Here is a 115,343-nt window from a genome sequence, read left to right as displayed (position 1 = left end):
TGTCAAAGAGGGACAAGCACGGGTCTTGCAACAAGTTTAAGTCGAGCCAATAACGGCAGTGGCGTTTCTATGGTCGAGCAATCGGCATCCATAGGAACGCCGCTTTTTTGTCATGCTATGTCTAGTAGTGATCAAGAAGTATCCACTGATTATGATTGATGATTCACAAAAAAATATCCTTCTAAATAGCTTTATGACAACGATTGATTAATGAGCAAAGCGCTATTCGTGAAAAAAAGAGTAACGAGACCTCTTGGAAAGAATCCTGCTGTGTGATACTATGAATGAGTTGAAAAAAGGAGGAGTATTATGGTTGAGATTATCGCCACGGTGGAATCGATCGAGCAAGCACAGCAGCTGTTCCCTTATGTTGATACATTGTTTTTTGGAGAAGAGACATTTGGGCTGCGCCTACCGGCCTCTTTTTCTCGTGAAGAGCAAATCAGACTGATCGACATGGCCCACGAAGCTGGAAAGAAAGTGACGATCGCGGTCAATGGCATCATGCACCCAGAAAAAATGAAGCTGATTCCAGAATACCTAGCATTTCTGAAGACCAATCAAGCCGATCAAATCGCTCTCGGAGATCCTGGGATCATTTACCGCATGAAGCAAAATCCAGAATGTGCCTTGCCATTTATCTATGCAGGGGAAACCTTAGTAACAAGCGCTCGTCAAATCAATTTTTGGGGACAAAAAGGGGCAAGGGCAGCCGTTTTAGCGCGAGAAGTTCCTTTCGAGGAAATGAAAATCATGGCCCCGCAACTAAATATTCCTGTGGAAGTATTGGTTTATGGTGCGACCTGCATTCACCAATCGAAGCGTCCGCTTTTACAAAATTATTATAACTATACCCAACAATCGGAAGGAAAGAACCACGACCGGGGGTTGTTTTTATCCGAACCGAAAAAAGAAGAAACCCACTATTCCATTTATGAAGATAGCCACGGTACGCACATTTTTGCCAATAACGACATTAATTTGCTGCTGCAGCTGGCGGAATTAGCCGAAACAGGCTTTCAAACCTGGAAGTTGGACGGAATCTATACACGAGGGGCAGCCTTTGTGGCAATTGCTAAACTGTTTGCCCAAGCCAAGACCCTTGTAGAAAGTGGGGAGTGGCAAGCAGAGCAAGCTGCTGTGCTCAGTGAACAAGTTGCCCAACTTCATCCGGCAGAACGTGGGTTAGACACTGGATTTTATGCCATCGATCCTGACGATATCAAGTAAGGAGCAAGAACAAATGACCGTTAAACAAGCATTGAAACGACCAGAAGTGTTAGCACCAGCTGGTACGTTAGAAAAATTAAAAACAGCGATCCACTATGGCGCTGACGCTGTCTATATAGGCGGCAATGCCTATGGCCTACGGAGTCGCGCGGGAAACTTTACCTATGAAGAAATGGCGGAAGGGGTAGCTTTTGCCAAAGCCCACAACGCAAAAGTTTATGTAGCAGCCAACATGGTGACTCATGAGGGCAATCAAGAAGGTGCAGGGGAGTTCTTTCGGGAATTGCGAGATGTCGGTATTTCGGCCGTGATTGTTTCTGATCCAGCTTTGATCCAGATCTGCGCAACAGAAGCGCCGGGTCTACCGATCCATTTGTCCACCCAAGCCAGTGCCACGAACTATGAAACGTTGGAATTTTGGCGAGAAGAAGGCCTAGAACGGGTAGTCCTCGCCCGGGAAGTGTCGATGGAGGAAGTCGCTGAAATCCGCAAAAATACCAGCGTGGAGATCGAAGCCTTTATTCATGGCGCCATGTGTATTTCGTATTCTGGCCGTTGTACTTTGTCCAATCATATGTCGATGCGAGACGCTAATCGCGGCGGCTGTTCGCAATCTTGCCGCTGGAAATATGATCTGTTTGACATGCCCTTTGCAACGGAACGAAACAGTTTGACCAAGAATGGGACAGTGGAAGAAGAATTCTCCATGAGTGCCGTGGATATGTCGATGATCGAACATATCCCTGATCTGATTGAAAACGGCGTGGATAGTTTCAAAATCGAAGGCCGCATGAAATCGATCCACTATGTTTCAACCGTGGCGAACGTTTATAAAGCAGCCGTGGACAGTTACATGGCCGATCCAGAGAACTATGTCTGCAAACAAGAATGGATCGATGAACTGTGGAAAGTTGCGCAGCGCGAGCTTGCGTCAGGCTTTTACTATGATACCCCGAGTGAAAATGAGCAGTTGTTTGGTCCACGTCGGAAAATTCCACAATACAAGTTTATTGGGGAAGTCATGGCATATGATCCGGCAACGAAAACAGCTACGATCCGGCAACGGAACCACTTTTCCGTCGGCGATGAAATCGAATTTTACGGTCCCGGATTCCATCACTTTCACCAAACCGTCGAAGTCATGTATAATGAAGACGGTGAATCCATCGATCGTGCACCAAATCCTATGATGCTGCTGACGATGCCGGTCAAAGAACCGGTGGAAGTCGGAGACATGATTCGGAAGAAAAAATAAGGTCGAGAGTTTCTCTCGGCTTTTTTTGTTGAATCAATCCAGCCAAAAAGGATCGATGAGAACATAGACAATCTTAAGGAGGAAACAACAAATATGGAAACATACGACTACATAGTAATTGGCGGCGGCAGCGGCGGGATCGCCTCAGCCAATCGAGCAGGAATGCACGGCGCCAAAGTATTATTGATCGAAGGCAATGAATTAGGCGGCACCTGTGTCAATGTCGGCTGTGTGCCGAAAAAAGTTATGTGGCAAGCCAGTGAGATGTTAGAAATGATCAAGCGGGACGCAACTAGCTACGGCATTTATCCACATGTGGATAAATTTAATTTTACTGAGCTTGTGGATAACCGTGAAAAATACATTGATTTTTTACACACAGCCTATCAAAAAGGCTTAGACAGTAACAATGTAGAAGTTATCCACGGTTATGCACAGTTTGTGGATAACCACACGGTTACCGTCAATGGGGAAAACTACCATGCAGCAAACATTTTGATTGCCACCGGTGGAAAACCTAGCGCGATGAATATTTCCGGCGGTGAGTACGCCATTGACTCGAATGGTTTTTTTGCGTTGCGAGAAGCACCAAAGCGTATGGTCGTCTTAGGGGCAGGCTACATCGCAGCCGAAATCAGCGGGGTCAGCCAACAGCTGGGCAGCCAAGTGGCTTGGGCGTACCGCAAAGAGCGGCCATTACGAACCTTTGACAAGATGCTTGCGGATAATCTCGTGGAGATGTACCAAGAATCAGGAATCGAAACTTATGCAGGCTACGTTGCCTCTCGTATCATTAAAGAAGGTGACGAGTATCTCGTTCACTTTGAAAATGGCGAAACCTTGACCGGCGATTGCGTCCTTTTTGCTGGTGGTCGCGTGCCGAATACGGATAAGTTAGGTCTGGAAAACACCGATGTCCAATTGGATGAAAAAGGGTTTATCATTGTGGACAAATATCAAAATACCACAGCTGACTCGATTTTTGCAGTGGGCGATGTCATTGGAAAATTAGATTTAACCCCGGTTGCGATCGCCGCCGGTCGTCGCTTGTCTGAACGCTTGTTCAACGGTCAAAGCGATGCGTACTTGGATTATCACTTAGTGCCGACGGTCATCTTTACGCATCCACCGATTGCCACGATTGGTTTATCCGAAGAAGCAGCCTTGGCAAAATACGGCCAAGAGCAGATAAAGGTGTATCGTTCGCGCTTTACACCGATGTACTTTGCTTTAAATGAGTATCGCCAAAAATGTGAGATGAAATTGGTGTGCTTAGGAGAAGAAGAAAAAATCATCGGTCTGCACGGCATCGGGATCGGTGTCGATGAAATGCTGCAAGGCTTCGCTGTAGCCATCAAAATGGGTGCTACAAAAGCAGACTTTGATCAAACCGTTGCCATTCATCCGACGGGGTCAGAAGAATTTGTGACGATGCGCTAACTAATAAATAGAAGAAAAAACGAGCAGGGAAAACGAATTGATCGTTCTTCCCTGCTCGTTTTTATGAAAGGAAGCGGCTGTATTGTTCAGCCGCTTATCTTGAAGCACCTAGTTTCTTTATTTTTCGACATCGTAAGCGATGTAGTGAGTGTTTAAAAGCTGGGCGACATGGATATTTTCTGAAGTACTGCCGCCGCCATGGGAACCGCAACCTAGAGTCAAGGAAGGATTTAAGTTCGTGGTGCCCCCGATGGCTCCTAAAGCTGCTTGGGTATTGACTAAGATTCGGGCAGAAGGGATCGCCAGCCCAAATTCACGAACAAAGGTATCGTCTTTGGTATGAACGACAGCGGTGTGTCCAGCACCTTGGATCTTTAGCAATTCTTGGCAAAAACGAATACCTTCCTCGGCATCAGCCACGGTATAAAAAGCCAGGATCGGCGAAAGTTTCTCCCGTGCATAGGGATTGTCCTTAGCGATGGCCGTCTGTTCCGAAACGAGGATTTTCGTATCACTTGGGACCGACAGACCACTCATTTCGGCAATTTTAACTGCTGGCTGACCGATGATCCGGGGATTCAGACCGCCCTCAGCCGTGGTGATAAAATCAGCCAGCTTTTCGGACTCTTCTTGATTCAAAAAGTAGCCGTGATTTGCTTTCAATTCAGAGATCACTGCCTCTTTGATCGATTGCTCAACGACTAATGCCTGTTCAGAGGCGCAGATCGTCCCATAATCGAAGGTTTTGCTACGGATGATCTGATCAACGGCTTTCGCGATGTCCGCAGATTTTTCTAGTAGCGCAGGGGTATTACCAGGGCCGACACCGATTGCTGGATTGCCCGAAGAATATGCGATTCGAACCATCGCTTTTCCACCAGTAGCCAAGATTAGATCGGTATCAGGATGTGCCATCAACTTTTGGGTATCCTCAATCGTCGGTTCTTCTAGTAATTGAACCAAATCGATCGGCAATCCGCATTCTTGCAGTACCTCTTTAAAGAGGGACACGGTCTCTTTGATTGCCTGCAGCGCTCGGGGATGAGGGGATAAGATGATCGCATTTTTCGTTTTTAATGCCAAAAGTACTTTGAAAATCGTGGTGGATGTAGGATTGGTGGAAGGGATCAAGGCAACTAGGACACCCAATGGCGTAACGATTTTCAGCATCTTTTTCTCAGGCATTTCCTCTACGATCCCGACCGTCGGCATATCTTTGATACTGTTATATAATATTTCACTGGCAAATAAATTTTTGATGTTTTTATCTTCTGCGTTTCCAAAGCCGGTTTCTTCCAGTGCCAATTTTGCTAAGTGCATCGAGTGGCTGGTCAGTTTCTCTGCAGCTTTCCTCACCACGTAATCAACCGTTTCTTGCGAGGCAGTACGATAAAGTTCTTGGGCGTCTGACGCTTGCTTCATTAAGGAATCAACCAGTGTTAAGGGGCTGTGCACTGTTGTCTCTGTCATCATATCAATCATCCTCCTTGTTTTTTATACTTTAATTATATGTGAAAGTAAGCGTTTTCTTTAGGAGGGTTCTATGCTGTTTCAGGACAATTTTATCCAAGGTTGTTATATTTTTAACATGCGTCAGTATTGTTCACAAAAAGAAACAAATTTAATTGTAAATGACTAAATATGATATAATTTGAAAAAGAGAACACGGAAAGGAGTTGCTTTCATGTGCTACATTTTAGTTGCCACCCCAGATGAAAAGGAACGAAATCAGATAAAACAAGTGGTCAGAAAAGATTTTTTTAACGCCACGCTCTTGCAAGATGCTTGGACAATGGCTGAAACGGTAGCGATCGCTGGGAAAGTACACGTTGATATCCTCATCTTGTCAATCTCTAATGAGGCCGAAGATCCTTTTTATTGGACAGCCGAAGTCATGAAAAAACAGCCGAACATCAAACTGATTTTGATTGATGAGACGAAGAACTTCGACAATCTTCATCGCTCACTGCGCTGCGGAGCCATCGATTACTTAGTGCGGCCTTTAAGCAAGCAAGAGCTTCAGCACAGTATCCACCGTAGTATTCTCTCGTTGAATCAAATTTCCCTATTGCACTACTCCACGTCAGCGATCACTGATAATATTGCTGAACAAGTCAATCAGATCATTGAATACATCCATCTCAACTATCAAGAGCCGATCACCTTAGATGTCCTTGCTGCTTTCAGCCACATGCATCGCAACTATATCAGCCGGATTTTTAAAGAAGCCACTGGGATGACTTTTACTAAATATTTGACGTTTTATCGAATAGAACAAAGCAAAAAGCTGCTGGTTACTACGGAGGATTCCATTGCTGCTATCGCTGAACAAGTGGGGTATGATGATGCGGGTTATTACGCCCGGATCTTCAAACGTGAAACCAGCTATACACCGAACCAATACCGCAAAACCTTTACCTCTTCCTATGTTGCTGCAGATTTGGTGTTTGCCCAAAGGGAAATGAGTTCATAAGGGATCCCCTTGCTCAACTAAAAAAGCATGATCGCTTTTAGCGGCGACCATGCTTTTTAGTGTTCATTCATTAGATCAATTGCTTCGCCCAAGGATCTGAGCAGTGATCTGATAAAGATATGTTTTGGTTTCATCTTTGGTCTCAGGCAATTTCTGGATCGCTTGCAAAGCTTTTTTCGTGTAGTCGGCAGCGAGTTTCTTGGCTTCGTCAATCCCGGCGCTTTCTTGGACGATCCGATAGACTTCATGGGTATCCGCCTCAGTCATGGCAGCTTGTTTTTCCAGCAGTGGCAACAGTTGTTGGCGGTCATTTTTCAATGCCATCAACAGCGGCAAAGAATAGACGCCTTGCCGAACATCTTCCAATACTGGTTTTCCTAAGGCAGTCGCATCTTGACTGTAATCCAAGACGTCATCCATGATTTGAAAGGCAAGGCCAATGGCTTCGCCGATCTCACGGGCTTGATTGGCAAAGCGCAAGGAGGTGCCGCTTTCGTAAGCCCCGATAAAGCAGCTTAAGGCAAACAATTCAGCGGTTTTGCCGCGAATGTTTTCTAAGTAATCCTCGACGGTGACGGACAAATCGTATCGTTTGCTCATTTGCCCTAATTCGCCGGCGAGGATTTTTTCCATACTACGGGAATTCATTTGCAAGCTTTTCATGGAGCTAGCATAATCCGCCATCAATTTGAAGCAGCAGACGAAGAGGTAATCACCAGCATAGACAGCGACATCGTTGCCAAATTCGGAACGAATGGTCGGCAGCTTGCGGCGGGTGTCCGCATGATCGACGATATCGTCGTGGATCAGCGAAGCAGTGTGGAGCATCTCGATCGAAGCCGCCAATGCGACGGCTTTTTCGCGATCTTTGTCGCTGCCATAAGCAGAAAAGAGCAGCTGATAAGCAGGACGCAGCAGTTTTCCACCTGAATGGATCATGGACAGGATCGCTTGTTCGACCTCTTTGTTTTTTAGTTTTAATGATTTTTCCATCAATTGCAAGGAGGCAGATAAGTCAGCTTGCAGTGCTGGATACTCTTGCCACATGGAATGAAGTTTCATAATTAACTCCTTTATTCTGAATCCGAGCGCCATTTGACTTTGGTCTGGCGTTCATAATCAATTTGAAAACGGCGCAGTGTTTCAACACGACGCAGCAAGTAGTTGGCGGCGATCCCGATAGCGATCCCGGACAAGATCCCAAAGAAAGACAGGACCGGCAAGTAGAGCATCACGCTCCAGGATTGAGCGATCCATGAGGCGGTGATCAACTGTCCGACGTTGTGCAAGAAACCGCCAGCCGCACTAATGCCGATGATACTGACACGCTTAGGCCCCAACTGTTTCACCAAAGACATCCCAAAGTAGCTCAGTAAGGAACCACTCATACTATATAAGAAGGTCGAAACCGTTCCTCCTAGTAACGTCGTTAAAATCAGTCTTAGCCAAATCAAGAGAAAACTGTCTTTTTTCGGCATGGTGAACAAAGCAATAATGGTAATTAAATTTGCCAAACCTAGTTTCGCACCAGGCGCAAAGGCAAATGGATAAGGGATCATATTTTCAACTAAACCAATCACGACCCCTTGGGCGACCAGCAGTGAGATGAAAATTATTCGTTGTAATCGACTCATAAGCAAACGATCAATAGATTAGATCGTCGGTCTCACTCCCATCTGCGGCTTGGATTTCGATCACCAATTTATGAGGTAGACAGACGATGGTTTCCCCATTTTTACTGGCCCAGCCACGGCGCACACAAATCTGGTCGCCGCAATCAGCTTCCTTGATTCGGATCCGATCGCCTTCGATCTCCAGTAAATTGGTATCCCCGTCTTCATCTTCATAAAGATAGGTGTACGTTTTTTGACCTTCAACTAAGTCAAAACGTTTGATTTCTGTCCCATCGACCCGCAAGACGGCTTCTTTGTCAGCCGTTTGCGTCTGGCCAAAAATAAAAATCGGTAAAAAAGAGCTGAGGATCAAAACAAGTATGATGACGCCATCCCATGGTTTTAAATGGGCATCGCGGATAAATTCTTTTAGTTTCATCAAAAAAGACTCCTGTTCTTTCATGTGATGTGTCTCATTCTAGCATAAGAAGACAAGATTCTACTAGCTGAATCCTCAATAATCCACCGATTTCTGTGCAAGGACGATCAAGAAAAAGTTCTGTACTTGGAAAGAGACCAAGACACTGATTGAAAATCAGAATGTCTTAGTCTCATGAAGTCGTACAGTTATTCTATTTTGCTGGCTTATTTATTGCCATATAAGGAGCGAGGGGTACCGTACCACCATTTTCCAAGGGTACGTTGCAACCATGGGATTACCCAACGATCTAAACCGACTGCGCGTCCTGAACCGTTCATCAAGGCAAACGCAACTGGAATGAACCAGATGTTTACCCAGTAGAACATACCAGACATACAGAAAGTCAACACTAAAACGATGGTCGTTGCATTCACTAACCAAGTGAAGAGACCAGCCATCAATGCAAGAGCTAAAGCAATTTCAAAGAAGACCATGAATTTTTGGAAGAACATTGCAACGTCGTTGTTTGGCATAATAAATTGCATAACTTTTGTGAACCAGTCAGGTGATTTTTCGATCACGATCATTGGTTGTTCACCGTAAGCATAGCTCAAACCAAAGTGTGCGGCTTGTGTCGCTGCATCGGCTGCTTCGCCGGCGCCACTAGCGGCACTTGCTGCATCGGCTGCTTCACTAGCACCACTTGCTGCATCAGCGACTGTTTGATATTCCCAAGTCCAAGGGAATACGCTGTTGCCTTGGAACCAAGAACCTTCACCGAACCAAGTACCAGGTTTGAAGACTTCCCCATTCGTACCTAAAATTTTCTTGAAGGCTTCAACGAACCAGACAAGACCATAGAAAATACGAAGCGGAACACTCCACAAGACGTTACCGTAACGAGACGTGTGACCACGGGCTACTGTCCGGTCATCTTTGATGTGGAAGATTTCATGCATCAAGTATTGGAACATGTAGTAACCAGAACGAATATCAAAGAAGTATTTCAAGTTAACGATGTGTTTCATAATGATCGCTAAGAAACCGCTCAGGTGAATCTTATTGAATAAGTTCGCCACGCCCCATTTGGCACCGATGGAAACCATAAATCCTTGGTAGTTTCCTTTGAATTTATGTTTTTCGCCGCCTTTGATGGCTGAAACGATGTTCGTTGCTGCAGTGTGACCTGTTTGTTCAGCTGCTTGCACGATTTGTGGTGTTGGTGTATTCGGGAATTCTTCGAAGTAAACCAAGTCACCAATAATATAGATGTTTTTGTCTTCGTAGCCTTTTGCTTCCATGAACTCATTGGCAACTAGGCGGAATCCACGAGCGGTTTCTAAACCGAAATCAGCAGCATCGCTAGTTCCTTTGACACCGGCAGTCCAGATCAATGTGTGGGTTGGGATTGTTGAACCATCTTTTAGTTTGATGTGATCAGGTGCCACTTCAACGATTGGTGCATTCAAGACAAGATCAACATTGTTTTTCTTCAAGTAGCGTTCTGCTTTGGCTGCATCGTTACGATCAAGCATGTTCAAGATCGTTGGCATTGCTTCAACAACTTTCAAGCTGATTTCACTTGGGTCCAATTTATAATCGGAAGCTAAACGATCTTTCCAATCGATCAGTTCACCGATCATTTCGATCCCAGTAAACCCAGAACCACAAACGACAAAGGTCAACATTGCTTTGCGTAATGCTGCATCTGGTTCGATCGCTGCTTTTGCGACAGTTTTTTCAATGTGTTCGCGAATGCGGACAGCATCGTCAAATGACCATAAAGTAAAGCCATTTTCTTTAACGCCAGGTGTACCAAAGTCATTCGGTTCGCCACCCATCCCTAAAATCAAGTAGTCAAATGAATAGCTACCTAATTTTGTTTGGACGGTTTTATTTTCTTTATCGATCCCAGTTACTGTATCGGTTACTAAACGAACATTTTTCTTGCGTGAGAACAAGCGCTGCAAGTCATATTGAATTGCGGTAGGTTCTACACGTCCTCCAGCGACTTCATGCAGTTCAGTCATCATCGTATGATAAGAGTGACGGTCGATCAATGTTATATCAACATCATTGTCTTTTTTCAATTTCTTTGCCATGTACTTCGTAGCAGAAACGCCTGCATAACCGGCACCGACAACGACAATGTTTTTCTTTGCCATTGCAAATCTCTCCTTAATAAAAATAATCTATGATAATAATTACACAATCGTTCCTATTATATAGACAAATGGTTCATTTGTCTAACGATTCTGATGAAAAAAACGCATATTTCCTGAAATTCGTGAAAACTTGCGAAAATCAAAAAATAAGTCCTTTTTCCGTAAAAAAGCGGAAAGGAAGCGGTTGACATATCGTAAATTTACTTTACAATGTTAGATGTATCACAAACTTTTTTGTGGGGAAAATAAACAAGTAAAAGGTGGATAATTATGAAAACAAAGAAATTGATTGTAGGTATGGCGGTATTTTCATTCTCAGCAATGTTGTTAGGGGGTTGCGGAGCAGATGACAATAACACAGCTTCTTCGTCAACTAGTGAAAGTACATCACAAACTTCTGCAAGCGATTCAGCATCAACAGAAAGCACGGAAGCAACCGTTGTTGCGGGCGAGCCAATGCAAGATGGGACGTATCGTTTAGAAGAAAAGAACTATAAAAACGACTACCGTGTCACATTTGAGATCACAGTCAAAGACGGCAAAATCGTTGAATCAAAATATGACAACGTGAATGCTGATGGCGAATCAAAAACAGAAAACACTGAATACAATGAAACGATGAAAGAAAAAGCAGGCATCAGCCCAGAAGAATTTATTCCTAAATTCAATGAAGAATTAGTTGCCGCACAAAGCCCTTCTTCAATCGAAGTAGTTTCTGGCGCGACTCATTCCTTTGATTCCTTCCAAAACTATGCACAACAATTGATCCAAGCGGCGCAAGCAGGCAACACGGAAACCATTGAAATCGACAATGGTGCCGACTTGCAAGACGGAACCTATACATTAGAAGAAAAGAACTACTCAAATGGTTACCGCGTAGTCTTCTCAATGACTGTGGCTGACGGCAAAATCTCTGAATCAAACTACGACTACCTAAACGAAGCCGGCGAGTCGAAAAAAGATGATGCATCATACAACGAAAACATGGAAGCTAAATCTGGTACAAGTCCAGAAGAATTCATTCCAAACTTCAATGAAGCTTTTGTTTCTGCAGTCAATGCCGAAGATGGTTCTGTTGCTGATATGGACGTTGTTTCTGGTGCAACCCACAGCTTCCACAGCTTTGTTATCTATGCACAACAATTGTTGAATGCAGCTGAAAAAGGTGACCAAACAACAATTGAAGTCGATAACTTCGTTACTGAATAATCACAACTTTTTTGAATGAAGAGGACAGCATTCGTTTTGAATGCTGTTTTTTTTGTGGACAACCATGAGAGGGGGAAAGTTCGTGCAAAAAAAAGCAATCTGGTGAGTACTTTTTTTAAAAAGAAATGGGTTCTTTAATGATGGAAAGCATCGATTAAGGATTCCTAAAATACCTTGAGAAATCACGGAATGCCCCTTTTCATTCTGCCAAAAAAAGGCTATTATATGAAGGTTGAAGACAATAGAAAAGAGGAAAATCATGAAAAAGAAAGTAACGTTTTTTCTGATGTTTGTTTTTTTAGGCACAATGTTGGCAGCTTGTGGCAGTAATCAGGAAGCAACGACGCTGCGGGAAGAACCATATTTTCAAGAAGAATTTTTATTAGGCACTTATACTCGAATCCGCATTTATGATGAAGGCAAAGAGGACGCTATGAAGCCAGCCTTTGACCGCATCAGAGAATTAGGCGATAAAATCACCATCAACCAAGCAGGATCAGAGATCGATGAAATCAATGCGCAAGCTGGCATCAAACCAGTGAAGGTTTCGGATGATATTTATTATTTGCTAAAAGAAGCTTACGATTACAGTGTGAGATCAGAAGGCGGCTTTAATATGGCCATCGGTGCCATCACCCAATTATGGCGAATCGGCTTTGATGATGCCCGCAAGCCAGAGCAATCTGAGATCGATGAAGCATTGAAACATATCAATTATGAACAAGTCGAGTTTAACGATGAAGATCAAACCGTTTATTTAAAAGACAAGGACATGATCCTTGACCTTGGGGCGATCGCTAAAGGCTATATCACGGACGAAGTCGTCAAAGTGTTGAAGGACAATGGCGTGACTTCCGCGATCGTCGATTTGGGCGGGAATGTCTATGTGTTAGGTCATAGTAACCGTGGCACAGATGAGCCATGGAATGTCGGAATCCAAGACCCGAACAAATCTCGCGGCTCGATTATCGGTAGTATCAAAGAAACCAATAAAACAGTGGTTACTTCAGGGATCTACGAACGCTACTTAGAAGTAGACGGCAAAACGTATCACCATATTTTTGATTCTGAGACTGGCTATCCTTACGATAGCGATGTAGCAAGTGTGACTGTGATCACCGACAAATCCATCGATGGTGACGGGTTGACTACGGTGGCGTTTGATAAAGGGGTCAAAGAAGGCTTGGCTTATATCGAACAGCATACCGAAAAGGGGACCGATGCGATCTTTATCACAAAAGAAGATAAAGTGTATGTAACCGACGGTATCAAAGATACCTTTGAACTTTCAGAGGAATCAGGCTACACGATGGGTGATCGTGCTGATTTAGAATAGGAGGAGTGAAAGATGTCTCTTTCAGTGTTTTTAGAAGTAGTGGAGATCCGTACCAAAGTGGCCAGTATCTTCCCCTTCATTATGGGTGTGTTGTTCTCGTTGGTGTATTTTCATGAATTTCATCCGTTGAATACCGCAATCTTTTTTCTGGGGATGTTGCTGTTTGATTTGACGACGACGTCCATCAACAATTATATGGATTTCAAAAAAGCCAAATCAGAAACCTACAAATACCAGCACAATGTGATCGGGCGAGAAAACATCTCAGAAGCTACTGTTCGCAATCTGATTTTTGCGATGTTGGCAGGAACCTTGTTAATTGGTCTTTACTTGTCGTTTGTCACTGGCTGGTTGCTGCTAGTGATGGGGTTGGTGGTTTGTTTTATCGGAGTCTTTTATACCTTTGGCCCCATTCCGTTATCGCGGATGCCTTTAGGCGAGGTGTTCAGCGGCGTAACGATGGGGTTAGGGATTTTTGCCATCACGATCTATATCAATACCATTGATCAAAAAGTGTTTTATCTGGCACTGGATTTTGCGAACGGGACCTTTGGCTTAGTGGGGAACCTCTGGGCCGTTTGTGCGATTGTGTTGGCATCCTTGCCATTGATTTTCACGATTGCTGACATCATGTTAGCCAATAACTTACGGGATCTGGAAGCCGATATCGAAAATCACCGCTACACACTGGTGTACTACATCGGTCGCGAAGCAGGTATCCGTCTGTTTCAAGGAATGATGCTAGCTTCCTACGCCGCTATTTTATTGGGCCTCTTGTTTGGTCTCTTCCAATGGCCGATTTTGCTCGTGTTTCTGACACTGCCGAAAATCCACCAAAATTTGAAAGAGCATCAAGCCAGCCTGCCCCACCCACGTAGTTTCGGCTATTCGATTAAGAACATGATTTTATTCAACAGCAGCTATGCCTTAGGCTTGCTTTTCTGTCTGTTGTGGCAATTGCTTTAAAAAAAAGATCGACCCGCTCTTGAAAGAGCAGGTCGATCTTTTTATGTGGGGAATGAAATAGCGCATAAAAACTGTAGAAAAGACATGATAAAAGAACGAGCATGATACTTATTATGAAAAGATGAGGCTCACTTTTTCCGCGAAATTGATCGTAGCAGTAAAGTTTGTTTGGGAGCTGCCTAGGTTGCTTTTTATTTAACCCCTCGGAATAAGCAGGTCTGTTTATGGAGTGTTTGTGTTTACGCTTGCTGTGACTGGTTATCTACGAAAGCAGCATCAATACCGTTCCAAACTGATTTCTCCAGAAGAAAGTACCTTGCGCTCCGTCGCTGTTTCCACCACTAATTCACCTGTGTTGGTAATGTCTTTGGCGATCCCTTCATAGGTCACACCTTGTTGCGTAAATTGAACGGTGCGGCCCAAAACGAAGGATTTCTGCCGATAGCGGGCCATATAATTCATGTCAGGCAGTTGCGCTAACAATTGGAAGAACCGACGCCAAATTTCTTGGATCAACGCGGCCCGAGAAAAGGTTGGATACTCTTCACCAGGAAAGAGTGAGGTCGCTTTTTCCCGAATCTCTGCTGGAAACTGCTGTTGCGGAATTGAAAAACTGATGCCGATACCAATCACAACCGAAGTAATACGGCCTGTCTCAAAGTCACTGGTTGCTTCAGACAAAATACCGCAGATTTTTTTTCCATCTAAGTACAGATCGTTGACCCACTTAATGGCCGTTTCCTTCATTAGAAGGGCATCGATGGCTTCGGCAACTGCTACCGCCGCCAGAACGGTATATTGCGGCAATTCTTGAAACGCTTGGTTTGGTTTTAAAAGCAAGCTCATATAGATCCCTTGTTTTTTCGGTGAGAAAAACGGTCGTTCGAAGCGGCCATGACCGCCTGTTTGCGTTTCGGTCAAAAAAAGGGCGGGGGTTGCCAGTCCACTATCCAAAGCGGCAATCTTGGCTTCTTTCATGGTGGATTCAACAGCTTCCTTGATTTGAACCGTGGGAATCATCGGCAAGGCGGCTGCAAGTGCTGCTTGATCGTATCGATCATCCGAGACAAAGCGATAGCCGTTGGCCAAGTGTTCGAAATGATAGCCTTCTTTCTCGAGTTCTTTAATGGCTTTCCAGACTGCGGTACGAGAGATCGACAAAGCTTGGGCCAGTTTCTCTCCAGATAGCACAGTATCTTCTTTTTGTAATAAGGTCAGTATTTTTTCTTTTGTCGTCATAAGGATATCCTTCCTAATGTTTCACGTGTAACGTTTTCGTTAGCATAGCAAGAAATCGGCAAAAAGCAAAGTAGTTTCTTACGAAAAACCGTCCACATCAGCCTTGTTTTTTTCTTTAGAAAATCTTAGGAAATGGGTGCATCAGAAAAGCATTGGAACTTCCAATGAAAGCTTGACAGAGAAGTGCTTCATCTGTATAATAAGGAGTTGCAAAAACTATCTGAACGAAAAAAGCAGAAACGAAATATTGTCCGTTTCGGCTTAGGAATAAGGAAACAAAAGTAGAAAATGCCCAATGCATCCGTTCTATTTTTGGTTTTTTTTTGCCTAAAAGCCGCAAAAAATGCTTTCTGTAACCTATATTTAATATTTGTTACAGTTTTGTAAATAATCGGATAGCCTTTTTGAAAGACTTTATGAAGAGGTGAAGAGCTTGGCTGGACACGTAGTAAAATACGGAAAGCATCGCGAACGTAGAAGTTTCGCACGGATCAGTGAAGTATTAGAATTACCGAATTTGATTGAAATTCAAACCGACTCTTACCAATGGTTCCTAGATGAGGGCCTAAGAGAAATGTTTGAAGATATTTTGCCAATCGAAGGATTCAACGGTAACTTGTCCCTAGAATTTGTGGATTATGAATTGAAAGAACCAAAGTATACAGTAGAAGAAGCACGTGCCCATGATGCAAACTATTCGGCACCATTACATGTTACTTTGCGTTTGACGAACCGTGAAACTGGGGAAATCAAATCCCAAGAAGTATTCTTTGGTGATTTCCCATTAATGACTGAACAAGGAACCTTTATCATCAACGGGGCAGAACGGGTTATCGTTTCTCAGTTGGTCCGCTCTCCGGGTGTATATTTCCATGGCAAAGTCGATAAAAACGGCAAAGAAGGCTTTGGTTCAACTGTTATCCCTAACCGCGGTGCGTGGTTAGAAATGGAAACTGATGCCAAAGATATCTCTTACGTACGGATTGACCGTACCCGTAAAATTCCTTTGACGGTCTTAGTCCGTGCCCTAGGGTTTGGTTCTGATGATACGATTTTTGAAATTTTCGGCGACAGTGAATCATTGCGCAACACGATCGAAAAAGACTTGCATAAAAACGCAAGCGATTCTCGTACCGAAGAAGGATTGAAAGATGTTTACGAACGTCTTCGTCCAGGCGAGCCAAAAACAGCAGACAGCTCACGCAGCTTGCTGAACGCACGTTTCTTCGATCCAAAACGTTACGACTTAGCAAATGTTGGTCGTTACAAAGTAAACAAAAAATTAGACTTGAAAACACGTCTATTGAATTTGACCTTAGCAGAAACCTTGGTTGACCCTGAAACAGGCGAGATCATTGTTGAAAAAGGCACTGTTTTGACTCACCAAGTCATGGAAACATTAGGCGCATTTATCGATAATGGCCTAAACAGTGTAACGTACTATCCATCAGAAGATGGGGTCGTTACCGAACCAATGACGGTCCAAGTCATCAAAGTCTTTTCACCAAAAGATCCAGAACAAGAAGTCAACGTGATCGGTAATGGCTATCCAGATACTGCCACACGTACCGTTCGTCCAGCAGACATCATTGCTTCAATGAGCTACTTCTTCAACTTGATGGAAGGCATCGGCAATGTCGATGACATCGACCACTTAGGAAACCGTCGGATTCGTTCTGTTGGTGAATTATTGCAAAACCAATTCCGGATCGGGCTTGCTCGGATGGAACGTGTCGTTCGTGAACGGATGTCGATCCAAGACACCGAAACCTTGACACCGCAACAACTGATCAATATTCGTCCAGTTGTCGCAAGTATCAAAGAATTCTTTGGTTCTTCTCAGTTGTCACAGTTCATGGACCAAACAAACCCACTGGGTGAGTTGACCCATAAACGTCGTCTATCTGCCTTAGGACCTGGTGGTTTGACCCGTGACCGTGCCGGCTATGAAGTCCGAGACGTTCACTATTCCCACTATGGCCGTATGTGTCCGATCGAAACGCCTGAGGGACCAAACATCGGGTTGATCAACAGCTTGGCCTCTTATGCCAAAGTCAACAAGTATGGCTTCATTGAAACACCATACCGTCGAGTTGACCGCGAAACAGGCCGTGTTACAGACAAAATCGATTACTTGACTGCCGATACCGAAGACCACTACGTTGTGGCCCAAGCAAACAGCTTGTTAAATGAAGACGGCTCTTTCGTAAACGACGTTGTTATGGCGCGTGCTACTTCTGAAAACTTGGAAGTATCGATCGATAAAGTCGACTACATGGACGTATCACCAAAACAAGTAGTCGCAGTCGCAACCGCATGTATTCCTTTCTTGGAAAACGATGACTCCAACCGTGCCTTGATGGGTGCCAACATGCAGCGGCAAGCTGTACCATTGATCAATCCGAAAGCACCTTGGGTTGGTACTGGTATGGAATACAAATCAGCACATGACTCAGGAGCTGCTTTGTTATGTAAACATGATGGGATCGTAGAATACGTGGATGCAGCCGAAGTGCGCGTTCGTCGTGACAATGGCGCATTGGACGTTTATTCTGTTACCAAATTCCGTCGTTCAAACTCAGGAACCAGCTACAACCAACGTCCATTAGTGGCACTTGGTGAAAAAGTGGAAAAAGGCGACATCTTAGCAGATGGCCCATCTATGGAACAAGGCGAAATGGCACTAGGACAAAACGTCTTAGTCGCATTCATGACTTGGGAAGGGTACAACTATGAGGATGCCATCATCATGAGCCGTCGTTTGGTGAAAGATGATGTTTACACTTCTGTCCATATTGAAGAATATGAATCAGAAGCCCGCGACACAAAATTAGGACCTGAAGAAATCACTCGCGAAATCCCGAACGTTGGGGAAGACGCGTTGAAAGATCTAGACGAAATGGGCATTATCCGCATTGGTGCGGAAGTCAAAGATGGCGATCTGCTTGTTGGGAAAGTCACTCCAAAAGGGGTAACGGAACTTTCAGCAGAAGAGCGTTTGTTGCACGCGATCTTTGGTGAAAAAGCCCGCGAAGTGCGTGACACTTCTCTACGTGTGCCTCACGGCGGCGGCGGAATCGTCCACGATGTCAAAATCTTTACCCGCGAAGCTGGCGATGAATTGTCACCAGGTGTGAACATGCTGGTTCGCGTTTATATCGTTCAAAAACGGAAAATCCATGAAGGGGATAAAATGGCCGGACGTCACGGAAACAAAGGGGTCGTTTCTCGCATTATGCCAGAAGAAGACATGCCTTTCTTACCAGATGGCACACCAGTCGATATCATGCTGAACCCATTAGGGGTACCTTCTCGGATGAACATTGGACAAGTATTAGAGTTACATTTAGGAATGGCTGCGCGTCAATTAGGCATTCACGTGGCAACACCAGTCTTTGATGGAGCCAGCGATGAAGATGTTTGGGCAACGGTTGCTGAAGCAGGAATGGCCAGCGATGCCAAAACAGTGCTTTACGACGGACGTACCGGCGAACCATTTGATGGCCGCATCTCCGTTGGTGTCATGTACATGATCAAATTGGCCCACATGGTCGATGATAAATTGCATGCCCGTTCCATTGGACCTTACTCATTGGTTACGCAACAACCATTGGGAGGAAAAGCCCAATTTGGTGGACAACGTTTCGGAGAGATGGAAGTTTGGGCACTGGAAGCATACGGTGCTGCTTACACCTTGCAAGAAATCTTGACCTACAAATCAGATGACGTGGTTGGTCGTGTGAAAACATACGAAGCGATCGTCAAAGGGGAACCAATTCCAAAACCAGGTGTACCAGAATCATTCCGCGTATTAGTAAAAGAATTGCAATCACTGGGTCTAGACATGCGTGTCCTAGATATCGATGATGCAGAGATCGAACTGCGTGATATGGATGATGACGATGATGATTTGATCACCGTTGATGCCTTAACAAAATTTGCGGAGCAACAAACAGCCCGTGAATTAGAACAAAAAGCACAAACAGAAGCTAAAAATGCCGCCGACGCGTTGAACCAACAAATCGAGACAGCAGAAGATCGCTTGCAATAATAGACGGCCCTCGCTATTTCCGCCACTAGCGGAAATAGCCCCCGTTCTATCGGATATGTCCATGAAATGAAATGGAGGGAACCTTTTTTGATCGATGTAAATAAATTCGAAAGTATGCAAATCGGTTTGGCTTCTCCTGAAAAAATCAGAAGCTGGTCTTATGGTGAAGTAAAAAAACCAGAAACCATTAACTACCGTACGTTAAAACCTGAACGCGAAGGGTTGTTTGACGAGCGTATTTTCGGTCCAACCAAAGACTGGGAATGTGCTTGCGGCAAATACAAACGGATCCGCTATAAAGGCATCGTTTGTGACCGTTGCGGCGTGGAAGTAACACGTTCAAAAGTGCGTCGTGAACGCATGGGACACATTGAACTAGCAGCACCAGTATCACACATTTGGTACTTCAAAGGCATTCCTTCACGGATGGGTCTTGTCTTAGACATGAGCCCACGTGCATTAGAAGAAATCATCTACTTTGCTTCATACGTAGTGATTGAACCAGGAAACACCAGCCTTGAGAAAAAACAACTATTGACTGAACGGGAATACCGTGAAAAACGTGACCAATACGGTCAAGAATTTTCAGCAGCGATGGGTGCCGAAGCCATCAAACAATTATTAGATGGCGTTGATCTTGAAGGCGAAGTTGCTGAATTAAAAGAAGAATTGAAAAACGCGACTGGTCAAAAACGGACCCGTGCGATCCGCCGTTTGGATATCTTAGAAGCATTCCGTGCTTCAGGAAACAAACCAAGCTGGATGGTCATGGACGTTATCCCAGTTATCCCGCCTGATTTGCGTCCAATGGTGCAATTAGAAGGTGGACGTTTTGCCACAAGTGACTTGAACGACTTGTATCGTCGTGTAATCAACCGTAACAACCGTTTGAAACGCTTGTTAGATTTGAATGCACCAAACATCATCGTTCAAAATGAAAAACGGATGCTACAAGAAGCAGTCGATGCCTTGATCGATAACGGTCGTCGCGGCCGTCCAGTTGCAGGGCCAGGGAACCGCCCATTGAAATCTCTTTCTCACATGTTGAAAGGGAAACAAGGTCGTTTCCGTCAAAACTTGCTAGGAAAACGGGTCGACTACTCAGGTCGTTCAGTTATCGTCGTGGGTCCATTCCTTAAAATGTACCAATGTGGTCTGCCAAAAGAAATGGCGATCGAATTATTCAAACCATTCGTGATGCGGGAACTTGTTTCTCGTGAAATCGCGTCAAACATCAAAAATGCCAAACGCAAAATCGAACGTCAAGAAGACGAAGTTTGGGATGTCTTAGAAGATGTTATCAGAGAACATCCAGTGCTATTGAACCGGGCACCTACGCTTCACAGATTAGGTATCCAAGCATTTGAACCCGTCTTAGTTGAAGGCCGTGCCATTCGTTTGCACCCACTTGTTTGTGAAGCCTACAATGCCGATTTCGATGGAGACCAAATGGCCGTTCACGTACCATTGAACGAAGAAGCGCAAGCAGAAGCACGTATGCTGATGTTAGCAGCCCAAAACATTTTGAATCCAAAAGACGGAAAACCAGTTGTAACACCATCTCAGGATATGGTCCTAGGGAACTACTACTTGACGATGGAAGAAGAAGGCCGTGAAGGGGAAGGCATGATCTTCCGTGACATGGACGAAGCAGTTACGGCATGGCGCAATGGCTACGTGCATTTACACACACGGATCGCTATCAATCCAAACACTTTAGGGGACAAACCATTCACGTCTGAACAAAAACAACGCTTGATGGTAACAACGGTGGGTAAAGTGATCTTTAACTCGATCATGCCACCAGAATTCCCATTCTTAAACGAACCGACAGACTACAACTTGACGGTTCAAACACCAGACAAGTACTTTATTGAAGCTGGTACAGATGTGCCTGCCTTCATCAAAGAACAAGAGCTTGTTGGCCCATTCAAGAAGAAAAACTTAGGAAACATCATTTCAGAAGTCTTCAAACGTTTCCGCATCACTGAAACGTCACGCATGCTTGACCGCATGAAAGACTTAGGATACAGCCATTCAACAATGGCGGGTATCACCGTTGGTATCGCTGATATCATGAACTTGCACGAAAAACATGAAATCATCGACAATGCCCACAAACAAGTTGAAACGATCACGAAACAATTCCGTCGTGGATTGATTACCGATGACGAGCGTTATGAACGAGTTATTGGTGTTTGGAATGCAGCCAAAGATGAAATTCAGTTAAAACTGATGGAATCATTGGAAGCGAAAAACCCAATCTTCATGATGTCTGATTCCGGTGCCCGTGGTAACATCTCCAACTTTACTCAGCTTGCTGGGATGCGTGGATTGATGGCCGCGCCTAACGGACGAATCATGGAATTGCCGATCATCTCAAACTTCCGTGAAGGTCTATCTGTCTTAGAAATGTTTATCTCGACCCATGGTGCCCGTAAAGGGATGACCGATACCGCCTTGAAAACAGCCGATTCCGGTTACTTGACACGTCGTCTCGTTGACGTTGCCCAAGATGTTATCATCCGTGAAGACGATTGTGGTACTGACCGTGGTTTAGACATTCAAGCAATTCGCGAAGGAAACGAAATCATCGAATCCTTAGAAGAACGTTTGATTGGACGTTACACACGTAAATCAGTGATCCATCCTGAAACTGGCGAAGTCCTTCTAGGGGTCAATGAATTGATCACTGAAGATTTAGCTAAAGCCATCGTGGACGCTGGTATCGAAACAGTATCCATTCGCTCTGTCTTTACATGTAACACCAAACATGGTGTATGTAAACATTGTTATGGCCGCAACTTAGCTACTGGTTCTGAAGTTGAAGTTGGGGAAGCAGTCGGTACCATCGCTGCCCAATCAATCGGTGAACCTGGTACTCAGTTGACCATGCGTACCTTCCATACCGGCGGGGTTGCCGGAGACGATATCACGCAAGGTCTCCCTCGTGTCCAAGAAATCTTTGAAGCCCGTAATCCGAAAGGACAAGCGGTCATTACCGAAGTTACCGGAGAAGTCATCGATATCTCAGAAGACCCATCAACTCGGACCAAAGAAGTGACCATCAAAGGGGAAACCGATACGCGTACGTATACCGTTCCTTATACTGCCCGGATGAAAGTAGCAGAAGGCGACTTTATCCATCGTGGTGCGCCATTGACGGAAGGTTCGATCGATCCAAAACAACTGTTACAAGTTCGCGATGTCTTGTCTGTTGAAAACTACCTATTACGGGAAGTTCAACGCGTTTACCGGATGCAAGGGGTAGAAATCGGCGACAAACATATCGAAGTAATGGTTCGTCAAATGCTGCGTAAAGTCCGCGTCATGGATCCAGGTGATTCAGGCATCTTGCCAGGAACATTGTTGGATATCGCCGACTTTAAAGACCGCAACTACGACACATTGGTAGCCGGCGGCGTTCCTGCAACTAGCCGTCCAGTCCTACTAGGAATCACGAAAGCATCTTTGGAAACCAACAGCTTCTTGTCTGCTGCGTCCTTCCAAGAAACCACTCGTGTGTTGACCGATGCAGCGATTCGCGGCAAGAAAGATCCACTTCTTGGATTGAAAGAAAATGTTATCATCGGTAAGATCATCCCAGCTGGTACTGGTATGCCTCGTTACCGTGAAATGGAACCAAAAGAAGTAACAGTTGCCAGCGAAAATGTCTACAGCATCTCAGACATCGAAGCACAAATGGCTGCTGAAGACGCATTGAACAGCCAGAACTAATCAATGCCCAGCACCTGATTGACTCAGTGTGACGGAAAAGCTTGTCATTCTTCGGAATGGCAAGCTTTTTTGTTTAGCAAAAGGAAATGTTACGAAAAAGAATGCGTCCTTCTTTCATCCTAGAAAAGGGGCATTTGGAACAATAAATGAAAGCGTTATTTTTGAAATGTCCAAATCAGTGGACATCGATTAAGAAATACTCGAGCCAAAGAGGGCTATAGTAAAGATACGGAGGGAGACAGTATGAAGCTGAGCAAGAGAGAAACACGTTTGATTGAGCAGTTTATGATACAGGGGATGAATTTGACCGCTAATGAACTAGCCACAGCTGCTAAGGTTTCAACAAAAACCATTTATCGGACGATCAAGCGGATCAATGAGGCTGCTGGTTCAGAAATCATTCGGTCTGAAATCGGCAAAGGATTTTGTTTGGACTATGAAGCGTATCTAAGAGGCACGATTGAAAATCAAGAAACGGATCAATATGATGAGCCGCTTGAGCGGCGTCATGCGATTGCACTGCATGTATTGTTTAAATCACCAAAGCGTTTAATGATCAAAGAGTTGTTCGCCCCTTACTATTTGAGTGAAGCAGTGATAAGTAGTGATATCAATCGACTTGCGGAATATTTTCAGTACTTTGAACTCCAGTTGATCCGATCCGATAAGAGAATTGCAGTGATTGGTACCGAAAAGAATATCCGTCGCTGTGTCAACGATCTCTTTACGAAGACCCATGTGTGGAATGAAGAAATGGTCACGCAAAAGTATCCCATCAATGCCTTTGATATCAACTTTATTACCTCCATTCTTGAATTTATTGAGCGAAAACTCGCGAACAGTATTGCGTATCCTTACAATATGAATATTTTCTCGCATCTGTATATTCTGATTTTACGAATGAGGGAAGGAGAAATTGACCGCGAAGAGATAATTGAGGGTTTAGATGAGGAAGAACAGCATTTGATTGAACAGCACCAAGAGTTTTATCAAATTTCCCAACAAGTGATTGAAAAAATCAATGCCTTTCTCGTGACGGAGCTACCAGAAAGTGAGGTATTTTATCTCTACCAGTATCTAGTGTCTTCCAGAGTGGAAAACAAACCCTTGGCAATGACCAATCTGACAAAAGAAGCCAGCGAAATCACGGAGTTTTTTACTAAGCAGATGGAAAAAGCACTGGGTATCAAATTGAACCAGCAAACAGACAAGACCAATCTACTTTGCCATATCCAGCCGATGCTCTATCGGCTAAAGAATAAAATTATCGTGAAAAATGGGCTGCTAAATGACATTCAACTAGAGTACCCAAGGATTTTTGAGCAAGTGGCACAAGTCAGCAAGGAAGTGGAGCAAACCTATGGAACGAATCCCATATCGGAAGACGAGATTGGTTTCTTGGTTCTGTATTTTGTGAAATTTAAAGTCATTCGTCGGCGCAGACAGCGAGTCTTAATCATGTGCAGCAGCGGCGTAGGGACCTCTGAACTGCTGAAAGTCAAAGTCCAACGGGCATTTCCAGAGTTGGATATCGTGGATGTGCTTTCCGCTCGTATGTACCGAAAGCATGCGCAAGACTACCAGGATATCGATCTGATCTTAACCACCATTAATTTGCCAGTAGAAGCGAAGGTGCCGACGATTTTAGTCAATTCGGTATTTACCAAACAGGATGAAAAGCGAGTCAAACAACTATTAGGAGAGATGTAAAGATGAAAAACGAAAGCCAAACGATCCAAGCGTTCAGTATCGCAGATGTAATCAATCCCAATCTTATCAAGATGGAAATGGAAGCGAATTCAAAAGAAGAAGCGATCACTGAACTGTCTGAACTTTTATATGAAAACCAGATAATTACCGATTTAGCAGGGTTCACCCAAGATGTCTTTGCCCGAGAAACGGAAGGAATGACCGGTATCGGACATGGCTTAGCAATCCCACATGGAAAGTCAGACAGTGTGAAAAAGACTTCCTTAGTGATCGGAAAAACCAAGCGTCCGCTTGAATGGGAGTCCATCGATGAAGCGCCCGTTCAAGTAATTATCTTGTTTGCAGTCAAAAATACCGATGCCAATACGATGCATATCAAGCTGCTGCAAAAGGTAGCGATGCTACTAGCGGATGAATCGTTTATTGATCGTCTCGTTGCGTCAGGGACAAAGGATCAAATGATGACCTTGCTTGCAAAAGATCCAATGGCAGAAAACTAAGAAAGGGGGAGAAGAGATGAAAATCGTTGGTGTAGCTGCTTGTACTTCAGGAATCGCTCATACGTATATCGCTAAGCAAAAAATCGAAACAGCTGCGAAAGAACTTGGTCATGAAGTCCATATCGAAACCCAAGGAACCATCGGGACGGAAAGTGAATTGACGGAAGCCGCTATTCAAGCAGCCGATGTTGTCATTATTGCGGCAGATATCAAAATCGGCGGCAGAGACCGCTTTGAAGGCAAGCGAATAGTAGAAATTCCAACTAGTATGGTGATCAAAGCGCCTAAGCGTTTGCTTGAAACAATTGAAGAAAAATTAAATCAGGGATGAATCAATAAATGTTCTGACAATTCAAATTTAAAGGGGGATGAAACAAATGATGAAACAGCTGCAGTTGAAAAAACATGCCTTAACCGCCATCTCATATATGCTGCCGGTCGTTGTAACAGCTGGACTTTTGATCGCTATCGGCAATCTTGCCAACGGCACGGTCATTGAAAATTACGATGCTGCCTATACGATCCCGGATGCACTGGTCTCGCTGGGCGTTTTAGGGATGGGGCTGCTGGCGCCAGTGATCGCTGCCGCAATCGCCTATTCCATTGCCGATCGTCCAGGAATCGCTCCGGGACTCTTTATGGGACTGATTGCCAATGCGATTGGCGCAGGCTTTTTAGGGGGAATGTTAGGAGGCTATCTCGCAGGTTATCTGGTCTTATTCTTAGTAAAAAACCTTAAAGTACCACGTTGGGCACAAGGTCTGATGCCAATGATGATCGTACCGGTCTTGTCGACACTGATCGTCGGTGCTTTGATGTTCTTCGTCATCGGTGTACCGATCGTGTGGGCTACGGAGGCGTTGACTACCTTCTTAACGAATCTGCAAGGCTCGGGGAATTTCTTATTTGGAGCGATTGTCGGTGGCATGGCTGCCTTTGATTTTGGCGGACCCGTCAACAAAGTCGCCTCGCTATTTGCTGATGGGCTATTATTGGAAGGCATTCAAGAACCCGAAGCCGTGAAAATTTTAGCCTCAATGGTGCCGCCCTTTGGTGTTACGATCTCTTGGATTCTCTCTCGTCTCTTACGCCGGCCCAAATATTCTACGGAAGAAGAAGACAACATCAAGATCGCTTTTCCAATGGGTCTTTGCATGATCACAGAAGGGGTGATCCCAATCGCTGCCGTTGATCCGTTTCGTGTCATTTTTTCCTGTACGGTCGGAGCAGCCGTCGGCGGTGGTCTAAGCATGGTTTGGGGCGTCGGTTCACCGGTGCCATCTGGTGGGGTCTTCATCATTCCTGCCATGACGGATCCATTGAAATTTACCATCGCACTCTTGATTGGTTCTGCCATCACCGGTGTTTTGCTGTTTGCATTGAAAAAGGCGCCCGTGGAAACGCCGATCATGGAAGAGGAAGAAGACATTGACTTTTCGTCGATTGAAATTTCCTAAAAAAAGGAGCGAAGAAAATGTATGTATCAATGAAAGAGATGCTGCAAAAAGCCAATCGAGAAAACTATGCCGTTATGGCGATCAATTGTTTCAACCTGGAAACCGCTAAAGCAGTGATCGATGCCGCTGCAGAATCACATGCACCCATCATCGTGGATTTGCTGCAAGACCATTTAAAGACCCATCTAGATCATCGTTACTTAACCCAGCCGATCATTCGAATGGCGGAAAATGCCAATGTGGAGGTTGCCATCAATCTGGATCACGGACAGGATATCGCCTTCGTCAAACAATGTCTCCATGAAGGGTTCTCAAGCGTCATGATGGATGCCTCTATGCATCCTTTAGAAAAAAACATCGCCATCACCAAAGAGATCGTACAGTTCGCACAAGCCTATAATGCCAGTGTCGAAGCAGAAGTTGGGGACATGGGAGCAGTGGCTGGGAATCAGTTTACCAGCGATGGGATGTATACCGATCCAGAGGAAGCCATCCATTTTATTCGAGCAACCGGGGTCGACTGCCTCGCCCTTTCTTACGGCTCCAGTCATGGGGATTATCCAGCAGGGTATCGCCCGGCATTTCGCTTTGACATCGTTCAAACAATCAAAGAAGCCACTGACCTGCCGCTGGTTTTGCATGGTGGCTCGGGAGCCGGCAGAGAAAATATCTTGCGTTCCGTGGCATTAGGGATCAATAAAATCAATGTAGGGGCTGATTTTATGAAAGCCCAAAGAAATGCCCTGCACCAACAGCTGAATGCTTGTCCGGAAAGCGATTATCCGACCCTGATCCACCAAACCATCGAAGCAGGAAAAACAGTCGTCAAAGAGTATATCGAATTATCTGGATCAAAAAACAAATCACTTTAAAAAAGAATGGAGCACACTTATATGTTGATCAATATGAAACAATTACTGACCGTTGCCAAAGAAAATCAATTTGCCGTGGGTGCCTTTAACGTCGCAGACAGTAACTTCTTACGCGTCGTTATCGAAGCAGCGGAAGAAAACGATGCACCAGCCATCATTGCGGTCCACCCAACAGAATTGGCCTTTACAAAGGATGAATTTTTCCACTATGCAGTTTCCAGAGCGAAAAACAGTTCTGTGCCAATCGTGATCCATATGGATCATGGTGACAGTCTGGCGAGTATTATGCGGGCGATCCATTGCGGGTTCAGCTCAGTGATGATTGATGGGTCATTGCTGCCTTTTGAAGAAAATATTGCTCTAACAAAACAGATTACCGAGATTTGCCATCCGATTGGGGTATCTGTCGAAGGCGAGCTAGGAACGATCGGCAATACCGGAACCTCCGTTGAAGGGGGCGTCTCCGAAGTGATTTATACTCGTCCTGAAGATGCACAAGAGTTCATTGAGAAGACAGGCATTGACACACTAGCAGTTGCGATTGGAACTGCTCACGGTATTTATCCGAAAGATATCAAACCGGAATTAAAAATGGATGTCTTGCAAGAAATCAAAGATCGTGTCGATATCCCATTGGTGTTGCATGGTGGATCGGCCAATCCCGATGAAGAAATCGCTCAGGCAGTGGCAATCGGTATCCAAAAAGTAAATATCTCCTCTGATTATAAATACGCCTTTTACAAAAAATGCCGTCAAATTTTAGCTGAAACAGAATTATGGGATCCAAATGCTATTTACCCAGAATGCATTGAGGCAGCTAAAGCAGTGGTTACGCAAAAAATGACCCTCTTCAATGCAATTGGGAAAGCAGCTTTGTATCGCCAGCAAAATATCCAGCCATGGCGTAGTGAACAAAACTAAACAGCAAACAAATAATGGAAACACCCTCGAAAATCGCTAAATTGCGGCTTTTCAAGGGTGTTTTTTTATTGTGCATTCTTTTCTTGCAGCATACGAATCCCCTTTTCCTGAACCTGCCGAGCGATAAACGCCAAGTCATTCGAAGTCAGATTGATGTCTGCATAATGAAACAAGTTTTTTCTGCAGGAGGGGGTCAGATTGCCGATGATCAAATCATACGTCTCGTCCAGTTTGGTCAGAGAGAACGAGTCCAGAGGATTTAAAATCGTGATTGTTAGCTGATAAGGAATAAACTGTTGGATTTTCGTTTGGATAAATTCCGTATGATAACTATTCGTATCATAAAACAAAGCTAAGCGAAAGCCAGCATTGGCATCGATGATTTCTTTAGCGAAATTTGGGAAAGATATATGGAAAATATAAATCAGGTAATTGATCGTACTTGGTCGAATGATCGGTAAATTTGAATGGGCCAAAAGGTGAACGATGTCTTGATTGACTGCCTGTTGGACCAAATCACAGTTGTTGACAAAACGAGCAAAGCGATCATCCAAGATGCAGTAAGGAACGTGCAAGTTGATCCCAAGAAAATAAGAAAAGACCACAGCGTCGAGTTTCTCTTCAAAGTTGGTTTCATGATAGTTGTACTTTTTAAATATACGTTTGGTCATTTGATAAAACTCTTGTTTGGTCTTACGAAAGACGTTGGGGTCCTGACCAATATGGGTCGTGACATAACCGACCATTTTCTCGACGTAGGCCCGACTGTAGCCGGTAAATTCGCTCAAATCGATTTTCTCTAAGAAATATTCGACGTGGTTTCCATTGGGGTTGGAGGCGTATAGGCGATCGCGCTTCGTGTTGATATAGATCACAAAAGCGATTTTTTTGATGTCGGAAAAATAAAGCTTTAAGGGTGTCGCTGCTGCCATGATACGAGCGATTTTCAAAAAATCCTGTTCTTGGTTGATGTTGGCATCCACAAATTCATACTGGTACTTTTCTAAGAAGAAAATCAGAAAAAACTGGCGAATGTTGTGTTCATTTCCTTTTAACTGGATGGGTTTGGTCGCGATGAAGAAATCATATGGTGCCAGAACCATGTTGATCCTCTTGATCAAACGAATGATCGACGATTTGCTTAAATTTAATTCTAGAGCCAACATATCATAACTAGTGAAACTTGATGAGAAGAGTAGTTCCAATAATTGAAATGCAGAAGAGCGTGTCAAAAACTGGCTGTATACGTCTAGCCGAGTAGCAAAGGGATGCAGGTGGAGGCGAACAGCTGAATAATCGTCAAATTGTAAGTCCAGAAACGAAAATTCATTGTCGATTTCCGCGATATAGGTTTTCGCTGCAGACATTGAAATGGAAAATTTTACTGCCAAATCGTGAAGACTCGTTCCCTGATCGTCTAATAAATACTCAATCAGCTGTAGTTTCTTTTGTGTCGTAGATGATAACAATTTCCGTAACATGATTGCCCCTGAGCCCCCTTTTAAGTAAATAGTATCACGTTTTTACATGTATTCAAAAAAATTGCGTGTTGTATTTTTTTTGAATACATCCCACCCCAAAATTTTGGGAAAATAGAAGTGTGGAATAGTAGTAATACGTTTGATACAAGTAGCAAAGACCAAAATTTTTGAATCATGGGGAGGAGGCAAAAAGCAGTTGTTTGTTGGGATATCTTGCTCACTGTTGAACAATGTTATTCGTCGAGCGCTTCCGAGATCAATTGAAAAAATTTAATAAAAAAAGGAATGAACAATTATGAAAAAACAATTTTCTATCTATATATGTTTGCTAGTCTTGCTTGGCTCCATTTTTTGTGAACCAACGATCATACTAGCAGAAGCAATCAACGCAACCGAAAGTACCGAAAGAACGACTGAAACGCTGGAAAGTACCGAGCCTGAGACGGGAACGATCGATACGGAAAAAGCATTTACGGATTCATCGACAGCGGGAGCAGTTCAGTCAGAAACGAGTCAAGCAGAAGAAGAACAAGCAACCGTCCCTAGTGAAAGTCAAGCAACCCAAGCATCTTCGACACTGAATCAAAACAGCATTCAACCCCGAGCACCAGATACTGAGGCGGAAACGGAAGCTTCTACTACCGCTGAGAATCTTAGTGCCAACCTAAACGAACGGGGAGTACAACTTTTTGACAATGTCCGAATTACTGACTTAAACGATCAACCCTTCACTGCCGAAAATCCACCGATGTATAACGGCAACATCAAAATTCATTTTGACTGGTCGTTAGCAGATACGGAAGAAATTCGCGCTGGCGATTATTATACGTATCAATTACCGGAATATTTTGCTATTCATAACACCGTTAGCGGCGAATTGACCCGTTCTGGTGGGCAATCGATCGGAACCTTTACCTTAGCACTCGATGGCACGTTGACTGTTACTTTTAACGAAGCGGCACAAACACTTTCCAACCGCTCAGGGACTATCGATCTAATTACGGAATTAAGTGTGAGCACTGTCACCGAAGAAGTGACGATTCCTACCGGGATCTACGATGAAGATGGTCATGAGATCATCATTACATTGCCTATTTATGAAGTCGACATCATTAAGACTGGTAACGTGACTTCCAGCGGTTCAGTGGTTTGGGAAATTATTTTTAACCAAACCAGTCGTGAATTGCATGATGTGGTGATCACCGATAAAATGCCTCAAGGTTTGTCTTATAGTACTTCGACAGGCTACTTGTACGATGAAGCCACCGAGGAGTGGGTTCGTACCGATGGCTTATATACCTTTAACAGCGTTAACAACACGTTTACCTTCAATCAAACGGTTAATCAACCGGTTCGAATCGTGATCAATAGTGCAGTCACCGATCCAACGGCTTCTTCTTTCAAAAACACGGCAACAATCAACGGCAGCGATTTTACAGAAAAAACTGCAGAAGCAACGGTTACTTACGATGAACAATCGGAATACAAACGGTTCAAAGGCTATGATCAAGAAACGAAACGAGCATCATGGGAAATTTCCGTCACATTGGACAAAGACCAAGCCAGAGTTTTGGATCAGACCTATTCAGGAACGGATCCTGAAAAAGCCCTACATTTTTTTGTTCCAGAGACTTTGGTGATCACGGACAAAGATGGTAACTCTATCCCAGCAGAAGATTGGTCCTTTGATGGGACGTACCAGCTGGATAAAGAGGGGGAAATCGTCCGCTTTGGCATCACGTTTGCCAAAGCTGGTTACTACAAGATCCAATACGATACCCAGTTGTATGAATCTGTTCTAGCTGATACTCGTATTTACAACTACGCTTCGATCCGCGACAATCAAAATACCTCATTGACGGGCAGTGGGACAGTGACGCCAACCAAAACGATCGGTGTCGTGAAAACAGCTGGCACCAAAGACTATGAAACGAAGACTGTCGCATGGAAAATTGATGCCAATACCAATCAGCAAAAAGTCAGTGACCTAATCATCGAAGACCGCTATCAATTGATCTCTGGCGCAAACAGCAGCGCACTGGCCTTGTTGGCGGATACGCTGGTAGTGACGGCAAGCGGAGTGACCGAGCCTTTAGAGCTCAATACCGACTATACGCTAGAGCTAATCACAGAAACGAAAACGCTAGCCGATGGCTCAACGAAGGAACTTGAGACTGGTTTTCGGATCAAGCTGCAAGGGGCGTACCAAACGACCTCGGCAACGATCACGGTTAATTTCAAAACTAGCTTCGATGTTTCACAGCAGATCGCATTAGGAAGTTCTAGCAGTCGTTTTAGTAATGCAGCGTTTGTCCATTATAAAGACGAAGCCGGCAATACGTTCACGGAAGCCTCTGAATCCAATACTTGGATGGATACCAACTGGTTAAAAAATGCCTTGAAATACGGCCTATTTATTGGTGAAGGGGAAGATGTCGCCAAAGCGATTACTGCCGTATTAGGTCGGAACTTAGGAACTATTTTTGATGAGCAGACCGCCTCTAGCGATCAAGTCTATTGGATGGGGCTATTCAATACGTACAAAGAAAAAATCAACAAAGATGCAATCATCACGGACCAGCTGCAAGAAGGCCAAACCTTGAAAGACTTGGCGCTTTACACGGTCACAGTAACTGGGTATACGACGCAAGTCAGAGCACTGAAAGAGCAATTGGTGCTAAACGAGGATTACAGTTACACTTATGACCCTGACTCGAAGACAGTTACGATCACCTTGCTGAAAGAAACGTCAGAAACACTGGCGGTCTTCTTGGCAACGGAAGCAGCGGAAGAAGTATTTACCTACAAAAATACTATTACATTGACGGACAATGACACAACGTTGACTGCCGATGGCCAAGCCGATAAGTCGGCGAAAACGGACTGGTTGATGAAAAACGGTAGTCAGAATGCCGAAAACAATCGGTTGATCGATTGGGAAGTCATGATCAATGCTGACAGCCGCAAAATCCACAATGCGGTAGTGACCGATACCATCAACTACAATCAACACACCTTTTTACGAGATGCCGACGATGCCGTGATCGTAGATGTGTATGAAGCGGTCTTAAACAATGGTACGTGGGAAAAAGGAGAAAAAGTCACCTTCACCAACGAAGACAATCCGAAAATCACCTCGGATGTGGTAGCAGGGACGCAATCGTTAGTGATCGCTTTTGAAGAAATGATTGATAAACCATACTTTATCGTTTATCAAACACAACTTGACCCCGGGATTTTGAACAATGAACGGGTGACCAACAATGTCAATTTGACGGGTAGTGAGATCGAGATTCACACAGTAACCAAAGAAATCACCATCAAATCGACAGATGGCAGCGGAACGTCTTCTGGGACGAACGGTTCCTTGACGATCGTGAAATACGATGCCGATGGCACCAAAGAACGAGGGATCGATGAAGAAGCGGTTTTCCAATTAAGCCGCAAAAATGCACAAAATACCTATGAAGTCATCTTGTCGAACCTGGTGGTGAAAAACAATCAGATCATGGAAAACGGCAACGCCATTGATCGGATCGACAATCTGCGTTACGGCGATTATATGATCCAAGAAATCACCGCACCGGAAGGATACGAACGAGATGCGACTCAGTACACCTTCACTATTTCTGATAAGCAAGTCAATTATGTCTTTGAACTAGCCAACAAGCGGGAAATCAAAGAAACGACCCACGCCTTGAATGTTCAGAAGCTGCTTGATGGGCGCGAGCTAAAAGCCGGCGAATTTACGTTCCAACTAGTGGATGAAACTGGCTCTGTGATTTTAACACAAACCAATGACGGCAACGGTCAAGTTGCCTTTGACGCCATCACTTACAACGAGCCTGGCGAATATCATTACACGATTCGGGAAAAAGCCGGCGATGATCCAACCATCACCTATAGCGACAAAGAACTAAAGGTAACCGTGACCGTCACTGAAGAAGACAGCCAGTTGATTGCGAAAGCAGTCTATGAAGGCAATCAAGTCTTTGAAAATGACTATACACCAAAAGCTGGCAGTGTCGTTTTAAGCGCTGAGAAAGTGCTGATTGGTCGTGATTTGAAAGCAGAAGAATTTGACTTCGAATTAATCAATGAAGCAGGAACTGTACTTCAGACAAAAGCCAATGATGCAGCTGGCAAGATCTACTTTGACGCTCTCGCATATGATGAAGCCGGCGAATACCACTACACCATCCGTGAGAAAGCAGGAACTGATGATACCATCACCTACGATGCAAAAGAACTTGCGGTAGTTGTGACCGTGACGGATGAAGATGGACAGTTGACCGCAGTTGCGGAATACGAAGGCAATCAAGTCTTTGAAAACGACTATACGCCAAAAGCTGGCGAAGTGGTGCTGAATGCTGAGAAAGTATTGACCGGCCGCACGCTGGAAGCCAACGAATTTGCCTTTGAACTGGTAGATGAAGAAGGCAACGTACTTCAAACAAAAGCCAATGATGCAACCGGACAAATCTACTTCGATGAATTAATGTATGACAAAGACGGCGAATACCGCTACACGATTCGAGAAAAAGCTGACGCAGATAGTACCATTACCTATGACATGAAAGAAATTGGCGTTGTCGTGAAAGTCACCGATGAAGACGGGCAACTAGTGGCAAAAGCAACATATGATGGCAATACAATCTTTGAAAATGACTATACGCCAAAAGCTGGCGAAGTGGTGCTGAATGCTGAGAAAGTATTGACCGGCCGCACGTTGGAAGCCAACGAGTTTGCCTTTGAACTGGTAGATGAAGAAGGAACTGTTCTTCAAACAAAAGCCAATGATGCAACCGGACAAATCTACTTTGACGCTCTCACCTATGAGGAAGCTGGCGAATACCGCTATACCATCCGTGAGCAAGCAGGAAACGATGGCACCATCACTTACGATACGAGAGAACTGGCAGTAGTCGTTACCGTCACCGATGAAGACGGGCAATTGACCGCAGTGGCGGAATATGAAGGCAACCAAGTCTTTGAAAACAGCTACCAACCAAAAGCCGGCAGTGTTGTACTAAGTGCCGAGAAAGTATTGACCGGTCGTACGCTACAAGCAAATGAATTCGATTTTGAACTAGTCGATGAAGACGGAACTGTACTTCAAACAAAAGCCAATGATGCCACTGGCAAGATCTACTTTGACGCGCTCCCTTACGAAGAAACAGGTGAGTACCACTACACAATTCGTGAGAAAATAGACAGCGATGGCACTATCACGTACGATACAAAAGAGCTTGCAGTAGTCGTGACCGTGACGGATGAAGATGGACAGTTGACCACAGTGGCAGAATACGAAGGCAACCAAGTCTTTGAAAACAGCTATCAACCAAAGGTTGGTAGTGTCGTATTGAATGCCGAGAAAGTCTTAACTGGTCGTACACTACAAGCAAATGAATTCGATTTTGAACTAGTTGATGAAGACGGAACTGTACTTCAAACAAAAGCCAATGATGCCACTGGTAAGATCTACTTTGACGCTCTCGCCTATGATGAAACAGGTGAGTACCACTACACCATTCGTGAGAAAGCAGGAACTGACGGTACCATCACCTACGATACGAAAGAACTGGCAGTAGTCGTAACGGTCACCGATGAAGCTGGACAGTTGACGGCAGTGGCGGAGTACGAAGGCAGTCAAGTCTTTGAAAACAGCTACCAGCCACAAGCTGGCAGTGTCGTACTAAGTGCTAAGAAAGTCTTGACGGGTAGAGACTTGCAAGCCAACGAATTCATATTTGAATTAGTGGATGAAGCTGGAAAGGTTCTGCAAACCCAACGCAATGACGCAAATGGAACGATTACCTTTGATGTATTGACGTATGACGATGCTGGGGAACATCGTTACACGATTCGTGAAAAAGCTGGCAATGACGCAACGATCATCTATGATGAAACCACCTATCAAGTAACGGTCACCGTCAAAGATCAAGCAGGAAAATTAGTAGCTGAAGCGGAGCAAACGGCAGAGATGGTATTCAACAACCATGTCAAAGAAGGCAAAACACCGAAGCCGGGAACTGACAACTTACCGAAAACCAATGACACCACGACCGCTGGTTGGGTCGTCTTGGGACTGTTGTTAGTAGTGATCGCAGTAGGCATCTACCTTGATCGCAAAAAACGGACGCCGTTATCATAGGCAGGGGAAGCAACAGAGCAGAAAGAGAAAGCGGGATGAGGCCAACTTGTCCCGCTTTTTCCTGTCCCGTTTTTCTTCACTTCAAAGAAAAAAACCGTCAAAAGTATAAAACGCTAGAAAGCGAACAATCAGCAAACCCAGACTCAAGAAGGGGACGAAGGGCAACTGCGCCAATCGTTTCTTCCAGATGCTTTGATAGCTAAAAAAAGCGAGAAGCCCGAGACTGCTGGCTACTAGTAAGAGGGCCAAAAGTGTCGACGGCGCTAGCCAAATGCTCCAACCTGCCAGCACTAAGAGATCGCCTCCGCCCATTTTTTCCTGCCAGACAAAAAAGACCAGTGGAACCAGCAAGCCTAAAGATAGCCATTGAAAAGAAGCGCCGCTCCTAAGCTGTGCCAGCGCTAGCAGTAGGTGGGCGGGGTACAGCAGTTGCGGGTAGACGCTATAGTCTATCAAGTCGGTCAAGCTGAGTAAAAAGGCACTGGTCAGCCAGACAAAGGTCAGGAAGCTTTCGGAATCATGAAAGGCAAACCCGCAAAGTCCGCCATAGCACAAGCAGGCGAAAACCCAATAAAACGGGGGTGAAAGCCATCTTGTAGGAAGGAGAAGAAACCAATGGTTATCCGAAACTTTGTTCACTTTCTGGTAGTGAGAACGAGAATCACTTTTTGGCAGATTCCAAAACAGAGTATGTAAGAGCAAAAGCCAAAAGAAGCCGAGTAAAGCGCCTAAAAAAAACACGAAAATCGTCATTTTTCGATCCTCCTTATAAAGAAATACGTAAGAGAGTGAGAAATTTTCTCAAATAGATGATTTTGTTGTACTTTTTATTTGTTTCGTATTATCCTTAAAATAGATAATTTAGAGGAGGAATCGTTATGAAATTTGAACAAACAAAAGAAGTATTAAACCAACTTGTTGCTGATTTAAGCCAAATGGCTATGGTCGTTCACCAAACACACTGGTACATGCGTGGACCTGGCTTTTTGACATTGCATCCAATGATGGACGAATTCATGGATGATCTAAATGAGCAATTGGATGAAGTTTCTGAACGCTTGATTACATTAGACGGTTCACCATATTCAACTTTGCGTGAAATGGCAGAACACACTCAAATCCCTGATGAAGTCGGCAACTGGGACCGCACGATTCCAGAACGCTTAGCTACATTGGTGGAAGGCTACCGTTACTTAGCGGACTTATACCAAAAAGGGATCGAAGTATCTGGTGAAGAAGGCGACGACCCAACCCAAGATATCTTCATCGGCTTCAAAACAGCCATCGAAAAACGTATTTGGATGATCCAAGCGCACTTAGGCGAAGCGCCATTGATCGATCCAGCGAAATCTCGCGTACGTCATTAATCAACAAAAAAACCAGCGAAGAATTTTCTTCGCTGGTTTTTTTACTTGCCCGCCAATAATGCTTTAGCGGCTTCAATTTGCTGTGCCACTTGATCAAAACCGGTGCCGCCATAAGAATGCCGATTTTTGACGGCGGTATAGGAATCAAGTTTTTCAAAAATATCGCTGTCGATGGCAGGATGGATCGCTTGGTAGTCTTCCAAGGAAACATCTTGCAGATAGATGCCTTTGGTCAAGCACTCGCTGACGAGCTTGCCGACAATCTCATGGGCTTGTCTGAAAGGCACGCCTTTGCCGGCTAAGTAATCCGCTAATTCTGTTGCGTTGGAAAAATCCTTTTCAGTGGATTCTTGCATCCGTGCTTGATTGACCTTCATCGTTGCGATCATGCCCGTCATGATCTGCAAGCTTTTCGTGATGGTTTCGGCACTGTCAAACATGCCTTCTTTGTCTTCTTGGAAATCTTTGTTGTACGCCAGCGGCAAGCCCTTCATGACCGTCAAAAGACCAAAGAGGTTCCCATAGACACGTCCTGTTTTTCCACGGATTAGCTCCGCCATGTCAGGGTTTTTCTTTTGAGGCATGATGGAGCTGCCGGTGGAGAAGGTATCGGTCAGCTCCACAAATTGGTACTCGTGACTGCACCAAAGAATCAGCTCTTCACAAAAACGAGACAGATGCATCATCAATAAAGAGGCGTTGCTTAAAAATTCCAAGATAAAATCACGATCGCTGACCGCATCTAGGCTGTTGTTGTAAATATTGCTAAACCCTAACTCTTGAGCGGTGAAGGCGCGATCGATGGGGAAGGTAGTTCCTGCTAAAGCGGCACTGCCTAAAGGCATCATATCGATGCGGCTCAAACTCTCACTAAAACGCTCTTGGTCACGCGTCAGCATACTGTAATAGGCTAAGAGGTGATGGGCAAAAGAAATCGGCTGTGCATGCTGCAGATGGGTATAACCGGGCATGATGGTATAGATGTTGGCTTCGGCTTGTAAAACCAGCGCTTCTCGCAACTCAGCGATCAAAGTGATCACCTCTTGCACGACTTCTTTCAAATACAAATGCATATCGGTCGCCACTTGGTCATTACGACTACGGGCAGTATGCAATTTGCCTGCCACTGGTCCAATCAATTCATGCAAGAATGTCTCGATGTTTAAATGGATGTCCTCATTTTCAATCGTGAAGGTCAATTCGCCAGCGGCTAATTGCTGCTGAATCGTGGTCAAGCCGCCAATGATCGCTTCGCCATCGGGTTGACTGATGATGCCCGTATGGACCAGCATTTTGACATGTGCCAAACTGCCAAGAATGTCTTGTTTTGCTAACTTTTGATCAAACGTGATGGAAGCCCCAAAAGCATCGATCCATGCTTCATTTTTCCCATCGAAACGTCCGCCCCATAATTTTGCCATATTCTCACCTCAAAAAAAGATTACGGCTGAAGCGGCAGCTTCAGCCGTGCATACTTAAATCAATGTTTCTGTTAGTTGCTGTTGTGCTTGGATCTCAGCGTGCACTTTGCTTGGCAGTCCCCATAATTTGATGAAGCCGATGGCCGCATGCTGATCAAAGGTATCTGCAGACGTGTACGTTGCTAAGTTTTCATCGTACAAGCTGTTTTCAGATTTCCGTCCTTCACAAATGACGTTGCCTTTGAACAATTTCAAACGCACGATTCCGTTGACGTAGACTTGCGTGCTTTTCAGGAAGGTAATCAAAGCTTCCGTCAATGGATTGAACCAAAGACCATCATAGATGACTTGGGCTAATTGCTGCTCAATGATTGGTTTGAAATGCGCCAATTCCCGTACAAAGACCAAATCTTCCAATTCTTTATGAGCCGTCATCAAAGCGATCGCTCCCGGACATTCATAAACTTCCCGTGATTTGATTCCCACCAGACGATTTTCGATATGGTCGATCCGACCAACGCCATGTTCGCCAGCCACCCGGTTCAGTTTCATGATCAATTCTGCTAGATTCATCGTTTCGCCATCAATGGCGGTCGGTACCCCTTGATCAAAGGTGATCTCAACGATCGTTGGTACGTCAGGAGTATCTTCTAATTCTTGCGTGATAGCGTAGGCCCCTTTTGGCGGCGTTGCCCAAGGATCTTCTAAGACGCCACACTCACAGGCACGTCCCCACAAGTTTTGATCGATGGAATACGGATTGTCCAAATCAGCGGGAATCGGCACTCCTTTTTCAGCCGCATAGGCAATCTCTTCTTCCCGGGACCATTTCCATTCCCGAACCGGTGCGATGACTTTCAAGTGAGGCGCTAAAGCAGCGATCGCCACTTCAAACCGAACTTGGTCGTTGCCTTTACCAGTACAGCCGTGGGCGACGGTCGTTGCGCCAGTCGCTAATGCCAACTCTACCAATTTCTTGGCGATCAATGGACGAGACAAAGCGGAAACAAGAGGATAAGAATTTTCATAAAAAGTATTGCCTTGTAAAGCGATCAAAGCAAAATCTTGGGCGAATTCTTCGCGGGCATCGATGGCATAAGATTCAATCGCGCCAACTGCCAAAGCTTTGTCTTTAATGGATTGGGTGTCGCGACCTTCACCGATGTCTAGGCAGCAAGCCACCACATCATATCCTTGGTCCGTTAACCATTTAATTGAAACGGAGGTATCTAATCCTCCAGAATAGGCCAATATTACTTTTTCTTTCATACTTATTAACTCCTTTTCCGCGTGTTTTCAAGTGATTGAAGCTATCTTATCAGAATAAAAATAATAAATCAAGGGCAAAATTAAATATTTATACATAAAAGTGGCGATTATCAGGTTTTTATACTATTATCGGTGATTGAGGAAAAGAAGAGGATGCTCACTTTGTTAATGAAAGTTTATACATGATATTCATAAAGTTATTCAGTTTTAGAAGCTTGCAACAACAAGTTTCGTTTTTCAGAGAAAATGGCAGAAAACGAATGGAGAAAATTTTCAAAAAGAGGCGGAATTACGTTGACATTAGGCTTTATAGAAGGTATTATGTTATATGGTATTGTTTGCCCCACAAGAGCCCCGGAAACTCAAGTGTATGTCAAACATTCGTGAAATTGAATTGGAGGAAAAAATTGTGCGTACAACATATATGGCCAAACCAGGCGAAGTAGAACGTAAATGGTACGTAGTAGATGCAACAGATGTTCCTATGGGTCGTCTTTCAGCAGTAGTAGCATCTGTCTTACGTGGTAAAAATAAACCAACATTCACACCTCATGTGGATACAGGCGATTTCGTAATCGTCATTAATGCAGAAAAAATCAAATTAACAGGTAACAAAGCAAGCGATAAAATTTATTACCGTCACTCAAACTTCCCAGGAGGATTGAAATCAGTCTCTGCTGGAGAATTACGTGCTAAAAATTCTCGTCGTTTGATCGAAACTTCTGTAAAAGGCATGCTTCCTAAAAACACTTTAGGCCGTAAACAAGGAATGAAACTTCATGTTTATGCTGGCGCTGAACACCCACATGCTGCACAACAACCAGAAGTATTGGACATCACAAACTTAATCTAATAGGAGGGAATTTCATTGGCACAAGCTCAATATATCGGCACTGGCCGTCGTAAAAATGCAGTAGCCCGCGTACGTTTAGTACCAGGTACTGGTAAAATTACTGTTAACAAAAAAGATGTTGAAGAATACATCCCACACGCAGACTTGCGTGAAGTAATCAACCAACCATTCGGCGTTACAGAAACTAAAGGTTCATACGATGTTTTTGTAAACGTAAATGGTGGTGGATACGCTGGACAATCAGGTGCAATCCGTCACGGTATCGCACGCGCATTGTTACAAGTTGATCCTGATTTCCGTTTAGCTCTTAAACGTGCTGGCTTACTTACTCGTGACGCACGTATGGTTGAACGTAAAAAACCAGGTCTTAAGAAAGCTCGTAAAGCTTCACAGTTTTCAAAACGTTAATCGTTGGTATATCAACGATTTTGGACATCTGCCATTTGGCAGGTGTCTTTTTTTGATTTTTAAAGCACACTTTGGAGCATATTTATTTTAATTGCTCTTTATTTGGCACACTATTAAATGCTTCGTAAACTTTTGAATCTACAACATTTGCTGTATTTTCATATATTTTTGTAGTAGATATATTCGAATATGTCAAAGTTGCAGAGATTTGACTAATGTTTGCTCCGCTGTGCTTGGCGAGTATTACAAAAGTATGACGTAATTTATGTGGAGATTTGTGTGCGTATTATGCGAGCTAAGTATAAAAAAGCCATCCTTATCAATAAAAGGCATGGCTCAAGTTAATCATTTTGAGAACATGAGAAATTGAATAGATTAAAGCAATAATGAAATTTACTGCCTATTTTAGAACGCATATGGAAAATTCTATTCAAATTCATTGTGAGGTGAAACCTTGTTTTTACGCGATTTCTAGATGCTTATCATAATTAATGTTTCTTATCTTGATGAGTTTTTAAAGTTTTACCAGCTTTAGATTTTGCTGATTTACTACTACTTTTTGAAGATAAAGTTTTACCTGCTTTTCCAACTTTTCCACCACTATGTTTGGCCATACTTTTCCTCCTCCTCTTTTTGTTGAAAGCTAAAGCTTGTTAAACCAACCTATTTATTCAAAGTCTATAGGTTCATTAGCTGTTTGATAAATATCAATTCTATTTTCTACATTAATTCTATTTACTAACCAACCTTTTAAACTGCACTGTTGGATAAAGTCATCAATTCTATTAACGCCATTAATTTCTTTTAATGTAACCACGACGCCAAAATGAATATTTTCACCATCATTGGCATTTAATCGCTCTTTGGTTTTAATACTCATTCCCCAAAGTCTATTTTCATATACTTTTTTTGCTTGTGATCTCGGAGTAAATTTTTCGCTGATATGCTTAATATTATCCCATTTTCTAAATGTTTTTCTAGCATCTTCCTCATATAGATAATGTGTTTCCTCTTCTATACTTTGTTTATTTTTGTTAATGCTATCCAGCTTATCATTATTATTAATTCGCCCAAAGTATATATCCAACTCTGTATTCGTATAATCTACGCCTTGATTTCTTGAACATTTTGGAAAGTAACATAAAGTAGCTTTTGCAACATAAGGATATTTATTATTATGAATAGGGACTGGGAAATTATAATTGAAGGTATCATATTTTTCAGATATCCCAGTTACAAGAAAGCGAATTTCATCATCGGGAGAATTGATTATGTCCTCTATTCTGATTGGAACAACTCCATGTCCGATTAGAGACAGTTTTTCAAAACTAGAATCATTTTGCCAACCGATAGCAGAATCAATTAGTAAAGCTTTAGCAATTTCTTTACTTAGCCCCATAATATCAATCAAATAAGAGAGCTTACGAGCAATCCACGGTGCAGCATAAGAGGTACCAGTTACATAAGCTTTGCCTAAAGGTTCACAAACAGTCATATAATTATCCGTAGTACCCCCATAGTAACTAACATCAGGTTTTGTAAAGAAAGAGAGGACTACTCCTTGACGAGTATATTCTGCGGGTTGTTTATCTAAGTTAACAGAGTTTACGATCATCGAGTTGATCGAATCTGCAGGTGCACCGATTCTTTTTTCCTCGTCTCTAGTTTTTTTATTTGTGCCAGCAATTACAAAAATAACATCATTTTCAAACTGTATTTGATCAAGAATAGCAGCTTCCGCAGAAATAAAATTCCTGTTCACTTCTTCATTAGAACCTAAAGAAAGATTCCAAACACGGATATCTTTATTGCTAGCTATAATTTCTTTAATTGATCGAATAATTGTGAAAGAATTGAAAGCTCTTTGAGTAGCTACACCAAAATGTCTGACCTTGAATCTACCACATCCATCGTCTAATAAAGGATTGATACTTGGACCATCTACAATTAGTGAACTAACAGCTGTACCGTGTCTGTAATCCTCAGGTTCTATTGGGATGTTCGGATCAATCATAGTATGAAATTCTACCCAATCGCTGAAATAAACACGTTCATCAAATAATGTATCTATGACACCAATTGTTGGTTCATCCTTAGGCTTGGGAATCATTGATGTGTCAGAATCAAAAGTTTCTATAAAATCACTAGGTGCTAGTTCAGTTAGATTTTCAGTGGCCATAGAAACAAGAAATGGAGCTTTTTGCATAAGAATTTCTAAATAGTTAGCATCTAATAAAATTGTTGTATCATTTATAATTTGATCATTAAAAACTTTGATACCTAACTTATTTAAAAGATTTTGAGTATCATTACCAGTTTCATAGATAGTTACGATGGAATTCTTTTTGAAATCAAAATCACTATTCTCAGTGTCAAATTTTTCTAAATAAAAAGAATCAACAATTATTTTTCGAAAAGATGATTTTGCAATTCCGTAAGGTTCAAAATTTATACGATCTAAACTTCCTTTAGGATTAAGAATACTATCAGTAATTTCACCACCGAATTCCATATTCAAAACGTTCAGAGCTTTTTTTCCTTTTGATATGGACTCTCTTATGGATTCAATAGAAACATAATGAGTGATAATATGTTTTTTCTTTTTACCACTCGAAAATTTTGCACCAACAATAGTATCGTTAGGTGTTTTTCCTTTATAGGATAAAAATTCACTAATTCTATTACTTTTAGCAGCTATTTTTATATAATAAGCACTTACTAATCCGCCATTAAAGATAGTTTGTGTACTCCAAAATCTTTCCATTTCAGTTAAATCATTGCACAAACTTTCAATTTTTGAACTAGTAACAATCGCTCCTTTAGGTAAGTTCTTAACAGGAGGACCCGAATCACGAGACTTTTGTTCAAATCTTCCTTTTAATTGTAAAATATCATTCATTTTATCCCTCCTTCAGCTCTCTTGAAACCTGACTTTTAGATATACCAGTCAATACCTCAATTTCTCTAACAGTAAATCCCATAAGTTGAAGTTCTTTTAAATTTATGTTGTTAGAATTTTTTACAATGAGTTTTAGTAATCTTTTTAAATAATCAAATTCGTTGGTTGGATCACTAAAGGCAAGAGATACTCTGATAATATTTTTTAGCTCTCCAGGATTTGGAATTTCTTTCATGTTTTTGATTATTTTTTTAAATAATTTCATATCTCTTCCAGCATATTTGAATTTTTTCAAAAGTGAATTCAATATAATTTCTGCTATTTCAATTAAGTCGTCTCGTTCATACCTATTGAAATTTATTACTGAATCGAATCTTCTAATTAAAGCTTTATCGAATTTTTCATATAAATTAGTTGTAGCAATTAAAACTACCTCTTCATTAAGCTTATCTAATTCTTTTAATATAGTAGAAGTGACACGTCCCATTTCTCTTAAATCATTGGAATTGACTCTATCAAGAGCAATGGCATCTATTTCATCAAATAGTATTAGTACCTTTGAAGGGTGCGCCAAACGATTAATTTCATTAAATACTGAAACTACATTCTTAGCTGTTTGCCCCATTTTACTATCAATTAACTCGCTAAATTCGACCATATACAACTGTCTATCTAATAATCGAGCAATTTGTTTAACTGATTCTGTTTTTCCGGTACCAGGAGCGCCTTCGAAAAGAAACTTATTAATTCCTACATGATGATTTACAGCATTTATGATGCCACGAATATCCTCTGCTATAGATTCAGGAAGTGGGAGAGGTTCAACATTGGGCTCGACTTTTTTGAAGAACAAACTTTCAAATACTTCACTTTGAGGAATAAACGTATTGACAGTAGATAACAAACTCATGATGTATTCAGAAAGTTGATGGTCACCTATTGAATCGAAATATCGAGCAATTTCGATCGCTTCATTTCTAAATTGGGCATCATTTTTTTCTGAGTGATATTTAATTAAATTTAATACATTCTGTTTCTTCATACTTAAGCCACTTCCTTTCTAAAAACATTATAGCACACTTTGGGACAAAAACAATAAAAATGGGACTTTATTGTCCGTTTTTGAAAATGTCTATGTTGTTAAATAAACAAAAATTCTATAACTTATAACACACCAGTCTTTTTTAGTCTTGCCATGGATGCAAAATCACAATTGGGATATTATCATTATACCACAAAATGCGAACGTGAGTTCTTTTTAAGGGGATAGTTATTGACTTACTAATGATATAAATAAGTAAATCTTTTTTAATATTTGCACTTTAATATAGCTTAAAAGCATCCATGGAGTATTGAAACGGTATAACTCTAAATTAAAGCTAGATGCAGTTCGTACAAAATGCATCTAAAAAATTAAGAAGACTACCAAGCCAAATATAATAGCATGTAAACGATTTTGAAAGAACAAGCCTTTTGTAAAGACCATCTAAAAGTTTATTATCCTAGTTTTGCGGCCGATGTTAAAATGGATAGGAATTCCACACAATCTTTACTGTAAAATGTTTCTAAAAATATATAAGTAATAACGAAATATACTACCTCTTTTAGAACACATTTTCAAAACACATAAAATAAGCAAATTCATTAAAAACTAAATCTGTAGAAATTCTGTAATATCAAGCTGTTTCATACTTATTCAAAGGTATGAAGGGAAAACCAGGTCTCAAGAAAGCTCGTAAAGCTTCACAATTCTCAAAACGTTAATCTTTTTATCGAAGATTCGAGACATTCTCTTTTTGGAGAGTGTCTTTTTTCGTATCAAATGGTAAGTTTTAGTAATTTTTTCATTATTAATCGGTTCTTTTTACAACCAAATAATTTGATTAATACCTCTAGCATCGATGACCATGATCGAAGTTGCTCATGTATTGTTTATAGCGCATTGATATCTTGTTGAGTAATGGTTTTAATCGGTTGATTCTTCTTTGTCAGGAATTCTTTATTTTCATTTTCCGATGTCTTAAGGGTACCTTCTTCTATATTTATTAACTTCATGTCTATACGAACAACAATCTAAAATTATTGTACTATACCATGTTTATATAGACAACACAAGGAGGAAATACAAATGAACGAAAATGAAGGTGATAGAAAAGTGGAAGTGCTAATCAACGATTTATTAGCAGAACGTAAGATGTCTTTAAGAGAACTCGCAAGGTTGTCGGGAATTGAGCCATCAAATTTAAGCAATTTGGCAAATGGAAAAAGACAAAAAATTTATTTAGAACACATTGAAAGGATTGCAGATGCGTTGGAGATTGATGATATCTCGAGGATATTAAAGTTGAGTAGGAATGTCTAATTTCCCTGACTCATAGCGGGAGTAAGTGGTTTGGCTGATATTCAGTAGTTTAGCAAGTTGTTCTGGATTCAAGTCTTTGTCTTCGAGTAAGTCTCGAATTCTATGATACACAAAATCACCCCGTATGATACCGTTAATACGGTCAAAGAGATTACAGCATAATAACAAATTGTACACACTCGATTACATTATCCATCAAAAAGCATAAGGAAACATCAAAAAACCATAAATCAATTCTGTTATTAAATCATTTCCCTCAGATTTGGTCTTGCTTTCCAAAACGGGTTTCTATACAATAGAGGGGAATAGAAACCGAATAAAAAAAGGCACCCCGTATCAGAGTTGGCGCTCCAATACGAGGCCTTGAAAAGTCAAACACACTGACTAATCAAGTTGCCATAGTCAATACCCTAAGGTATCGACCTGTTTATTGTACCTAATATTCTGTTCTTTTTCTAGTAGGAAAAGCAGATTTTATGGTATTTTATGCAGGATGCCTTATGCTTATTTCGCTATGTCAAAAGGATTGGACAGTCGTCCAATCCTTTTTTTTGTGTTTTAGATGGGGAAGTTAAAATAACAGGTATTGACACATTTCATTTATAAAATAAAGTGTCGGCAAGCCTCGGTTTCTATTCGTCTATCAAATAATCAAAAAGTTCTGAGGAGGGATTCACATAGAAAGTGAAGTTGCTTGGAAACTGCCGGAAGGGATTTTTTAGATAAAAGAGGGGATGAAGCAATGAGAAAGAAAGACGAGTGTTGGCTAAAAAAGCGTGTAGCAACTGATGTAGTTTCGACATATAGTTTCGAGCAGTCGGACCAATTGACGGATACGATCAAACGAGAGATGCAGACATTATTTCCAATGTGCCGCTGTGTGGAAGAGGCAAATGCAGAGTTATATTTCAAAAAGGCAACGGATGCGCTGCTTGGGGATGAAGGATTTGAGATCAGTTATGAGCACAATCAGACAGTCGTTTATGCGAATGCTAGTAAAGGCTGGTTATATGGCTTCTTTGAACTTTACAAGTATGTGATTCGAACCACTGAGTTGCCAGAAAATCTGAGGTCGATTCCCAATCAAGCCATTCGTATGGTCAATCATTGGGATAATTTTGATGGGACGATCGAACGTGGGTACGCTGGAAAATCGATTTTCTTTTCAAACAATCAGTTTCGGCAAGACCATGAAACGGTACGCGACTATGCGCGTTTCTTAGCTTCCATCGGAATGAATGCGGTTTCTATCAATAACGTGAATGTTCGCGGAGATGCCAAATGGTTTATTACGGAACCGTATTTGATCGAGATTAAAAAGATCGCAGATACATTCGCTGCCTATGGGATTCGGACGTTTTTAAGTATCAACTTTGCGGCACCTTTATCCGTTGGAGGACTAATGACCGCCGATCCGTTAGCTGAGGAAGTTATTGCATTTTGGCAAAAAACAGCAGATACAATCTATCAGGTGATGCCGGATTTTGGTGGGTTTGTAGTCAAAGCTGATTCTGAAGGGGAACCGGGACCGTTTGTTTACGGGCGTGACCATAATGATGGTGCCAATATGCTGGCACGGGCGTTGCAACCCTATGGAGGGCTACTGATATGGCGCTGCTTTATTTATGACTGTTTACAGGATTGGCGAGATCGTTCAATTGATCGTGCCAAAGCTGCCTACGACCACTTTATGAAATTAGACGGTACGTTTGAGGAAAATGTTATTTTACAGATCAAAAATGGACCGATTGATTTTCAAGTACGAGAACCCGTGACGCCGCTTTTTGGCGCGTTAAAATACACCAATCAAATGTTGGAATTCCAAGTGACGCAAGAGTATACCGGACAACAAAAGCACATTTGCTGCTTACTACCGATGTGGAAAGATGTGCTAGATTTTAATACGAAGCATCCACTTGAACACGCTACAGTAAAGAAGATTCTACCAGAGCAAAGTCCAAATCCTAAATACTCTGGCGTGGCAGCAGTCGTCAATGTCGGCATGGATGATAATTGGACCGGACACAAGCTAGGGCAAGCGAACCTTTTTGGCTATGGCAGATTGATTTGGAACAATGAATTAGGCACGGAAGCTATCCTTTGCGAATGGATCGATTTGTCCTTTGAGTTAGATGATTCTGCTAAAAAACGACTACTTGCAATCCTCGCTACGTCCTATCAGACCTATGAAAATTATACTGCCCCACTAGGTATCGGTTTTATGGTTCGTCCCAATCATCACTATGGGCCTGATGTCGATGGCTACGAATATGATAGATGGGGGACGTATCACTTTGCGGATAGAAAGGGCATTGGCGTCAATCGAACGTTAAAAGACGGCACCGGCTATGTAAGTCAGTATGCGGATGCTTGGTGTGAAACATACGAAAATGTAGAAACTTGCCCAGATGAACTTGTCTTATTTTTCCATCATCTGCCATACGACCATGTCTTACAAAGCGGCAAAACGATCATTCAACATATCTATGACACGCATTTCGAAGGCTATGAAAAAGTAGAGGAATATGTTACCGAGTGGGCTTCCTTACAAGGACAAATCGATGAAGAAAGTTATCAAAATGTCGCCGAACGATTGCAAGAACAAGTTCGTTCTGCTAGAGATTGGCGGGATCAAATCAACACGTATTTTTATCGTAAAAGCGGCATTCCAGATGCACATGGACGTCAAATTTATGCGTAAAAAGAGAAATAAGTGCTAGGTTTCAAAGAAGAAATAGCTCGTTTAGATCACTAAGAAAAAAGATTTCAACCAGAGATAAATTTTTTGTAATATAAGTTAGTTTATCCAACTTACTAAAAAGAATCAGGAGGAAGAGTGATGAAAAAATGGAAAAAACAATTGATAGTGGTAGGTTCTTTGCTTTCGGTATCACTGGTGTTGGCTGGATGCAATGCTGGGAGAAAAAAGACTGAGACAACGGGGAGTGGTGATCGAGTAGAAATCAGCTTTAGTTGGTGGGGAAATGATGATCGTCATCAGGCAACCCAGGAAATGATCGCTCATTTTGAAAAGGAGCATCCTGAAATTTCAGTAAAAGGAGAGCCGAGCGGCTTTGGCGATTTGGATCAAGCCTTCACGACGAGGTATGCTGGCAATACTTTGGCGAATATCACGACTTTACTCTACAATTGGGTGCCGCAATTCGGGCAAAATGACGGGTTTTATGATCTTAATACAATCGATAGTTTGGATCTGTCCACCTATGATCCTGATTTTTTGGCATTCGGACAAGTTGATGGAAAGCAGGTTGCCGTTCCTTATGGGGAAAATACTTTAGTTATGTATTTAAACAAATCCGAATATGAAAGACATGGTATTGATGTCACTACGTTGAAGACGTGGGACGATTATGTGGAAGCCGCTAAGAAGTTACCAGAAGGGACCTTTTGTGTCGTATCCCCAACTTGGCGTTTTCCGGTAACCATTTGGTTGCAACAAAAGACTGGAACGTCTGAGTTTGATGAACAAGGAAATATGAATTGGACAGAACAAGACTATTTAGAAGCGATGACTTGGTATAAGGAAATGGCAGATGCTGGGGTCTTCGTTTCAAGACAAGATTATTTAGAAAATGTCGGCTCGGAACCTGTATCCTTAGCCACCAACAAAAAGTGGATTGAAGGACAATATGCGGGTGGCATCGATTGGAATGCCAGTATGTCTTCTAATTATGAAGCATTGAAAGAAGTAGGGGATGAAATGGTCGTCGTTGACTACCCAATCGCAGACGGCGGCACCGAGGTGAATTTAATGTCAAAACCTTCACTGCTTTTTGCTGTTCGTAAAAATGTCGAGCATCCAGAAGAAGTAGGCACATTTTTAAATGAATTTTTAAATGGCGAGGAAGCAAATAAAATTTTGGGTCTTTCCAGAGGGATTCCTGCTTCTAGCAAAGCGATCGAAGTATTGACGGAAGATGGACAATTATCAGGTGTGATGAAAGAAGGCTTTGAGTACGCCCAAAGTGTCGCAAAAATCAACCAGACGCCGTTCTATGAAGATGGTACCTTAACGACTATTTACACTGCAGAAATGGAAGCTGTCGAATTAGGACGAACGGATTTAGAAACAGCTGCTCGCAACGTTTACACGAAAACAAAAGAACAAGCCGAAAAGCTTGCGAAAGACTATAAATTGCAATAGACAACTATCCGCATACTTTATGGGGGTGAATGGCTTTTGTTTACTTCCATGAAGTGTCGTGAATCGTTGTCAAAAAGATTGGAGGGATTTTATGAAAAAGGAAAAAGTGGGCTTGATCTATGTAACCCCTTGGCTGATTGGCTTTTTACTGTTGACCGCTTGGCCGATCTTGTCTTCATTTTATTACTCACTGACCGATTATTCTTTGGCTCGTGTCGGACAGACACCTGCATTTTTAGGCATTCAAAATTATGTGAATCTCTTTAAGGATCAAACGTTTCTTGATTCGATGCGGGCGACATTAATTTATACAGTGTTTACTGTACCTTTTCAACTAGGGTTTGCGTTGTTCGTTGCGTTTATTCTGAATTTCAAATTAAAAGCCATCAATTTCTATCGGACGGCGTATTATATTCCCTCGATTCTAGGAGGAAACGTGGCCGTTGGTGTGCTTTGGCGATCAATGTTTCAACCAGAAGGTTTGGTGAATATTTTTCTAGGAACCGTTGGCATCGAGCCAATTAACTGGTTATCGACACCTACAGGCGCAATGGTCGTCTTAATTCTCTTGAAAGTGTGGCAATTTGGTTCCTCAATGTTGATTTTCTTAGCTGCATTGAAGGAAATCCCCCAGGATTTGTATGAGTCCTCGAGTTTGGACGGCGCATCAAGGGTGACCCAGTTTTTCAAAATTACGATTCCTTTGATCACACCAACCATTTTTTTCAACTTAGTGATGCAACTGAACAATGCCTTTCAAGAATTTAACGGTCCTTTTATTGTCACCGGTCGTGGTCCCCTCAATGCCACGTATCTTTCCTCGATGTTTATTTATGATAAAGCATTTAAAGAATTTGATATGGGCTACGCAAGTGCGGCAAGTTGGGTGTTGTTTGCGTTGATTGTTTGTTCAACGGTTCTTCTTTTCACGAGCCAAAAACGATGGGTCTATTATTCTGATGGAGGTGGGAAATAAATGGAGGCAACCCCTGTAGCATCTGCAAAAAAGAAGCACTCGAATAAGCATGATCAAGCACTGATTCGCTATGTTTTGTTGACGGTCGTTGCACTGATTATGCTGTATCCAATTATTTGGATGGTTGGAGCGTCCTTCAAAACAAACACAGAGATTTTCACATCAATCGGCTTCATTCCTTCAACGATTGATTTCCAAGCATATATTGATGGTTGGAACACCAAGGGCGATTATACGTTCACCTTGTATTTTATCAATACCTTTAAATACGTCATTCCAAAGATTCTTTTTACCGTTGTCTCGGCGACTCTTACAGCCTATGGGTTTGCTCGGTTTGACTTTCCATTCAAGAAAATCATGTTCTCGTTGTTAATGGCAACGATGTTTTTACCTCAAGTCGTAACCAGAATCCCTTTGTATCTCTTCTGGAATCGCTTGGATCTATTAGATACGTATGTTCCGTTACTGGCCAATTCATTTTTAGGACAAGAACCCTTCTTCGTGTTCATGATGATCCAGTTTATGCGTTCAATTCCAAGGGATCTCGATGAAGCAGCGATCGTTGACGGTTGTTCTTCTTTCGGTGTTCTCTGGCGTGTCCTGATTCCGGCATTAAAACCTGCCCTGATTTCTTGTGTGATTTTTCAATTCGTTTGGAGTTTCAGTGATTTCTTAGGTCCATTGATTTATATCACTTCACAAGACAAATTCCCAGTATCTCTTGCGTTGCGGCTCAACGTTGATCCATCTACTAATACCCCATGGAATCAAGTGTTTGCAATGTCGGTGATCTCATTGTTGCCAGCAATCATCTTATTCTTCAGCGCGCAAAAGTATTTTGTCGAAGGTGTCACAAGTTCGGGTATCAAAGGATAGGAGGTAAGTATGAATCCTTTCTTTCACGCTATTTCTGAGTGGACCGTTGCCATTGTCCACTCAGCCTATCGGCTTTTGGTTTATCAGCTGTATTTCATCCTGTCGAATAGTTTACTCCTGATGCACTTGTTTTTTCTTCGATTGACTCTGAATAATATTGTCTTCTTTTGGGTACCCCTAGTATTTTTTATTGCAAGTCTGTCCGCTCAATTCGGCTTATTTAACAACCCAGAGCATTTCTCGAATAGAAAGAACTATTCTCAGTACTATCGAGAATGCTTGAAGAAAAACTGGGGATTATATTTCTTGTATTCTCTGATCATTCTCTTGATCCTCTTTGGACTGAAAATACTGATAGTATATCAACGATCTGTTATGTTTTTGCCATTTGTCCTTACGAGCTGTTTTTTATTAAGCAGTATGCTCTTTGTCTTACTGATCTCAAGCGATTCTCGCGTCACTCAAATCCCATTTAAGAAGAAAATAGAATGGTCGTTGCTGATAAGCTACCGTTTGCCTTTAGTCACGGTTTATAATAGTGCATTTATTGGACTGTCAATTTTGTTAATGCAGTATTTCTCTTTGGCGTATCTTTGTTTTCTTAGTGGTGCAATCAATTACGGCGTGTATCGTAATTTGATTCGACGATTTTCACTTGATTTGTTTTTTGAGGAGTGGGGCAACAAGGGCGAACGGCTTGAAATGAATACTAATCAAAAACTGTAGCTTAAATTAAAAAAAAGAGGTCTTCTTATGAAAATAAAAAATCCTGTCTTATCCGGCTTTCATCCTGATCCGTCCATCATCCGAGTAGGAGATACGTACTATATAGCTAATTCAACGTTCGAATGGTTCCCTGGAATTCGTTTGCACGAATCAAAAGATTTGGTCCATTGGAAACTGCTGGATGCTCCTCTCGATTCAGTAGAGATGCTAGACATGAAGGGAAATCCGTCGTCTGGTGGAATATGGGCACCAGACTTATCCTATGCAGACAACAAATTTTGGTTGGTGTTTACCGACGTCAAAGTTGTGGATGGGGAATTTAAGGACATGACCAACTATTTGACCACCGCAACGAACATCCATGGACCGTGGACTACACCGATTCGATTGAATGGCGTTGGCTTTGATCCCTCTCTGTTTCATGATGAGGATGGCAGAAAATACCTCGTGCAACAGACGTGGGATCATCGAGAGTATAAAAATCCTTTCAATGGCATTACACTGACCGAATTTGATGTAGAAACCATGCAGTTGAAACCAGAAACTGCTCGAATGATTTATGAAGGAACGAATGTAGGATTAGTTGAAGGGCCGCATCTATACAAAATAAATGGGCGTTACTATTTATTTGTGGCAGAAGGTGGAACTGTCTTTACCCATCAAGAAGTCGTAGCTAGGTCCTCTTCACTGGAAGCTGATTCGTTCGAAACCGATCCTCATGGTCCTTTTCTAACCAATTACGATACGCCTCATTCATACTTGCAAAAGCAAGGACATGGGGCACTTGTGTCTACTCCGTCAGGCGAATGGTACTATGCATCGCTATGTGCCAGACCCTTACATCGAGAAAACGAGTCGGTGACAAATCCTCGCGGATGGTCAACTTTAGGACGTGAGACCGCCATTCAAAAAGTTGAATGGGATTCGGAAGACTGGCCAAGAATCGTTGGTGGACATGGGGGACAAACAAGCGTGGAGGCACCTAAAGATGCAGCACCTACCGAAGTTTTGAGTAGCCGCTCTCATTATGATGACTTTAGTGAGAAGCAGCTCAATAAAAACTGGCAGACCCTTCGTGTACCATTTTCAGCAGAGATGGGCAGTGTAGGCGATGAGAAACTAGAACTAATTGGAAAAGGAAGCTTAACAAATCGCCATGATCTTTCAATGATCGCACGCCGTTGGCAAACCTTTTATTTTGATGCAACAACAAAAGTAAAATTTGATCCATTTTCTTACCAACAAATGGCAGGACTAACCAATTACTATAATGACCAACACTGGTCCTTCATTTTTATCACTTGGAATGAAGAAAATGGAAAAGTAATTGAAGTAGCTGAAAACAATCAAGGAACCTATACGTCCTACTTAAGAGAAAATGCGATTACCATTCCAGATGATGTGGATTTTGTCTGGTTCAAAACAAAAGTCCGCAAGCAGACCTATAGATATGCGTATTCCTTTGATGGAGAAACATGGCATGATTTACCAATCGAATTTGATTCTGCTATTCTCTCGGATGATTATGTGTTACAAACTTGCGGCGGCTTCTTCACCGGAGCATTTGTCGGACTAGCAGCGGTTGACTATGCAGGCTATGACACAAAAGCTGTGTTTTATGAATTTGATTATCGAGAGATGGATGAGGAAGGGCGCAGTTAATTATTATATTGATTTAGAGTAAACTCATTTTTTGTGAGTTTACTCTTTTTCGCTAATTTCTTTCAGTTGGCGGATGAAAAAGTGGATACCCTTAGGTGCTGCATTTTTTTTCAATCCTGATTGGCGATCTTAGTTTTCTGAGATTCCCCTAAAAAGCTCATCTAACAGCTCCTAACCTTATATACATTTACATATCTAACTCTTATCTTTTCGCTTTTAGTTAGTTAAAACGCAAAAAATAAAGGTGAATCCGAGCTATTTTTAAATAATTAACCAGATAATCTTCCGATTGGAACGGTTAAATAGTGAATGATTGGTAGAAAAGAGATTAGAGGATGCGAGTTGTGATAAGTAAACTCATAAAAGAAGAATGCTAGAAAAGTAGAGAAAAATAGGATTAATGAAATAATCGAGATCCTTATTTTTTTACAATTTTCGAAAACCATAAATGAATTGAAGGAAGCTTAGTGTGGGTGAAAGAATAATTACAAAAAAATATTGACTTAAAAAAATGGCTATGGTAATCTATAAACGAAAATAGTGGGAACGTTTCCAAAATGCATCTTCGTTAAATTTTTATTTTTTTAAACGAAAATGGAAACGTTTCTAAAATGTATTGGGAGGAGATTGAATTGGAAAAGACATTGGGACCAAGTGGTGAGATAAGGGCGGTACAACGGGATAAAAAAAATATCTCGAAGTGGGAAAAATTAAAGAAACAGTTGCGTCGTGATAAGTGGATGTACTTGTTGCTCTTACCAGGTATCATCATGACGTTTATCTTTAAGTATGTGCCAATGTACGGTGCTGTGATTGCATTTAAAGACTATAATCCTATGCTAGGAATTTTGGAAAGTCCTTGGGTAGGACTAGATCACTTTAGGGAATTTATCAGTTCACCAAATTTTACGCTTTTGCTGAGCAACACATTAAAAATTAGCATTTATGGTTTATTGTTAGGTTTTTTTCCACCAATTATTTTAGCACTGAGCTTGAATCAAATTGTCAATAAAAAAATAAAACAGAAAATCCAGTTGATTCTATATGCGCCGAATTTTATCTCAGTAGTTATTATCGTGGGGATGCTGTTTTTGTTCCTATCCGCAAATGGACCCATTAATGGGTTAGTAGAAAAGGTTACGGGGCAACCAATTATGTTCATGTCTAATCCAGCTTATTTCAGAACGATTTATATTTTATCGGGAATTTGGCAAGGAATCGGCTGGTCATCCATTCTTTACACCGCGACGCTGGCGGGAGTCAGTACCGATTTATATGAGGCAGCAAATATCGATGGGGCAAATATTTTACAAAAGATTTGGCATATCGATTTGCCTGCATTGAGGCCTGTGATGGTGATCAGCTTCATCTTGGCCGCCGGCGGTATTATGAATGTAGGATATGAAAAAGCCTACTTGATGCAAACTTCAATGAACATCCCTGCCTCAGAAATCATTTCCACTTATGTATACAAAGTCGGCTTGCAATCAGGTGATTATGCCTACTCTGCTGCTGTTGGTCTGTTCAATATGATTATTAATGTCGTTTTATTACTGATTGTCAACAATATAACCAAGCGGCTAAACGATGGTCAAGGCTTGTAATGAAAGGAGAAAATTATGAATAGTGCTTTATCAAAAATCGACCGTCAAATCTTATGGTTGAATCGAGTGATTGTAACTTTTTTAGTCGTCATCACCATTGTTCCGCTGATTTATGTACTGGTAGCTTCTTTTATGGACCCAGCTACTTTGATCAATAAAGGTATAAGCTTCAATCCGAAAGATTGGACAATACAAGGATATCAACGGGTATTTGCAGATGATTCCATTTTACGCGGTTTTGTAAATTCGTTGTTTTACTCTTTTAGCTTCAGCTTATTGACTGTATTTATTACGATGATCACTGCGTATCCTTTGTCTCGACCTAACTTGGCGGGGAAAAAGATCATTATGACTTTTTTTGTCATTACAATGTTCGTGGGTGGCGGCTTGATACCTACCTATTTATTGGTAAAGAACTTGGGCATGTTAGATAGTGTATGGGCGATTATCGTACCAGGTGCTATAAATGTGTGGAATATTATCTTAGCCCGTACCTATTTTAGTGCTTTGCCAAAAGAACTTTCTGAAGCTGCTACTATCGATGGCGCCAATGACTTGCAAATACTGTTCAAAGTCATGCTTCCATTAGCTAAACCAATTATGTTCGTATTGTTTTTATATGCCTTTGTTGGGCAATGGAACTCATATTTTGATGCCATGATTTACATCAAAGATCCCGACTTACAGCCGTTGCAACTCGTATTAAGAAATATTTTGATCCAAAACCAACCCTCACAAGACATGGTGGGAGCCAATACTGCCATGGCAGAAATGAAACAAATTGCTGAGTTGATCAAATACGCAACGATCGTCATTTCTAGTCTGCCATTAATCATAATGTATCCTTTCTTCCAAAAATATTTTGATAAAGGTGTTTTAGTTGGTTCTGTTAAAGGGTAAGAATTGTTCACTATTTGTATGAATAAAAATTATAAAGGAGATTTTAAGATGAAAGCAAAATGGATGCTGCCAATCGTTTTTACTTCCGTACTAATTTTGGGGGCTTGTGGAGGCTCAAAAGAAAAGAGTAAATCAAGCCCTGATTATGAACTAGAAAATGTCTCTTTTCCATTGAAAGAAAAAGTATCTTTAAAAATGATGTCTCAAAGTGCCCCTTTGGCTCCCAATGATCCTAATGACAAATTGATTTTCCAACGATTAGAAGAAGAGACCAATCTCCATATTGATTGGACAAACTACAGTAGTGATTTTGCCGAAAAAAGAAATTTGGATATCGCTAGTGGTGATTTACCAGATGCCATCTTCAACGCCGCTGCAGGTGACTATGATTTATTAAACTGGGCGGAAAGTGGTGTTATTGTACCGATTGAAGATTTGATCGAAGATTATATGCCAAATCTGAAGAAAATTTTTGATGAAAACCCCGAATACCGACAAATGTCTACTGCGCCTGATGGTCACATTTACTCTATGCCTTGGATTGAAGAATTAGGCGAAGGAAAAGAGTCGATTCATACAGTAAATGGGATGGCTTGGATCAACAAGGAGTGGTTGGATAATTTGGGTCTTGAAATGCCGCAAACCACTGATCAGTTGATGACTGTGTTGGAGGCTTTCAAGACGCAAGATCCAAATGGTAATGGTGAAGCAGATGAAATTCCTTTTAGCTTTATTAACAATGGAGGAAACGAAGACTTAAAATTTTTAATGGGGGCATTCGGTCTAGGTGATAATGATGACCACTTAGTCGTTGATAACGATGGCCAGGTACAATTTACTGCTAACAAAGAAGGGTATAAAGAAGCCATCAAATATTTCAATGAAATGAACAATAAAGGTCTTATTGATAAAGAGGCTTTCGAACAAGATTGGAATACGTATGTTGCCAAAGGGAAAGAACATAAGTATGGCGTGTACTTTACTTGGGATAAAGCAAATATCACGGGTGCAGATGATAGTTATGACGTTTTGCCAGTCTTAGCGGGACCAGATGGAACGAAACACGTTACTCGTACGAATGGCATGGGTTTCTCAAGAGATCGTTTCGTAATTACTAGTGCGAATAAAAACTTGGAACTTACAGCTAGGTGGATAGATAAAATGTATGAACCGTTACAGTCTGTCCAAAATAACTGGGGAACGTACGGTGATGAAGCACAGGCGAATATTTTTGAATTAAAGGATGGTATGTTAAAACATTTGCCTTTAGAGGGGACAGCACCGGGGGAACTAAGACAAAAAACCGAAGCTGGAGGACCATTAGCAGTTCTTGATTCTTATTACGGCACAGTCACTACTATGCCAGATGATGCGAAGTGGCGTTTAGATTTGATGCATGACACGTATTTGCCATATATTACAGAAGACAATAGTTATCCACGTGTCTTTTTAGAAAAAGAAGAAACAGATCGATTAGCAAAAATTGAAACAGATATGTGGGATTACATCTATCGCAAAAGAGCAGAGTGGATCACCGGCGGTAAAATCGATGAAGAATGGGAAGAATACCTTGCTGAATTGGAACGTGTAGGTTTGGAAGAATGGATTCAAATAAAACAAACTGGCTATGATAATTTTTTGAAGGGAGCACAATAAGTGTTAGTAGAAGAAACGGCGATTTTGGATAAAGCAAATCGATTTATTGAAATGATGCGAGGAAAAGTTAACCCTCAGTATCGACAAAACTATCATTTTTCCGCACCCATCGGGTGGATAAATGACCCCAATGGGTTTATATATTACAAAGGGCATTACCATCTCTTCTATCAATACTATCCTTACGATAGTCGATGGGGGCCCATGCATTGTGGGCATGCGCGCAGTAGTGATTTGGTCCATTGGGAAGATCTACCAGTAGCGTTAGCCCCAGATCAACCTTATGACAGCGGCGGGTGTTTCTCAGGAAGTGCAATTGAAAGAGACGGAAAACTATATTTATTTTATACAGGCTGTCAAGAAATTGATGGTATTAGCCATCAGCATCAATGTTTGGCGGTCTCTGAAGATGGTATTCATTTTAGCAAATACAGTGGTAATCCTGTGGTAGCAGAAAAACAGCTAGGTGAGAATGGGCTGATACAAGAATTTCGTGATCCTAAAGTAATTGTTCACAACGATGCTTACTATATGGTAGTAGCTACTAAATCTACACAGTCTACTGGTAGAATAGTGATGTTTCAATCGTCAGATTTGTATACTTGGCACTTTTACTCTGTGTTGGTAGAAGGGACTTCAGAGCAAGGAATAATGTGGGAATGTCCTGACTTATTCCATTTAGACGGACGAGATGTCTTAATCATGTCACCGATACAAATTAAGAAGAACGGACTGGAATATCATAATATCAGTTCTACCATGGCTTGTATTGGTGAGGTAGACTGGGAAACAGGTCAGATGATAGTTGATAATTTCCATGAAATGGATTTTGGAATGGATTTTTATGCACCACAAACAACAACAGATCCTAATGGTGGACGGGTGATGATTGCTTGGATGCAGATGTGGGATCGTACATTGCCTACACATGAGTTAGGCCATCTTTGGGCAGGCTCTATGAGTTTGCCCCGAGAGTTAAGAGTGAAAAAAAATCGATTGGTACAAAAACCCATCTCAACTGTATATAGTCATTTAGTTTATCAACAAGGCAGTGAAAATATTGCAGTGACTGACACATCAGTCGTATTTCGAAACGCGCTGTCTGATTCTTCATATTTACATCTAGTCGCAGATTTGGAGAAAGCAGAAGTTTTTACAATTGAATTACTGCGGTCTAAGACGGATTGTCTCAAACTAACTTATGACACTGCTAAACAGGTTTTTGAATTGGATCGTCAGAAACTAGGAAGAGAGCTTACAGGGGCGGAAGAAGACCCTCTGAATGTCCGAAAAGTTGAAATACCTTTGATTGATAATCAGCTCGTTCTTGAGATTTTTAGAGATACCTCATCAGTTGAAGTCTTTATTAATGGTTTAGAAGTTATGACGGCTACTTTCTATGAGCTGGAAAAAGCTCGAGATATCTTATTTCATTCGATCGGAGAAAGTCGTATTCAAGCTTTTGAAACAGCGAGTGTGAAATAAATGTTTGATTGCTTAGGCGATGAATCAATTATTTAATAGGTTTTGAAGGATAATTTTTTAGAAAAGAACAGATAGCTAGATTTCCCATGGCTTTGCTATTAGTATTTTGAAAAAATTAGTAATTTATGACAAAATTCATTATACTAAACTTGTGCAGAAATGTGAGGGATCAACTATGAAAGCAACAATGAAAGATGTCGCAAAATTAGCAGGTGTCGGAGTAGGAACTGTTTCCCGGGTATTGAATAACGGCTCTGTTAAAGCTTCTACTAGAGAAAAAGTTGAAGCAGCAATGACAGAGTTAAACTATCAACCAGATTTTTATGCCCGGGGGTTAAAGATGAAGCATACGAATACGGTTGCTTTGATTCTACCCACTGTATGGCATCCATTTTTTGGCGAATTTGCCTACCATGTAGAAACAGCATTAGAAAGACAAAACTACAAGCTTTATTTGTGTAACTCCAGTGGGAATAGTGAAAAAGAACAAGAATATATCCAGATGGTCAGCCAAAATAAAGTAGACGGCATCATTGGAATTACTTATTCAGATATCGATGAATACATTTCGAGTAATCTGCCTTTTGTTAGTATTGACCGTTATTTCACTGAAGAGGTGATTTATGTGACCGCTGACAATGCGGCCGGTGGACGTTTGGCTGCAAATGAACTTTATCGCCGAGGATGTCAGAATGTAGCATATATCGGTGGGTACCAAGAAACACCGAATGAAACGAAGAGTCGTCGAAAATATTTTGAGATCGAGTGCCGTCAACTGGGGATTTCCTATAAAGCGTTAGATATGTTAGAACCTTTAGACAATCTCTCAGAACGTGTAACAAATTTTTTGTTAGAGAATCCTGATATCGATGGGATTTTTACGATCAACGATCCGATGGCATTAGCTGTCATTGGTATGCTTGAAAAAATAGGGAAAAACGTACCAGAGGATGTCCAAGTTATCGGATTTGATGGTCAAAAGATGACAGAAGGAGACCCTTATCTCGTCTCAACAATTGCCCAACCTACAAAGCAAATGGCGGAAGTGGCAGTGGCAAAATTAATTGCTGTCATTAATGGAGAGACAGTAGAAAAACGTACCGTATTGCCGATTGAATTTGGCGAAGGTGGCACAACGAAACCTTTAGTGAGAAACGATTTTGCTTAGTGCAAATACGTTTCTTTTTTTGAAGATAAGTGAATGAAAGGTGTAGATAAAATGTTATATGGTGGAATTGAAGCTGGTGGAACAAAGTTTGTCTGTGGGATTGGTAATGAACAATTACAAGTGATAGAACGGAAAAGTTTTCCTACCATAACACCAGAAGAAACGATGATGCAAGTGTTTGATTTCTTTGATAAGTACAAAGGAAATATCGCATCAATTGGTGTAGGAGCATTTGGGCCTATTGATATTCAAATCGAATCAAGAACTTACGGATATATCACCAACACACCGAAGTTAGCTTGGCAAAATTATCATTTTGTCGGAGCTTTGGAAAACGCCTTGTCGGTTCCCATCTATTGGACTACCGATGTAAATGCTGCTTGTTATGGAGAATATATGGCAGGTTATGGAAAAGGTAAAAATAGTGTTCTGTATTACACCGTTGGTACTGGTGTTGGTGGTGGTGCTGTAGTGGGTGGGAAAATAGTCGCAGGTTTCAGTCATCCTGAAATGGGACATATGCTCTTACAACGTCATAATGAAGATCAATTTGAAGGAATCTGTCCTTTTCATCATGATTGTTTGGAAGGGTTAGCCTCAGGACCCGCGATTGAAAAGCGCTTTGGAGGAAAAGCCCAGACCATTTCATTTGATCATCCTTATTGGACGATTGAGGCAGATTATCTTGCTCAGTGTGTGTATAACACAACGTTACTATATGCACCGGAAGTAATAATTTTAGGCGGGGGTGTAATGAAACAGCCGCAACTACTCGAGTTGATTCACCAAGCGTTTAAAGAAAAAATGGGTTCCTACGTGGATACGCCCACTCTCGAAGAATACCTACTAACTCCAATGCTTGCTGACGATGCAGGTTTGATCGGCTGCTTAGCTTTAGCAATAAAGAAGTTGGAACAATAGCAGCATGTTAAAGAACGTGTGAGAGAGTTTTTATAGCAGTTAGGATAGATAAAAAGGTTAACTAAAATGAGAGCTAGAAAAAAGGATGGCTAATAATAGATGTTCATATATATTTTTTGCGTAATCGAATGTCGCAAATAAGAATTTTTTCTTTCGTTCTCGTCTTCAGTTATATTGTTGTCTAGCTGCCTCAAAATTACTTCTTAGTGCTTGTTTTTTTTCTATTAGCCTGAGCAAAGAAAAAGGAAACAGAATGTCTTATTAAAGCCAATTAGGCCTACGCCTAATTGGCTTTCTATATTCCTGTGCTAATTGTGTTTGGGTGGGATGAATATCCTTTTTATTAATAATAGTGACGGTGTAATGAACGGTTTTGCTAACGGTAAAGATTCAACTTTCTACTAACGCGAACATCCTTTGAATTTGATTTACTAAAAGCTGGGTAGCTTCTCATCAGTCATTCTCTTCATTGGGGTTAATAAAGTGTTGTCAGTCATCCTGCCCTATTCTCAACAAGTACCTTCCTAATGCCTTCTTCAAACGTTGTGATCTTAAAATAAGGGAATGCCTTTTTGAATTTATCAGAGACAAAAAGATTATCCATCGTGTATCTAGGTAATAACTCACTTAGTTCGCGCGCGTTTTTACTGAATAGCTTAGCAAGTTTAAATTGCCACAAAGGAATGACGCGGTATTTCAATGGTTTGCCCTCAATTTTTTCGGCGAGATCGATCATGTCTTGGAAACTATGAGGTGTATCACAGGGCAAATGCCAAGTTTGGCCATAGGCACTAGGCGTATTTCCGATAAGGGCCATTGCTCGGCTAGCATCAGGTGTCCATATAAGTGTGCGTAAAGTGTCCTTATTGACAGGTATTTTGACGGGAGCATTGTGGACTATATTGTTTAAGACGAGTGTATTGGTAATGCTCTGGGTCTTGCCTGGGCCGTAAAACTCTGGGGCTCGACAAATCACCGCATCTAAACGGCCACTTTCCATCTCGGATAAAACCAATTGAGCCATTTTAGAGCGCACGAGGGACTTCCTGCCTGCTGGAAAAAATGGCGTGTCTTCCTTTTGGGGTGTACGATCCTTTGAATACATATAAGTATTATCAAAAAAAACCAGTTTGCTCTGTGCTTCTTGGCAAGCGCGAATGACATTTTCTGTGATTTTCATAAAATTGGTTTCCCACAGCTCAGCATCCATCGGTAACCCAACAGTGAAGTAAACAATCTCACTATGTTCAATCGCTTTTTTCGTTTGCGAAAAGTCCATCAAGTCTGCGGAAACGATCTGATCTGTAGGATTGATTTTTTGAGGCTTCCGGCTAACTAGCCGAAGCTCATTTGTGTAATTTTTGTATAGTTCTTTTGCTAGTTCATAGCCGATTTGTCCATTGCTTCCTAAAATTGTTTGCATGACTGTACCTCCTCAAGATATAGTTTTGCTACAGCACGTACAGAAAAAGGATTTTGGCCAGTGATGATCCGCCCATCTTTTAGGGCAAATGCTTTATAAAAGCGTCTTTTTTTGAATTGAGCGTTTCTTTCTTCTGCGGCGGTTTGATTAAAGAAAGGAACTTTGTTCATTTTCCCGGCGAGAAATTCTTCGGTTTTCGTAAATCCTGTGATTTTTTTTCCAGAAATCAAAAAGCTTCCTTCTCTATCTTTTATATTTAGTAAACCAGCGATTCCGTGGCAAACAGATAAAATATACCCATTGTTTTCATAAATAGCTAAAGCGAGTTCTTGAAGCTCTTTATTATCAGGAAAATCCCACATGACACCATGCCCTCCGGTAAAATAAATCGCATGGTAGTCATTTGGATTTACTTCTGCGGGTTTTTTCGTTTGAATCAAGCCGTTTTGAATGAAATTTTCTTCCAGATAAATGTTCATAATGGCTTGATTTATATATTTCATGCTTCTTGGATCTAGAGGAACAAAGCCTCCTAATGGACTTACGAAATCAACATCAATCCCTTGTTGATAGACTTCATCTAGAAACTCGGCACTTTCTCCCAACCAAAGTCCGGTAGCCTCGTTCGTGCCAGCATATTTTTGAATGTTTGTTTCAACAACTAATACTTTCTTCATGAATGATCCCTCTCGTTCATAATGTGAATGACTTTCGTTAAAAAGGATTGGAGTTTTTTTATTTCTGTTTGCTCATGATCGAGATAGTAATAATTTTTTGTTCCTTCTTGCCTGAAATTCACGATTTTGGCTTCTTTCAAGATTTTCAAATGATGTGAAATGGCGGGTCTAGATAAATTGGTGGCCTCTAATAAGGAAGTGACCTGTAAGCCAGCACAATTTTCCGCTTCCAGCAACCGAATGATGATAGCTTGTCTTTTTTTGTCACCTAGCGCGATTAAAAAATCACTTAACTCAGAAAAATCTTGTTGCAGATTGGCATAATCTATCATAATTGTCTCTCCCAAATCGTTTAAAAGTTTAAACCATTAAACCATTTAAAGGAGATTTTTGCAATGAAAGAAGCTCGAGAGCATTCCTTTTCTCCACCATCGCTAAGGAGATTAGAATGTTCTGTAAGCAAATAGATAATAATGGAAAAGCATAAGAGCATTTGATCCTTTTTTGTGTTTAGAAGCAGCTTATTTTTTTATGAAGTGATTAAGAGCCGTGTCTTGCTCATTTTTTGTTGTTGTGTTATGTATGTAACATCTAGACAAAAGACGTAGTGAGATATGAGGCGGAGAATATGAGAGACTTACAGTTAGCATTTATCAGTAATCGCACAACTAAGCGCTTATTTCGAGTTTTGAGTGTGATGGAGCGAGATCGTTTATTTACAATTGGTGAAATGGCAGAAAAGATGCAAGTCACACAACGCACAATTGCAAATGATCTCAAGTATGTGAAAGACTATTTTGGTGATTGTATCACCCTAATTTCGGGGAATAGTGGCTTTCTTTTTGAAGAGAAAAAACCTTCCGTGTACCAAGAAAAGAAACAAGATTTGCTAGAAAATGAGTGTTTATTTGAAATCATCGGTCATATTTTTCAAGGGGAATTGATGGATATTGACGAGTTGGCCCATCATTATCATTTTTCTGAGAGCACGTTTCGACGGTTGTTGGGTCAATCGAACAAAATATTGAGCAGTTATCGGTTAAAATGGGTGTCGAATCCATTGACAATTGAAGGGAGCGAAGCGGATTTACGGAAATTCTTCAAAGACTTTTATTACGAAGGGATTGATACTGCCCATACCCTTGTTCCCGACCCCGCATTGCATGAGTTGGTCTTAACCCAGTTAAACAACAAACTAGGACAATATGATATTGGCTCTGGAACAACACCAGCTGCTTTTTACTATACTTTTTTTATTGCAATCAAACGGGCGAGCCTTGGTTTTCCGATAACAGTCCCGAAATACTTGATTGAATTAGCCTACAAAGGAAATAGCTTCTCCCTCCTGTATTCTTTAAAAGACGGAATCAACAAGCTTTACGGCGTAGAACTAGCGAAGGAAGAATTTGCATGGATTTATTTAGTTACTATTTGTAAACGTACCTTAGATCGAGAAGCATCGGAGGAAAGGTTCTACCAGCAGTTTCATCAAGGATCAGAAATTGCCAAACTTACGGAGGCTTACTTACAAGAGTTTGAGCTCACAAATGAGAGCTATGCCAAGATAAAAATTTTCTTGCAATCCTTCTTTTTGTCTAGAAAAGTGAACTATGCGTTAGCTCCTGCATTGAACAAAGAGGCACAGGACATCAAAGAATCTCTCATGCGTTCTGACAATGAAAACTATCAACGGAATTTACGATTTTTAAAGAAGCATCAAAGAAAAGACTTTTTGGCTGCACCATATCTTGAAGATATTTGTGTAAGTTTAACGATCTACAGTGATTTGATTTTTGATTTTTATTCACCGACAAAAAGAATTTATTTTCTTCTAGAAGGTGATCACTTCATCTGCCAACAGATTCGAACTCGTGCAATGCAACAGTTTGGTACAAAGCACACGTTGACCTTTTTGCCATTGCAACATCTGACACAAGAAATATTAAATGCCGCTCATATTGATTTGATTGTCACAAACTATAATCGGTACCTCTTAGACTATATTATTGAAACAGATTACTTGTTATTGAAAGCTGTCCCAGATGAGCATGACTGGCGGAATCTGGAAAGAAAAATTGATCCGTATCGAAAACCATTTCTCTAATCTCCGTACACTCGTTAAAAGTATTAACGAGTGTTTTTTTTCATTTATTTCATCTGTCTATGAAAATGTTGATTCCAATTTGACCAAAAAATCAGGTAACCTTAATCATGTAAGAAAAAGGTATGCATACAAACTTACAAATAAAAGTATCAAAAACCTTCGTTTTTTAGAATAGATATTTGTTATGTATTCTCTAAAATAGAAAACCTAATCTAATAACTTTTCCAAGACATTCGATCCGATCGAATGTCTTTTTTTGTCGTCAACCCAAAAACGAAGAATTTTGAGATACAACAAAGGGGAGGATCATGATTGAGAAAACAAAAAGGTGGATAATATTTATGGGAATACTCTCAGTTTTATCATTACCGTTGGTAAACGCTGCAGAAGTCCAGCAAGTTGAAACAAATGGGACCATTGGATTTACTGGTGTCTATGAACCCATTGGTACACCTGATCCAGCGCCGCCCGAAACTATTGTCAGACCACCAATTACCGAAGTGGCCAAACCAGATGGTACGTTGCCACAAACAAACGAAATAGGACATTCATGGCACGCTTGGCTAGGCGTTTTTCTAATCAGTTTCGTCTTCCTCTTATGGAAACAAAAAAGAAATCATAATAAAAATCTAAAACAATAAGAAAGCAGGAATAATCAAATGAAATTTATTCGTTTAGCAACAATTGCCGCACTATCAACTACTATTTTAGCAGGAGGAGCAGCTTCTGTTTTTGCCGATGAAATGAGAGAAGTAACAACCGAAGGTCAAATCCAGTTTACAGCGGATGAAGACGGTGATCTGGAAGTCATCCCTCCTGTACCTGATCCGGATGTGATTATTCCACCGATTATCGATCCAGTTACAGGTCCATTGTCTATCGTACAGGCACCTACAATGAACTTTGGTACTCAGGTCATCTCCAACCAAGATCAAACATATAATATGGTTGCAGAGACTGCTGAACTCGCTAATCCAGAAGAAGGTGGACCTACTGACGTTCCATATATTAGTTTTGCTCAAGTACAAGACGTTCGTGGAACCAATGCTGGATGGGATCTAAAAGTGAGCTTAAGTGATTTTGAAGCTCCAGAAGCACAAAATAAAATTCTAACGGGAGCGCAAATCACCTTTGCTAATGCTCAGTTAAATTATGAAGGTAGCAATACTGATAACGAACCTACAGTGCACCAGGCTGGACTAACATTACTTCCTAATGGTGCAGCGCGTTCAGTGATGACTGCGGCACAAGGACAAGGTGCAGGAGCTTCTTCAGTTATCTGGGGAGACCAAGCAGACTTGACTGCCCAATTTGAAGCAGAGGGCTTTAATCCTGAGACAGACGTTGTAGAAAACAACGCAATACAATTGTCGATTCCAGGTTCAACAGCCAAAGATGCGACAACGTATACGTCAACGCTAACTTGGGAATTAAACTTAACACCTGGAGACGAACTATAAAAGCCTTGTAACCATTTGTTTTGAAACTCTCGGCAGCGTCACAGTAAAATTGTGACGCTGTTTTTCTAAGAAAGGAGACGTAACCTTGAAACAAACAACTTTAGCTCATCGTTCTCAAAGAGCCTCTTGGTGGGTACTTACGCTTCTTTTTCTTCTTTTTGGAATTTTTCCATCAGTAGCTCAAGCGGAGGAAACACTGTCATTTTATGTCACGCCTGAATTTCCTGAAAGCCAGGTAGAAGGATCAAATAGTTATTTCGATTTGAATCTAGCAGCTGGAGCAACAGAAACCTTAGCATTGAAACTGCAAAATGTTAGTAGTGACCCAATTCAAGTGCAAGTAACCCCTCATACAGCGTATACCAATGTTCATGGAGTCGTTGAGTACGGAAAAGATGCCCAAGAACCAGATAGTAGCCTTACTTATTCATTGGACGAATTGATTGACTCATCTGGCGTCATTGAACTGGCAGGAAATGAAACCCAAACAATTAGTGTTCCTTTACATATGCCAGAAGAATCGTTTGAGGGATTTTTAGCGGGAGGTCTACGGATTTCGGAAGTCAAAGAGGAGCAAGAAGAAACGGCAATCAATGAAGAAGGCGTAGCGATCAAAAATGAATTTGCCTATGTGATTGGGATTGTTGTCAGCAATTCTCGGGATTCAGTTCAACCGGATCTCGATTTATTAGCTGTTTTTGCAGATCAGTTGAATTATCGGAATGTGATTAGTGCAACGATCCAAAACTTCACGCCTACCTTTGTCAATCGAATGGCGGTGGAAGCGACAGTACAACGAGCAGGAGAAAACGAGGTTCTTTATGAAGCGAGTGAAGAAATGATGCAAATGGCGCCTAATTCTAATTTTGATTTTCCAATCTCGTTAGAAGGCGATCGCTTTCAAAGTGGCGACTATGTATTGAAATTAATAGCAATATCTGGTGAAGATGAGTGGGTATGGGAGAGACCCTTCACAATTAAAGCAGATGAAGCCAGGGCATTGAATCAAGCAGATGTGACCATTGATTCAAGTATGAATTGGTGGATGATTGGCGCAATCATTTTACTTGTTCTTTTACTGGGGGTCATTCTTTATCTACTTATTCAAAAAAAGAAAGCAAACCGAAGCGAACAAGAGTAGTAAAAAGGAGTGAATGGAATGACCACGAGATTAAGAAGACCGCTGCTTCTATTAGGGGCGTCTATTCTAATGATGCAAGCATTGATTCTATCGATTGGCATGGTCTACGCTGAGACAACGATGGACACTGAGGAACAAAAACAGGTAGAACACCCATCCATGAAAAACCTTCTAAAAGAAGAACAGGCTAGTGATGCGCGCTTTTTCTTTACTCAGGCGCGGATGCAAGGCACGGTAGAAGAAACCATACAAGTAACCTTCTTTTCTGATCAAGAAGTGTCAGAGGCACGAGTATTTTTACCTGAAGAAGCAACGCTTATCAACGAGCAGTTACCGGCAGGGGGATCAGTCGAACAGATAGAGCAGTCTCAGGAATGGCTGGTTCAGTCAAAACGGGCGCAAAATACATTTGTTCTTCCTTTAGTATTTGAACAGGCGGGACGCTATGAACTGTCTGTGGGAGGAGCAACGGCTTATCTTGAAATCAGTGAACAAGAAGATAGTATTGTGGAGAACCCTACTGAAGGAATAGAAGCTTCTGATGATGCTCAAACAGTACAAGCGGATCTGGAAGCGAAAGAGAATGCAGTAGAAGAGAATCAAATGAAGGAGCAGCCATCACAAAGTTTAGATAATGAATACAGTTCAAATGCTACCGTCACAAAAGATAATTTTTTGCAGCATTTTGACTTACAGGGTTCTGCAACGTATGATTCAGAAACAGGGGAAGTAACCTTAACTACAGCTAGTAATAATCAAGTTGGAAATGTTACATTGAAGGAAAAATTAAGTGTAAATTATCCATTTGTTTTGACAGGGAAGGCAAATATTGGTTCTAATACGAATGGTGCAGATGGTATGGCTTTTGGTTTCCATAGATCTGAAAATTCTGCTGTTGGAAATAGTGGAAACGGTATGGGGATTGCTGGCCTAACAGGAGGCTTTGGATTCAAATTGGATTCAAATTTTAATACAACTCAGGGAGCGGGTGCAGCTAGAGATCCGGCTGCTTTAGGTGGGGCTCCTTTTGCTGGATACGTTTATCATGAGACGAATGGTTTATTGACTACTTATATGGAAAGCGATGCTCCAGCAAAGCGAACAGGGACATTGAATGGCGCTTACGATGATATAGTCATTGAGTATCTGCCAAGTGAAGAAGCAAATATTTTCCGTATTAACTATAAAGGAGAAACCTGGGAACGAGATATATCCGATTGGCAAGGAATCGATACTACTGCATTATCTTTTTTAATCTCAGGAAGTACAGGTGCAAGAAACAATGTTCATAGCTTTATATTTGAACAGATGGACTATGTAATAGGGACAGGAGAAGTTGAAGTCAGTTATCGTGATGCAGCTACAAATGAAGAAATAATACCTAGTCAATTGTTAGAAATTCCTTTTAAATCAGAGGCAGTTCTTAATCCAAATTCAGGGATTGATGATGAACCGTACCTTCTTGGTTATGACTATAGTCATGTTGAGACAGATGCACTTTATTTCGATGAAACAAACAATACGATAAAACCAGAGGCTGAGCGTCGGAATGTTACTTACTTTTTTAATCGTGCTGAGTCCGAGGTGACAATTCATTACATTGATGATGCCGGGACAGTTATTTCGCCATCTGATACAATCATTGGTTATGTGAATGAGGAGCTAGAAGTAACGATTAAAGAAATAGAAAACTACAAGTTTTTATTTGAAAGAGACAATCAATTATTGAATACGGTATTTACTCGAGAGCAACAAAATTATTGGCTCGTTTATATCTTACAGGGCTCCATGCCACCAGTAGATCCATTGGATCCTGAAATAGAAGTGAACCCAGAAAATAAACCAGAGCTGCCAGAAAATCAAGGGCTTCTGAGTATTGACTTCATTTCCTCCTTTAACTTTGGCTCACAACCTATTTCAGTTCATGACCAAACCTATTACGCGCAACCACAACGTTTATTGGATGAAGACGGAACTGTAAATGAGATGGAAGAGCGCCCTAACTATGTTCAGATCAGCGATCGTCGATCAGCTACTGAGCGTAACGGCTGGCAGCTATCGGTTACCCAGACGAAACAATTTGAAGGATTAAAAAATCAACAGCTTACAGGTGCGAGTATTACTTTCTCAAATCAACAATTAGTGACCGCTCAAGGTGGCGATACCCCTTCTTTACAGACAGCCAACCCGTTAACGTTGGTACCAGGAAACAAGCGAGCACTGATTCGTGCAGAAGATACTGAAGGAACAGGCACATGGATCTATCGTTTTGGAGATGAGCATACCGCAAGGGAAAGTGTTACGCTCAACGTACCGAAAGGTTCAAATCCTGAAGCCACAAGCTATTCCACAACCCTGATATGGGAATTGAATGCTATTCCTGATAATTAAAAGAGAAATTTCTTTTTTCCTTTTTCTGCCATTTATTAATAAGACGGCTAGATTGGTTCGAAAAAAGATGAATAGTTCGTGTATGATCCTGGTTCATTCAAAAGAAAGTCAAGCCATGACGAACAAAGAATTAAAAGAGAAACTAAGCGTCATGCCACCAATAGTTAAAGGAAATATCAAACAAATCAAGACATATTTCAAAGAAATCTGTGGTTATGATCTAAGTGTAGAAAAGAAGAATTCTATCGTATTCAATGTGTCATAGAGTTTGCATAAATACAAATTATCTTAAAAAAGGCTTCAAAAAAAATTTTTTGAAGCCTTTTTTTGTTTTCCGCAAGTATTAAGATTAAGAACTGACGCTACTGTCTAATGACATAGTTAAGGGAAAACGTAAAGATCTGATGTCAAAGCTAAACCTTAAAGGAAAAGATAGGAAAAAAACGAATAATTGGGAAGTTACTATTTTTCGCTAATGAATTTAGACAGCAACATTATGGAGATAAAGGAATCACGATTAAGAAAGTTCACGATTGATAAAAACTTGCTAATAAATGAAACTATTTGACCTGTTCTTTCGTCATACCCTATAGAACAACGAAAGAGAGGAAATACTATGAGAAAAAAATTATTGTTAATAGCTATATTCTGTGCACTGATTCTTACGTTAGTAGTGGGTGTCACGTATAAGTATCTAATGAGTCAAGTGTATGGAGAAGAACAAACAAATTTTGAAACGCAAGTCGAAAAAACAATTAAAACTGAATTTTTTGATCGTGATATCACTCAGATTGAAGAATCAAAGAGTGGCGATAATCAATACAACAAATATTACCTGTACTATTCTGCGACTGAAAATAAAAATATTATAAAACAATTGGAAGCTCAAACTCAGGTTGCTTCGAAACAATTGAAGGATTCTCGGTCAATGGTGCTTTCCTATGTCAATGAGGAAAAGGTGAATGATGCCCTTATTAATCGACAATTAGTAACAAAGGAATATATTTGGGATGATAAAACAAAGTCTTTGAAATATTTAGGTGAATTAAAAGAATTATCTGAAATACTCTTATCCAAAAATCGAAATGAGCCTCGATTAAAAGATATTGTCAACGATGAATCAGACTTGCTTGCGATAAACAGAATTGTACAAGAACAGCTACTTAGTACTCGAACTAAATTAAAATCGACAATTGATGAAGAAGAATTAGATCAAGTGTTAACAAATGACTTTTTAAGCAAGGATAGTAAGATAACCATTCTCCCTCACTCAATACAAATCGCTTTTGATAAAGAGGTCTTAGGGGTGACAAAGATGAATGTCGACATTGAAAAAATTCTGCCTTTTATTGATCCAGCGATCGTTTCTGATAATAATCTGCCAAAAAAATCCTTAGACCAAAAAAGAAACTATGTCGCGCTCACCTTTGATGATGGACCTAACGATACGTCTACGAAAAAATTACTAGGAGAGTTAAAAAAAGAAAAGATCAAAGCGACTTTTTTTGTTTTAGGTCAGATGGTTGATAAGAACCCAGAGGTCGCGAAAAAAATAGTGGGAGAGGGGCATGAAATTGGCAGTCATTCATACACTCACCCAGACTTGACTCAAGTAACCCTGGATAAAGTCAAAGAAGAAGTACTGAAGACTGATAAGGCAATATTTCATGCTACAGGGGTATTGCCAAAACTCTTTCGACCACCTTACGGAGCAGTAAACGGCGCCGTTGCCAAAACCATCGGATTGCCTATTATTCAATGGAATGTAGACTCTGAAGATTGGCAAGTCAAAAATAAAGATTTGATTGTAAATAAGGTAATTGATACTGTAGAAAATGGATCAATCATTTTGATTCATGATATCCATGAACGTTCCGTAGAATCCATTCCAGAAATGGTAAGTCAACTAAGAAAAAGAGGCTATGAGTTTGTGACTATAAGCGAATTGCTCTCTTATGGACAAAAACCACTAAATCAGTATTTTGGTTTAGCTGACCAAAGAGAAATTAAATAGCAGTCTTTTCTAGTCCCTTGGAGAGTTGTGGAAGGAGTGATCTTTATTTTTAAGAATAGAAGTCAAACAAAAAAAGTGCGCTATTATGAGCATCTACTGGAAGAACTGATAGAAGGTAAATATGATCAAATGTATCGAATTGCCTACAGTTATGTTTATGATCATGAAGATGCTTTAGATGTCCTGCAAGATAGCTTTCAAAAGGCGTTAAAAAGCTTTAGAAACACAGTAGAAATTGATAATTTTCAAGCATGGTTCTATAAAATTTTAGTAAGAACCGCGATTGATCAATGGCGAGTGAAGAGACTAAGACCATTTGGATTAGCCTTTGAAGAAACTATAGAACTAAGTCATTTTCGTTTCGATCAAAGTGAATTTCTTGAACTAAAGGAAATTCTAGAGAGAACGCCTAGTCCGGAAAGAGATATCATCATTTTAAAATATTTTGATGGATTTACCTTGCAAGAAATTGCTCAAATACTTAATTTAAATGAGAATACGGTGAAAACGAAGATGTACCGTTCTCTTGTTCAATTTAAGCATCTTTTAAATTAAAAAAACAAGATATGAAAAGGAGAATGAGCGAAATGAAACAGCATACGTTTGATGAAGAAAACCAAGAACAATTAAAGCGTGAAATAGTTGCACGTTTTCAAATAGAAAAGGCAAAGGTATACGAAGAAAAGAAGCGAAAAGTACTTAGAAGAGGCGTCGAAAGCGTGATCTTGGTGGTTTTTAGTTTTTTGATTATGCTTCAAAATACTACCTTTAGAGGTTTTGCATCAGAAATACCTATTTTGGGGGATTTGGTATCAATTATAACTGGGGAAACGCTTCTGTTCAGTCAAGAGGAGGCAGAAATCACTATTGATGTGCCTAAGATAACAGAAGAAAATCAAGTGTATTCGCAATTAAATGAAAAATATCTCCGTGAAGGACAACGAGCATATCAAAGTTATATAGACGTAATAAATAAGGTGGACGAAAAACAAATGTATGTCAGTGGTACCTATGATGTGAAAGTCAATGATAATCGATTTTTAGTAATCGACCGTACATTTGAAGAGACAGTGGGGAGCACCAATGTCGAACATCGATTTGATACATTCGATAAAAAGAACGAGGTCTTATTATCATTAAAGATGTTATTTAAAACGGAAAACTATTTAGAGGTGCTGGCTCAGGAAATTGAGCACCAAATGAAAGAGCGGATGAGAGTAAATAGCGATATCAAATATTGGGTTTTAGACTATAATGATACAAATTGGTTGGAGAATGATCCGAATTTTTATATTAATGAAAATCATGAACTAGTTATTTCGTTTGATAAATATGAAGTTTCGGCTGGATACATGGGGACACAAGAGTTCATAATACCTACTACAGTATTGAAGCCGATCTTAGTTGACGAAAATTTTTTTAATTAGATCGATAAATCAGTTTAAGCTTATTCAGAAAATGATTTCTGGATAAGCTTTCTTTTTTTCGCTAGCAAGAGCGGAAAATAAAGCCTACTTTTCTAATTGGCTTTGATACCATGAGGGGAAAAAATCGATGAACCCAGAGTCTCTTTTATACACGTTTACTACAAAGGCAATAAAAAGTCCCTTGTTGTCTGCTTTTGTGAGTAACTTTTCCACAGTGTGGAACTCCCTGAGCCTTACTACCATTATTGGATTTGAAAATAATTAGAGAACTAATTATTAGATAGCGAATCTTTTTATTGACTTTCCTTTTTAACCGGTGTATATTCTTTTCGAATAGTTAGATATCTAACATTTGGCAAAGGGGGAGTCGTTTTGGAGGAACTGATCGTATCGAATTTGATGCGTTCCATTATGAATAAGTCACGGGAATCGATGGAAATGCGTATAAAAGACCTGGATATCAGTCAACAGCAAGGAAGAATGATTGCGTATATCGCACAAAATGAAGACAAAGGCTTGATTCAGAAGGATTTGGCCCAAGTGTTTCAACGTCGTGATGCCAGCATCACAAGTATGCTTCAAGGGTTAGAAAAAAAAGGGTATATCGAGCGCCGCATCCCAAAAAATAATGAGCGGCAAAAAAATATATACGTTTTACCTAAAGGAAAAGCGTTGATTGATCAAACCAATGAAGCTTTTTATGCGGCAGAAAAAGAACTGATCCAAGCACTGAATGCAGAAGAAGTCGAAGAACTGACTCGTTTGTTAAGAAAAATCGATCAAAGTCTATGAGCAATAAGCAGTCAATCACTGCTTATTGCCTTAAAGTTAGAATTCTAACAGTTAACTATCTAATAGAAGGAGGAATCATCATGGAAGAAGTCACAATGAATGAATCCAATATTTACTACTTAAGCGAAAGTCCGGTGCGAAAGGCAATTGCCCATTTATCGATCCCGATGATGGTTGGTATTTCAACCACGACGATCTATAATTTGATTAATGCCTATTTTATTGGATTGATCCATGATACCAATATGATGTCGGCGATTACCTTGGCGATGCCCATTACGATTCTGTTGATGGCCGTTGGGAACATGCTGGGTGTTGGTGGAGGAAGCTATATCACACGACTACTAGGCAATGGAGACACTCAAAAGGGCAAGAAAGTTGCCGGCTATGCGTTTTACTCGAGCATCCTGCTCGGTGTAATCATAGGGATTGTCGCAGTAATTTTCATGGATCCATTTATTCATTTACTAGGAGCAGGTGGGCAGACATTTTTGTATACAAAACAATATTCACTGATTTTGTTTGTTGGTGGAGCATCGTTCATTTTAAATTTTGCTTTGGAACAATTGGTGCGTTCAGAAGGGGCATCAAAAGAATCAATGTATGGCATGTTTGTCAGTGTTGCAGTGAGTATCCTACTTGATGCATTATTGATTCTCGTCTTTAACCTACATGTGATCGGTGCAGGGCTATCACTGGTGATTGCGAATATCGCTTCAACAACGTATTATGTCTGGTTCCTAGAAACGAAAAGCGAGACATTGAAGGGCTTTTTAAAGAACATGAAACTTTCAATCAAAGATCAGCTAGAAGTTTATAAAATAGGGATATCCGAGCTGTTTAAATCAGCTTTCATGATCGTCACCACATTATTATTGAACAATTTTTCTGCTGAATATGGAGACAATGTTGTGGCTAGCTTTGGTATCGCTGTTCGAATCACGCAATTACCGGAATTTTTAACAATGGGTCTATTTTTGGGCGTCATACCGTTATTTGCCTACAGTTTCTCTGCCCATAACACGAAACGAGTGAAAGAAGCACTGAAAGAAGTATCTTTGTGGATAGGTGGGATCTCCATCCTTTTTGCATTGATTGTGTATTGGTTGCGAGTGCCTGTGCTGGGGTTATTTACAAGTGATCCTCGTGTGATCCAAGTTGGCTTAACGATTTTAGGGGCACAGTTGGTTTCTTCGATCTTTAATGGTTTCTCTGGTTTATTCACGGGCATCTTTCAGGCATCTGGACTAGGTGCTCAGACCGGAGTGATGTCCACGATTCAAGGAACATTCTTTATTCCGATCGTTTTATTGCTGCATCATTTCTATGGATTGGATGGATTGATTTGGTCAATGACGATTACAGAAGGTATCGCGTTTGTTGCGGGTGTCTTAATGATGATTCCTTATCTAAATAAACTAAATAAGAATGATCTGCCCGCCATGCAAAACCAGTAGCATATAAGAAGCAGGTACGTTTGAACTATTGGTTTCTGGTTGAAAAGATAGCGAAAGGTTTCTTTTCGAACATCCTATAAGGAAAGCCCAACGAAGCAAATTTCGTTGGGCTTCTTTACTTGCTATATATTTCCTTTTCGTTAAAGTAAGAGGAGATGTTGATTCTGTTATACTTACTATTGAAAAAAACTCCATTTCAAGGATAAACGATCTTTTTCATGTATCAATAGAAGAAAAGCGTCTAAAACAAATGCTATTAGCAAAATTATCAAGCGATTGAGGAATCTACTATGCAAAAAAAAATTTATAAAGTTGTCTCTGTCTCGAATAACAGTCGTCTGTTTGCGATTTTAATGGCTTTTTCAGGTGGGGCATTAGATGTCTATTCTCATAATTACTTTCATGGATTTGTTGCTACTCAGACGGGGAACATTATTTTGATGGCTTCGAATTTATCCCAATATAATTGGCAGCAAATGCTGCCTAAAATCGTATCGATCATTTTGTTTACGGTAGGATTTTTATTAGGTATTCTTCTAAAGCGCAGCAATTTCAGTCATTATTGGCGCAGTTACACCATGCTACCTGTTATTTTATCGAGCTTGATCATTCCATTGTTGTCTCAAAACTTGCACCTTTTTAAAATTGGTCTGCTTGCTTTTGGCAGTGGCTTGCTGATGCTGACGTTTACTGGAACGCAAATCGAAGGAAATCTTTATACGATCATGATGACCTCAGGAAATTATCGGAAAATGCTAAATGAATGGTATCTGTATCTGACCTCACGGAATAAAACGTCGCTTCAAAAACGCAATGCCCATAACTATACGATCGTCGTGCTCTCATTTGTCATTGGTGCTTGTTTACTAGCCTTTATCAGTCTTATTTTGAAAAAATATTCAATTTGGATCGTAACCTTCACGTTTCTGCTGGCACTTTTTATTGAAATCCATCAAGCGAAAAAGACGATTCGATAGTCAAAGAAAAACCGTCAGAGGGACTCCTTCTGACGGTTTTTCTTATAAGCTGAAACAGGAATATTTTTTAGAATGTCCTCACAGCTCCGCAATCTTCCGTACGGTATTGATGGTTCGAATCGTAATCTGTTTGCCGACGCTGGTGCTGGCTGTTTTTTTCCACCAATTGGTTTTTTGATAGTCTTTGCGGAGGTAAGACCAGAAGACGACGTCTTTGTAAGGAAAAACCTGTTCAAGGGTGGCATTCGGAGCCCCGAGTTTTTCAGATAACACCTCGTAGGACAGTGAAGGCATCAAAAAGATCAGGTTGTCATAGATGGTTTTATCTTCCGTTCCTGACCAGTCAGGTATATGGGTCAAGCGTTCCTGCAGCTCTGTTTGGCGAATGATATAAATAGCGATATCAAAGGAAAAGTACCGTTTGATCATTGCTTGAATCATTTCGACAAGGGCTTGTGGATCATCCTCTTCACTGGAAAAAATCACATTGCCGCTATTCAAATAAGTGACCACATTGCTAAACCCCAATTCTTCAAAACCGGCTTTCAATTCTTTCGTAGAAATTTTGTTCTTTCCACCGACATTGATGCCTCTTAATAAAGCGATGTATCGTTGCATGGATAACCCCTCCTTTAAACCCCTTCTTTTAGCTGATTATAGAATGGATGGAGCGGAAGCACAATCCTGGCTTCTCAGCTACCCAAAATACGTGAGCGAGAAACGACTAATACAAGATTATTGGCGAGGTGGATACAGCGCGGGGCTTTCGAGCTTGGCGGTTTAGTAAAAATGAAGATGAAAATATCCGTAAATGCTAACAACCCTCACAAATTTGCTCAAGCAAGCGAATTTGTGAGGGTCACTTTAAGTCGTTTTCTCTGTTTCTGGCTTCGTTGCTAATCCACCGCAATCCTCACAGACACGGTCTGTACGGGGACATCATAAAAGGGATCTTCTCGTCGGCCTAAAAAGTCTTGGGCTTGTTGAGGGAAGAGGGCGTACATCAGCACGTCTTCTTCGCTTTTGGCATACTCAGCGATTTCTTCCCGAAAGGCTGGCAGTTGCGGTGCCAGTAAATCAGCTGGTCTGACGGTGATCACTTCGGCATCTCCGATGATTGTTTCTTTGATTTCGTCGGTGATGGGTGCTGGCGATTGACCGTAAAGTCCTTTGACGTAATCTTTGATCTCACTTGGGACAAGTTTGTAACGTTCTCCTGAAATCACATTCATCAAGGCTTGGGTACCGACCATTTGCGACAATGGGGTCACTAGTGGCGGATAGCCCAAGTCTGCTCTGACTTTTGGTACTTCTGCTAGGACTTCTTCATACTTGTCTTGCAATCCTTGTTCCGTCAATTGGCTGAGTAGGTTTGACAACATGCCACCAGGTACTTGATAGATCAAGGTTTTAGGTTCAATATCTTTGACTTTTGGATTCAGCAGTCCTTCTTCACGGAAGCGATCACGAACGGGATTGAAATGTTCAGCAATCTCAGCGACTTTCTGCAAATCAAGTCCCGTAGCAAAGCCGCAATCTTCTAAGGCGATTGCCACAGATTCGGTTGCTGGCTGACTGGTGCCGCCAGCAAAGGAGGAGATGGCGGTATCAATGATGTCTGCACCGGCTTCCGCAACTTTTAAGTAAGTCATCTCAGCGATGCCGCTGGTGGCATGGGTATGGACTTCTAGCGGTAGATCGACGGCATCTTTGATTCGGCTGACCAGCTCGTAGCCAGTTTGCGGTGTCAAAACGCCTGCCATATCTTTGATACAGATGGAATCGGCGCCGAGGTTTGCCATTTTATGGGCAAGGTCGACGAAGTAATCCACCGTATGGATTTGGCTAGTAGTATAAGAGATTGCTGTTTGACAGTGTCCGCCGGCTGCTTTTGTGGCGCGGATGGCGGTTTCTAAATTGCGGACATCATTTAAGGCATCAAACAAACGAAGAATGTCGATGCCGTTTTCAACCGATTTGGTAACAAAGTCAGCAACGACGTCATCGGCATAGTTTTTGTAGCCTAAGAGATTTTGTCCCCGTAAGAGCATTTGTAGTTTGGTCTTTTTCACTTCTTTGCGGATTGCGCGCAATCTTTCCCATGGGTCTTCATTTAAAAAACGCAGACAAGCATCGAAGGTTGCGCCGCCCCACATTTCAAGGGCATGATAGCCTGCTTGATCCATGGTTTTTAAAATCGGTAGCATATCGCTGGTAGGCATTCGTGTAGCGATCAGACTTTGTTGGCCGTCCCGCAAGACGGTTTCGGTAAATTGGATTTTTTTCATTCTTTCACTCTTTCCTGAATGATTTTACGGATCTGCTGCTGCATATCTGCTACGCTATGAGTTCTAGAACGGCCACAAACTTTGGCATCTTGTTCACAGACGTAGCAGCTTCTTGTCGGCAGTCCGATTTCGGTGCGGCTGATAGGTAAAAGCTGGTCTTGGGTTTTGGCTAAGACATCCAGATCCACCAATCGACCATAAGGATGATGGGTCTCAATCTGAACCATCATTCGTTTTAGTTCATAAGGATCTGTGGGTAGTACGAGATAATATTCCGGTCCAGTTTCCAAACTACGGTAGAGGTTTGCCAGTGGAATCAGTTCCTTGACGGCCTCTTCGATTTCCGTAATGAGTTCTTCAAAAACGGCGGTCAATGGGGCAGAATTTTTCACGGGACCGGGAATATTCATGGTGGCAACAAGCAATGCCGCTTTTTCATCCGCAGCGAGAAGCTCCCGTTGAAGCGAGCTTCTATTTTCTCGTGCCTGCAGCATGTCGATTAGCGTCACAGGGGTTCCTGAAAATAGGGCATCAGACATTTTTGACCACATCAATGATCGTGCCATCGCGGTATTCGATCAAAGCGACGGTTTTTTCCCCGTACTTGATTGGTTCGGGTTGACCGACAATGCTGTAGGCTTTTTCTTTTAGCTCTTCAATGGTGTATTGGGGAATATCCAATGCTTCAAAATGGCTGATCAAGTCTTTGCGAGCAGGATTGATGGCGATCCCGATTTCCGTAACGACAACATCAATACTGGCGCCCGGAGTGACGATCGTGTTGACGGTATCGACGATCGTTGGGATCCGTCCCCGCACAAGAGGAGCGATCACTAAGCTCATTTTGCACGCCATACTAGTATCTGAGTGGCCGCCAGAGGCACCGCGGATCACACCGTCAGAACCGGTGATGACATTGATGTTGAAATCCGTGTCGACTTCCAGTGCGGAAAGAATGGCGGTATCCAATTGATTGATAAACGCCCCTTTGCTTAACGGTGAGGCATACATATTGGCATCGATCTCGTAATGATTGGCGTTTTTCCCTAGCGATTGCGCGGAAGGATGATCAAAGTCTTGGACATCGATCAGTTTTTCCACTAATCCTTCTTCTAACAGTTCCACCATGGCATTGGTAATGCCGCCGAGGGCAAAGCTGGCTTTGATCTCATCTTTGATCATCGCTTCGCGTAAAAAACGAGAAACGGCTAATGCGGCACCGCCTGTTCCGGTTTGGAAGGAGAAGCCTTGTTGGTAGTAAGGCGAGCTGGTGATGACCTTGGCTGCATACTCAGCAATCAGTAATTCCTTTGGATTTTTGGTAAAACGGGTCGCGCCTTTTGCGATCCCTGCAGGATCACCGATGGCGTCGACTTCCACGACATAATCGACATCCGTTTGGGGAATGCTGATTGGGGTATTTGGAAACGGCACCAGGGTGTCGGTGATGATCACGACTTGATCGGCGTATTTTGCATCGACCATCGCATAGCCTAGTGAGCCGCAGGTTGCTTTTCCGACGGTGCCATTAGCATTGCCATACGCATCTGAGCTAGGGGCCCCTAAGAAGGCGACATCGATGTGGATATCGCCGGCGGCAATCGCACGAGCCCGACCGCCATGAGAACGGATAATGACTGGGGCATCCATAATGCCTTCGGAGATTGCGGCACCGACTTTGTCCCGCAGCCCGCTGGAGGTGATATTGGTCACGACCCCAGATTTGATATGTCCGATCAATGGTTCATGGACATTCGCGATGGAACTAGGGGCAATCGCAAGATTCTTGATGCCCATTTTTGCGATCTCGTCTAAAACGAGATTCATGATAAAATCCCCTTCGCGAAAATGATGGTGGAAGGAGATCGTCATGCCGTCCGTTAACCCTGTTTTTTCAATGGCTTCACGAATACTGCCCAAGACCTTGCTTTTGCCCGGCAGGACTGGCTCGATCTTGCGACTCGCTTCTTTGTAGGCATGGATATTGGCTGTTTCATTTTCGAAGACCCCGTATTGGGTGGCATAGCATTCAGGGATATCTTTTCCTGCTTTGTTTAACACCATAATTACACTTCCTCCTCGGTAATCAATTTCGCTGCTTTGGCAAGGGCAATCACGCGTTCCGCTCGCTCAACGATTGGTTTATCGACCATTTTGCCATTCAAGGAGATCACACCAGAACCTTTGCTTTCGGCTTCACGAATGGCCCATATCACTTCTTTGGCCTGTTGGATCTCGGCTTTTGAAGGCGCATAGATCCCATTAACTAGGGGAATCTGCCGGGGATTGATCACTGATTTTCCGTCAAAACCAAGCTGCTTGATGCGGGTCGTTTCAGCGATAAAGCCATCTGTGTCATTGATATCAGAAAAGACGGTATCGATGGCGGCGATCCCCGCAGCTCTAGCTGCATGCAAAATCATACTGCGGGCAAACAACAACTCTTGCCCATCTGGGTAGCGACGGGTTTTCATATTGGTGACATAATCTTCTGCCCCTAAAGCGATCCCGATCAAGCGGTCGGAAGCTGTGGCGATGTCTCGGGCATTTAAAACGCCTTCGGCCGACTCGATGGCAGCCATCATTTTGGTGGTTCCTACAGGCAGATCGTTTTCTTCTTCTACTTGTGTGATCACAGCGGCAACGTCAATGATATCTTGGGCGGTTTCGGTTTTCGGTAGTCGAATGACGTTGACCCCCGCTAGGACCATCGCTTCGATATCAAGGGCACCCACCGTGTCGAGGCCGTTGATGCGCACGACGGTTTCGATGGCAGAATAGTCAAAGGTTTTTAAGGCAAAATGCACCAGGGTCCGAGCAGAGTCTTTTTCATTCAAGGAGACCGCATCTTCTAAATCAAACATAACGGAATCGGCGCCATACAATGGCGCATCCCGTAGCATGGCAGCATTGGCTCCTGGTACAAACATCATCGTTCTTCTTAAACGTTCCATGTGTCGATCTCCTTCCAAGCATACTGTTCTTGTTCGGCGGCCCGATGAACGGCGGTCAGAGTTCGGGCTTTGATGGTACAGTCCAATGCGCCTTTATCGGTGGCAGTGATTTTGGCCTGTGTCACGCCTAGATGGTTCAGCGTCTCAAGGATGACGGCGCGAATTTGTTTGCCGAATTGTTTTTCGACACTGCTATCGAGGGTCAGCTCGATGGTTTGGGTTGTGGTGGGCTCGATCGCGATCAAGATATCACTGGATTCAACAGAGCCAGCAACCGCACTTTTTTTGATTTCCACTTATTATCACCTCTAAATATAGTTATGCTGCATTAAAAATGAGAACGTTGTTTCTGGCAAAAATTGCTGCAAGGAAAGTAAATCTTTTTCTGCAATCGCTTTCCGAACTTTAGTAGCCGAAACGGTTGATTGGTTGATCTTCAGACGGTCGATCACGATCAGTTCAAGCTCGGGAGAAAAAACGGCAGCCATTGCCTCATTGTAGAGTTGGGTCACGGGTGAGTAAGGCTCTGAGCCTACAAAACGCGTGGTGATCGCCAACAGCGGGGCAATTTTTTCTTTGAAGAGGGTTGCATCAAAGGCGGCTTGTTTTTTGGCAATCGCCTCAGGTGCTTGCTCTTTTAAGAAATAACTGGGAAAGACCGCTGAAGAGACGAGATAGTTGTTGGTCGGCAGCACCGTTACATTTGACAGGTGAGCCAAGCCCTCCGTCACCATCTGCAGCCGTTCACTGGCAGAAAACTGTGAGCGGTCTTCTGACAAAACGAACACATAAACCTGCTCTTTTTGACTCGCAGCTGTTTCAACTAAGTACAAATGTCCCTTGGTAAAAGGATTGGCGTTCATCACGATCGCGCCGTTGTTTTGTCCGATTCGCTGCCGTTGCAGTTGTTGGGCATAGCTTTCATAAGAAGGAACGCCTTGTTCCATGAACAAGATGTCTTGCGCAGCGAGCACTTCACGAAACCCGAGAGATTCAAAAAACAGACGATTTTTCGGTGCTGTATAGACGAAGGACTTGGTATAGCCCTCGTCTTTGATATGATCGCTAAGGTGCGAAATCAATTGCGTCAACAGCTGTTCGGAGCGTTTTTTTTCACAGACCACCACATACTTGATGATATTGGCATAGCAAGAAGCAGTAGCAATCAAGGTTTGCTGGTCAAAAATGCCGACGGTATAGGCAACTTCTTCACCGACGGCTAAGCCAGCACGGGTGATCAATTTTTGCCATTGCAAAAAGACTTCCGGATCTTTTTGCAGCCAGATTCTTTTTAGGGTATACATACAATGCCTTCTTTATTTTTTTACTGGGAAGAGCTTCGACAAAAGCAAGGATGCGAAGTAGATGATCAGGATCACGACAAAGACGCCGCCCCAACCGAATAACAACAATTCAAATGAAGTCAGTAAATCTTGACTCATAATTTTCCTCTCCTTTCTAGTGACCTAAGCAATCAGTGCCAGCAGTAAGCCACCGGCGATGACCGAAGCAATCTGTCCTGAAACGTTGGCACCGGCTGCATGCATTAAGATAAAGTTTTGCGGATCTTCATCTGTCGCCATTTTTTGGATGACCCGGCTAGACATTGGAAACGCAGAGATTCCGGCTGCGCCGATCATTGGATTGATTTTTTCTTTACGGAACAAGTTCAGCACTTTCGCAAACAACACGCCGCCGACCGAGTCCATAATGAAGGCAACCAGCCCTAAACCAATAACCATCAATGTATCGACTTGTAAAAATTCTTCATATTGCATTTTCACAGAAATTGATAAACCTAGGAGGATACTGATGATATTCACCAGTTCGTTTTGAGCGGTGATGGACAAACGATCTAAGACACCACATTCCCGCAAGAGATTTCCGAACATCAAAAATCCGACCAATGGCAATGAAACAGGAGCAATCAACCCTGCTACGATCGAGATCACGATCGGGAACAAAATTTTTGCCGTTTGCGAAACTTCTCCGGCACGATACGTCATACGGATTTTTCGTTCATGCTTGGTCGTCACTGCTTTGATGGCTACCGGTTGAATGATTGGTACTAGCGCCATGTAAGAATAAGCTGCCACCATGATCGCACCCATATATTTCGAGTTCAGCGTATTTGCGACAAAAATCGACGTTGGTCCGTCAGCGGCACCGATGATCCCGATGGAAGCCGCGTCGTTTAAATCAAAGCCAAGCAGCACGGCAACGATGATCGTAAAGAAGATCCCGAATTGTGCAGCGGCACCAAACAACAAAAGAAATGGATTTTGCAGCAATGGACCGAAGTCGATCATCGCACCAATCCCGATAAACAAAAGCAAAGGGAACAATTCAGTTGAGATCCCCATATCAAACAATACTTGGAACGGGCCAGCTTCTCCACCAGCACTTAACACACCTGAGTTCGGGAAGTTCACTAACAACGTGCCCAATCCCATAGGGACCAACAAGGTTGGTTCATATTCTTTCTTGATCCCCAAATACATCAATAGACCACCGATGAGCATCATAACGATCCGTCCCGGCTCCGATCCTAACCCGACTACACCTTCAATTAACGTTTCCACTACGTCACTTCCTTTTCAATAAATTAGCCGATCGTAATCAGCAGTTCTCCTGGGTTGACCATGTCGCCCGCATTGACTGCAATGGCAACAACGGTTCCTGCTTTTGGTGCCACGATTTCATTTTCCATCTTCATGGCTTCTAAAATCATCAATGATTGGTTTTCTTGCACAGTATCCCCCACATTGACCAAGAGACGTAAAATCGTTCCCGGCATTGGAGAATGAATCGGCTCGCCGTCAGCAGGAAGCGTAGCTGGCGCTGGCTGTGGTGCTACTTCTGGTTCTGGTGTGCTGACTGGTTCTGGTTGAGCAGGTGCCGCTGCTGGAGCCGGTGTTGGCACTGCTGGGGCAGGAGCGGTAGGTTGCGGGGCACCGATTTCTTCCATTTCGACAAGGTATTCTTGCCCATCGATCGCTATTTTAAATTTACGTAACATGTTTTTCCCTCACTTGTTTTCATTTTTTTTGGCTATTTTTTTGATTGTGAACTGAGAATCTGATAGCTCTCCGGCGGCGATACTGGCGGCAATCAGGGTGACTCGCTTAAATTCAGGATTGCGTTTCTCAATTCTTCGAATGACAAACTGACTTTCAGGGGAACACTCGGCACCTAGTGCGGCGGCTATCAGACTGACTAACGGATAATCTTCTGCAGGCGCCGGCTGATAGCCCGACACTTCTTGCCAATCAGACGCGGGTGGGTCCGCTATCATTTCCCTTGGCTTCAGAGGAGGACTGACAGGCGCATCTGGTTCATCATGCGTTTTTTTGAACAATCTTTTAATAAGATTCATGGGTTTCTCCTTTCTCAATGATTCGTTCCCTTTCATTATAGAAACTCCCGTTCAATCAGCGAGATTTATTTCGGCTGAAAATTGTTTTTTCAGTGTTCCTTTTTTGAGAAAAGAGTGAAAAACCGATATAAACGTTGATTTATCAAGGTTTTTCTTGCGTTAATATTCTGTTAAGAACTTTTTAAACGAAAAATAAGATTTGAAAAGAGAAATTGTTTTTTTGCTGTTCTTTTTTTAAACGGGTCTTTTTTTCTATTTCTTGATTGTTTATTCTTAGACGTGTAAAGCATTCAATAACATTATTTCCTTTAAGAAAAGAAAAATATTCACAAACTAGTGACGCTTGTCGCTAACAAATTACGGGCCTGTAATTTTTTTAAAATGTTTTTTGATAACGCTTACACATTTCGATGCATGAAAGGAAGAAGAAAATGTTCTTAACAATTTTGTCCTATGCCATGATTATTGTCTTCATGTTTGTCATCATGAAGAAAAAAATGTCACCCTTTACATCCTTAGTAATTATCCCATTACTATTTACCCTCGTTGCGATGGTTGCTGGTGTTTCCGAAAAAGGCAACATCGGTGATTTTGTCCTTGAGGGCATCTCGACAACAGCCAACACAGGAATCATGTTGCTGTTTGCGATTTTGTACTTTTCCATTATGTTGGATGCCGGTTTGTTTGATCCAATCACGAAAAAAATGATTTATTTTGCTAAAGGCGATCCGATGAAAGTCTTGATGGCAACGGCAGTCGTTGCCGCTGCGGTCTCTTTGAACGGTGATGGAACGACCACTACCTTGATTTGTTGTTCTGCGTTTATTCCCATCTACAAGAAGCTGAATATGAAAATGATGAACCTTGGTGTCTTGATCATTTTGCAAAACACCATCATGAACTTATTGCCATGGGGCGGACCGACTGCCCGAGCAATGGCCGTGCTGGAAGTTGATGCGGATATTCTTTCTTATTTGTTGCCAGGAATGATTTTGTCTCTGTTATATGTGATTTTCTTCGTGGCTCGCAGAATGGGGATCCAAGAACGGAAACGTTTAGGGGTTACGGAACTGACGAACGATGAGATATTAGAAATGACGACTGTGACTGATCCTGATACATTAGCGATCCGCCGTCCGAAAAACTTTGTCTTCAACGGTATCTTAACGATCGTCTTGATTGGCTGGTTAGTAGCAAGCTCCTTTATTTCTAGTATCGCTTTACCACCAATCTTGTTATTCCTTGTAGGTACTTGTATCGCATTGATGGTCAACTACCCAATTTTGAAAGATCAATCGTCACGGATCGGTGCCAACGGCGGCGACGCTGTGCAAGTCGTAATTTTAGTTTTTGCAGCGGGCGTCTTCATGGGCTTGTTCCAAGGCTCTGGGATGGCTACTGCCTTAGCGAATAGTTTCACGCAAATCATTCCTAAACAATTGGCTGGTTTCTGGGGGTTAGTTATCGCCCTGATTTCCGCACCTGGGACCTTCTTTATTTCCAATGATGGGTTTTACTTTGGGGTTCTACCGGTCTTAGCAGAAGCGGGTCGTTCGTATGGCTTCACCAATATGCAGATGGCCTTGGCGTCCTTAATGGGCCAAGCGTTCCACTTGTTAAGTCCATTGGTTGCCTTCATCTACTTGCTATTGCGCTTGACTGGCTTAGATATGGGGCAATGGCAAAAAGAAGCGGCGAAATACGCACTGGGGATTTTCGTGATCTTTGTCGTTACGATCGTACTATTAGGTCATATGCCGTTTTATATTCCACAGTAACTTCATAAAGAAACTATCGAGCAGGCTGCCATTTTGCTCGGTAGTTTTCCTTGTTTATCGATATATCTATTTTTTCCCAAAAATCTCATTTGTTTTTAGTATGATAGGAGTAAATCATGAATCCAATTATTGATGCAGTAAATAAAAATCTGGATCTGACCAAAAATAAACCATTAAAAGATTTGATCTATGAAGCGTTCAAAAAAACCATCATTTTAGGAGACATTCCCGCAGGCTCTCGCATCAATGAGAAAGAATTTTCCGATACGTTAAACATCAGCCGGACCCCAATTCGTTACGCCATGACTCAGCTGGTGGCTGAAAAACTGGTGGAACACGTACCAAAAATCGGCATCGTCGTAAAAGGGATCAGTATCAAAGATGCTTATGAGATTTACGATATCCGCAAATCATTGGATACATTGGCGACTATCAAAGCAATGGCCTTGATGAGTGAGGAAGATTTCCGGGAGATGCGCTGCTTGTTAGAACATGGCGAACAGCTGAATCGTGAGGATGATGTGGATGGGGTCTTGAAAAACTTTTCTGACTTCAATGCGTTTATTTACGAAAAAAGCCAGATGCTGCGGTTAAAAAGTATCGTGCTGGATCTGCAAGCGTACCTCGTGTATTTTCGTGACATTGCGATTCGCTCTTCTAGAAGAAGGGATGCGGCATTGGCGGAACATTGGCTGATTTATCGCGGCATGAGAACCAATGACACGGAACAGATCACGTTGTTGACCCATGAACATTTGGATCACTCCCTGCAATTTATTCTTGCTGAAATGGAGCGAAGAAAAATTGACTGATTCCCGTCTTTTTATCGCCAGCAGCTATGCAGTCAATGCGCTGCATTATGAGGTAGCGTTAGCACCCAAGCCTGGTTTAGTAGATCCTTGCTCCTCTGGTGCGCATCAGGACATGAATGTGTTTACCTTTATCAACAGTATCACTTGTTTGGCGCCTTTTTTTCAGCGCTATAGCCAAGCTGGCTTTGCCCATACAGGCGCCCTGATCCAGCTGTTTGACCAGTTACGTGGGATCGGTCAAGAAGCAGAAGAAGCGATGCTTCAGGCAACCAAAGGCATCAATACCCACAAAGGGGCGAACTTTTCCTTTGCAGTTTTGTTGGGGGCGACAGGAGTCTATTATCAACAGCATGACAAGGCTGTGCTGACGGCTGAAGATACTAATCAGATCCTGCGGCTTGCCGCCAACATCTGCCAGCATTTGGTCAAGCAAGACCTGCAGCAAATCACCCACAAAGACCAGTTGTCTTACGGAGAAAAAAATTATTTGACCTACGGCACGATGGGGATTCGTGGAGAAGCCGCAGCTGGTTATCCAACGGTTAAAAAATTGCTGGAGTACTTACGGCAGCAACCACAAAAAACCTCCGTTTCCTTGTTGCGAGGGTTGGTCTATCTAATGAGTGAAACCGAAGACAGCAACCTCGTCCACCGAGGCGGCTACGAGGCGATGAAGACCGTGCAGCAGGAAATGCAAAAAATTCACCAAGCCAATCTGTCGGATACAGACTTGCTTCGTGAATTAACGACCTATGATCAAGTATTGATCGCACGCCATTTGAGTCCTGGCGGGTCGGCGGATCTTTTAGCCTTGGCCCTTTATTTCTTGCAGCTAGAAGGCGTCTCCTTCTGGTAAAAAGGTATAGCCGATCCCCCAAACGGTTTTCAAAAAACGGGCTTGCTTCGGCTCATCTTCAATTTTGTTTCGCAGATGATTGATAAAAACCATCACGGTATTGGCATCGAATTGGCCATCTTGCCAAACATTGCTGTAAATCTGTTCTTTCGAGAACACTTGATCCGGATTTTCCATGAAAAAGCGCATCAGCATGATTTCTTTTGAAGACAACTTGATGGGCTGATCATTTTTGAAAAACTGATAGCGTTTTTGGTCAAAACGAAACATGCCGCTGCACAGATCGCCTTCCGGTTTGGCGATCCCTTTTTCTCGCAGCACGTTGCGGCGATCAAGAATCGAAACGATTTGTGCTTTTAAGAGTGCCGGTGAAAAAGGCTTCGTAATGTAGTGATCGGCGCCAATCTCATAGCCGTTGATCATGTCTTTTTCGTCACTTTTTCCGCTCAAAAAAACGATCGGCACCGTGGGGTTTTCTTCCCGAATCAGTTGTGCCAAATGATAGCCGTCATTTTCATGCTCTAAACTGATATCCAGTAAAAAAAGATCAAAGCTGACACGAGAGTTGATCGCAATCGTTTTTTCAACGGAATCGGTCTGGTAGATCAGAATACCCGTCGACTGTAAAGATTTCCAAATCAGCCGCCGAATGGCAGGGTCATCATCAACGATTAAAATTTTTTCATCTCGCAAAATATCCGCCTCCTGTATCAATAGTATTATAGTAAATATGAAAGGGGTTTACAATGAAACCGCCATCAAAGTTTTGGCTGTATTTAAGTGTGGTCGCTACCTTATTCATTACACTGATTGGACTTATTTTTACCTTTACAAGTTATAAAAGCGCACAAAGACAAGCTGAAACCGTCGGGTTGCGGCAGTTGGAAACGGTCAATCAAGCGGCGATCAAGCTGATCAGCCGCAGTATCGAATCGTACCACATGGCTCTTACCAATTATGCCGATGACCACCTCGAAGGCGCCGCCTTGGCTGATTTGCAGCGCCCCTTAACGTTACCAGTGATCAATTCTGCGAACAATGCCATGGTCGGATTGTTTTTGATCGACCAACAAGGTCAGGTCATCGCCCAAAATACCGCAACGTCTATAAATAAACCACAAGATCCAACGATGCAGGAACTGTTATTTAAAGATCCATCCTTAGACAAAGTATTGGCGGGTCGGCAGGTACAAAATGGGCAAGTCTATTTCGATGGTAAAGAGGCCTATTTAAATGTGTATCAGTCCCTAACCCTTGACGACAAAGAAGCGGTTCTTGTGATGCCTTTGAATCTGCAGCGCATGTATCATCATGAATTTACCACCGATCGCAATGTTTCCGGCTATACGATGGTCAAAAACGCCGATATGCGGATCGTTATGCACCCATCGGACGAACAAATTGGTTTTTCCATCGTTGAGAGCCGCAAAAAAGAATTTCCAGAGCTGGATTTCACCGATCTTGAGCGCTTGGAGCAAGAACAAATCGACAATGAAGAAGGCACCTCCGTCTATTATTCTTATTGGTGGAACGAAGAAACACTGCAAAAAGTGCTGAAATTGGCTGCTTATCAATGGATCACCATCGGCGACAGTCGGCTGATCGTCGCCAGCAATGCCGATTTTTTGGAGCAAAGCGGTCTCTTCTTACAAGACAACTTGATTTTGATCGGCCTGCTGGGTTTGTTGTTTGTCATTATGATTTTATTGACCGTACTGATCAAAAACTACATGAAACGCAATCAAGCCTATGTCGAAAACCAAGCATTGAAAGAACGACAACGGCTGTTAAAAGAAAAGCACGAAATCGAAAAAAACATTTTGCAAGAATCAAAACTGGAAACCATTGGCTTGCTAACGACCTCAATCGTCCATGACCTAAACAACTTTTTGACGCCTATGATTGGTCATCTGCAATTGCTGATCGAGGAAAACCAACACGATGAAGTCTTAGTGGAGGACTTGCAAGAAGTCTGCAAAGCGGCGGAAAAAGGCAAAGAGTTATCCAGCAATGTGCTGCGTTTTTCGAAACTCGAAAGTGCCGATAAAACTGTGCAGTCGATTGCTACTACCTTGACAGAAGCCATCGATACTATGCGCGCACTGTTGCCAAAAGCCTTTTCCCTTACGTATGATATCCAAGAAGTAGGATATGCCGTCTACGAGAAGATCGATCTGCAAGTCATCATTTACAATTTGTTGATGAATGTGTACCAAGCAAATGCCGATTGCAGCATTCGATTGAGTCACACTTCGACAGAGAGCGCCACCTTTCCGTTTCGTAAGCAAGCTTTCTCCGCACAACAGGAGTTTGCTTTGATCGAAATCGTCGACAACGGTCCCGGCATACCAGAAGCAATCCAAGAAAAAATCTTTACCCGCTTTTTCACGACCAAGAGTGCCACTGGCGGTACTGGTCTAGGACTCTTTACTGTCTCTTCGATCGTGGAAAAAAACGACTGGTTGATCGATGTTACAAGTACGCCTAAAGGAACCACCTTTTATATTGGTATTCCTCTAACTGATCCCGAAAAAGCCACTGAACCCAACTGATCCAATGGGATGGTTTCAGTGGTCTTTTTCTTGGGCATGCTGGAAGGCATTGATTTTTTGCAGGACTAGCAAGACCAGTACCAAGACAAAAATCGCTAGAGCAAAAAATAGGGCATCGTTCGCCATGCCTTGCGTCAGCAATAGCTCGCGCAAAATCGCAGTAATACTGATCAAAATCAAGTAACGGACGGGAATATGGTGTCCGTCCTTCATATACCGCAGCAACATCAAAATGATTTCTAACAAAATGAATAACGTGGCAATTTCTTCAATCAAAAAGGACAGGTGGGGCGCTTCACTTAAAGGAAAGAGCGTCGTGCTGATCATAAAAATCGCTTTTCCCATAAAAATCAAGACGACAACGACTAAGATCGCTAACATGCTATCAATACAGATACTGATCACTCGCTCGAACATCCGGGTCAATTTTTCCATTTGCCACTCCATTTCTGCTTTTTCTTTTATTATACAAAAGAAGGCGCAGGACAAAGGGAAAAGAACAGTGAAAGAACAATCGCGGCAATATCTTTTTGACCGCGAACTTAACGGTCATTCTATGAGCGGGACCTTTGTGGCAGCTTTGAATAGCAGAAATTAGCGAGGAAAATATAGTATCTTTTTCCGATAAAATTAGAAAAAAATGAGAATGAATAGTTAAAATATACACAAATTATTACGAGACACTTAGTTTCTTTTTTTGTTACAATGGTTAAATAAAATAGAACTCTGTTGAAATGTTGCTTAAACAATGTTTTTATCGCTATCGAATGGAAAAATAGTCCGATCGCAAGATGTTTACCATTGTTAATAAAGTAACAAGTTAAGCGGGGTTCGCAAGAAAAATGCTTCTTTTCTCATCATATATGACGGGGATCAGTGAGGAGAAAAGGGCAAAAAGAAAAACGGAGGGAAACAAATGAAAAAAAGTGGATGGTCAAAATGGGTGATTGGGGCAGCCTCATTATTGTTGCTTAGTGCATGTGGTGCCGATGGCGGAACAAAAGCCAGCAGCAGTGCGGCAAGCTCTTCTTCAGAAAGTGAAGTCACTTCAGGTGCTTCCCAACAAGAGTATACCGATCCAGCAGAGTTAAAAGATCAATATGATATCGTCATCGTTGGTGCTGGCGGTGCAGGGATGGCAGCAGCCTTGTCGGCTAAAGATGCTGGAATGAATCCAGTCATTTTAGAAAAAATGCCGATCGCAGGCGGAAATACCTTGAAATCTTCTGGCGGAATGAACGCATCAGAAACCAAGTTCCAAGAAGCCCAAGGCATTGAAGATTCCAATGAACTATTTTTTGAAGATACACTAAAAGGTGGTAAAGGAACCAACGATCAAGATCTGCTGCATTATTTAGTAGACAACTCTGCTTCAGCGATTGATTGGTTGGATTCAATGGGGATCACTTTAGACAATATCAGCTATAGCGGTGGTGCCAGTGTAAAACGGATCCATCGTCCTCATGACGGTTCAGCAGTCGGTACGTATTTGGTGGATGGCCTGTTGAGAAACATTCATGAGCAAGAAATTCCTTTATTTGTAAATGCTGATGTGACAAAAATCAATGAAACAGACGGCAAAGTCACTGGCGTCAACGTGAAAATCAATGGCGAAGAAAAAGAAATCGCTGGTGATGCAGTTGTTGTTACTACTGGTGGTTTTGGCTCCAACAAAGAACTGATCGAAAAATACCGTCCAGATCTGAAAGGCTATGTCAGCACGACTTCTGAAGGAAGTACAGGCGATGGTATCAAGATGATCGAAGAATTAGGCGGCGCAACGGTTGATATGGATCAAATCCAAGTCCATCCAACAGTGGTTCAAGATACAGGGATGTTGATCAGTGAAACCGTTCGTGGAGAAGGCGCCATCTTGGTGAACCAACAAGGAGAACGTTTCTACAATGAATTAGAAACCCGCGACAATGTTTCAGCTGCCATCACAGATCTGCCAGAAAGCTATGCCTACTTGATTTTTGACAATGCGTTAGCAGGTAGAGCCAAACAAGTCGATTACTACAAAGAACAAGGTGTAGTGGTAGAAGCTGACACCATCGAAGCGTTAGCTGAAAAAATTGATGTCGATCCAGCAACCTTGAAGAAAACTTTAGATACATGGAACCAAGCAGTGGCAGACAAAGCCGACAAAGATTTCGGTCGTGAAACGGCGATGGACTATGATTTGACGGAAGGACCATTCTATGCGATTCAAATTGCACCTGGGATCCACCATACAATGGGCGGCGTCAAGATCAATACGAAGACCCAAGTGTTGAAAGAAGATGGCACACCAATCACTGGCTTGTATGCAGCAGGTGAAGTGACCGGCGGTATCCACGGACAAAATCGAATCGGCGGCAATGCTGTAGCCGACATTATGGTCTTTGGTCGCCAAGCAGGCGCGCAATCCTCTGACTATGTGAAAGAAAATGGGAAATAGGCGGCTGTTTTTTCCTAAAAAAGATCGTCTATAAAGAAAGAAACTTGGAACGAATCCTCTTAAGTGATTAGGAGGAGAATCGTTTCAAGTTTTTTTGTATTTCTCACTGAAAGGACGGAAAACTAGTCATTATAATCTTATAATGATTAAGTCGTTTATCATACATATATAAATAAACTATTTATAAATGTAGGGTTTGCTTTTCAATGAATCGGAATCAAGGAATAAACGGATAGGATTGGTTTATTCGATGATAAAAAATTTTAGGAGGCAGAGTATGAAAAACGCATTGGTAAAATGGTCGGTCGGGGTGGCAATCTTACTTGGAGGGACCTTGTTCTTCACGGGGAAACAAGTATTTGCTCATGGTTATGTGGAATCACCGGTCAGTCGGGGCTATCAAGGGTCTTTGGATCGCAATACGTTAGGGTGGAGCGCTGCGTTTGAAAAATATGGCAATGTCATTTCAAACCCACAATCATTGGAAACCAAAAAGGGCTTTCCAGAAGCAGGACCAGTAGATGGTCGTATCGCTTCGGCAGATGGTGGACTCGGACAAATCGGGGACTTTGTTCTTGATGAACAAGGAACCAATCGTTGGACCAAACAAGACATCAATCAAGGACCATTGCGGGTCAATTGGCACTATACAGCGCCTCACAAGACCACAAAATGGCATTACTATATCACGAAACCAGGTTGGGATCAAAACGCGCCACTTTCAAGAGATAGCTTGGAATTGATCGCTACTGTGAATCACGATGGTTCGGCTGCCAGCAATAGCCCAAGCCATACCATTACCATTCCAGAAAATCGTCTCGGTTACCATGTCATTTTAGCGGTCTGGGATGTTGCCGATACGCCAAATGCCTTTTATAACGTGATCGACGTCAACGTTTCCGGCTCAACGGTCATTCCCGAAAAACCAGCAGCACCGGCAAATGTCCGCTCAGAACGAGTGACTAGCAGCACGGTGGCTTTAGCATGGAACGGTCAAACCGATGCGAAAGAATACAACGTGTATCGCGATGGTGCCTTAGTGGCAACGACTACTGAGCCAACTTTTACCGACACACAATTAAAAGCCAACACAACCTATAGCTATCAAGTAGAAGCAGTCGGCTTTACTGCGTTAGTTTCAGAAAAAAGTGCTGCAGTGAAAGTGACTACCTCAGCAGACAATCAAGTCGAAACCCCTTCGACACCAGGCAACCTGCACCAAATGAGCGTGACAGACAGCAGCGTTTCCTTAATGTGGCAAGCATCGACTCATACAAATGGGATCGCTGGATATGACGTTTACCGCAATGGCGTCAAAATTGCTACGGCCACAGGAACAACCTATGAAGACACGAATCTAGCAGCGGATACAACCTACAATTACCAAATCAAAGCAATCAGCAAAACGGGCGAACAATCCGCTTTCAGTAACCAGCTGAGCGTGAAAACCAATGCCAAAGAAGAAACGGAAACACCTGGAGGCGGGGAGTCAGAATACCGTGTGTGGAAACTAGGTACATTCTCTGCACCAGAAGTGTATACAAGTGGTGAAATCGTGAGCCATAAAGGCAGCAATTATGTCGTGATTAACACCCACTCAAATTACGGGGACACCACTTGGTCTCCTGATCAAGCACCAACCTTGTTTAAGAAGCTGTAACCCTTGAATGAATCAGGAAAGCAAGAGCAGTGCGGAGGCACTGCTCTTTTTGGCTCTTTTATGAGTGAATGGCTGAATCTTTGTTCGATTCGTGCAACCAATTGGACGAATTCGTTTGAGGAATGCAAAAACAGGTGCTGCTATGCATCATGCGTAGCAGCACCTGTTTTTTGTTTTAGATCAAGAATAGAAGAAACGGATCAAGATTCCACCTAGAATCAGCACGATCGCACCGCATAAACGGTTGGCCATTTGGGCAAAAGCAATCATTTCCATTCTATCAGAGGCAGACAATACAGCGATATTACCTGTTCCCCCCATCGAGTTGTTGATCATACCGGCGCCAATTGCGGTTTCAACGGGATACATCCCCAATACCATCCCGAAGAACCAGCTGGCAGCCCCCATAGATACGACACTGGTTAGGCAAAGCACGACAAATTGCCATGTAAAGGCAGAGGCCAGTGTTGACAGATCGATCAATGCCAAACCAATCCCCGCCAAAACCGCGTGGGTCAAATTCGTCATTACAACATTGTTGAACATCACCACAGAATCTTCGAGTTTCTTAGGGACAATATTCAAGGCTTTCAGAATAAAGACAATCACGATCATAAAGGCATACTCGTGAATTTTAGGGAAAAAGTCGCTTAAAATCGCACCAACGACCAACAGTGAAAAGGAAAACAGCATCCCGACCCCGATTTGTTGGACATCAAGCGTTATTTTTGGTTTTTCTAATTCTTCTTTCGTGGCATTGATCAGGGTGCCATGGCCATTGTATTTGGTTTTAGCAAAGGCCTTTGCGATAAATAAAGCACCAATAATGGCAAGAATATTCCCGAAAGTAACTGCTGGCGCTAATTGAGAAAAGATGGCGGCTTGATTGCCGTTTGCCAAGCCATCAGCATAAATTTGTGAAAGTGGGGTGATTCCCGCCCCCATCCCGCCAGACATCATTGGTAGAGACACATACATCACCGAATCAGCAAAGCCATTGCCTAGCAGCATACCGACAAGGCCGACGGAGAAAAAGCCTACTACCATGGTGATCAAAGCAACAGGAATGAATTTCGTAGAAGCCTTCACCAACAAATTGCGGTTCATACCTAAAATCGAGCCGCAAATCAAAGCGGCAATATAGAAATCAAGAAAACCAAAACCGCCCCCCATGAAGTCACTGACCGCGTCAATGACTTTCGTGGGAACGAGATGGAAGGAGGCCAAAAGGGTGGCACCAAGCAGGGTAAAAACTGACCCACCGCCAAGATAAGAATTCATGATCGGGAGTTTTTCCCCAATGAAATACAGCAGGTGTCCTAAGGCAACCAGTAAAATGGTGATCCCAACCATATTTAATGGCAACTTGTCTAAGGCAATCGCACTGAATATGACAACCATGAAAAAGAGATACAAGGGAAGACTAATTCCCGAAATCGTCATCGTTTTTAATTTATTCATTTTTCAGACCTTCCTAGTATGTTGGATACCATTTAAGATTTTGGACAGCTTTTGCCATATCGGTTTCTTGCGCTTGGGCTAGTCCTTGTTCTTTGGCTTTATTGGCAACTGCTTCAGCCACTTTGATAGAAACGTCCGCAACGTATTCAAATGGTGGGAGAACAGGTGCACCGGGTTGGCTCAAATCAACCAAACCACTTAATGAGTGAGCAGCGGCACCAATCATTTCGTCGGTCAAGAGAGAGGCTTCTGAAGCCAACATACCTAACCCTAGACCAGGATAGATCAAGGCGTTGTTTGCTTGACCAATTTGGTAGTCGACCCCTTTGTATTGGATCGTTCCTGAAGGGACACCGGTTGCCACAAAGGCTTTTCCATCAGACCATTCGATTACTTGTTCAGCCGTTGCTTCTAATTTTTTGGTTGGATTCGAGATAGGGAAAATCACTGGACGAGCAGTGTTTTCACACATCGCTTCCACAACTTCTTTGGTAAAGGCACCCGCATTGGTTGAAGTACCGACCAAAATCGTTGGTTTTGCGACTTTAATGACATTGATCAATTGCGACATATCGCCAGCATTGGCAAAGTCAGCCCGTTTTTTGGCAAATGGTTTTTGTGCAGGAGTCAAATCGGACATATCATCGAACAAAAGCCCTTGTTTGTCAACCATAAAGAAATGATTGTAGGCTTCTTCTTCTGAAAGTCCTTCGCTGACCATTTCGGCATGGACACGGCTGGCAATCCCGGCACCAGCGGAACCACCGCCATAACATAAGTAGACTTGATCCGTTAATTTTTCACCTGTAATATCCAGTGCACCGAAGATACCGCCAAGTACAACGATTCCCGTTCCTTGGATGTCATCGTTAAAAGTTGGAATTGTTTGTTTGTATTTGTCCAGAATCGTTGCAGCATTTGAACGGCCAAAGTCTTCCCAATGCAAGTAAAGTTTAGGGAACAATGATTCTGCCGTTTGAACAAATTGATCGATGAATTGGTAGTAGGCATCACCGTAGACACGTTCTTGACGATTGCCTAGATACAAATGATCCTCTAACAATTCTTTACGGTTGGTACCGGCATCGATCACGATTGGTAAAACAGAAGCAGGGTCGATCCCAGCAGCTGCTGTATAAATCATCAATTTACCGACAGAAATATCGACACCTTGGACACCCCAGTCACCAATCCCAAGAATCCCTTCAGCATCTGTGGCTACGATCAAGCGAATGTCCCGATCGCCAGCGGCATTTTTCAACGTTTCTTCGATGTTCTCTGGATGATTGATATCTAAGTATGCTGCATATTGAGGATCCACAAATAGGCGGCTGTAATTTTCAATGGTATCAGCAATCGTTGGATCATAGACGATCGGATTGAATTCAACGATATGTTGATTGAACAAATAGTAGAACAATATCCGATTGGTATTAAAGATTTCCATTAAAAAGTGACGTTTTTCAATGTCTGATTCTTTGGTGACATATTGCAAATAAGCTTGTTCTGCTTGTTCTTCGATCGTTTGCACGTGTGGGGGCAATAAACCGATCAGCCCTAGTTCTTTTCGTTCTTCTTGTGTAAACGCGGTTCCTTTGTTCAAAAATGGGTTATTTAAGATGTCATGTGCTTTCATTATGTTCCTCCAATGGATATATTTTGAGTACTCGTTCATTTCCATTAGCTACTTTAATCCTCGGACAGAATTATAGTCAACTATCGGTGGTATAATAAAAATTATTTATAACAAAACCGCTGCTAGTTTAAACCGGTTAAGGGAGGAATCAGACGATGAATATACGAGATTTAGAATACTTTAACGCTTTGGCAGATATGCTTTCTTTTACCCAAGTGGCGCATAAATTTGCGGTCAGTCAACCAACCGTCAGCTACGCTGTCAAACGCTTGGAAGAGCATTATGGCTGTGATTTGATCGTGCGAGAAGCCTCACATCGCTCCATCTCATTGACCACGGAAGGGGAAATTTTGAAGGCTCATGCACAATATATCTTAGATGAATTTGTGACCTTAGACAGAGCCATCGACCATGCCAAAAACAATCGGACCCACATCGGCCTGCCACCGATCATTCGTTCCAAAGTCTTTTCAAAACTCTTAGATGAAAAAGAGATCATCCGCTTTATTTCGAAATTTCACTTGGTATCTGGGGGATCCAATGAATTGCTTTCAAAACTATTATCAGGAAAAATCGATTTTAGCTTGCTGGGCAGTGTCAATCCCCTCGTCCACCCGAATCTGCAGGTGAAATTATTGCATCAGCAAGAATTCTTTATTTTTGTGTCAAAAGAAAACCCATTAGCTAAGAAAAAGGAAATCTCATTTGAAGAAGCTGCCGAATATCCCTTTATCCTATTGGAAAAAGGCTATACCCACATGCGCGCTTTTCAGAATTTAAGTGAGAAATCAAAGAAGAAGCCGGAAGTCCCCTTTTATTTTTCAGACGTCCAGACGATTGGCCAGCTGGTCAGTTCCAATATCGGCATTACCTTGATGACGGAATTTCCTGTGTTTCAAGAAATGGAAGGCTTAGTGAAAATACCGCTAGTCCCTGAAGATAAGGAAATTTTTTATATTCAATATGCCTATTTAAAGAGTGCGATGTTGAATCAAGAGGTTCAAAAGTTGATTAGGATCTTGGATGAGCTGTCCTGGGAGGAGGAAGGGTGAGGAGTGGGGATTTCTTGAGGTAAGGTCAGAGAAAAATGGTGCAGGTGTGTGTTCTTCGGATGTTGAAATAAAAGGGATCTTTCAACGCGGGACAAGACGAATGGATGATTTCTTTAACCGATGAAACTAGAAAAAAATCCCTTTACTTAGACCGTTCTTATCGCATGAAAAAACGCTAAAAACCTTGATAACTATCGGTTTTTAACGTGGATTTTTGGTATAATAGTAGGACAGTAAAGTTTGTGACGGTGGCTATCTTTTGAAAGGTGGTGGTGCTTATGAAAGTAAGTGCTAACTCTTTAGAAAGGAGAAGCCTTTTGTCTGTAGCTGAAGCATTAGGGCTAATGATTAGTTTCGGTTCTTTAATCGCAACGATTATCTTTGGCATCCTAACTGCAGCAAAAAACGACAAAAAAAAGTAACCAGTCACTAAACTTTGGCGAGTTGACTGATTACTAAAATAATATAAAACTTGCCACCGTCTTAAACGGTGCTGTAGGGGAGTTGTTGACGCAACTCCTCTTTACACAGTAATTATAGCAAGATTTCAGTAAGATATCAATCATTGACGCTACAGACGTGCTTTGCACGTCTATTTTTTGTCCTCCTAAGTGGTGGGGAGCAGCTGGAAGGTGGAGGGCAAAAAAGATCGCTTTTCTTTCTTTAAAAAGGTCTAAGTACCACCATTTTTCCGCAATTTAACCATCCATTTTCTCGGTATTCTTAATCCATCAGGTACTTGAAATACCTTTCATGCGCATGAAGAAACTGAGTGAACAATGGAAAATGGTACAACAGAAAATAAAGGCACCTTTTTAGATCTTTTTCAGGAATCGAAGGATTTCGTTTAGGGATGGAACAAGCTGGCTACCGATGTGTTGGGTATTGTGAGATCGATGGCCATGCCAGAAAAAGTTATCAATCAATTCCTGACACAAAACAGGAGGTAGAAATGTATGATATCACAAAATTTTCAGATGAATTTATTCGAGGAATCGGACGTGTGAACATTATCGCGGGAGGATTTCCGTGCCAAGCTTTCAGCCTTGCTGGAAAAAGAAAGGGTTTTTCAGATACTAGAGCAACTCTCTTTTTTGATAATGCACGCTTAGCATCTACCTTGCGACCTAAGCTTTTATACCTTGAAAACGTCAAAGGACTTCTCAACCATGAACGAGGGGCTACGTTTGAGACAATCCTCCGAACCTTGGATGAATTGGGGTATGACGTGGAATGGCAACTGTTTAAAAGCAAAGAGTTTGTCGCCCAAAACAGAGAGCGTTTATTTATTATCGGACATCTTAGAGGAGCAGGTACCAAAAAGATTTTCCTATCACAAGAGAAGAAGGATCAGTTGATCAAAAATCAGGAAGGATCCATTTAGCTGGCGTCACATGCAGCGAATGATTTAAGTCGATTTACACGAGAAAGAACGTAATATACAGATGGTCTGATGGGGACTTTGACCGCAACGGACTACAAAACACCGAAACAAATCGTTGTTGGCAACGTCAATCCAAGCGGTGGAGGAATGAATGGCCAAGTATATGATGCTTCAGGACTTAGTCCTACGATCACCACAAACAAAGGGGAAGGAAATAAAATTGCGATTCCGATCCTAATGCCAGATAAAGCCACTATTCGCCAAAACGGCCGTAGAATGAAGGAAAATGAAACACCGATGTTTATCTTAACCACACAAGATCGTCACGGAATTATCGTGGCAGGGTCGATCGATGGTTCCTATCGATCAGCTGCAGCGATCCATTCCGTAGATGGCTATGCCCTACACTTACCACCATGAGTGGTGGCGGCCACAAACCCAAAATACTGGTGAAAGCAGCCACGAAAAAAGGCTATACTGCAGTACTACCAGCCGATAGTATCAATTTCGTTTATCCTAAATCTACAAAACGTTGGGGACGTGTGGGAAATCAGCAAGCAAATATACCCACGTTACAAGTGATCAGCAAGCCGTAGTAACCGATGTTTTTCAGATCCGGAAACTAACACCACTTGAATGTTGGCGACTGCAGTTGTTTCCTGATTGGACCTTTTTGTCAGCGAAATTCGGTAGTAGGCAGATTGCTGAAGAAATAATCAGTAACGGGCTTGATCACTATAACTGCAGATACGATCAAGAAACTTCGAATAGTCAGCTGTACAAACAAGCTGGAAATTCGGATACTGTATCAGTCATTTATTTCATAGCAAAGCACTTCGAAATAAACGATACGACGGCTTTTGATCGCTTTAGCGAAAGGTAAAAAATTATAGATAGTTCTTGAAAATAACGGTATGCCGTGATATAATAAATATACGGTATACCGTTATTTTATTTAGGTTAAGGAGGGGTTTTATTAAAAATAGACGGAACAAAAAAAGCATTTATTCTGCTGGGAACAGAATAAATGCACAGTAACAAATCCTTTCACGGGACGCTACTACTCAAAATATACCATAATTGCGAGTAGTGGCAAGCTTTAATTGTCACACTCCTTTCAGGAGGAAAAAATATGTATGCAGATAAAGAAAAAATTGAATGGCTGCTATTTAAAAGCGGTCACTCGATCACTGAAATCAAGAATAGATCCGAAGTCAAAGCAATGACTGTCTCTGATTTGATGCACAAGAAATCTTCTATAGAAAGAATGCGATTCGATAACGCTGCAAAGCTTACAAAACTTGCGGATCAATTAAAAGAAGAAATCACTGAATAATCAGGGTTTTGCCTTGTAACTCCTTATCTTTAGGAGGAGAAACTATGAACGCCGTTTTAAATAAGAAAAAATGTATTGTGACATTTGATCACTATGAAGATAATAACAATGTAGCGATTCAACTGGTTAAGAAAAGAAGAGGTCAGTCTGAAGAAGAGCTGCTTGCTACGGCTACGGTGAACACGAGTGTCGGAATCAAACAAGATTTCGTCGCAATCAAAGGGTGGTCTGAAAATACGGGCATTGAAGATGTACTGATAGAAGCTGGTGTCATTTGTGAGGAAGCTGTAGGGGCAATTCCTTGTGGCATGGCTGTTGCAAAAGTCTTTCCCCTTACAGAAGAAGCAAAGGAAGTCATGAAAAACAATCAGTAGAAAAGAGTCCGTTCAAAGCTGCGGCGAGTGTGGTTACACGCTCGCTGCGTCTTTGATTAAATCTTTGATCGTTTCAATGAAGGAGAGCGAGTTATGACCATTGCAAAAGGAAACACACGTCTTCCTGTAACGCTTAATGAAAAGAGGAAGCAGGGACTGAAGCACTTGAACACCAAGTACAAGAAAAGTGAATCGAAATTAATGTGTATCGCTTTAGATATGTTGCTTGAGCAAGAAAAAGCGGGATTTGAGATTCCTGAGCTTAGAAAGTGACTGCACTTTATTTTCTATTTTATTGAAGTGCTATCACTTATCAGTGAAACCGTTATCCAATACGTGGTAAACTAAAATCAGACAAAAGGTGAGATCCAATGGATGAAAAAGCCAAAAAGAAAATCGTAAAATTATTAGCACTTGCAAATGATGGAAAACTTCGCTCGTTGGTTAATTTTGTCCAATGAGAAATCAATAGTAAAATGTGATTTGATGGCAGATTATCCAGAGAGGAGTAGTGAATTATTGCTTAGATCTATATTTTGTTTACTGATTAATACTTCTATGATTTAAAAAAATAAGGTGAGAGATACAATATTTAACCATTAGATATATGGTCTAGTGGTGGTGAAGCATGGTATCAGCTGGACAATAAATCGGTGGGATTAAATTGAAACTTTACTGGAATAATTTTAAGAAAAATCAATAATTTAATATTTCTAATTTTATTTTTAAGCTATAATTTGTTTGTCAAAAGACTGTATAATTTAAAAAATTATTGATATAGGATTATATAAATGATAAAGTTAATTATGGCGCTATCAATAAAAGGAGAATATTATTTTGAAAAAAATTAGACTAGTTTTGACAATTGGTATAATCGCATCTTTCTTTGGTTTTGTAATTCCTTCTTTCGCAAGAAGTATTTCAACCTATGATGTAACGATTCCTAGACAAGGCGCAATCGTTACTGGTTCATTGAAGAAAGAGTCTGCAGGGAAAGGTGTTCATAATAACTCTGCAATAGGTGGTAATAAAAGAATCAATACCTCTATTCGTTTAAAAAAGGATAGTTCAAATATAACCCCATCTTACAATATGGGGTCTGGGGACCGAATTACACTTAGTTACTCTGGTGGCGGTTCTTCTTATAACGGTAGCAACACTTCACTTGGAATTGCAACTCCTGTAACAACTACCGTTAAAGTTGCTGCTCAAGGAAGTTGGAGTCCAGACGAAAAATAATTTGTAAATTAAAATATATGATAGCGCCAGATTTTTTGCTAAAGGGGATTTAATAATGAAATATATACACTACGAATTGAAGTTAGTGCTAAAATCAAAATTATTTGTTTTTTCAATAGTTTTATCAATTGTGAGTATTGTAATAGGAATAGCTGGTAACATATTGCTTATCGAAATGGAGAAAGGTTTAACTATTTTCTTTTCTGGATTTAGTTTAAGCACTTCCTCAATACTCCCTTTATTGGCTCCGTTGTTAGCGGCTTTACCAATGGCCGATTCTTTTATAAATGATTTTCAGAATAATATGACTACAGCAATATTTGTTAGAGAATCGAAAGAAGATTATTTCTTTAAAAAATTTATTAGTGTGGGTTTATCTGGTTTTCTATCTTTATTCTTCCCATTGACATTGTTACTAATAATAAATTTACTAATATTTCCTGACTATTCTAATGCATATGTAGGGGTAATAGGAGGAGCATTTTCTAGCATTTTTTCAAAAAATCAATTGTTTTATGCTGTTGTCATTATAGTAAATAGCAGTATTTTTGGATTTATATATGCCAACATTGGTTTAGTTTCTTCTTTCTACTTTAAAAATCGATATATATGTGTGTTTTTTCCTTTAATCGTATATTTTTTACCATCTTTTATTTTCCCTTTTATGGGATTTGATAAATATGAACCAGTTACAACATTTGATTTAACTTCAAATACAGCCACAAATGGCTATTTAGTATCTTTGCAGTTAGCATTCCTACTTATATCGACTTTCTTTGTGGGCTATAAAAAAATCGCAAAAGGAAATTTAAACATATGATTCGAAGAATAGAAGCTATAAGATTATCTAAAAATAATCGTCATATTATATTCTTTGTAAGTTTATTATTAATAATAATTTGTTTTTCTTACTATCAATTTTTTTTGGAAACACCAACTAGAAATTTTTTCATGTGGTTACTTTATAACTTTCAAAATCTTTATTCCACAATTTTTGCTTTTCCACTGCTTTATTTAATCATAATAAATTCGCAGTTTTCATTTAACCTTAATAATTATCTTTATCTTAGTAGGATACCTAATAGAAAATTTCTATTTATTTCAGATATCAATTTAGTTTTGAAAGTTACTTTTTATTATATGGCTGGGATTTTCTTCATAAGTTCAGTATTAGGAATCTATGAGTTGAGATTTAATAATAGTTGGAGTCAAGAATTAGTTACTTTTTTTAAAAATACGTTTCAAGCTATACCAAATACTAATTATTCTCCCGTATTTCAAACAGGGCTTGCCTTTCTATTTTTCTTTTTATACTTATTGACTATTGGGAATTTATTTAATTTTTTGTTTGTGTTACTAAAAAAGAAAGGAATTAGCTTTTTAATTATATTTGGAATGATTGGGCTGCAAGCGTACTTTTTTAAATCACCTACAAATAGCTTAATTAAAATTATGATGCCTATTAATCATTATTTGATTTATTTTGAAAGAGCAAATGGCCAGTTTATTTCAATTTCTATAAGTTTTTTGTATTGGCTATCCCTTTTAGTAGCTAACTATTCATCTCTATATATACTATACAAAAATACTAAACTAGGAGATTAAAATGCATAGCAATTTACGGTTTCAAAGAATCTATTTCGCACAATTAAATGGCAAAAAATTTATCGCATCAAGCATTATATTAATTTTAATTATTTATATTTCTACATTAATAGATGTCGGTGATCAACCAGATTTAATTTATAAGTCAATCATTAACGGTATTCCCTACCAAGATTTTTCTTTTTTAACAATTATAAGATTTTTAGTATTACATCTAACCTATGTTTATGGATTTTCGGCAGCGTCTAGTTTTAGTAACAATTCCTATTTGTATCTAGCCATTATCAGACTTAAGAGTCGATGTAATTTGTATTATAACTCTATTTTCTTTTCTTTAATTCTATCCGTACTATATTGGGGAATAGCAGTTACTATTCTTGTGGTTTATTTATCTGCTTTTACGCTTTTCAATAGCAGCCTATCCGAAATTTTTTTCTTATTAATTTCAAAAGAAACAATGCTATTTTGCCTATTAAATATGCTTACTAGTTTTAGTCTTATAAACATTTTTATTCTGGTTAAAGCTCAGTTAAGAAAAGAGACATTAGCGTTTGGAATCATTGTTTTTCTACTGATAATTTATATATATTCATTTTTCATTTTTGGAAAAAATCATTTTTTATTTCTTAACACAGGAATTTTAACTGTTTACAGAACTAATTTATTCTTATTGGAAAAAGAATCATTAGTGCCAAATCTTTTATGGTTTAGTATACAAAATTTAATCATAGGATATCTAAATTTGTTTAATCTGAAGAAATTAGGAGTGGAGTGATATTAGTGAAAACTATAGAAAGTGTAATACAATTAGACAATGTGAGTATGAAATTTAAGAAGCATATCATTTTCGAAGATTTATATTTCCAGTGTCAAGCTAAAGAGATAATTGGTATCGTTGGTGAAAATGGATCTGGAAAAAGTGTATTATTTAAACTTATTTCTGGATTTATTATTCCAGATAAAGGAAATATATCTGTGAATGGTATTAATATAACGAGAAATAATGCACTACCTGATAAATTAGGGGTACTTATAGAGGAACCACCTTTTTTAGAAGATATTACGGGATTTGAAAATCTTAAATTACTTTCTAGTATTAAAAATGAGATATCAGATGCAGATATATTTGAAGTACTAAAAGAAGTAGGACTAATCGATAGAAAAGATGAAAAAGTTAAACATTACTCTTTAGGAATGAAGAAAAAACTTGGGATTGCTCAAGCAATTATGGAAAAACAAGAAGTAATTTTATTGGATGAACCTATGAATGCTTTAGATGAGGAAAGTGTTGAAAAAATGCGTTCTTTATTTAAGAAAATAGCTACTAAAGGAGCTACTATATTAATAGCTAGTCATAATAAAGAAGATATAAATAAACTCTGCGATAAAGTTTATAGAATAAAGGATAATAAATTAGAGAACATAGAATTTAAAACTCAAATAGAAAATTAATCTTATTGTTTTGTATAGTCATTCAAATAGCATATCGTCTTCTTAGTTATTTAAATATTCGTAGAAAACGATATGCTTTTAATACTTAAAATAATATAATTTCTTTTCAACTGTTTCAGAAAATCTATTTGATAGAGTCTACTCATCTCTACCAAATTCAATGTTTTTTAAGCGTTAATTTGATGATAGCTTGCTTCAGCAATCGTATTATACATAAAGTTTTTTTATAATGAAAAAGTGGTAGGCGTGGTTATAAATGTTAGCTCTATATACACTTTTAATCGTTGTAATCTTAACTGTTTGGCTATAGTGATCTTTATCAGCAGCAGTGTCATTAACTTCATATGTATAAGTTGTTTTTTTCTACCCAAGCAACTAATGGCAAGGTACAATGGATTATAATAGATATTATCAAATATGTGTATTGGCTAGTGGTCGTTTTTATATTTTACAAATAGAGAATAATCGAAAAAAAGTTAAGGGGCTATCATGTTAGAATTAAGCAAATCAGAATATCAAATTCTTTACTATTTTTATGAATTCAATCAGGCTTTAACTAAACACGAACTATTAGAAAGACTTCCAGAACTAAACAAAAATACGACTGCTGCTGTGATAAGAAGCTTATTAAATAAAGGGTATTTAAAAGTAGAAGAGATTAAATATTCTCAGAACGTATTAGCACGGGCTTACAGGCCTAGTATTCCTTTTATAAATTTTATAAAAGAAGAGTATGGGGAAGTGGCTGTAGAAAAATTAGTTAATCATGCAGTAAACTCTTTAAAGACCAAAAAGCAAACCGAATACTTTTCCAATCTTATAATTGAAAGAAAAAATGCCATAAATAAGAATAGTTGAAAATTTCATATTTTGTAGACTATTCAGGGAATAAAAAAGGGTCAGAAACTTAAAAGTTTTTGACCTTTTTTCTTAAAGAACTCTTCAAACGTTTAGTCTGGAGACATAATTTATCGTTTCAAGAGCTTTAATTGCTTCAAAAACAGATCCGCTTGTTTGCAGTATAATTTTAGCTATTATTTTCTAACTAGCACTAAACTTTCTTCGAGCATGCTATTATAATCAATTTTCGTAGTAGAAAGTCTTGTATTTACATTGTTAAAAAATGTATTGACAATTTATATGCAATTAAATTATATTTAATTGACCTTCTGGCTTAACACTCAATTTAGAAGGATAATGTTTAGGGAGAGAGAATAGTGCAGGGAAAGAAGAATTATTTTAGAAAAGGGATCGTTGGTAGCGTCATCATTCTATTGACGGCTATTGTGATACCATCTACAATAGCTGTTGCTGAAAGTATCGGGGAAATAGATTCAAAATATATGGACTCTGAATATCCTTATTTAGTTGATTCTGAGGAACAAGTAGCTAGCCCTCAAGAGCCAACAGAAATTATAGAGGAAAGAACGGAAAATGAAGTCGTTTTAGACAATCATGATGGTACTTTCACAAAGAAAATCTATCAAGAACCCATTTATACAGAAGCTGAAAACAGCGGAAAGTTAGAGGAGGTACAGACCAATCTAATAATAGAAGATGGGGTTATTCAACCAGATAATGTGACAATACCAACAACGTTTCTTCCAAAAATGGAAAAAGGATTGTATCAGATTGTAGGAGACGGGAGCGAGAAGATCTCCTTTTCATTTAAAGGCGCTTCAGGAGTAGCCAAAGAAAGTAAAGAACAAACGAGTGAAAAGAATCAATTAATAGCAGATTCTTCAGGAGAGGTAATTGAAGATAGCTCAGCAGCAAACAGCCAGATGCATACGCAAGAAACAATAAATGATCAGGAAGAAAAACAAGAAAAAATATATGGTGAAGAAGTATCAATCGTCACAGAAGATCGGGATGTTGAAATTTCTGAAAACGAAGCTCTTTACAAAAATGTTTTGCCAGAAATTGATTTTCGTCAAATGGTGTTTAATCAGTCAGTAAAAGAAGATTTAATCATCCATAGTGTAAACGATTACCATAGTTATTATTTTGAAATCGAAACATCACTAAATCCAAAGGTAGAGGATACTGGAGAAGTAACATTTCGAACGAAAGACAACAAATTTATTTATGAGATTCCTCGGCCGACAATGACGGATTCAAATTTTGATGAGCAATTGGGGTCAGGCATATCAAATGAAAGTAATTATTTTGAAGTGATTCCGTTAACAAAAAACTTGTATCAGCTTGTACTTCGAGTAGATAGTGATTGGATTCAGTCCACGGAACGAGTATTTCCCATTTATATTGATCCAAGTATTACTTATAACAAGCTGCAAGATGCCAATGCTAGACAAGCGAATGGAGGTACAAACTATAGCGGAGCAAGTTTATGGCGCCCACAACTAAAAGCACACACTTTGTGGGTAGGAAAATATCAAGATACACAAGCGAATCAAGCTTATTTTAAAACAGATATGAGTAAGATTAATCAAGCAACCATTCAAAAAGCGCAGTTTAAAGTATATAATGTTTGGCATTCATATGATAACTTATCTAATGAGCTGTCTCTAAATGCTGTTAATCAAAATTGGGACCCAAAAAAAATTACCTGGAACAACAAACCTTCGCACACTTATATAACTAAAACAAATGTAAAAAAAGCTCAGTGGGCTACTTTTGATGTCACAACACTTGTTCAAGAATGGTCAACTGGAAAGCGAGTTAATTATGGGATCAGCTTAACTACTAAGAATCAAGATGATCATTGGAAACAAGTAGTTGCAGCAGAAAATAGTACGAATATTCCATATTTTGAGATTACTTATGCATATAATAAACCAGTAAAGCCTACTGTCAAAGGTATAGCACATGATAATCAGAAAACTGGACATTTAGAAATAAGTTGGCCAAAGATAAACGGTGCAACAAGTTATCAGATTATCTTATCAAGTGGAAAAGAAAATTTAGCGTTTCCTGTTGGTAATGTCACTTCTTTTTCAACTAAAGGGAAAGGAATTTTTCCCACTGATAAAGAAATTGCGGAAGGGATTTCTCGCTACCACACAGATGGAAAAGGGACTGATTTAGCTCTTGATCCGAGAGAATTTTATGAAAACGTAGATGCAGAAGGAGCTGCAAATAGTCTAAAAGGAATATCAGGATATGATGTGAGAATTGCTGCAGTCTACCCTGGAGGTATTAGTCCTCAATCTGATTATGTACGTACCTATCTTCCAATAGGAGCACCCAAAGGCCCCATTGCAAAAGCCTATAGTAATTTAACTGAAGAAAATAGTGGTTATGTTCAGTTAAGTTGGGAAGAGGTTCCTTTGGCGGATAGTTATGAAGTATTAGTTTTTAACGGAAAAGATTATCAAACTTTCGATGTAGGAAATACATTAACTTGGACAACACAAGGAAAAGGTATTTGGCCAACCAACGAAGAAATTGCTGTAGGAAAGTACCAACTTCATACCGATGGTAAAGGTTCCGAGTTAGCCAAAGATCCACGACCAGTGTATAAGAATGCCGGAACACAATATGCGGCGAAGACAAATTATTGGTTTCGAGTCAGAGGGTATCGTAAAGACAATAAACATGTAAAAAGTAATGACTCTGCAGCAGCAACGCCAAGCATACCAGATAGTCAGGCGGATAAGCTGGGTATGACTGATTTTTGGACAAGTATTCCAGTTCGTGGTGGTCAGATCAATGCAGTAAATGGAAATTTGCTTGTAACGGAAGAAGATTTTAACTTAGAAGGTCGTGGAATCTCGATTGGCTTAACTCGTACATTTAATAGTTTCAATCAAGAAATGGGTATATTTGGTAAAGGTTGGTCTTCAACTTTTGAAGAAAGACTGATTGATAATGTACAAAAAAATGAAATTTATTGGATGGAAGCGGATAATAAGCAACACGTTTTTAAGAAAAAAGAAGCTGCTTATCAAGCACCACCTGGACTTTTTTCTGAAATTAAAAAAGAAGCTGATGGAACTTATACGAAAACAGAAGAAGATAAATCAAAGACCATTTACTCTAAAACTGGAAAATTGGTCAAAGAAATTGATAAGAATCAAAATACCACGAATTACACCTACGATGCCGCAGACCGTCTGATAAAGATCAAAGATGCAAGTAATCGTGAGGTTATTCTAAACTACTCGAAAGATGGCTCTTTGGTAGAGAGCATCCAATTACCAGAAATTAAGACTCTCTCATTTCGTTATGATAGCGAAGGGAAATTAATTGAATCAAAGACGGCCCGAGGGAAAACCTATGGTTATGGTTATAATGAGCAAAAGCAACTAATTTCATTGTACGAGCCAAAACATACAGATGAACATCCCCAAGAGACTAAATATGTTTATGAAGACATTAAAATCAAAGAGATAATTGATCCGGTACAAAAGAAAACGCAGATTGCTTATAATACAACTGAACATGTTACTACTGTCACTAATGAGAAAGGAAAAAAAACCGCTTATTATTATTCAAAGGCAGGAAATCCAGAGAAGACGATAGAAGATATCGAAGGATTAAAATTAACCACTTCCTATCAATACGAGTCCAATAACTTAATGAAAGAAATCAATCCAAAAGGACAAGCAGAAACGTATACTTACGATGGAGAAGGAAACATTCTTACCTTCACAGATGCGTATGGTACAGAGACGTACGCATATAATAAGAACAACGATATTGTTACAGAAACAGATACAGAAAATCGTAAAACTACTACTGCATATGATGGAGCAGATGCATTATCAGAAACGATAAATGATGCAAATACTTCCTCGTTCACAATGTATGATCGCTATGGGAACATCTTGAAAGAGAGTGCTTCTTTGGGAACGGGTGAAAACATGGTGAAAAATAGTGGGTTTGAATCCGGCAATACAGAAGAATGGTATCTTTCACAAGACAAAACCCGTGCCAAAGGATCGATGAGTATTGATACCAAAGAACGAGCACCTGGTTCGCTAAGCGGGAAATATGCAATCAAGATCCATTCTGAACCCGCAAATAATGATCGAAAAACACATAGCAGTACGTCTATCGCCCAACGATTTGATGTCGAACCAAATACCACGTATACGCTCAGTGCAGACATCAAAACAGCTAATATGAAAGCTTCTCAAGCCTTTTTAGATGTATGGTTTATTAAATCAGATAACCAAACTGGTGATGGGTGGCGGAATAACCGAGAAACGGCAATCCAAGGCAATAGCGATTGGGTTCGAAGACAAGTTACTTTTACTACCACAAAAGAGACACGACGTATCGGCATTTATTTGAAAAATGAGCAATTGGCTAATGAAGCTGGCAGCGGCGATGCCTGGTTTGATAATGTGCAGCTGGAAAAAGGCAGCACACATACTGGATATAACCCGGTACTAAATAGTGGGTTAGAGGAAGCAACAGGGTTACAAGAAATTCAGCATTTCTCTCTTTCTGGAACGAAAACGAACTTGCAGTTATCAGATGAAGCTTTCTCTGGAGAACAAGGATTTGAAATGACAAGAAAAAGCGGAACAGAAGGGAATGGCTATATTGCCCAATACGTCTCATTAAATCAACAGAAAGCTGAACCAATCACTATTTCTGCTTTATCTAAAGCCAAAAATGTGCAAGCCGGGGATAAAAGTGCTGCCCATCAAGACTACTCACTGTGGGCAGATATTATCTATCAAGATGGATCGAAAGAATTAAGACATGAGAAATTTCCGACAGGTAATCAAGATTGGAACCGTGCGGCTATTGCCGTACAACCAAAACAGCCAATCAAAGAAGTCAAATTATTGTTTATGTTCCGAAATCAGATGACTGGTACTGCGTATTTTGACAATCTTCGTATCATGGAAGGGAGCAGGCTAACTGAAAGTGAGTACGATGTTGCTGGAAATTATGTGGTTGCTCAATATGATGAAGAACTTAGAAAAACAAGTTTTACCTATGATACATTTGGAAATCGTTTAAGTGAAACAGATGAAAAAGGACAGCAAAAGAATTTTCAATACGATAAAGACAATCAATTGGTAGTTACTCGATTGGCGAACGGGACAGAAGTGAAGTATACGTATGATGATAACGGGAATATAACGAAACGAGAGATTGTTGCGAATGGCATAGCTCAAAGCCATGGGTATAGTTACGATGCTGATGATAAAACAACCTTGTATCAGGATCCATTAGGTCGCAAGATTTCTTATGAATATGATGCCAGCGGGAATGAAATTGGTGTGAACATGCCCAACGGTAATCAGATTAAGAATGAATATGATTCGGCAGACCGTCAAACAAAAGTTTTGTGGG

Annotated in this window: 95 protein-coding genes and 2 pseudogenes (2 of these 97 cut by a window edge); 65 read left to right on the top strand and 32 right to left on the bottom strand. The window is 41.1% G+C overall.

The window, feature by feature from the left end; all coding sequences use genetic code 11:
* The 4 genes from IGJ17_RS16465 to gor form a co-directional block, all read left to right on the top strand.
* Nucleotides 1-40, top strand: the final stretch of a protein-coding gene (locus IGJ17_RS16465) for an ATP-dependent Clp protease ATP-binding subunit (protein WP_008381720.1). Its footprint begins 2,441 nt before the window's first position; the window shows 40 of its 2,481 coding nt (coding positions 2,442-2,481); the start codon falls outside the window, past its left edge; it ends in the stop codon at nucleotides 38-40.
* Nucleotides 41-309: 269 nt separating this feature from the next.
* Nucleotides 310-1,230, top strand: coding sequence for a peptidase U32 family protein (locus IGJ17_RS16460; protein WP_142437280.1), 921 nt, complete (start codon nucleotides 310-312; stop codon nucleotides 1,228-1,230).
* Between the two features lie 13 nt (nucleotides 1,231-1,243).
* Nucleotides 1,244-2,485, top strand: a complete 1,242-nt coding sequence (locus IGJ17_RS16455; RefSeq protein WP_008381725.1) for a peptidase U32 family protein — start codon at nucleotides 1,244-1,246, stop codon at nucleotides 2,483-2,485.
* A gap of 93 nt (nucleotides 2,486-2,578) precedes the next feature.
* Nucleotides 2,579-3,925, top strand: coding sequence for a glutathione-disulfide reductase (gor, locus tag IGJ17_RS16450; RefSeq protein WP_142437279.1), 1,347 nt, complete (start codon nucleotides 2,579-2,581; stop codon nucleotides 3,923-3,925).
* A gap of 117 nt (nucleotides 3,926-4,042) precedes the next feature.
* Here the strand turns inward: gor and IGJ17_RS16445 are convergent, their stop codons facing one another.
* The gene (locus tag IGJ17_RS16445; protein ID WP_260607013.1) at nucleotides 4,043-5,398 is read right to left on the bottom strand and encodes an aldehyde dehydrogenase family protein; all 1,356 of its coding nucleotides are present in this window, start codon (nucleotides 5,396-5,398) and stop codon (nucleotides 4,043-4,045) included.
* Nucleotides 5,399-5,609: 211 nt separating this feature from the next.
* Here IGJ17_RS16445 and IGJ17_RS16440 point away from each other — a divergent pair, with 211 nt between their 5' ends.
* Nucleotides 5,610-6,398 carry a response regulator transcription factor gene (locus IGJ17_RS16440; protein WP_008381730.1) on the top strand — a complete coding sequence of 263 codons (789 nt, stop codon included), beginning with the start codon at nucleotides 5,610-5,612 and terminating at the stop codon, nucleotides 6,396-6,398.
* Between the two features lie 75 nt (nucleotides 6,399-6,473).
* Here IGJ17_RS16440 and IGJ17_RS16435 read toward each other — a convergent pair whose 3' ends face one another.
* The 4 genes from IGJ17_RS16435 to IGJ17_RS16420 form a co-directional block, all read right to left on the bottom strand.
* The gene (locus IGJ17_RS16435) at nucleotides 6,474-7,460 is read right to left on the bottom strand and encodes a polyprenyl synthetase family protein (RefSeq protein ID WP_008381732.1); all 987 of its coding nucleotides are present in this window, start codon (nucleotides 7,458-7,460) and stop codon (nucleotides 6,474-6,476) included.
* Between the two features lie 11 nt (nucleotides 7,461-7,471).
* Entirely contained in the window at nucleotides 7,472-8,032 is a 561-nt protein-coding gene (locus tag IGJ17_RS16430; protein ID WP_005232987.1) for a Gx transporter family protein, read from the bottom strand.
* Nucleotides 8,033-8,042: 10 nt separating this feature from the next.
* Nucleotides 8,043-8,450 (bottom strand): NusG domain II-containing protein, encoded by a 408-nt coding sequence (locus IGJ17_RS16425; RefSeq protein ID WP_010748871.1) that lies wholly within the window; start codon nucleotides 8,448-8,450, stop codon nucleotides 8,043-8,045.
* A 206-nt stretch (nucleotides 8,451-8,656) separates the two neighbouring features.
* Nucleotides 8,657-10,597: an NAD(P)/FAD-dependent oxidoreductase gene (locus IGJ17_RS16420; protein WP_429961612.1), complete on the bottom strand. Its 1,941-nt coding sequence runs from the start codon at nucleotides 10,595-10,597 to the stop codon at nucleotides 8,657-8,659.
* 270 nt (nucleotides 10,598-10,867) lie between these two features.
* On the opposite strand from IGJ17_RS16420, the gene pplA reads away from it, so the two are divergent.
* The 3 genes from pplA (at nucleotide 10,868) to menA (ending at nucleotide 14,108) form a co-directional block, all read left to right on the top strand.
* On the top strand, nucleotides 10,868-11,806 hold the full coding sequence (gene pplA, locus IGJ17_RS16415; protein ID WP_429961611.1) for an extracellular electron transfer flavoprotein PplA: 939 nt from the start codon (nucleotides 10,868-10,870) through the stop codon (nucleotides 11,804-11,806).
* A 259-nt stretch (nucleotides 11,807-12,065) separates the two neighbouring features.
* Entirely contained in the window at nucleotides 12,066-13,142 is a 1,077-nt protein-coding gene (locus tag IGJ17_RS16410) for an FAD:protein FMN transferase (RefSeq protein WP_005232994.1), read from the top strand.
* 12 nt (nucleotides 13,143-13,154) lie between these two features.
* Nucleotides 13,155-14,108, top strand: a complete 954-nt coding sequence (gene menA, locus IGJ17_RS16405; RefSeq protein WP_142437276.1) for a 1,4-dihydroxy-2-naphthoate polyprenyltransferase — start codon at nucleotides 13,155-13,157, stop codon at nucleotides 14,106-14,108.
* 276 nt (nucleotides 14,109-14,384) lie between these two features.
* On the opposite strand, the gene IGJ17_RS16400 is transcribed toward menA, so the two are convergent.
* Nucleotides 14,385-15,347 (bottom strand): biotin--[acetyl-CoA-carboxylase] ligase, encoded by a 963-nt coding sequence (locus IGJ17_RS16400; protein WP_142437275.1) that lies wholly within the window; start codon nucleotides 15,345-15,347, stop codon nucleotides 14,385-14,387.
* A gap of 433 nt (nucleotides 15,348-15,780) precedes the next feature.
* On the opposite strand from IGJ17_RS16400, the gene rpoB reads away from it, so the two are divergent.
* The 8 genes from rpoB to IGJ17_RS16360 all read left to right on the top strand — a co-directional run bounded on the left by rpoB (nucleotide 15,781) and on the right by IGJ17_RS16360 (nucleotide 28,596).
* Entirely contained in the window at nucleotides 15,781-19,398 is a 3,618-nt protein-coding gene (gene rpoB, locus IGJ17_RS16395) for a DNA-directed RNA polymerase subunit beta (protein WP_008381746.1), read from the top strand.
* Nucleotides 19,399-19,485: 87 nt separating this feature from the next.
* Nucleotides 19,486-23,136 carry a DNA-directed RNA polymerase subunit beta' gene (rpoC, locus tag IGJ17_RS16390; protein ID WP_034871965.1) on the top strand — a complete coding sequence of 1,217 codons (3,651 nt, stop codon included), beginning with the start codon at nucleotides 19,486-19,488 and terminating at the stop codon, nucleotides 23,134-23,136.
* Between the two features lie 243 nt (nucleotides 23,137-23,379).
* Nucleotides 23,380-24,846: a PRD domain-containing protein gene (locus IGJ17_RS16385; protein ID WP_142437273.1), complete on the top strand. Its 1,467-nt coding sequence runs from the start codon at nucleotides 23,380-23,382 to the stop codon at nucleotides 24,844-24,846.
* Nucleotides 24,847-24,848: 2 nt separating this feature from the next.
* The gene (locus IGJ17_RS16380; RefSeq protein WP_061053488.1) at nucleotides 24,849-25,346 is read left to right on the top strand and encodes a PTS sugar transporter subunit IIA; all 498 of its coding nucleotides are present in this window, start codon (nucleotides 24,849-24,851) and stop codon (nucleotides 25,344-25,346) included.
* 16 nt (nucleotides 25,347-25,362) lie between these two features.
* The gene (locus IGJ17_RS16375) at nucleotides 25,363-25,677 is read left to right on the top strand and encodes a PTS fructose transporter subunit IIB (protein ID WP_005230357.1); all 315 of its coding nucleotides are present in this window, start codon (nucleotides 25,363-25,365) and stop codon (nucleotides 25,675-25,677) included.
* A gap of 46 nt (nucleotides 25,678-25,723) precedes the next feature.
* Entirely contained in the window at nucleotides 25,724-26,803 is a 1,080-nt protein-coding gene (locus IGJ17_RS16370) for a PTS fructose transporter subunit IIC (protein ID WP_034871967.1), read from the top strand.
* Nucleotides 26,804-26,820: 17 nt separating this feature from the next.
* Nucleotides 26,821-27,675 (top strand): class II fructose-bisphosphate aldolase, encoded by an 855-nt coding sequence (locus tag IGJ17_RS16365; RefSeq protein WP_034871969.1) that lies wholly within the window; start codon nucleotides 26,821-26,823, stop codon nucleotides 27,673-27,675.
* Nucleotides 27,676-27,696: 21 nt separating this feature from the next.
* Complete coding sequence (locus tag IGJ17_RS16360; RefSeq protein ID WP_034871971.1) at nucleotides 27,697-28,596, top strand: ketose-bisphosphate aldolase; 900 nt, start codon at nucleotides 27,697-27,699, stop codon at nucleotides 28,594-28,596.
* Nucleotides 28,597-28,661: 65 nt separating this feature from the next.
* Here the strand turns inward: IGJ17_RS16360 and IGJ17_RS16355 are convergent, their stop codons facing one another.
* Entirely contained in the window at nucleotides 28,662-30,077 is a 1,416-nt protein-coding gene (locus IGJ17_RS16355) for a helix-turn-helix domain-containing protein (protein WP_016612083.1), read from the bottom strand.
* 295 nt (nucleotides 30,078-30,372) lie between these two features.
* Between IGJ17_RS16355 and IGJ17_RS16350 the strand changes: the two genes are divergently transcribed.
* Nucleotides 30,373-36,231: a Spy0128 family protein gene (locus tag IGJ17_RS16350; protein ID WP_429961610.1), complete on the top strand. Its 5,859-nt coding sequence runs from the start codon at nucleotides 30,373-30,375 to the stop codon at nucleotides 36,229-36,231.
* Nucleotides 36,232-36,312: 81 nt separating this feature from the next.
* Here IGJ17_RS16350 and IGJ17_RS16345 read toward each other — a convergent pair whose 3' ends face one another.
* Complete coding sequence (locus tag IGJ17_RS16345) at nucleotides 36,313-36,984, bottom strand: prepilin peptidase (protein ID WP_142437270.1); 672 nt, start codon at nucleotides 36,982-36,984, stop codon at nucleotides 36,313-36,315.
* Between the two features lie 125 nt (nucleotides 36,985-37,109).
* On the opposite strand from IGJ17_RS16345, the gene IGJ17_RS16340 reads away from it, so the two are divergent.
* Entirely contained in the window at nucleotides 37,110-37,598 is a 489-nt protein-coding gene (locus IGJ17_RS16340; RefSeq protein ID WP_005230382.1) for a Dps family protein, read from the top strand.
* A gap of 41 nt (nucleotides 37,599-37,639) precedes the next feature.
* Here IGJ17_RS16340 and argH read toward each other — a convergent pair whose 3' ends face one another.
* Both argH and IGJ17_RS16330 read right to left on the bottom strand, forming a co-directional pair.
* Nucleotides 37,640-39,019 (bottom strand): argininosuccinate lyase, encoded by a 1,380-nt coding sequence (gene argH / locus IGJ17_RS16335; RefSeq protein ID WP_142437269.1) that lies wholly within the window; start codon nucleotides 39,017-39,019, stop codon nucleotides 37,640-37,642.
* Nucleotides 39,020-39,073: 54 nt separating this feature from the next.
* Nucleotides 39,074-40,288: an argininosuccinate synthase gene (locus IGJ17_RS16330; protein WP_005230386.1), complete on the bottom strand. Its 1,215-nt coding sequence runs from the start codon at nucleotides 40,286-40,288 to the stop codon at nucleotides 39,074-39,076.
* 406 nt (nucleotides 40,289-40,694) lie between these two features.
* Here IGJ17_RS16330 and rplM point away from each other — a divergent pair, with 406 nt between their 5' ends.
* Both rplM and rpsI read left to right on the top strand, forming a co-directional pair.
* The gene (gene rplM, locus IGJ17_RS16325) at nucleotides 40,695-41,141 is read left to right on the top strand and encodes a 50S ribosomal protein L13 (protein WP_301280258.1); all 447 of its coding nucleotides are present in this window, start codon (nucleotides 40,695-40,697) and stop codon (nucleotides 41,139-41,141) included.
* A gap of 15 nt (nucleotides 41,142-41,156) precedes the next feature.
* Entirely contained in the window at nucleotides 41,157-41,549 is a 393-nt protein-coding gene (gene rpsI / locus IGJ17_RS16320; RefSeq protein WP_003128901.1) for a 30S ribosomal protein S9, read from the top strand.
* 488 nt (nucleotides 41,550-42,037) lie between these two features.
* On the opposite strand, the gene IGJ17_RS16315 is transcribed toward rpsI, so the two are convergent.
* The 3 genes from IGJ17_RS16315 to IGJ17_RS16305 are packed head-to-tail and all read right to left on the bottom strand — an operon-like array spanning nucleotide 42,038 to nucleotide 45,490.
* Nucleotides 42,038-42,163: a hypothetical protein gene (locus IGJ17_RS16315; protein WP_256662170.1), complete on the bottom strand. Its 126-nt coding sequence runs from the start codon at nucleotides 42,161-42,163 to the stop codon at nucleotides 42,038-42,040.
* A gap of 53 nt (nucleotides 42,164-42,216) precedes the next feature.
* A complete protein-coding gene (locus IGJ17_RS16310; protein ID WP_142437268.1) occupies nucleotides 42,217-44,448 on the bottom strand; it encodes a S8 family peptidase in 2,232 nt (743 codons plus the stop codon).
* Nucleotide 44,449: 1 nt separating this feature from the next.
* Complete coding sequence (locus tag IGJ17_RS16305; protein ID WP_142437267.1) at nucleotides 44,450-45,490, bottom strand: ATP-binding protein; 1,041 nt, start codon at nucleotides 45,488-45,490, stop codon at nucleotides 44,450-44,452.
* A 1,086-nt stretch (nucleotides 45,491-46,576) separates the two neighbouring features.
* Between IGJ17_RS16305 and IGJ17_RS16300 the strand changes: the two genes are divergently transcribed.
* Nucleotides 46,577-46,810 carry a helix-turn-helix domain-containing protein gene (locus IGJ17_RS16300; RefSeq protein WP_142437266.1) on the top strand — a complete coding sequence of 78 codons (234 nt, stop codon included), beginning with the start codon at nucleotides 46,577-46,579 and terminating at the stop codon, nucleotides 46,808-46,810.
* Here the strand turns inward: IGJ17_RS16300 and IGJ17_RS16295 are convergent.
* Nucleotides 46,793-46,921, bottom strand: a pseudogene (locus tag IGJ17_RS16295) (helix-turn-helix transcriptional regulator); the annotation flags it as partial. The gene IGJ17_RS16300 and the pseudogene IGJ17_RS16295 sit on opposite strands and share 18 nt — an antisense overlap.
* 631 nt (nucleotides 46,922-47,552) lie before the next feature.
* Between IGJ17_RS16295 and IGJ17_RS16290 the strand changes: the two are divergent.
* The 12 genes from IGJ17_RS16290 to IGJ17_RS16235 all read left to right on the top strand — a co-directional run bounded on the left by IGJ17_RS16290 (nucleotide 47,553) and on the right by IGJ17_RS16235 (nucleotide 62,949).
* The gene (locus IGJ17_RS16290) at nucleotides 47,553-49,511 is read left to right on the top strand and encodes an alpha-glucuronidase (protein WP_429961609.1); all 1,959 of its coding nucleotides are present in this window, start codon (nucleotides 47,553-47,555) and stop codon (nucleotides 49,509-49,511) included.
* A 138-nt stretch (nucleotides 49,512-49,649) separates the two neighbouring features.
* The gene (locus IGJ17_RS16285; RefSeq protein WP_429961608.1) at nucleotides 49,650-50,975 is read left to right on the top strand and encodes an ABC transporter substrate-binding protein; all 1,326 of its coding nucleotides are present in this window, start codon (nucleotides 49,650-49,652) and stop codon (nucleotides 50,973-50,975) included.
* 91 nt (nucleotides 50,976-51,066) lie between these two features.
* Nucleotides 51,067-51,951, top strand: a complete 885-nt coding sequence (locus tag IGJ17_RS16280; protein WP_016621141.1) for a carbohydrate ABC transporter permease — start codon at nucleotides 51,067-51,069, stop codon at nucleotides 51,949-51,951.
* A complete protein-coding gene (locus tag IGJ17_RS16275) occupies nucleotides 51,952-52,827 on the top strand; it encodes a carbohydrate ABC transporter permease (RefSeq protein ID WP_086298878.1) in 876 nt (291 codons plus the stop codon).
* 9 nt (nucleotides 52,828-52,836) lie between these two features.
* Nucleotides 52,837-53,553: a hypothetical protein gene (locus IGJ17_RS16270; protein ID WP_142437263.1), complete on the top strand. Its 717-nt coding sequence runs from the start codon at nucleotides 52,837-52,839 to the stop codon at nucleotides 53,551-53,553.
* 27 nt (nucleotides 53,554-53,580) lie between these two features.
* The gene (locus IGJ17_RS16265; RefSeq protein ID WP_142437262.1) at nucleotides 53,581-55,215 is read left to right on the top strand and encodes a glycoside hydrolase family 43 protein; all 1,635 of its coding nucleotides are present in this window, start codon (nucleotides 53,581-53,583) and stop codon (nucleotides 55,213-55,215) included.
* A 611-nt stretch (nucleotides 55,216-55,826) separates the two neighbouring features.
* Nucleotides 55,827-56,819 (top strand): ABC transporter permease, encoded by a 993-nt coding sequence (locus IGJ17_RS16260; RefSeq protein WP_429961607.1) that lies wholly within the window; start codon nucleotides 55,827-55,829, stop codon nucleotides 56,817-56,819.
* Nucleotides 56,820-56,834: 15 nt separating this feature from the next.
* Nucleotides 56,835-57,719: a carbohydrate ABC transporter permease gene (locus IGJ17_RS16255; protein WP_005230433.1), complete on the top strand. Its 885-nt coding sequence runs from the start codon at nucleotides 56,835-56,837 to the stop codon at nucleotides 57,717-57,719.
* Between the two features lie 48 nt (nucleotides 57,720-57,767).
* The gene (locus tag IGJ17_RS16250) at nucleotides 57,768-59,375 is read left to right on the top strand and encodes an ABC transporter substrate-binding protein (RefSeq protein WP_142437261.1); all 1,608 of its coding nucleotides are present in this window, start codon (nucleotides 57,768-57,770) and stop codon (nucleotides 59,373-59,375) included.
* Nucleotides 59,376-60,860, top strand: a complete 1,485-nt coding sequence (locus IGJ17_RS16245) for a glycoside hydrolase family 32 protein (RefSeq protein ID WP_429961606.1) — start codon at nucleotides 59,376-59,378, stop codon at nucleotides 60,858-60,860. It begins immediately after the preceding gene.
* Between the two features lie 175 nt (nucleotides 60,861-61,035).
* Complete coding sequence (locus IGJ17_RS16240; protein ID WP_142437259.1) at nucleotides 61,036-62,028, top strand: LacI family DNA-binding transcriptional regulator; 993 nt, start codon at nucleotides 61,036-61,038, stop codon at nucleotides 62,026-62,028.
* Between the two features lie 51 nt (nucleotides 62,029-62,079).
* Nucleotides 62,080-62,949 carry an ROK family protein gene (locus IGJ17_RS16235; RefSeq protein ID WP_429961635.1) on the top strand — a complete coding sequence of 290 codons (870 nt, stop codon included), beginning with the start codon at nucleotides 62,080-62,082 and terminating at the stop codon, nucleotides 62,947-62,949.
* A gap of 493 nt (nucleotides 62,950-63,442) precedes the next feature.
* Here IGJ17_RS16235 and IGJ17_RS16230 read toward each other — a convergent pair whose 3' ends face one another.
* Genes IGJ17_RS16230 through IGJ17_RS16220 form a run of 3 tightly spaced genes read right to left on the bottom strand, consistent with a single transcriptional unit; the run spans nucleotide 63,443 to nucleotide 65,381 of the window.
* Nucleotides 63,443-64,372: an NAD-dependent epimerase/dehydratase family protein gene (locus IGJ17_RS16230; RefSeq protein ID WP_142437258.1), complete on the bottom strand. Its 930-nt coding sequence runs from the start codon at nucleotides 64,370-64,372 to the stop codon at nucleotides 63,443-63,445.
* Complete coding sequence (locus IGJ17_RS16225) at nucleotides 64,357-65,049, bottom strand: type 1 glutamine amidotransferase domain-containing protein (RefSeq protein WP_142971916.1); 693 nt, start codon at nucleotides 65,047-65,049, stop codon at nucleotides 64,357-64,359. The genes IGJ17_RS16230 and IGJ17_RS16225 overlap by 16 nt, the downstream gene beginning before the upstream one ends.
* The gene (locus IGJ17_RS16220) at nucleotides 65,046-65,381 is read right to left on the bottom strand and encodes an ArsR/SmtB family transcription factor (RefSeq protein WP_142437256.1); all 336 of its coding nucleotides are present in this window, start codon (nucleotides 65,379-65,381) and stop codon (nucleotides 65,046-65,048) included. Before IGJ17_RS16220 ends, IGJ17_RS16225 begins: the two co-directional genes overlap by 4 nt.
* 296 nt (nucleotides 65,382-65,677) lie before the next feature.
* Here IGJ17_RS16220 and IGJ17_RS16215 point away from each other — a divergent pair, with 296 nt between their 5' ends.
* The 11 genes from IGJ17_RS16215 (at nucleotide 65,678) to IGJ17_RS16165 (ending at nucleotide 78,812) form a co-directional block, all read left to right on the top strand.
* Nucleotides 65,678-67,153, top strand: coding sequence for a helix-turn-helix domain-containing protein (locus IGJ17_RS16215; RefSeq protein WP_429961605.1), 1,476 nt, complete (start codon nucleotides 65,678-65,680; stop codon nucleotides 67,151-67,153).
* 341 nt (nucleotides 67,154-67,494) lie between these two features.
* Entirely contained in the window at nucleotides 67,495-67,794 is a 300-nt protein-coding gene (locus IGJ17_RS16210; RefSeq protein ID WP_082741604.1) for an LPXTG cell wall anchor domain-containing protein, read from the top strand.
* Between the two features lie 18 nt (nucleotides 67,795-67,812).
* The gene (locus IGJ17_RS16205; protein WP_008381814.1) at nucleotides 67,813-68,613 is read left to right on the top strand and encodes a WxL domain-containing protein; all 801 of its coding nucleotides are present in this window, start codon (nucleotides 67,813-67,815) and stop codon (nucleotides 68,611-68,613) included.
* An 85-nt stretch (nucleotides 68,614-68,698) separates the two neighbouring features.
* Entirely contained in the window at nucleotides 68,699-69,754 is a 1,056-nt protein-coding gene (locus tag IGJ17_RS16200; protein ID WP_142437254.1) for a DUF916 and DUF3324 domain-containing protein, read from the top strand.
* An 18-nt stretch (nucleotides 69,755-69,772) separates the two neighbouring features.
* The gene (locus IGJ17_RS16195) at nucleotides 69,773-72,145 is read left to right on the top strand and encodes a WxL domain-containing protein (protein ID WP_429961604.1); all 2,373 of its coding nucleotides are present in this window, start codon (nucleotides 69,773-69,775) and stop codon (nucleotides 72,143-72,145) included.
* 616 nt (nucleotides 72,146-72,761) lie between these two features.
* Nucleotides 72,762-74,159 carry a polysaccharide deacetylase family protein gene (locus IGJ17_RS16190; protein ID WP_142437252.1) on the top strand — a complete coding sequence of 466 codons (1,398 nt, stop codon included), beginning with the start codon at nucleotides 72,762-72,764 and terminating at the stop codon, nucleotides 74,157-74,159.
* A 36-nt stretch (nucleotides 74,160-74,195) separates the two neighbouring features.
* A complete protein-coding gene (locus IGJ17_RS16185; RefSeq protein WP_005233050.1) occupies nucleotides 74,196-74,714 on the top strand; it encodes an RNA polymerase sigma factor in 519 nt (172 codons plus the stop codon).
* 32 nt (nucleotides 74,715-74,746) lie between these two features.
* Nucleotides 74,747-75,586: an RsiV family protein gene (locus tag IGJ17_RS16180; RefSeq protein WP_260605076.1), complete on the top strand. Its 840-nt coding sequence runs from the start codon at nucleotides 74,747-74,749 to the stop codon at nucleotides 75,584-75,586.
* Nucleotides 75,587-75,997: 411 nt separating this feature from the next.
* Nucleotides 75,998-76,378, top strand: coding sequence for a MarR family winged helix-turn-helix transcriptional regulator (locus IGJ17_RS16175; RefSeq protein WP_429960842.1), 381 nt, complete (start codon nucleotides 75,998-76,000; stop codon nucleotides 76,376-76,378).
* 80 nt (nucleotides 76,379-76,458) lie between these two features.
* Entirely contained in the window at nucleotides 76,459-77,835 is a 1,377-nt protein-coding gene (locus IGJ17_RS16170) for an MATE family efflux transporter (RefSeq protein ID WP_142437248.1), read from the top strand.
* 290 nt (nucleotides 77,836-78,125) lie between these two features.
* On the top strand, nucleotides 78,126-78,812 hold the full coding sequence (locus tag IGJ17_RS16165) for a YoaK family protein (protein ID WP_429961603.1): 687 nt from the start codon (nucleotides 78,126-78,128) through the stop codon (nucleotides 78,810-78,812).
* Between the two features lie 78 nt (nucleotides 78,813-78,890).
* Here the strand turns inward: IGJ17_RS16165 and IGJ17_RS16160 are convergent, their stop codons facing one another.
* The 11 genes from IGJ17_RS16160 to IGJ17_RS16110 form a co-directional block, all read right to left on the bottom strand.
* Nucleotides 78,891-79,430 carry a DUF1697 domain-containing protein gene (locus IGJ17_RS16160; protein ID WP_142437246.1) on the bottom strand — a complete coding sequence of 180 codons (540 nt, stop codon included), beginning with the start codon at nucleotides 79,428-79,430 and terminating at the stop codon, nucleotides 78,891-78,893.
* Between the two features lie 278 nt (nucleotides 79,431-79,708).
* Complete coding sequence (locus IGJ17_RS16155; protein WP_101699532.1) at nucleotides 79,709-81,100, bottom strand: oxaloacetate decarboxylase subunit alpha; 1,392 nt, start codon at nucleotides 81,098-81,100, stop codon at nucleotides 79,709-79,711.
* Nucleotides 81,097-81,639, bottom strand: coding sequence for a citrate lyase holo-[acyl-carrier protein] synthase (gene citX / locus IGJ17_RS16150; RefSeq protein WP_223347143.1), 543 nt, complete (start codon nucleotides 81,637-81,639; stop codon nucleotides 81,097-81,099). The genes IGJ17_RS16155 and citX overlap by 4 nt, the downstream gene beginning before the upstream one ends.
* Nucleotides 81,632-83,164: a citrate lyase subunit alpha gene (citF, locus tag IGJ17_RS16145; protein WP_016613723.1), complete on the bottom strand. Its 1,533-nt coding sequence runs from the start codon at nucleotides 83,162-83,164 to the stop codon at nucleotides 81,632-81,634. Before citF ends, citX begins: the two co-directional genes overlap by 8 nt.
* 2 nt (nucleotides 83,165-83,166) lie before the next feature.
* The gene (gene citE, locus IGJ17_RS16140; protein WP_005230463.1) at nucleotides 83,167-84,054 is read right to left on the bottom strand and encodes a citrate (pro-3S)-lyase subunit beta; all 888 of its coding nucleotides are present in this window, start codon (nucleotides 84,052-84,054) and stop codon (nucleotides 83,167-83,169) included.
* Nucleotides 84,042-84,350 (bottom strand): citrate lyase acyl carrier protein, encoded by a 309-nt coding sequence (citD, locus tag IGJ17_RS16135; RefSeq protein ID WP_005230465.1) that lies wholly within the window; start codon nucleotides 84,348-84,350, stop codon nucleotides 84,042-84,044. Before citD ends, citE begins: the two co-directional genes overlap by 13 nt.
* A 12-nt stretch (nucleotides 84,351-84,362) precedes the next feature.
* Nucleotides 84,363-85,358 carry a [citrate (pro-3S)-lyase] ligase gene (gene citC, locus IGJ17_RS16130; RefSeq protein ID WP_086332776.1) on the bottom strand — a complete coding sequence of 332 codons (996 nt, stop codon included), beginning with the start codon at nucleotides 85,356-85,358 and terminating at the stop codon, nucleotides 84,363-84,365.
* Between the two features lie 12 nt (nucleotides 85,359-85,370).
* On the bottom strand, nucleotides 85,371-85,496 hold the full coding sequence (locus tag IGJ17_RS16125) for an OadG-related small transporter subunit (RefSeq protein ID WP_008381833.1): 126 nt from the start codon (nucleotides 85,494-85,496) through the stop codon (nucleotides 85,371-85,373).
* 24 nt (nucleotides 85,497-85,520) lie between these two features.
* Nucleotides 85,521-86,636, bottom strand: a complete 1,116-nt coding sequence (locus IGJ17_RS16120) for a sodium ion-translocating decarboxylase subunit beta (RefSeq protein ID WP_005233072.1) — start codon at nucleotides 86,634-86,636, stop codon at nucleotides 85,521-85,523.
* Between the two features lie 23 nt (nucleotides 86,637-86,659).
* The gene (locus IGJ17_RS16115) at nucleotides 86,660-87,073 is read right to left on the bottom strand and encodes an acetyl-CoA carboxylase biotin carboxyl carrier protein subunit (protein WP_140966066.1); all 414 of its coding nucleotides are present in this window, start codon (nucleotides 87,071-87,073) and stop codon (nucleotides 86,660-86,662) included.
* Between the two features lie 9 nt (nucleotides 87,074-87,082).
* Nucleotides 87,083-87,430, bottom strand: a complete 348-nt coding sequence (locus IGJ17_RS16110) for a hypothetical protein (protein ID WP_223347142.1) — start codon at nucleotides 87,428-87,430, stop codon at nucleotides 87,083-87,085.
* A 431-nt stretch (nucleotides 87,431-87,861) separates the two neighbouring features.
* On the opposite strand from IGJ17_RS16110, the gene IGJ17_RS16105 reads away from it, so the two are divergent.
* From IGJ17_RS16105 to citG, 3 genes are all read left to right on the top strand, one after another.
* Entirely contained in the window at nucleotides 87,862-89,208 is a 1,347-nt protein-coding gene (locus IGJ17_RS16105; protein WP_034872423.1) for a CitMHS family transporter, read from the top strand.
* A gap of 116 nt (nucleotides 89,209-89,324) precedes the next feature.
* Nucleotides 89,325-90,020, top strand: coding sequence for a GntR family transcriptional regulator (locus tag IGJ17_RS16100; RefSeq protein WP_005233081.1), 696 nt, complete (start codon nucleotides 89,325-89,327; stop codon nucleotides 90,018-90,020).
* Nucleotides 90,013-90,876, top strand: coding sequence for a triphosphoribosyl-dephospho-CoA synthase CitG (citG, locus tag IGJ17_RS16095; RefSeq protein WP_260605075.1), 864 nt, complete (start codon nucleotides 90,013-90,015; stop codon nucleotides 90,874-90,876). The genes IGJ17_RS16100 and citG overlap by 8 nt, the downstream gene beginning before the upstream one ends.
* On the opposite strand, the gene IGJ17_RS16090 is transcribed toward citG, so the two are convergent.
* Nucleotides 90,853-91,569, bottom strand: coding sequence for a response regulator transcription factor (locus tag IGJ17_RS16090; RefSeq protein WP_008381846.1), 717 nt, complete (start codon nucleotides 91,567-91,569; stop codon nucleotides 90,853-90,855). The two genes, citG and IGJ17_RS16090, sit on opposite strands and share 24 nt — an antisense overlap.
* A gap of 53 nt (nucleotides 91,570-91,622) precedes the next feature.
* Here IGJ17_RS16090 and IGJ17_RS16085 point away from each other — a divergent pair, with 53 nt between their 5' ends.
* The gene (locus IGJ17_RS16085; RefSeq protein WP_086332775.1) at nucleotides 91,623-93,428 is read left to right on the top strand and encodes a sensor histidine kinase; all 1,806 of its coding nucleotides are present in this window, start codon (nucleotides 91,623-91,625) and stop codon (nucleotides 93,426-93,428) included.
* A gap of 15 nt (nucleotides 93,429-93,443) precedes the next feature.
* Here the strand turns inward: IGJ17_RS16085 and IGJ17_RS16080 are convergent, their stop codons facing one another.
* Complete coding sequence (locus IGJ17_RS16080) at nucleotides 93,444-93,863, bottom strand: phosphate-starvation-inducible PsiE family protein (protein ID WP_008381850.1); 420 nt, start codon at nucleotides 93,861-93,863, stop codon at nucleotides 93,444-93,446.
* Between the two features lie 481 nt (nucleotides 93,864-94,344).
* On the opposite strand from IGJ17_RS16080, the gene IGJ17_RS16075 reads away from it, so the two are divergent.
* Nucleotides 94,345-95,868 (top strand): flavocytochrome c, encoded by a 1,524-nt coding sequence (locus tag IGJ17_RS16075; protein ID WP_015510577.1) that lies wholly within the window; start codon nucleotides 94,345-94,347, stop codon nucleotides 95,866-95,868.
* 277 nt (nucleotides 95,869-96,145) lie between these two features.
* Nucleotides 96,146-97,528 carry a lytic polysaccharide monooxygenase gene (locus IGJ17_RS16070; protein ID WP_176257016.1) on the top strand — a complete coding sequence of 461 codons (1,383 nt, stop codon included), beginning with the start codon at nucleotides 96,146-96,148 and terminating at the stop codon, nucleotides 97,526-97,528.
* A 180-nt stretch (nucleotides 97,529-97,708) separates the two neighbouring features.
* Here IGJ17_RS16070 and IGJ17_RS16065 read toward each other — a convergent pair whose 3' ends face one another.
* Together IGJ17_RS16065 and IGJ17_RS16060 are read right to left on the bottom strand one after the other, a co-directional pair.
* On the bottom strand, nucleotides 97,709-98,989 hold the full coding sequence (locus IGJ17_RS16065; protein ID WP_086298859.1) for a 2-hydroxycarboxylate transporter family protein: 1,281 nt from the start codon (nucleotides 98,987-98,989) through the stop codon (nucleotides 97,709-97,711).
* A gap of 13 nt (nucleotides 98,990-99,002) precedes the next feature.
* On the bottom strand, nucleotides 99,003-100,664 hold the full coding sequence (locus IGJ17_RS16060; protein WP_429961634.1) for a malolactic enzyme: 1,662 nt from the start codon (nucleotides 100,662-100,664) through the stop codon (nucleotides 99,003-99,005).
* Nucleotides 100,665-100,780: 116 nt separating this feature from the next.
* Between IGJ17_RS16060 and IGJ17_RS16055 the strand changes: the two genes are divergently transcribed.
* From IGJ17_RS16055 to IGJ17_RS15985, 15 genes and pseudogenes are all read left to right on the top strand, one after another.
* Entirely contained in the window at nucleotides 100,781-101,677 is an 897-nt protein-coding gene (locus IGJ17_RS16055) for a LysR family transcriptional regulator (protein WP_008381857.1), read from the top strand.
* Nucleotides 101,678-101,955: 278 nt separating this feature from the next.
* A complete protein-coding gene (locus tag IGJ17_RS16050) occupies nucleotides 101,956-102,099 on the top strand; it encodes a putative holin-like toxin (protein WP_086298857.1) in 144 nt (47 codons plus the stop codon).
* A 431-nt stretch (nucleotides 102,100-102,530) separates the two neighbouring features.
* Nucleotides 102,531-103,008 (top strand): annotated as a pseudogene (locus tag IGJ17_RS16045) (DNA cytosine methyltransferase); the annotation flags it as partial.
* Nucleotides 103,009-103,130: 122 nt separating this feature from the next.
* On the top strand, nucleotides 103,131-103,481 hold the full coding sequence (locus tag IGJ17_RS16040; protein ID WP_005233100.1) for a hypothetical protein: 351 nt from the start codon (nucleotides 103,131-103,133) through the stop codon (nucleotides 103,479-103,481).
* A gap of 112 nt (nucleotides 103,482-103,593) precedes the next feature.
* Nucleotides 103,594-103,944 (top strand): DNA cytosine methyltransferase, encoded by a 351-nt coding sequence (locus tag IGJ17_RS16035; RefSeq protein WP_429961602.1) that lies wholly within the window; start codon nucleotides 103,594-103,596, stop codon nucleotides 103,942-103,944.
* 249 nt (nucleotides 103,945-104,193) lie between these two features.
* Complete coding sequence (locus tag IGJ17_RS16030) at nucleotides 104,194-104,397, top strand: hypothetical protein (protein ID WP_005233104.1); 204 nt, start codon at nucleotides 104,194-104,196, stop codon at nucleotides 104,395-104,397.
* A 44-nt stretch (nucleotides 104,398-104,441) separates the two neighbouring features.
* Nucleotides 104,442-104,771 (top strand): hypothetical protein, encoded by a 330-nt coding sequence (locus IGJ17_RS16025; protein WP_005233105.1) that lies wholly within the window; start codon nucleotides 104,442-104,444, stop codon nucleotides 104,769-104,771.
* A 93-nt stretch (nucleotides 104,772-104,864) separates the two neighbouring features.
* Nucleotides 104,865-105,044, top strand: a complete 180-nt coding sequence (locus IGJ17_RS16020; RefSeq protein WP_005233106.1) for a hypothetical protein — start codon at nucleotides 104,865-104,867, stop codon at nucleotides 105,042-105,044.
* Between the two features lie 564 nt (nucleotides 105,045-105,608).
* Nucleotides 105,609-106,010, top strand: a complete 402-nt coding sequence (locus IGJ17_RS16015; RefSeq protein ID WP_005233107.1) for a hypothetical protein — start codon at nucleotides 105,609-105,611, stop codon at nucleotides 106,008-106,010.
* Nucleotides 106,011-106,065: 55 nt separating this feature from the next.
* Nucleotides 106,066-106,830 carry a hypothetical protein gene (locus tag IGJ17_RS16010; protein WP_005233108.1) on the top strand — a complete coding sequence of 255 codons (765 nt, stop codon included), beginning with the start codon at nucleotides 106,066-106,068 and terminating at the stop codon, nucleotides 106,828-106,830.
* Nucleotides 106,827-107,615: a hypothetical protein gene (locus IGJ17_RS16005; RefSeq protein ID WP_005233110.1), complete on the top strand. Its 789-nt coding sequence runs from the start codon at nucleotides 106,827-106,829 to the stop codon at nucleotides 107,613-107,615. Before IGJ17_RS16010 ends, IGJ17_RS16005 begins: the two co-directional genes overlap by 4 nt.
* Before the next feature lies 1 nt (nucleotide 107,616).
* The gene (locus tag IGJ17_RS16000; protein WP_005233111.1) at nucleotides 107,617-108,390 is read left to right on the top strand and encodes a hypothetical protein; all 774 of its coding nucleotides are present in this window, start codon (nucleotides 107,617-107,619) and stop codon (nucleotides 108,388-108,390) included.
* A gap of 14 nt (nucleotides 108,391-108,404) precedes the next feature.
* Entirely contained in the window at nucleotides 108,405-109,067 is a 663-nt protein-coding gene (locus IGJ17_RS15995) for an ABC transporter ATP-binding protein (RefSeq protein WP_172634725.1), read from the top strand.
* A gap of 489 nt (nucleotides 109,068-109,556) precedes the next feature.
* Nucleotides 109,557-109,925 carry a BlaI/MecI/CopY family transcriptional regulator gene (locus IGJ17_RS15990; RefSeq protein WP_005233113.1) on the top strand — a complete coding sequence of 123 codons (369 nt, stop codon included), beginning with the start codon at nucleotides 109,557-109,559 and terminating at the stop codon, nucleotides 109,923-109,925.
* 359 nt (nucleotides 109,926-110,284) lie between these two features.
* Nucleotides 110,285-115,343: the 5' portion of a DNRLRE domain-containing protein gene (locus IGJ17_RS15985; RefSeq protein WP_429961601.1), read on the top strand. It continues 1,775 nt past the right edge of the window; the window shows 5,059 of its 6,834 coding nt (coding positions 1-5,059); its start codon is at nucleotides 110,285-110,287; the stop codon falls past the right edge of the window.

The sequence above is a fragment of the Enterococcus sp. DIV1096b genome (assembly GCF_050498765.1).
Taxonomy (GTDB): Bacteria; Bacillota; Bacilli; order Lactobacillales; family Enterococcaceae; genus Enterococcus_D; species Enterococcus_D entomosocium.
Note: the sequence above shows the minus strand (reverse complement) of the source record. Positions and strands in the feature narration are given on the sequence as shown.

Excerpts from the sequence above, each read along its gene's own strand:
- IGJ17_RS16460 (WP_142437280.1), top strand. The coding sequence starts at position 310 with ATGGTTGAGATTATCGCCACGGTGGAATCGATCGAGCAAGCACAGCAG.
- IGJ17_RS16455 (WP_008381725.1), top strand. The coding sequence starts at position 1,244 with ATGACCGTTAAACAAGCATTGAAACGACCAGAAGTGTTAGCACCAGCT.
- gor (WP_142437279.1), top strand. The coding sequence starts at position 2,579 with ATGGAAACATACGACTACATAGTAATTGGCGGCGGCAGCGGCGGGATC.
- IGJ17_RS16445 (WP_260607013.1), bottom strand. The coding sequence starts at position 5,398 with ATGATGACAGAGACAACAGTGCACAGCCCCTTAACACTGGTTGATTCC.
- IGJ17_RS16440 (WP_008381730.1), top strand. The coding sequence starts at position 5,610 with ATGTGCTACATTTTAGTTGCCACCCCAGATGAAAAGGAACGAAATCAG.
- IGJ17_RS16435 (WP_008381732.1), bottom strand. The coding sequence starts at position 7,460 with ATGAAACTTCATTCCATGTGGCAAGAGTATCCAGCACTGCAAGCTGAC.
- IGJ17_RS16430 (WP_005232987.1), bottom strand. The coding sequence starts at position 8,032 with ATGAGTCGATTACAACGAATAATTTTCATCTCACTGCTGGTCGCCCAA.
- IGJ17_RS16425 (WP_010748871.1), bottom strand. The coding sequence starts at position 8,450 with ATGAAACTAAAAGAATTTATCCGCGATGCCCATTTAAAACCATGGGAT.
- IGJ17_RS16420 (WP_429961612.1), bottom strand. The coding sequence starts at position 10,597 with ATGGCAAAGAAAAACATTGTCGTTGTCGGTGCCGGTTATGCAGGCGTT.
- pplA (WP_429961611.1), top strand. The coding sequence starts at position 10,868 with ATGAAAACAAAGAAATTGATTGTAGGTATGGCGGTATTTTCATTCTCA.
- IGJ17_RS16410 (WP_005232994.1), top strand. The coding sequence starts at position 12,066 with ATGAAAAAGAAAGTAACGTTTTTTCTGATGTTTGTTTTTTTAGGCACA.
- menA (WP_142437276.1), top strand. The coding sequence starts at position 13,155 with ATGTCTCTTTCAGTGTTTTTAGAAGTAGTGGAGATCCGTACCAAAGTG.
- IGJ17_RS16400 (WP_142437275.1), bottom strand. The coding sequence starts at position 15,347 with ATGACGACAAAAGAAAAAATACTGACCTTATTACAAAAAGAAGATACT.
- IGJ17_RS16385 (WP_142437273.1), top strand. The coding sequence starts at position 23,380 with ATGAAGCTGAGCAAGAGAGAAACACGTTTGATTGAGCAGTTTATGATA.
- IGJ17_RS16380 (WP_061053488.1), top strand. The coding sequence starts at position 24,849 with ATGAAAAACGAAAGCCAAACGATCCAAGCGTTCAGTATCGCAGATGTA.
- IGJ17_RS16375 (WP_005230357.1), top strand. The coding sequence starts at position 25,363 with ATGAAAATCGTTGGTGTAGCTGCTTGTACTTCAGGAATCGCTCATACG.
- IGJ17_RS16370 (WP_034871967.1), top strand. The coding sequence starts at position 25,724 with ATGATGAAACAGCTGCAGTTGAAAAAACATGCCTTAACCGCCATCTCA.
- IGJ17_RS16365 (WP_034871969.1), top strand. The coding sequence starts at position 26,821 with ATGTATGTATCAATGAAAGAGATGCTGCAAAAAGCCAATCGAGAAAAC.
- IGJ17_RS16360 (WP_034871971.1), top strand. The coding sequence starts at position 27,697 with ATGTTGATCAATATGAAACAATTACTGACCGTTGCCAAAGAAAATCAA.
- IGJ17_RS16355 (WP_016612083.1), bottom strand. The coding sequence starts at position 30,077 with ATGTTACGGAAATTGTTATCATCTACGACACAAAAGAAACTACAGCTG.
- IGJ17_RS16350 (WP_429961610.1), top strand. The coding sequence starts at position 30,373 with ATGAAAAAACAATTTTCTATCTATATATGTTTGCTAGTCTTGCTTGGC.
- IGJ17_RS16345 (WP_142437270.1), bottom strand. The coding sequence starts at position 36,984 with ATGACGATTTTCGTGTTTTTTTTAGGCGCTTTACTCGGCTTCTTTTGG.
- IGJ17_RS16340 (WP_005230382.1), top strand. The coding sequence starts at position 37,110 with ATGAAATTTGAACAAACAAAAGAAGTATTAAACCAACTTGTTGCTGAT.
- argH (WP_142437269.1), bottom strand. The coding sequence starts at position 39,019 with ATGGCAAAATTATGGGGCGGACGTTTCGATGGGAAAAATGAAGCATGG.
- IGJ17_RS16330 (WP_005230386.1), bottom strand. The coding sequence starts at position 40,288 with ATGAAAGAAAAAGTAATATTGGCCTATTCTGGAGGATTAGATACCTCC.
- IGJ17_RS16315 (WP_256662170.1), bottom strand. The coding sequence starts at position 42,163 with ATGGCCAAACATAGTGGTGGAAAAGTTGGAAAAGCAGGTAAAACTTTA.
- IGJ17_RS16310 (WP_142437268.1), bottom strand. The coding sequence starts at position 44,448 with ATGAATGATATTTTACAATTAAAAGGAAGATTTGAACAAAAGTCTCGT.
- IGJ17_RS16305 (WP_142437267.1), bottom strand. The coding sequence starts at position 45,490 with ATGAAGAAACAGAATGTATTAAATTTAATTAAATATCACTCAGAAAAA.
- IGJ17_RS16300 (WP_142437266.1), top strand. The coding sequence starts at position 46,577 with ATGAACGAAAATGAAGGTGATAGAAAAGTGGAAGTGCTAATCAACGAT.
- IGJ17_RS16290 (WP_429961609.1), top strand. The coding sequence starts at position 47,553 with ATGAGAAAGAAAGACGAGTGTTGGCTAAAAAAGCGTGTAGCAACTGAT.
- IGJ17_RS16285 (WP_429961608.1), top strand. The coding sequence starts at position 49,650 with ATGAAAAAATGGAAAAAACAATTGATAGTGGTAGGTTCTTTGCTTTCG.
- IGJ17_RS16280 (WP_016621141.1), top strand. The coding sequence starts at position 51,067 with ATGAAAAAGGAAAAAGTGGGCTTGATCTATGTAACCCCTTGGCTGATT.
- IGJ17_RS16275 (WP_086298878.1), top strand. The coding sequence starts at position 51,952 with ATGGAGGCAACCCCTGTAGCATCTGCAAAAAAGAAGCACTCGAATAAG.
- IGJ17_RS16270 (WP_142437263.1), top strand. The coding sequence starts at position 52,837 with ATGAATCCTTTCTTTCACGCTATTTCTGAGTGGACCGTTGCCATTGTC.
- IGJ17_RS16265 (WP_142437262.1), top strand. The coding sequence starts at position 53,581 with ATGAAAATAAAAAATCCTGTCTTATCCGGCTTTCATCCTGATCCGTCC.
- IGJ17_RS16260 (WP_429961607.1), top strand. The coding sequence starts at position 55,827 with ATGTATTGGGAGGAGATTGAATTGGAAAAGACATTGGGACCAAGTGGT.
- IGJ17_RS16255 (WP_005230433.1), top strand. The coding sequence starts at position 56,835 with ATGAATAGTGCTTTATCAAAAATCGACCGTCAAATCTTATGGTTGAAT.
- IGJ17_RS16250 (WP_142437261.1), top strand. The coding sequence starts at position 57,768 with ATGAAAGCAAAATGGATGCTGCCAATCGTTTTTACTTCCGTACTAATT.
- IGJ17_RS16240 (WP_142437259.1), top strand. The coding sequence starts at position 61,036 with ATGAAAGCAACAATGAAAGATGTCGCAAAATTAGCAGGTGTCGGAGTA.
- IGJ17_RS16235 (WP_429961635.1), top strand. The coding sequence starts at position 62,080 with ATGTTATATGGTGGAATTGAAGCTGGTGGAACAAAGTTTGTCTGTGGG.
- IGJ17_RS16230 (WP_142437258.1), bottom strand. The coding sequence starts at position 64,372 with ATGCAAACAATTTTAGGAAGCAATGGACAAATCGGCTATGAACTAGCA.
- IGJ17_RS16225 (WP_142971916.1), bottom strand. The coding sequence starts at position 65,049 with ATGAAGAAAGTATTAGTTGTTGAAACAAACATTCAAAAATATGCTGGC.
- IGJ17_RS16220 (WP_142437256.1), bottom strand. The coding sequence starts at position 65,381 with ATGATAGATTATGCCAATCTGCAACAAGATTTTTCTGAGTTAAGTGAT.
- IGJ17_RS16215 (WP_429961605.1), top strand. The coding sequence starts at position 65,678 with ATGAGAGACTTACAGTTAGCATTTATCAGTAATCGCACAACTAAGCGC.
- IGJ17_RS16210 (WP_082741604.1), top strand. The coding sequence starts at position 67,495 with ATGGGAATACTCTCAGTTTTATCATTACCGTTGGTAAACGCTGCAGAA.
- IGJ17_RS16205 (WP_008381814.1), top strand. The coding sequence starts at position 67,813 with ATGAAATTTATTCGTTTAGCAACAATTGCCGCACTATCAACTACTATT.
- IGJ17_RS16195 (WP_429961604.1), top strand. The coding sequence starts at position 69,773 with ATGACCACGAGATTAAGAAGACCGCTGCTTCTATTAGGGGCGTCTATT.
- IGJ17_RS16190 (WP_142437252.1), top strand. The coding sequence starts at position 72,762 with ATGAGAAAAAAATTATTGTTAATAGCTATATTCTGTGCACTGATTCTT.
- IGJ17_RS16180 (WP_260605076.1), top strand. The coding sequence starts at position 74,747 with ATGAAACAGCATACGTTTGATGAAGAAAACCAAGAACAATTAAAGCGT.
- IGJ17_RS16175 (WP_429960842.1), top strand. The coding sequence starts at position 75,998 with ATGAATAAGTCACGGGAATCGATGGAAATGCGTATAAAAGACCTGGAT.
- IGJ17_RS16170 (WP_142437248.1), top strand. The coding sequence starts at position 76,459 with ATGGAAGAAGTCACAATGAATGAATCCAATATTTACTACTTAAGCGAA.
- IGJ17_RS16165 (WP_429961603.1), top strand. The coding sequence starts at position 78,126 with ATGCAAAAAAAAATTTATAAAGTTGTCTCTGTCTCGAATAACAGTCGT.
- IGJ17_RS16160 (WP_142437246.1), bottom strand. The coding sequence starts at position 79,430 with ATGCAACGATACATCGCTTTATTAAGAGGCATCAATGTCGGTGGAAAG.
- IGJ17_RS16155 (WP_101699532.1), bottom strand. The coding sequence starts at position 81,100 with ATGAAAAAAATCCAATTTACCGAAACCGTCTTGCGGGACGGCCAACAA.
- citX (WP_223347143.1), bottom strand. The coding sequence starts at position 81,639 with ATGTCTGATGCCCTATTTTCAGGAACCCCTGTGACGCTAATCGACATG.
- citF (WP_016613723.1), bottom strand. The coding sequence starts at position 83,164 with ATGGTGTTAAACAAAGCAGGAAAAGATATCCCTGAATGCTATGCCACC.
- citE (WP_005230463.1), bottom strand. The coding sequence starts at position 84,054 with ATGGAACGTTTAAGAAGAACGATGATGTTTGTACCAGGAGCCAATGCT.
- citC (WP_086332776.1), bottom strand. The coding sequence starts at position 85,358 with ATGTATACCCTAAAAAGAATCTGGCTGCAAAAAGATCCGGAAGTCTTT.
- IGJ17_RS16125 (WP_008381833.1), bottom strand. The coding sequence starts at position 85,496 with ATGAGTCAAGATTTACTGACTTCATTTGAATTGTTGTTATTCGGTTGG.
- IGJ17_RS16115 (WP_140966066.1), bottom strand. The coding sequence starts at position 87,073 with ATGTTACGTAAATTTAAAATAGCGATCGATGGGCAAGAATACCTTGTC.
- IGJ17_RS16110 (WP_223347142.1), bottom strand. The coding sequence starts at position 87,430 with ATGAATCTTATTAAAAGATTGTTCAAAAAAACGCATGATGAACCAGAT.
- IGJ17_RS16105 (WP_034872423.1), top strand. The coding sequence starts at position 87,862 with ATGTTCTTAACAATTTTGTCCTATGCCATGATTATTGTCTTCATGTTT.
- IGJ17_RS16100 (WP_005233081.1), top strand. The coding sequence starts at position 89,325 with ATGAATCCAATTATTGATGCAGTAAATAAAAATCTGGATCTGACCAAA.
- IGJ17_RS16085 (WP_086332775.1), top strand. The coding sequence starts at position 91,623 with ATGAAACCGCCATCAAAGTTTTGGCTGTATTTAAGTGTGGTCGCTACC.
- IGJ17_RS16080 (WP_008381850.1), bottom strand. The coding sequence starts at position 93,863 with ATGGAAAAATTGACCCGGATGTTCGAGCGAGTGATCAGTATCTGTATT.
- IGJ17_RS16075 (WP_015510577.1), top strand. The coding sequence starts at position 94,345 with ATGAAAAAAAGTGGATGGTCAAAATGGGTGATTGGGGCAGCCTCATTA.
- IGJ17_RS16070 (WP_176257016.1), top strand. The coding sequence starts at position 96,146 with ATGAAAAACGCATTGGTAAAATGGTCGGTCGGGGTGGCAATCTTACTT.
- IGJ17_RS16065 (WP_086298859.1), bottom strand. The coding sequence starts at position 98,989 with ATGAATAAATTAAAAACGATGACGATTTCGGGAATTAGTCTTCCCTTG.
- IGJ17_RS16060 (WP_429961634.1), bottom strand. The coding sequence starts at position 100,664 with ATGAACGAGTACTCAAAATATATCCATTGGAGGAACATAATGAAAGCA.
- IGJ17_RS16055 (WP_008381857.1), top strand. The coding sequence starts at position 100,781 with ATGAATATACGAGATTTAGAATACTTTAACGCTTTGGCAGATATGCTT.
- IGJ17_RS16050 (WP_086298857.1), top strand. The coding sequence starts at position 101,956 with ATGAAAGTAAGTGCTAACTCTTTAGAAAGGAGAAGCCTTTTGTCTGTA.
- IGJ17_RS16040 (WP_005233100.1), top strand. The coding sequence starts at position 103,131 with ATGGGGACTTTGACCGCAACGGACTACAAAACACCGAAACAAATCGTT.
- IGJ17_RS16030 (WP_005233104.1), top strand. The coding sequence starts at position 104,194 with ATGTATGCAGATAAAGAAAAAATTGAATGGCTGCTATTTAAAAGCGGT.
- IGJ17_RS16025 (WP_005233105.1), top strand. The coding sequence starts at position 104,442 with ATGAACGCCGTTTTAAATAAGAAAAAATGTATTGTGACATTTGATCAC.
- IGJ17_RS16020 (WP_005233106.1), top strand. The coding sequence starts at position 104,865 with ATGACCATTGCAAAAGGAAACACACGTCTTCCTGTAACGCTTAATGAA.
- IGJ17_RS16010 (WP_005233108.1), top strand. The coding sequence starts at position 106,066 with ATGAAATATATACACTACGAATTGAAGTTAGTGCTAAAATCAAAATTA.
- IGJ17_RS16005 (WP_005233110.1), top strand. The coding sequence starts at position 106,827 with ATGATTCGAAGAATAGAAGCTATAAGATTATCTAAAAATAATCGTCAT.
- IGJ17_RS16000 (WP_005233111.1), top strand. The coding sequence starts at position 107,617 with ATGCATAGCAATTTACGGTTTCAAAGAATCTATTTCGCACAATTAAAT.
- IGJ17_RS15990 (WP_005233113.1), top strand. The coding sequence starts at position 109,557 with ATGTTAGAATTAAGCAAATCAGAATATCAAATTCTTTACTATTTTTAT.